This is a genomic window from Bacillus glycinifermentans (assembly GCF_001042475.2).
Lineage (GTDB): Bacteria > Bacillota > Bacilli > Bacillales > Bacillaceae > Bacillus > Bacillus glycinifermentans.
In genome coordinates this window covers 225,542-315,857 of record NZ_LECW02000012.1, presented here as the reverse complement: position 1 = coordinate 315,857, position 90,316 = coordinate 225,542, and the positions used below count along the sequence as shown (strand labels likewise).

Annotated in this window: 86 protein-coding genes, 2 pseudogenes and 1 riboswitch (1 of these 89 only partly in view); of the genes and pseudogenes, 52 read left to right on the top strand and 36 right to left on the bottom strand. The window is 48.3% G+C overall.

Going from position 1 to position 90,316, the window contains the following annotated elements; translation table 11 throughout:
• The 6 genes and pseudogenes from AB447_RS09635 to AB447_RS26740 form a co-directional block, all read left to right on the top strand.
• The coding region (locus AB447_RS09635; RefSeq protein ID WP_241494764.1) for a hypothetical protein at window positions 1-337 on the top strand (337 nt) is incomplete at its 5' end.
• A complete protein-coding gene (locus AB447_RS09630; RefSeq protein WP_048356293.1) occupies window positions 334-516 on the top strand; it encodes an XkdX family protein in 183 nt (60 codons plus the stop codon). The genes AB447_RS09635 and AB447_RS09630, both read left to right, overlap by 4 nt.
• A gap of 62 nt (window positions 517-578) precedes the next feature.
• Window positions 579-848: a hemolysin XhlA family protein gene (locus AB447_RS09625; RefSeq protein WP_046129173.1), complete on the top strand. Its 270-nt coding sequence runs from the start codon at window positions 579-581 to the stop codon at window positions 846-848.
• Between the two features lie 15 nt (window positions 849-863).
• Window positions 864-1,127, top strand: coding sequence for a phage holin (locus AB447_RS09620; protein ID WP_048356294.1), 264 nt, complete (start codon window positions 864-866; stop codon window positions 1,125-1,127).
• 135 nt (window positions 1,128-1,262) lie between these two features.
• Window positions 1,263-1,943 (top strand): annotated as a pseudogene (locus AB447_RS26745) (peptidoglycan recognition protein family protein); the annotation flags it as partial.
• A 24-nt stretch (window positions 1,944-1,967) separates the two neighbouring features.
• Window positions 1,968-2,261: pseudogene (locus AB447_RS26740) on the top strand (peptidoglycan-binding domain-containing protein); the annotation flags it as partial.
• 37 nt (window positions 2,262-2,298) lie between these two features.
• Here the strand turns inward: AB447_RS26740 and AB447_RS09610 are convergent.
• From AB447_RS09610 to AB447_RS26230, 5 genes are all read right to left on the bottom strand, one after another.
• Window positions 2,299-2,922 carry a hypothetical protein gene (locus tag AB447_RS09610; RefSeq protein ID WP_057957537.1) on the bottom strand — a complete coding sequence of 208 codons (624 nt, stop codon included), beginning with the start codon at window positions 2,920-2,922 and terminating at the stop codon, window positions 2,299-2,301.
• A gap of 3 nt (window positions 2,923-2,925) precedes the next feature.
• Entirely contained in the window at window positions 2,926-3,102 is a 177-nt protein-coding gene (locus AB447_RS26235) for a hypothetical protein (protein ID WP_164467501.1), read from the bottom strand.
• A 376-nt stretch (window positions 3,103-3,478) separates the two neighbouring features.
• Window positions 3,479-3,799, bottom strand: a complete 321-nt coding sequence (locus AB447_RS09605; protein ID WP_048353328.1) for a YolD-like family protein — start codon at window positions 3,797-3,799, stop codon at window positions 3,479-3,481.
• Between the two features lie 133 nt (window positions 3,800-3,932).
• Window positions 3,933-4,745 (bottom strand): hypothetical protein, encoded by an 813-nt coding sequence (locus AB447_RS09600; protein ID WP_048353314.1) that lies wholly within the window; start codon window positions 4,743-4,745, stop codon window positions 3,933-3,935.
• A gap of 71 nt (window positions 4,746-4,816) precedes the next feature.
• The gene (locus tag AB447_RS26230; protein WP_048353313.1) at window positions 4,817-4,969 is read right to left on the bottom strand and encodes a hypothetical protein; all 153 of its coding nucleotides are present in this window, start codon (window positions 4,967-4,969) and stop codon (window positions 4,817-4,819) included.
• A gap of 991 nt (window positions 4,970-5,960) precedes the next feature.
• On the opposite strand from AB447_RS26230, the gene xynD reads away from it, so the two are divergent.
• Together xynD and xynC are read left to right on the top strand one after the other, a co-directional pair.
• Complete coding sequence (gene xynD, locus AB447_RS09595; protein WP_048353312.1) at window positions 5,961-7,508, top strand: alpha-L-arabinofuranosidase; 1,548 nt, start codon at window positions 5,961-5,963, stop codon at window positions 7,506-7,508.
• Window positions 7,509-7,672: 164 nt separating this feature from the next.
• On the top strand, window positions 7,673-8,944 hold the full coding sequence (gene xynC, locus AB447_RS09590; RefSeq protein WP_048353311.1) for a glucuronoarabinoxylan endo-1,4-beta-xylanase XynC: 1,272 nt from the start codon (window positions 7,673-7,675) through the stop codon (window positions 8,942-8,944).
• A gap of 296 nt (window positions 8,945-9,240) precedes the next feature.
• Here the strand turns inward: xynC and AB447_RS09585 are convergent, their stop codons facing one another.
• The 4 genes from AB447_RS09585 to AB447_RS25150 form a co-directional block, all read right to left on the bottom strand.
• On the bottom strand, window positions 9,241-9,720 hold the full coding sequence (locus tag AB447_RS09585) for a DUF6022 family protein (RefSeq protein WP_048353310.1): 480 nt from the start codon (window positions 9,718-9,720) through the stop codon (window positions 9,241-9,243).
• A gap of 161 nt (window positions 9,721-9,881) precedes the next feature.
• The gene (locus AB447_RS09580; RefSeq protein WP_048353309.1) at window positions 9,882-10,274 is read right to left on the bottom strand and encodes a YrvL family regulatory protein; all 393 of its coding nucleotides are present in this window, start codon (window positions 10,272-10,274) and stop codon (window positions 9,882-9,884) included.
• A 71-nt stretch (window positions 10,275-10,345) separates the two neighbouring features.
• Entirely contained in the window at window positions 10,346-11,497 is a 1,152-nt protein-coding gene (locus AB447_RS09575) for an oxalate decarboxylase family bicupin (RefSeq protein WP_048407318.1), read from the bottom strand.
• A gap of 95 nt (window positions 11,498-11,592) precedes the next feature.
• Window positions 11,593-11,730 (bottom strand): YvrJ family protein, encoded by a 138-nt coding sequence (locus AB447_RS25150; RefSeq protein WP_082142553.1) that lies wholly within the window; start codon window positions 11,728-11,730, stop codon window positions 11,593-11,595.
• 157 nt (window positions 11,731-11,887) lie between these two features.
• On the opposite strand from AB447_RS25150, the gene AB447_RS09570 reads away from it, so the two are divergent.
• The 4 genes from AB447_RS09570 to AB447_RS09555 all read left to right on the top strand — a co-directional run bounded on the left by AB447_RS09570 (window position 11,888) and on the right by AB447_RS09555 (window position 14,676).
• A complete protein-coding gene (locus AB447_RS09570) occupies window positions 11,888-12,448 on the top strand; it encodes a sigma-70 family RNA polymerase sigma factor (protein WP_048353308.1) in 561 nt (186 codons plus the stop codon).
• Window positions 12,445-12,654 (top strand): sigma-O factor regulator RsoA, encoded by a 210-nt coding sequence (gene rsoA, locus AB447_RS09565; protein WP_048353307.1) that lies wholly within the window; start codon window positions 12,445-12,447, stop codon window positions 12,652-12,654. Before AB447_RS09570 ends, rsoA begins: the two co-directional genes overlap by 4 nt.
• Window positions 12,655-12,845: 191 nt before the next feature.
• Window positions 12,846-13,814 (top strand): oxygen-dependent tRNA uridine(34) hydroxylase TrhO, encoded by a 969-nt coding sequence (trhO, locus tag AB447_RS09560; RefSeq protein ID WP_048353306.1) that lies wholly within the window; start codon window positions 12,846-12,848, stop codon window positions 13,812-13,814.
• A 226-nt stretch (window positions 13,815-14,040) separates the two neighbouring features.
• On the top strand, window positions 14,041-14,676 hold the full coding sequence (locus tag AB447_RS09555; protein ID WP_048353305.1) for an FMN-dependent NADH-azoreductase: 636 nt from the start codon (window positions 14,041-14,043) through the stop codon (window positions 14,674-14,676).
• Between the two features lie 29 nt (window positions 14,677-14,705).
• Here AB447_RS09555 and AB447_RS09550 read toward each other — a convergent pair whose 3' ends face one another.
• Window positions 14,706-15,758 carry an oxidoreductase gene (locus AB447_RS09550; protein ID WP_048353304.1) on the bottom strand — a complete coding sequence of 351 codons (1,053 nt, stop codon included), beginning with the start codon at window positions 15,756-15,758 and terminating at the stop codon, window positions 14,706-14,708.
• Window positions 15,759-15,937: 179 nt separating this feature from the next.
• On the opposite strand from AB447_RS09550, the gene AB447_RS09545 reads away from it, so the two are divergent.
• From AB447_RS09545 to AB447_RS09530, 4 genes are all read left to right on the top strand, one after another.
• Window positions 15,938-17,110, top strand: a complete 1,173-nt coding sequence (locus tag AB447_RS09545; RefSeq protein WP_048353303.1) for a macrolide family glycosyltransferase — start codon at window positions 15,938-15,940, stop codon at window positions 17,108-17,110.
• A gap of 246 nt (window positions 17,111-17,356) precedes the next feature.
• The gene (locus AB447_RS09540) at window positions 17,357-17,833 is read left to right on the top strand and encodes a MarR family transcriptional regulator (protein ID WP_048353302.1); all 477 of its coding nucleotides are present in this window, start codon (window positions 17,357-17,359) and stop codon (window positions 17,831-17,833) included.
• A 68-nt stretch (window positions 17,834-17,901) separates the two neighbouring features.
• The gene (locus AB447_RS09535; RefSeq protein ID WP_048353301.1) at window positions 17,902-19,125 is read left to right on the top strand and encodes an MFS transporter; all 1,224 of its coding nucleotides are present in this window, start codon (window positions 17,902-17,904) and stop codon (window positions 19,123-19,125) included.
• A gap of 13 nt (window positions 19,126-19,138) precedes the next feature.
• The gene (locus AB447_RS09530; protein ID WP_048353300.1) at window positions 19,139-19,813 is read left to right on the top strand and encodes a Type 1 glutamine amidotransferase-like domain-containing protein; all 675 of its coding nucleotides are present in this window, start codon (window positions 19,139-19,141) and stop codon (window positions 19,811-19,813) included.
• A 25-nt stretch (window positions 19,814-19,838) separates the two neighbouring features.
• On the opposite strand, the gene AB447_RS09525 is transcribed toward AB447_RS09530, so the two are convergent.
• Window positions 19,839-21,026, bottom strand: a complete 1,188-nt coding sequence (locus AB447_RS09525) for an MFS transporter (RefSeq protein ID WP_048353299.1) — start codon at window positions 21,024-21,026, stop codon at window positions 19,839-19,841.
• A 185-nt stretch (window positions 21,027-21,211) separates the two neighbouring features.
• Between AB447_RS09525 and AB447_RS09520 the strand changes: the two genes are divergently transcribed.
• The 9 genes from AB447_RS09520 to AB447_RS09480 all read left to right on the top strand — a co-directional run bounded on the left by AB447_RS09520 (window position 21,212) and on the right by AB447_RS09480 (window position 31,087).
• Complete coding sequence (locus AB447_RS09520) at window positions 21,212-23,281, top strand: bifunctional rhamnulose-1-phosphate aldolase/short-chain dehydrogenase (protein WP_048353298.1); 2,070 nt, start codon at window positions 21,212-21,214, stop codon at window positions 23,279-23,281.
• A gap of 53 nt (window positions 23,282-23,334) precedes the next feature.
• Window positions 23,335-23,724: a sensory rhodopsin transducer gene (locus AB447_RS09515; RefSeq protein ID WP_048353297.1), complete on the top strand. Its 390-nt coding sequence runs from the start codon at window positions 23,335-23,337 to the stop codon at window positions 23,722-23,724.
• On the top strand, window positions 23,717-24,937 hold the full coding sequence (gene rhaI, locus AB447_RS09510; protein ID WP_048353296.1) for an L-rhamnose isomerase: 1,221 nt from the start codon (window positions 23,717-23,719) through the stop codon (window positions 24,935-24,937). Before AB447_RS09515 ends, rhaI begins: the two co-directional genes overlap by 8 nt.
• On the top strand, window positions 24,934-26,424 hold the full coding sequence (locus tag AB447_RS09505) for a rhamnulokinase (RefSeq protein WP_048353295.1): 1,491 nt from the start codon (window positions 24,934-24,936) through the stop codon (window positions 26,422-26,424). Before rhaI ends, AB447_RS09505 begins: the two co-directional genes overlap by 4 nt.
• 75 nt (window positions 26,425-26,499) lie before the next feature.
• Complete coding sequence (locus tag AB447_RS09500) at window positions 26,500-27,261, top strand: DeoR/GlpR family DNA-binding transcription regulator (protein WP_048353294.1); 762 nt, start codon at window positions 26,500-26,502, stop codon at window positions 27,259-27,261.
• 69 nt (window positions 27,262-27,330) lie between these two features.
• The gene (locus tag AB447_RS09495) at window positions 27,331-27,882 is read left to right on the top strand and encodes a DJ-1/PfpI family protein (protein WP_046129198.1); all 552 of its coding nucleotides are present in this window, start codon (window positions 27,331-27,333) and stop codon (window positions 27,880-27,882) included.
• Window positions 27,883-27,985: 103 nt separating this feature from the next.
• Entirely contained in the window at window positions 27,986-28,279 is a 294-nt protein-coding gene (gene csoR / locus AB447_RS09490; protein WP_048353293.1) for a copper-sensing transcriptional repressor CsoR, read from the top strand.
• Between the two features lie 85 nt (window positions 28,280-28,364).
• Window positions 28,365-28,574, top strand: a complete 210-nt coding sequence (gene copZ / locus AB447_RS09485) for a copper chaperone CopZ (RefSeq protein WP_048353292.1) — start codon at window positions 28,365-28,367, stop codon at window positions 28,572-28,574.
• Window positions 28,575-28,651: 77 nt separating this feature from the next.
• Window positions 28,652-31,087, top strand: a complete 2,436-nt coding sequence (locus AB447_RS09480; RefSeq protein ID WP_057957536.1) for a heavy metal translocating P-type ATPase — start codon at window positions 28,652-28,654, stop codon at window positions 31,085-31,087.
• A gap of 142 nt (window positions 31,088-31,229) precedes the next feature.
• Here AB447_RS09480 and AB447_RS09475 read toward each other — a convergent pair whose 3' ends face one another.
• The 14 genes from AB447_RS09475 to AB447_RS09415 all read right to left on the bottom strand — a co-directional run bounded on the left by AB447_RS09475 (window position 31,230) and on the right by AB447_RS09415 (window position 47,273).
• Window positions 31,230-32,081, bottom strand: a complete 852-nt coding sequence (locus AB447_RS09475; protein WP_048353291.1) for a tagatose bisphosphate family class II aldolase — start codon at window positions 32,079-32,081, stop codon at window positions 31,230-31,232.
• A 26-nt stretch (window positions 32,082-32,107) separates the two neighbouring features.
• A complete protein-coding gene (locus AB447_RS09470) occupies window positions 32,108-32,566 on the bottom strand; it encodes a PTS sugar transporter subunit IIA (protein ID WP_048353290.1) in 459 nt (152 codons plus the stop codon).
• A 6-nt stretch (window positions 32,567-32,572) separates the two neighbouring features.
• Window positions 32,573-33,976 carry a PTS fructose transporter subunit IIC gene (locus tag AB447_RS09465; RefSeq protein ID WP_048353289.1) on the bottom strand — a complete coding sequence of 468 codons (1,404 nt, stop codon included), beginning with the start codon at window positions 33,974-33,976 and terminating at the stop codon, window positions 32,573-32,575.
• A gap of 14 nt (window positions 33,977-33,990) precedes the next feature.
• Window positions 33,991-34,905 carry a 1-phosphofructokinase gene (gene pfkB / locus AB447_RS09460; protein WP_048353288.1) on the bottom strand — a complete coding sequence of 305 codons (915 nt, stop codon included), beginning with the start codon at window positions 34,903-34,905 and terminating at the stop codon, window positions 33,991-33,993.
• Window positions 34,906-34,990: 85 nt separating this feature from the next.
• A complete protein-coding gene (locus tag AB447_RS09455; protein WP_048353287.1) occupies window positions 34,991-35,776 on the bottom strand; it encodes a MurR/RpiR family transcriptional regulator in 786 nt (261 codons plus the stop codon).
• 182 nt (window positions 35,777-35,958) lie between these two features.
• Window positions 35,959-36,234: a four-helix bundle copper-binding protein gene (locus AB447_RS27620; RefSeq protein WP_479370970.1), complete on the bottom strand. Its 276-nt coding sequence runs from the start codon at window positions 36,232-36,234 to the stop codon at window positions 35,959-35,961.
• 42 nt (window positions 36,235-36,276) lie between these two features.
• Window positions 36,277-37,206 (bottom strand): metal ABC transporter substrate-binding protein, encoded by a 930-nt coding sequence (locus AB447_RS09450; protein ID WP_048353286.1) that lies wholly within the window; start codon window positions 37,204-37,206, stop codon window positions 36,277-36,279.
• A gap of 29 nt (window positions 37,207-37,235) precedes the next feature.
• Entirely contained in the window at window positions 37,236-38,096 is an 861-nt protein-coding gene (locus AB447_RS09445; RefSeq protein ID WP_048353285.1) for a metal ABC transporter permease, read from the bottom strand.
• The gene (locus tag AB447_RS09440) at window positions 38,096-38,839 is read right to left on the bottom strand and encodes a metal ABC transporter ATP-binding protein (protein ID WP_048353284.1); all 744 of its coding nucleotides are present in this window, start codon (window positions 38,837-38,839) and stop codon (window positions 38,096-38,098) included. Before AB447_RS09440 ends, AB447_RS09445 begins: the two co-directional genes overlap by 1 nt.
• Before the next feature lie 210 nt (window positions 38,840-39,049).
• Entirely contained in the window at window positions 39,050-41,983 is a 2,934-nt protein-coding gene (locus AB447_RS09435; protein WP_048353283.1) for a glycoside hydrolase family 3 protein, read from the bottom strand.
• 15 nt (window positions 41,984-41,998) lie between these two features.
• Complete coding sequence (yicI, locus tag AB447_RS09430; protein WP_048353282.1) at window positions 41,999-44,308, bottom strand: alpha-xylosidase; 2,310 nt, start codon at window positions 44,306-44,308, stop codon at window positions 41,999-42,001.
• 19 nt (window positions 44,309-44,327) lie between these two features.
• A complete protein-coding gene (locus AB447_RS09425; protein WP_048353281.1) occupies window positions 44,328-45,146 on the bottom strand; it encodes a carbohydrate ABC transporter permease in 819 nt (272 codons plus the stop codon).
• Between the two features lie 2 nt (window positions 45,147-45,148).
• Window positions 45,149-46,039, bottom strand: coding sequence for a carbohydrate ABC transporter permease (locus AB447_RS09420; RefSeq protein WP_048353280.1), 891 nt, complete (start codon window positions 46,037-46,039; stop codon window positions 45,149-45,151).
• Window positions 46,040-46,055: 16 nt separating this feature from the next.
• On the bottom strand, window positions 46,056-47,273 hold the full coding sequence (locus AB447_RS09415; protein WP_048353279.1) for an ABC transporter substrate-binding protein: 1,218 nt from the start codon (window positions 47,271-47,273) through the stop codon (window positions 46,056-46,058).
• A 269-nt stretch (window positions 47,274-47,542) separates the two neighbouring features.
• On the opposite strand from AB447_RS09415, the gene AB447_RS09410 reads away from it, so the two are divergent.
• The 4 genes from AB447_RS09410 to AB447_RS09395 all read left to right on the top strand — a co-directional run bounded on the left by AB447_RS09410 (window position 47,543) and on the right by AB447_RS09395 (window position 51,447).
• Window positions 47,543-49,654, top strand: coding sequence for a heavy metal translocating P-type ATPase (locus AB447_RS09410; RefSeq protein WP_057957535.1), 2,112 nt, complete (start codon window positions 47,543-47,545; stop codon window positions 49,652-49,654).
• A 110-nt stretch (window positions 49,655-49,764) separates the two neighbouring features.
• Window positions 49,765-50,460, top strand: coding sequence for a DsbA family protein (locus tag AB447_RS09405; protein ID WP_048353278.1), 696 nt, complete (start codon window positions 49,765-49,767; stop codon window positions 50,458-50,460).
• Window positions 50,450-50,863: a disulfide oxidoreductase gene (locus tag AB447_RS09400; protein ID WP_048353277.1), complete on the top strand. Its 414-nt coding sequence runs from the start codon at window positions 50,450-50,452 to the stop codon at window positions 50,861-50,863. Before AB447_RS09405 ends, AB447_RS09400 begins: the two co-directional genes overlap by 11 nt.
• Window positions 50,864-50,961: 98 nt before the next feature.
• Window positions 50,962-51,447: a GNAT family N-acetyltransferase gene (locus AB447_RS09395; RefSeq protein WP_048353276.1), complete on the top strand. Its 486-nt coding sequence runs from the start codon at window positions 50,962-50,964 to the stop codon at window positions 51,445-51,447.
• Between the two features lie 88 nt (window positions 51,448-51,535).
• Here AB447_RS09395 and AB447_RS09390 read toward each other — a convergent pair whose 3' ends face one another.
• Entirely contained in the window at window positions 51,536-52,075 is a 540-nt protein-coding gene (locus AB447_RS09390) for a GrpB family protein (protein WP_048406914.1), read from the bottom strand.
• Between the two features lie 124 nt (window positions 52,076-52,199).
• On the opposite strand from AB447_RS09390, the gene AB447_RS09385 reads away from it, so the two are divergent.
• Entirely contained in the window at window positions 52,200-52,814 is a 615-nt protein-coding gene (locus tag AB447_RS09385; protein WP_048353274.1) for a trimeric intracellular cation channel family protein, read from the top strand.
• 182 nt (window positions 52,815-52,996) lie between these two features.
• Window positions 52,997-55,327 carry an RNA polymerase recycling motor HelD gene (gene helD, locus AB447_RS09380; RefSeq protein ID WP_048353273.1) on the top strand — a complete coding sequence of 777 codons (2,331 nt, stop codon included), beginning with the start codon at window positions 52,997-52,999 and terminating at the stop codon, window positions 55,325-55,327.
• A gap of 2 nt (window positions 55,328-55,329) precedes the next feature.
• Here the strand turns inward: helD and AB447_RS09375 are convergent, their stop codons facing one another.
• On the bottom strand, window positions 55,330-55,749 hold the full coding sequence (locus AB447_RS09375) for a DUF5412 family protein (protein WP_096891888.1): 420 nt from the start codon (window positions 55,747-55,749) through the stop codon (window positions 55,330-55,332).
• Between the two features lie 65 nt (window positions 55,750-55,814).
• Window positions 55,815-56,948, bottom strand: coding sequence for an aminotransferase class V-fold PLP-dependent enzyme (locus AB447_RS09370; protein WP_048353271.1), 1,134 nt, complete (start codon window positions 56,946-56,948; stop codon window positions 55,815-55,817).
• Between the two features lie 146 nt (window positions 56,949-57,094).
• Between AB447_RS09370 and AB447_RS09365 the strand changes: the two genes are divergently transcribed.
• The 3 genes from AB447_RS09365 (at window position 57,095) to AB447_RS09355 (ending at window position 60,980) form a co-directional block, all read left to right on the top strand.
• Window positions 57,095-59,095, top strand: a complete 2,001-nt coding sequence (locus tag AB447_RS09365) for a Na+/H+ antiporter (protein ID WP_048353270.1) — start codon at window positions 57,095-57,097, stop codon at window positions 59,093-59,095.
• Window positions 59,096-59,168: 73 nt separating this feature from the next.
• Entirely contained in the window at window positions 59,169-60,044 is an 876-nt protein-coding gene (locus tag AB447_RS09360) for an ROK family protein (RefSeq protein WP_048353269.1), read from the top strand.
• 90 nt (window positions 60,045-60,134) lie between these two features.
• Window positions 60,135-60,980, top strand: a complete 846-nt coding sequence (locus AB447_RS09355) for an aldo/keto reductase (protein ID WP_048353268.1) — start codon at window positions 60,135-60,137, stop codon at window positions 60,978-60,980.
• A 36-nt stretch (window positions 60,981-61,016) separates the two neighbouring features.
• On the opposite strand, the gene AB447_RS09350 is transcribed toward AB447_RS09355, so the two are convergent.
• The 3 genes from AB447_RS09350 to AB447_RS09340 all read right to left on the bottom strand — a co-directional run bounded on the left by AB447_RS09350 (window position 61,017) and on the right by AB447_RS09340 (window position 65,092).
• A complete protein-coding gene (locus tag AB447_RS09350; protein WP_057957534.1) occupies window positions 61,017-62,468 on the bottom strand; it encodes an MDR family MFS transporter in 1,452 nt (483 codons plus the stop codon).
• A gap of 200 nt (window positions 62,469-62,668) precedes the next feature.
• A complete protein-coding gene (locus tag AB447_RS09345) occupies window positions 62,669-64,528 on the bottom strand; it encodes an LTA synthase family protein (RefSeq protein ID WP_057957533.1) in 1,860 nt (619 codons plus the stop codon).
• A 93-nt stretch (window positions 64,529-64,621) separates the two neighbouring features.
• A complete protein-coding gene (locus AB447_RS09340) occupies window positions 64,622-65,092 on the bottom strand; it encodes a metal-dependent hydrolase (RefSeq protein ID WP_048353266.1) in 471 nt (156 codons plus the stop codon).
• 223 nt (window positions 65,093-65,315) lie between these two features.
• On the opposite strand from AB447_RS09340, the gene sspJ reads away from it, so the two are divergent.
• From sspJ to AB447_RS09275, 13 genes are all read left to right on the top strand, one after another.
• Window positions 65,316-65,459: a small acid-soluble spore protein SspJ gene (gene sspJ, locus AB447_RS09335; RefSeq protein ID WP_046129267.1), complete on the top strand. Its 144-nt coding sequence runs from the start codon at window positions 65,316-65,318 to the stop codon at window positions 65,457-65,459.
• A 157-nt stretch (window positions 65,460-65,616) separates the two neighbouring features.
• Window positions 65,617-65,793, top strand: a riboswitch (Lysine riboswitch).
• A gap of 111 nt (window positions 65,794-65,904) precedes the next feature.
• Window positions 65,905-67,311: an amino acid permease gene (locus AB447_RS09330; RefSeq protein WP_048353265.1), complete on the top strand. Its 1,407-nt coding sequence runs from the start codon at window positions 65,905-65,907 to the stop codon at window positions 67,309-67,311.
• Window positions 67,312-67,460: 149 nt separating this feature from the next.
• Window positions 67,461-68,525 (top strand): FecCD family ABC transporter permease, encoded by a 1,065-nt coding sequence (locus tag AB447_RS09325; protein ID WP_048353264.1) that lies wholly within the window; start codon window positions 67,461-67,463, stop codon window positions 68,523-68,525.
• Complete coding sequence (locus AB447_RS09320; RefSeq protein ID WP_048353263.1) at window positions 68,526-69,545, top strand: FecCD family ABC transporter permease; 1,020 nt, start codon at window positions 68,526-68,528, stop codon at window positions 69,543-69,545. It begins immediately after the preceding gene.
• Window positions 69,546-69,608: 63 nt separating this feature from the next.
• Complete coding sequence (locus tag AB447_RS09315) at window positions 69,609-70,376, top strand: ABC transporter ATP-binding protein (RefSeq protein ID WP_048353326.1); 768 nt, start codon at window positions 69,609-69,611, stop codon at window positions 70,374-70,376.
• 151 nt (window positions 70,377-70,527) lie between these two features.
• The gene (locus AB447_RS09310) at window positions 70,528-71,256 is read left to right on the top strand and encodes a response regulator transcription factor (protein WP_048353262.1); all 729 of its coding nucleotides are present in this window, start codon (window positions 70,528-70,530) and stop codon (window positions 71,254-71,256) included.
• Window positions 71,253-72,998, top strand: a complete 1,746-nt coding sequence (locus AB447_RS09305) for a sensor histidine kinase (RefSeq protein ID WP_048353261.1) — start codon at window positions 71,253-71,255, stop codon at window positions 72,996-72,998. The genes AB447_RS09310 and AB447_RS09305 overlap by 4 nt, the downstream gene beginning before the upstream one ends.
• 169 nt (window positions 72,999-73,167) lie before the next feature.
• Window positions 73,168-74,589 carry a glucuronate isomerase gene (gene uxaC, locus AB447_RS09300; RefSeq protein WP_048406922.1) on the top strand — a complete coding sequence of 474 codons (1,422 nt, stop codon included), beginning with the start codon at window positions 73,168-73,170 and terminating at the stop codon, window positions 74,587-74,589.
• Window positions 74,590-74,617: 28 nt separating this feature from the next.
• Window positions 74,618-76,006: a glycoside-pentoside-hexuronide (GPH):cation symporter gene (locus AB447_RS09295; protein WP_057957532.1), complete on the top strand. Its 1,389-nt coding sequence runs from the start codon at window positions 74,618-74,620 to the stop codon at window positions 76,004-76,006.
• Window positions 76,007-76,085: 79 nt separating this feature from the next.
• Window positions 76,086-77,084: a LacI family DNA-binding transcriptional regulator gene (locus tag AB447_RS09290; protein ID WP_048353260.1), complete on the top strand. Its 999-nt coding sequence runs from the start codon at window positions 76,086-76,088 to the stop codon at window positions 77,082-77,084.
• Between the two features lie 58 nt (window positions 77,085-77,142).
• Window positions 77,143-78,612: a tagaturonate reductase gene (locus AB447_RS09285; RefSeq protein ID WP_057957531.1), complete on the top strand. Its 1,470-nt coding sequence runs from the start codon at window positions 77,143-77,145 to the stop codon at window positions 78,610-78,612.
• Window positions 78,609-80,099, top strand: a complete 1,491-nt coding sequence (locus AB447_RS09280; protein WP_048353259.1) for a UxaA family hydrolase — start codon at window positions 78,609-78,611, stop codon at window positions 80,097-80,099. Before AB447_RS09285 ends, AB447_RS09280 begins: the two co-directional genes overlap by 4 nt.
• Before the next feature lie 11 nt (window positions 80,100-80,110).
• Window positions 80,111-81,424 (top strand): glycoside hydrolase family 28 protein, encoded by a 1,314-nt coding sequence (locus AB447_RS09275; protein WP_411801423.1) that lies wholly within the window; start codon window positions 80,111-80,113, stop codon window positions 81,422-81,424.
• A 33-nt stretch (window positions 81,425-81,457) separates the two neighbouring features.
• On the opposite strand, the gene AB447_RS09270 is transcribed toward AB447_RS09275, so the two are convergent.
• Window positions 81,458-82,348, bottom strand: coding sequence for a LysR family transcriptional regulator (locus AB447_RS09270; protein WP_048353258.1), 891 nt, complete (start codon window positions 82,346-82,348; stop codon window positions 81,458-81,460).
• 138 nt (window positions 82,349-82,486) lie between these two features.
• Between AB447_RS09270 and AB447_RS09265 the strand changes: the two genes are divergently transcribed.
• A complete protein-coding gene (locus AB447_RS09265) occupies window positions 82,487-83,170 on the top strand; it encodes an MOSC domain-containing protein (protein ID WP_048353257.1) in 684 nt (227 codons plus the stop codon).
• Between the two features lie 62 nt (window positions 83,171-83,232).
• Here the strand turns inward: AB447_RS09265 and AB447_RS09260 are convergent, their stop codons facing one another.
• Complete coding sequence (locus AB447_RS09260; protein WP_057957530.1) at window positions 83,233-84,024, bottom strand: SDR family NAD(P)-dependent oxidoreductase; 792 nt, start codon at window positions 84,022-84,024, stop codon at window positions 83,233-83,235.
• 707 nt (window positions 84,025-84,731) lie between these two features.
• On the opposite strand from AB447_RS09260, the gene AB447_RS09255 reads away from it, so the two are divergent.
• From AB447_RS09255 to AB447_RS09240, 4 genes are read left to right on the top strand one after another with little or no spacing between them, the layout of a single operon-like run.
• Window positions 84,732-85,685 carry an ABC transporter substrate-binding protein gene (locus AB447_RS09255; RefSeq protein ID WP_048353256.1) on the top strand — a complete coding sequence of 318 codons (954 nt, stop codon included), beginning with the start codon at window positions 84,732-84,734 and terminating at the stop codon, window positions 85,683-85,685.
• Entirely contained in the window at window positions 85,648-86,697 is a 1,050-nt protein-coding gene (locus AB447_RS09250) for a FecCD family ABC transporter permease (protein ID WP_048353255.1), read from the top strand. Before AB447_RS09255 ends, AB447_RS09250 begins: the two co-directional genes overlap by 38 nt.
• Before the next feature lies 1 nt (window position 86,698).
• Window positions 86,699-88,105: an ABC transporter ATP-binding protein gene (locus tag AB447_RS09245; protein ID WP_048406927.1), complete on the top strand. Its 1,407-nt coding sequence runs from the start codon at window positions 86,699-86,701 to the stop codon at window positions 88,103-88,105.
• Window positions 88,102-88,680, top strand: coding sequence for a cob(I)yrinic acid a,c-diamide adenosyltransferase (locus AB447_RS09240; RefSeq protein WP_048353254.1), 579 nt, complete (start codon window positions 88,102-88,104; stop codon window positions 88,678-88,680). The genes AB447_RS09245 and AB447_RS09240 overlap by 4 nt, the downstream gene beginning before the upstream one ends.
• A gap of 325 nt (window positions 88,681-89,005) precedes the next feature.
• On the opposite strand, the gene AB447_RS27495 is transcribed toward AB447_RS09240, so the two are convergent.
• The 3 genes in view from AB447_RS27495 to AB447_RS09230 are tightly spaced (at most 36 nt apart) and all read right to left on the bottom strand, a layout consistent with a single transcriptional unit that may run on beyond the window.
• Complete coding sequence (locus tag AB447_RS27495; protein ID WP_411801425.1) at window positions 89,006-89,206, bottom strand: T9SS type A sorting domain-containing protein; 201 nt, start codon at window positions 89,204-89,206, stop codon at window positions 89,006-89,008.
• Between the two features lie 36 nt (window positions 89,207-89,242).
• Window positions 89,243-90,265, bottom strand: a complete 1,023-nt coding sequence (locus tag AB447_RS09235; RefSeq protein WP_411801424.1) for a glycosyltransferase family 4 protein — start codon at window positions 90,263-90,265, stop codon at window positions 89,243-89,245.
• A 21-nt stretch (window positions 90,266-90,286) separates the two neighbouring features.
• A protein-coding gene (locus AB447_RS09230) for a hypothetical protein (protein ID WP_048353253.1) crosses the window boundary here: on the bottom strand, window positions 90,287-90,316 show its final stretch. It continues 186 nt past the right edge of the window; the window shows 30 of its 216 coding nt (coding positions 187-216); its start codon lies off the right edge, out of view; its stop codon occupies window positions 90,287-90,289.

Below are 90,316 nucleotides of genomic sequence, written 5' to 3'. Positions count from 1 at the left end.
AATCAATACCGTTATGGTAGAGGAGGGACGTATCATGCACGTTCTTTTTTACGATGAAAATTACAAATATGCTGGCGAAGACGATTTTTTCGGTGAAGAATTGCCGGCGAATAGCACGACAACCCCGGTTCCCGAAGGTATATACGCTCCGAAGTATGATCCGGAAAAAGACGAATGGGTCGAATCAGCAACCAAAGAGTATATAGAAAGTGTAACGCCGCCTGCACCGGAGCCGAGCCCTACCGATTTGCTGAAAAAACAGACTGCTTCACTTTCCTTACAAATAGCGAAATTACAGGCAGATATTTCAGCACTGAAAGGCGGGGGGGCTTCATGAAGTATCCAACTTTCTCAGATATAAAACAGTTTTATGATTGGGGGTGTTACACAGATGAAGATATGCGGGAATACGTAAGAATTAACTGGATCACTCCGGCTGAATATGAAGAAATAACAGGCCGGAGTTATGATAAGCCCGCCGTCAGTGTGGACTTAGGCATGGCACACACCCTATAAGGGTGTTTTTATTTTGCCTCAAAGGAGGTGAAAACGATGTGAGAACAGGAGGATTAAGGGACATGCAGCAAACAAATGAATTGGACGTCTTCAAGCAGGAGATCACTGAGCTTAAAGCTGATCAAAAAACGCTCGAACAGCGTGTCAGCACTCTGGAAAGGGCGTCTGACCGACACGATCAGCAGATTATGTCCATCAATGAAAAGCTCAACAAGATTGAGGAAAATACCACGTGGATCAAGCGCAGCATTACGGGCGCTATCATAACAGCGGTTTGTACGCTGGTGATCTCCGGAATTGCGGCGCTTTTCATTAATTTTATTCAAAAATAAGGAGGAAAACACATTATGAAAAACTTTGACAAAGGCACGGTGGTTCGCACGGTGCTTCTTTTTATTGCATTGATTAACCAAACTTTGATCATGTTCGGGAAGGCTGCTCTTCCGGTCACCGAGGACCAGGTCAACACGCTGGCAGACACTTTGTATTTGGCCGGATCAACGGTGTTTACTATCATCACATCTCTCGTCGCTTGGTGGAAACATAACTATGTCACAAACAAAGGAAAGCTGCAAAAAGAAGTTCTAAAACAAAAAGGATTAACGAAATGAGGTTGCCGCCCGGCAGCCTTTTTTATTTAAAACAAAATAGGAGTGATTCAAGTGGTTAAGGTAGTCAAAAACTATGTGAAGGTCAACAAATATACCCGGCCGGGGTTGAAATTGTCAGGAGTCAAAGGCATTGTCATGCACTGGACGGCGACACCCGGCGCTTCTGCATTGAATGAGCGGAATTACTTCAATGGAACGTGTATCGCGGCCGAACGTTACGCCTCAGCACATTATTTTGTAGACCGCAAGGAAGCGCAGCAAATTATCCCTGAAAATGAAGTCGCATACCATGCACACGACGGGAACCGCTGCTATGTGAGCTTCCTAAAGCCGAATGCCAACACGACGGCAATCGGTGTTGAAATGTGCGTCGAAAAAAACGGCAAGATTCACAGCGAAACCGTTCAAAATGCTGCTGAACTGGTTGCCGATCTGTGCAAGCGTTACGGACTTTCTACAAACAAAATTGTCCGTCATTACGATGTGACAAATAAAAACTGTCCGGCGCCTTGGGTGAGCGATTCCAGCCAGCTCACAGCTTTTCGGAAAAAAGTCGACAGCCTACTTGGGAATAAAACCGTGTCAAACACGACGGCACCCACGAGCCAGTCGAGCAAATCAACAGGGACGACTATCCTTAAAAAAGGATCATCAGGATCAAGCGTAAAGGCGCTGCAAAAACGTTTGATTGCTGCGGGCTTCTCATTGCCGAAATACGGGGCGGATGGTTCTTACGGGGATGAAACGGTGCAAGCTGTCAAAGCCCTTCAAAAGAAATCCGGGATTACAGCAGACGGCATTTATGGACCGGCTACCGAAAAGGCGCTCGCGGCCATTGAAGCGAAAAAGAAAAAATCATCATCAAGCGGCAAAAAATCATCCTACACGCTGCCGTCTGGTATCTATAAGGTGAAAAGCCCACTGATGAAGGGAACGGCCGTCCGGCAGATTCAGGAGGCGTTAGCTGCCCTCTATTTCTATCCAGACAAGGACGCCAAAAATAACGGCATTGATGGCTATTACGGACCGAAGACGGCGAATGCGGTCAAACGGTTCCAGTTGATGCACGGTCTGTCTGCTGATGGTATTTACGGGCCGAAAACAAAGGCAAAACTTGAAGCACTATTGAAGTAATAAAGAAGGCCCTTCTTTATGAAGGGCTCCTTAAAAATTAATCTTCTTTCAGATGTTGAATTTGTTTAACCATCATACACAATCCATTTTCAGATTCATATTCTTCAAGCTGTCTAAATCCGTTTCGAATATAAAAATCTTTTATTTTATCATAATGTTCACACTCTAAGTACAATATTCTTCCCCCGACAATTCTATGAGCCTCCAAAATTTTTTTATAAGTAAGTTCTAATAAATCTTCTCCGGAGACATTCCCTGCTTTTTGAGCAATATGGTTGTAATTTTTTCCAAGTTGTCCAAGTAAAAAACCCTTAATTTCATATGTAGCCTGTTGAGTTTTGTGACCGAAACCCATTAATCTTTTCTGTAAACTTTTAGATAATTTTTGAAATTGTCTTTTGGGGATAACTAAGGGTCTATTAGAAATGGAAAAATACCCAGCTAAATAAGGCTTAGCTTGGTATGAAGACATTATTAAGTATGTACGCGATAAGTCCATTTTTTCAAATTGAATAGCTTTGGTATGTATGAAGTGCTCAACATCATCAGCACCTGGATTATATTTTATCTTAATAGTTTCAAATGAAGAGAGGAGTTTAATTATATCCTCCTCTCTTTGGGTCTGTAATAAATCATTAAGAGATATTATTTTTAAAGCCATTAATTAATCTTCCCCTAAAAAAGCTTTCATGATGCTATCGATTTCTTCTTTCTTTGTAACATCTGTTGTGCTTTGATTAATTGTGTGCTTAACCTTTTTTGAATTCTCAATCGCATTGATCAACTTATAACCTGATTTCGCGTTCAGCTTAAAATCCGTAATGAAACTTTTGGTAGCCATGGGTTAACCCACCTTCCTAAAATAGCCACTTAAGAAACAAATCGTTAACTGCATCATACAATATTTTGCCTCTGATCGTAAAGTGGAATTGCATATTTGTTATAATTTATTCCCGTTGCAGAATGTTATGCAAACAGTCGTTAAATATTCTTATTCTTTGCCGTTTCCTTTTGTTCCTTTAAAATGACTATATAAATTAAATTTAATCGTCTGTATTAAGTATACCCACAATTGGACAGTGTCAAAAATGTAATTTTTGGATTTGATTGTTAGAATATTTTTTTTCACATTGAGGAAAATTTAAAATACATTCGTTTAATAAAGTCCAGCTAAGTGCCTTCTAACAGCGTTATGCACGAAAAAACTTGTTTAGAGGCTATTTCATTTTCACGCCGAAAACGGCCTCAAATTTGATGAAATTCGTGTCTCCCTTTGAATCCACGACATGAAAAACCTTGCGGATCTGATTTATGTAATGGATATGCCCCTCTATTTGAATGATCTCCCCGGTGTCTGCTCCATTCAAAAACGGCAGCGGCTTAAATACAGCGAACCTCACCGGGGAATTAAACTCCATCGCCTCACATATCACCCGTTCCATGTCTTCAATTTGGGCCATGTCGAGCACCGGCCTTTTTACTCTGTTATGGGTGCTTTCTAACTCCCGAAGCAAACTGACATGTTCCGGCAGCATCATAGCTGTCCATTTGATTGTTCCACGATCTTTCAAGTTGTCATTCATGGTGTCATCTCCTTGAGATGATTATATAGGAACGTTTGTTCTATCCTCAACAAGAAAAATAACCCATCCTCTTGAATGGGTTTATAATTTAATTTAAAGATTGAGAATAATTCCTTTCGCTTATCACCATCTGTTCACCGGATCTTTTAAAAGAAAATTTCGCCAAAGTTTCATCTTCATCTATGTATGGGACTTTCCAGAATACTGAAAGTTCACTAATGTTTCTTTCTTCCTCTGCAAGGCGAGCAGCTAAATCCTCACTATACAATTCAATCATATTTTTAGTTGTTTCTGATGAGTTTTTAAGATCAAAGGATAGGTGAACCAATGCAATGAGTTGATCTTTTTTTTCAGTTCCCAAATCTTGATTGACTTCAATATCTTCGACAGAAACGTTATGTAGATGTTCATTTACTAATTCTCTAATTTTATTTTCGGGATTGTCCGTTACATCCACATATGGTGAGTTATCTAATTCTGATTGATCACTTTTAGTAATTAACCCATATTCACTTTTGACACTTAACTTACCATCAACAAAATGAAGAGATACCGTTGCATCATTTTCTAAGCCGCCCTCTCCATCAAAATCATAATCTGGTGATGAATATTTATTAATTTTATATTCAGATTTCGCTTTTCCACCAACAATTTTTTTGACTTCATCATAAGTCATTCCTTCTTTTATTTTTTTATACTCTTCTGGAGTAATGGTGGCAACCGGTTCATTTTTGTGCTTTAGAAAAAAATTATTAATTAGTGATATTGAAAGTAAAATAATAATACAAAAAAGAGCCAGCCGAAGTCCAGCTTTTCTTGTTTGAACTGGGATTAGCATTAATACACCTATAAGTGCTCCTATAAGCATAAAAGCAGCAAATATTGAAATAAATAAAGCCATAATAAACCCCCTCTTGTTTTAAAACGCACATTTACATTTTAAAACAAATGAGGGGGATTTTCTACATAGTTTTACTTGAACAGCTTGCCCAATATTTTGCCAGTTGCTTTACCGGCAGCGCGGCGAGCTATACGCTTTCCGATCGTTCCATTTTTCGCCGCGTTTACATCTCCCAAAATCTTGGCCAACTTGTATAAAGCTGATCTGATTTTGTTGATACTCATTTTCCTTCGTCCCTTTTGTGTTGGTGATTTTATTATAACAAACCCTTGTCAACCATCGAGTTTGTGGTAACATTTTGGTCACAAAAGTTTAAAATTTTTGTTTTACGGCAGATTTTTTTAGTTAGCCAAAAAGCTGATATATCAACGCTTTGTTATACTTTTAAATCTATTGATATTTAGTTTAATAGACTCCCACCGTCTCCATACATAGTGATGAAACCGGCGGTCAAGGGAGGGGTGACACACTCTTTTGACCGGCGAGGCGAAATGATGGAAAAACCGCTGATTGTATACAGCGGTTTTTTATATGTCATAAAATTTTCAGGGTCTAAAACAATGGTGTACATTCACTAAAGAATAAAAAAGTTAATCACCCCATCTTGTAATTTCTCATGCCATTCGTTGCAACTTATTTTTGAATAAAATGTGCCCGCTCTTATCCATAAGGCGGATATCCTCACACCTATGACCTGTTTTCCTTGAAATAAAATGAAATTAGTTCATAAGAAGGAATTTTAAGATTCGCAGAAAATTTTCTTAATATTCTAAAAAATAGAGTTGGATTCACAGCAGGGGATAAATGCAAACGCTTTCTAATGGGGGTGTTATTGACAAAGAGTGAGAATCAAAGACAATAAGTCAGTCATCTTATATGAACTGCAAATAACTTGATGCTAAAATTTTGCGGAAATAAAAGTAAAGAGCCGGATGATAACTTGCCGCCGGGAATGACACGAAAGATGCCGAGGCGATTGCTCAGCTAATGAAAGACGGACGTTACTCAAAGTCCGCTTTTCGGAAGAACTTAAGTCCGACTCCGAGAAGAAATAAAGCTATACAATCGGCATGATATCGCAGAGTTTAGGGATCCTGCCGCATGGTCTGGCGGTTTCCTCTATTGCTGTATAAGCATTGCAAGTTCTTCATAACCTGTTGTCATCAAATTTTTTAAAAAACCCCCTATTTTAAGGAAAAAGGAGGATGCTAAGTTTTGAGTAAAAAGTGTAGCGTATGTTTATGGGTTCTTGCTTTATTATTGAGTTGCTTATATGGGGAGTCTGCGTCTGCTGCCAGTACTACAATTGCAAAACATGTAGGGAATTCAAATCCGCTTATAGACCATCATTTGGGAGCAGATCCGTCTGCGCTGACCTATAACGGAAGAGTCTACATCTATATGTCAAGTGATGACTATGAATATAATAGAGACGGAACGATTAAGGATAATTCATTTGCCCATTTGAATAGAGTATTCGTCATATCTTCAGCGGATATGGCGAACTGGACAGACCATGGAGCCATTCCGGTAGCAGGTGCCAATGGAGCTAATGGAGGCCGTGGGATTGCAAAATGGGCAGGTGCGTCCTGGGCACCGTCAATCGCAGTTAAAAAAATCAATGGAAAGGATAAATTCTTCCTTTATTTCGCAAACAGCGGCGGAGGTATCGGGGTTCTCACCGCAGACAGCCCGATTGGTCCATGGACCGACCCAATCGGAAAAGCACTAGTAACGCCAAGTACGCCAGGAATGTCTGGTGTTGTATGGCTTTTTGATCCGGCAGTATTTGTAGATGATGACGGTACCGGTTACCTGTATGCCGGGGGAGGCGTTCCTGGCGGTTCAAATCCAACGCAGGGACAATGGGCCAATCCTAAAACAGCAAGAGTCATAAAATTGGGGCCTGATATGACGAGTGTTGTTGGAAGTGCATCTACAATTGATGCGCCTTTCATGTTTGAAGATTCGGGATTGCATAAGTATAACGGAAAATATTACTATTCCTATTGCATCAATTTCGGTGGCACGCACCCGGCCGATAAACCCCCAGGTGAGATCGGCTACATGAGCAGTTCAAGTCCCATGGGTCCCTTTACGTATAGAGGGCACTTCCTGAAAAATCCGGGTGCATTTTTCGGAGGTGGCGGAAACAACCATCATTCTGTTTTCAATTTTAAAAACGAGTGGTATGTAGTGTACCATGCTCAAACTGTCAGTTCCGCTCTGTTCGGGGCCGGCAAAGGATACCGTTCTCCCCATATTAATAAGCTGGTGCATAATCCAGATGGATCCATTCAAGAAGTTGCGGCAAATTATGCAGGTGTAACACAGCTTTCCAATTTAAACCCATATAACCGGGTAGAAGCTGAAACGTTTGCCTGGAACGGACGCATTTTGACAGAGAAGTCTTCAGCACCCGGCGGGCCAGTAAATAATCAACATGTAACAAATATTCATAACGGAGACTGGATTGCTGTAGGAAACGCAGACTTCGGGGCGGGTGGTGCCAGGACGTTTAAAGCAAATGTAGCATCCACTGTAGGTGGGAAAATAGAAGTACGTCTCGACAGTGCAAACGGTAAGCTTGTAGGAACCCTGAATGTACCTTCCACAGGCGGAGCGCAAACCTGGAGAGAAATAGAAACTGCGGTAAGCGGCGCAACCGGTGTGCACAAAGTTTTCTTTGTATTTACCGGAACAGGTACAGGCAACTTGTTTAATTTTGATTACTGGCAGTTTACGCAAAGATATCACCGGTAACGGCACCGCTTAAGCGAACTGACCAACGCCGGGGCAGCCCCCCATTCTGGATATTCAGGTAATGATAACGGCTGTTTCAAAGATGAGAAACACCTTTTTAAAAGGAGACAGAACAGATTTTTCTAATACCGTAAAAAACACAGATTTATGAAGGAGAGGAAAAAATGGTTTCATGCGTAAAAAAACCAATTTGTTTATTATTGGTATGTTTCACTATGCTGTCAGTAATGTTAGCCGGGCCAGGTGCTACTGAAGTTTTGGCAGCAAGTGATGTAACAGTTAATTTATCTGCAGAAAAACAAGTGATTCGCGGTTTTGGAGGAATGAACCACTCGGCTTGGATTGGAGATTTGACAGCAGCTCAAAGAGAAACCGCTTTTGGCAATGGAAAGAATCAGTTAGGTTTTTCAATCTTAAGGATTCATGTAGATGAAAATCGAAATAATTGGTACAGAGAAGTGGAGACTGCAAAGAGTGCGATCAAACATGGAGCAATCGTTTTTGCTTCTCCCTGGAATCCTCCAAGCGATATGGTTGAGACCTTCAATCGTAATGGTGACACATCAGCTAAACGGCTGAGATACGATAAGTACGCCGCATACGCGCAGCATCTTAATGATTTTGTTACCTTCATGAAGAATAATGGTGTGAATCTTTATGCGATTTCGGTCCAAAACGAGCCTGATTATGCACACGACTGGACGTGGTGGACTCCGCAAGAAATGCTTCGTTTTATGAGAGAAAACGCCGGCTCGATTAATGCCCGTGTCATTGCGCCTGAGTCATTTCAATACTTGAAGAATATGTCGGACCCGATTTTGAACGATCCGCAGGCTCTTGCCAATATGGATATTCTTGGCACTCACCTGTATGGTACTCAGATCAGTCATTTCCCTTATCCTCTTTTCAAACAAAAAGGAGCGGGAAAGGACCTTTGGATGACGGAAGTATACTATCCGAACAGTGACAATAACTCTGCGGACCGCTGGCCCGAGGCATTGGATGTTTCACATCATATTCACAATTCGATGGTAGAGGGAGACTTTCAAGCCTATGTTTGGTGGTACATCCGCAGATCATACGGTCCTATGAAAGAAGACGGTACGATCAGCAAACGCGGTTACAATATGGCTCATTTCTCGAAGTTTGTGCGTCCCGGCTATGTAAGGGTTGATGCAACGAAAAATCCTAATGCGAACGTTTACGTGTCAGCCTATAAAGGTGACAACAAGGTCATTATTGTTGCCATTAACAAAAGCAACACAGGGGTCAACCAAAACTTTGTTTTGCAGAATGGATCTGCTTCTAAGGTATCTAGATGGATAACGAGCAGCAGCAGCAATCTTCAACCTGGAACGAATCTCAATGTAACGGGCAATCATTTTTGGGCCCATCTTCCAGCTCAAAGCGTGACAACATTTGTCGCAAATCGTTAAGGGCACACAAGGCAGCGGTACCGCGTTGGAGCGAATACGGATTTAAACGCCGGATACATAACCGCCGATCCGGGGGCTGTACGAGTACCGGGGGGTACCGCCTTTGCCTTGCTCCGGTGCAGCCATACAGTAGAATGGTATCTTCTGTATGGGCTGAACAGGAACAAGAAATAAAATGGAGCGAATGGTGGGACAAAACCCCGGAGGATTGTTAAGCAAAACATTTGCTGAAATTCAATATAGCGGCTTGCTGTCGGTTACATCCAAGAGGGATGTTGCTGTAAAAGGTATTTCACTTAGCCAGTTTCCTTCATCCGCTTAACAGCCTCCACAATGTTGCCCCTTTCTGTTTCTCTTATGACAGAAATTTTCGGAGCCTTCGGCACATTGAAGCCTGCATGGGAATGGAAGAAGTCGAAGAGCAGGGTGCCGATCGGGTTGTTTTGCCGATCTCTGACGACGATCCAAAAGACCCTTGAACGCTGCTCTTCCGTACCCCATTTTTCGATAGAATGTCTGAAATTGAGCGATTTTCCGATCAGAAAATCGCTTTTTTTAGTGTCGTGCGTCGTTTTGAAGCCGCATGCCTCAAGGCTTTCAAATGCGGGAGGCATCAGCTTGTCGAGGTAAAGGCCGTAGGTCGAATCCTCCAATTCAGGAAAAGCTTTCGTTAATTCTTCATAATGGTCATGAAGCGTTTTTTTCCAATTGTGGCTGACGAAGCGCTGCATCTGTTCACCGATTTCCTCAATGGACATGTCTTGCCAAAAATCCATATTGCAAAACCTCCTTTTTTGATCGTGCACCTTTAGCTTATAACATGAATGCAAATGGAAACGTTTTTCACATTTTTGAGCAGTGCAGAAGGGGGGATTCGGAAAAACCTTATAATGTTCTATAAGGAAGCCGTAATGCCGCGCTCTCATCCGAAGCTGGGCTATGGTTTATATACAAGGCGGGGATAGAGCATTTTGTCGACGGTGAAAAATGATACGGCTATCACGATTTCTGCAGATGTCGACAGAAATATGTCATCCAAAAATTCATCAGCTGTAAATACGGCAGTCCATAAAAAAAGAACAGCGGTGATGTCGCTTGCCAGAACGGTTGTCCATTGACGGAGCCTAAGTCTTCTGATCGCGAGAATCATGATTTTTTCAGCAGGTTCGATCACAAGCGTCAGTGCGATATATGCAAATGTAAATATGAGCAAGGAGCCGAATGATTGAAAAAATGCGCCCAATAACTGACACAAAACGGAAATTCCTAAAAAGTGCCCTGCAAAAATACAAGCCGCTGAGATACAGCAGACGGCTATTTTTTTGAACATGAGATCACAGCTCCTTTTTATGGTATGTAAACAGCCGGAGGGCTTGCTTTCTGCAAGCCCCTGGCATTTTTTTATTTAGAATATTTAACGACCGGATGCTTTTGTTTGCAAAGCGTTTTCATCAGGTCTGCGCCCTCATCCAGGTGGTCGCGGACGAGCGTTTCAGGAAGAAGCGCGAGCCATTGATTCAAGGATATGTCTGCGTAATGGTCGTCTTTGAAAATTTCGAGGAAGCGAAGCGGTTTGTCCCCGGTATTTTGAACATAGTGCCCCATGGCAAACGGTACATAGCCGACATCGCCCGCCCGGTAATTAAATGTTCTTGCATGTCCGTCAGAGGCAAAAACGGTCATTTTCGCTTCGCCTGAAATGTAATATTGCCATTCATCCGTATTTGGATGCCAGTGCAGCTCTCTCATTCCGCCCGGCTCGACTTCGACCAAGGCTGCGGCAATCGTTTTCGATGCTTTAAAGTTCGTCGAATCGGCGATCCACACCTTTCCTCCGCTCGACACGATCGGTTCCTGCTCAAGCAGCTGGTAGCTGAAAGATTCAGGCACCGTTCCGTTCGGACTGTCAACCTTGTCATTCTCGAGAGAACCTGGGATCGCTTTTTGGAAAATGTATTTTTCCTCATCAGGAAGCGCTGCGACGATCTCCTCTGAAATTCCGAAATTTGCGGCTATTACGTCGTCAGGTGTATGGGCCAGCCAATCCGTCACCTGGAAGGTGCTGTTTTCCGAGAAAGAGCCGTCATCGAAGACGAGCAGAAATTCGCAGCCTTCATCAAGAGCTTGTATAGAATGAGGAAGCCCGGACGGAAAATACCATAAATCGCCTTCCTTGACGTCTTCGATAAAATTTTTCCCGTCCTGATCAACTGAGGTAATGCGGGCGGAGCCGTACAGCATATATGCCCATTCCGCTTCTTTATGCCAGTGCAGCTCTCTGATCGCGCCGGGTTTCAGCCTCATGTTGACGGAAGCGATATTGTCTGAAACAGGCAGCTCGCGGACGGTTACTTCCCGCGCATAGCCCCCTGTTTCAAGACGGTTGTGAACATCGGAAAATGAGAACTTCATGTTTGGGACGGTACCGTGATCGGTCTCAGGCGGAACGAGCATGTCCGGATTTTGCCGGTCGCGTTCGATGTTGTGCGGAATTTTGGTTGTCGCCCCTTTTTCTCCTCTGATCGGTTCTGGAATCTGTTTGTTTTTTTCCATTGTGAACATCTCCTTTTTTGAATTTTGAAGGGAGGACTAAAAAGACCTTTCGTTTTCCCCTTCCGTCATGTTAAGTGAAAGAAGCGGCCTGGATGTCAATCGGTGTGTTTATTTTTTTCTTTAATCAATTCAATCAGTTCATCAATTTTCTTTTCGAAGCGGGTCAAAAGGTAGATCGCCAATACGGCAGGGAAGCCGACATTTCCGACGTATTCGATCAATGTATTGTCCATATGAAACACCTCCTATTTCCATAAGTGACGATAGATCGAAAAATGTCAGCGAGGAACGATTTTTGCAAGAAAAGAACTTAAGTTTGCATATTTATGGAAAAGATAAGTTTACTTTTCTTGCATTTCTTTCATTTAACTAAATAGGAGGCGGTGTTTTATGAAGAATTTAGCTTTACTGCGTTCCAAAATGAAGGAAATCAGGGGACATCCGCTTATCAAACATTTCTTGAGCAACCCGAAGTGTGAACGGCTTTTTCACCATGTCATGGAGCATCCGGATTCTGAAGAGGCTGAATACCTTGATCTTGAGTTTAAAAAATTTTATAAAGATATTCGGATCATCAAGTACATCCATTCTATGATCAGGATATTCTCGATCGATTTTGATAAACGAATCCGGAAGAACCAGCAGCGGTTTCCGCTGATCATGGACGACAGCGATCATGCGGCCGAACCGCCTCAAGGAGATGTCTTCGATGATGTGTTAAACCGGGAGGAAGATTTGGCCGAGCATATCCAGGACCCGCTGCTTTATGAAGCGTTTATGCAGCTGACGGATAAGCAAAAGCGGGTGTTTGCGCATATCTATATTCACGGCGCTTCTATGCAAGAGATCGCTCGCTCCTTGGGAGAATCGAGGCAGAATATCTCTAAAATTCATAAAAGAGGCATTGAAAAAATGAGAAAATGTCTGAATTCTAAAGGGGAAGGGGAATGATAGAGATGAATGACCAGGACTTTGAAGAATGGCTCGAAATCTTCATGCCGATGATCAGGAACAAATTAAAAAACACATCTTTTCAAGAAAGGGAAGACCTTGAGCAGGAGCTGAAAATTAAAATTCATGAAAAAGCGGACATGCTTCTTTGTCAGGATGCCCCCGGATTTTGGGAATTTGTCGCCGACCTGGTAAACAAGCTTTGATTGAAGTCATGATGCTTGCGTAAAATCACAATAAGTGATAGAATTTGTAGCATTTGATTCGTGGAAGTGTCAAAGCAGCTGTATTGAAATTATTACTATTATTTGTTTTAATATGACTGTGGATTCACAAAGTAAATGGATGGTAATTCCATAATATATAATGAATGCGTTAGATAAGGTGGTAGGATAACATGGAAAATCAATACCGGGTATTGTTGTACTATAAATATGTTCACATCGACAATCCTGAGCAATTTGCGCAGGATCATCTTACATTCTGCAAAGAGCTGGGGCTGAAAGGGCGGATCCTTGTCGCAGAGGAAGGGATTAACGGCACGGTATCGGGAACGGTCGAACAGACGGAACAATACATGAATGAAATGAAAAAAGACCCGCGTTTCGAAGATATGGTCTTCAAAATCGATGAAGCGGATCAGCATGCGTTCAAAAAAATGCATGTCCGCCACCGCTCCGAATTGGTGACGCTCCGCCTTGAAGACGACGTAGACCCGAATGAGTTAACGGGGAAATACCTTGAACCGAAAGAGTTTTATGAAGCGCTGCAGCAGGAAGATACAATCGTCGTCGATGCCCGCAATGATTATGAGTATGACCTGGGCCATTTCCGGGGAGCGATCAGACCCGACATTAAAGCGTTCCGCGAATTGCCTGAATGGATCAGAGAAAACAAGGAAAAGCTCGAAGGAAAGAAAATTTTGACTTACTGCACCGGCGGAATCCGCTGTGAGAAGTTTTCAGGCTGGCTGAAAAAAGAGGGATTTGAAGACGTTTCCCAGCTTCACGGAGGGATCGTCACCTACGGGAAAGATCCGGAGGTTCAAGGCGAGCTGTGGGACGGAAAATGCTATGTCTTTGATGAAAGAATCAGCGTTCCCGTCAACCGAAAAGAGCACGTCGTCGTCGGCGAGGATTATTTCACGGGGGAACCGTGCGAACGCTACGTCAACTGCGCCAATCCGGAATGCAATAAGCAAATCTTGTGTTCAGAAGAAAACGAACACCGCTATTTGCGGGGATGTACGCATGAATGCCGGATTCACCCGCGGAATTTGTACGTGAAAGAGCACGGTCTGACAGAGGAAGAAGTGCGCGAAAGACTTGAGAAGCTGAATGAAGAGGAACATGCAGCAAAGTCATAAAAGCAGCGAACACAGAATATCATATATAAAATCGAAGATGCTCGCGGCATCTCCGATCGGCATTGCTCCTATAAAGGGAGCCGGCTTTGGTTTGAAATGGGGACGCCTTGATAAAGAAGTCAGGGCGTTCCTATTTTTTTTCGCGAAATGAAATTCCCGGCTGAATATCTGCCATTCGAATGTCTCATACTACAAACAACAATTTAAAAAAGGCAGGTAGGCAGAAATGGCGAAAATCCTTTATATTACCGCACACCCTCATGATGAAAGAGCATCGTACAGCATGGCTGCGGGAAAAGCATTTATCGATTCGTATAAGGAAGCACATCCGGACGATGAAGTCATTCACCTTGATCTTTATCAGGAAAACATTCCGCATATCGATGCCGACGTGTTCAGCGGCTGGGGAAAACTTCAATCAGGATCGGGCTTTGAACAGCTTTCTGAACACGAAAAAGCAAAGGTCGGCCGTCTGAATGAGCTGAGCGAGCAATTCGTTGAAGCTGACAAATATGTGTTCGTCACACCGATGTGGAACTTCTCTTTTCCTCCGGTGATGAAGGCATATTTCGATGCAGTCGCCGTTGCGGGAAAGACGTTTAAATACACGGAGCAAGGTCCGATCGGGCTGCTGACGGATAAAAAGGCGCTGCATATTCAGGCGCGGGGCGGCTACTATTCAGAGGGACAAGCCGCTGAATTAGAAATGGGACACCGCTACATCAGCATTATCATGCAGTTTTTCGGCGTACCGTCGTTTGAAGGCCTGTTTGTCGAAGGGCATAATGCGGAACCTGATAAAGCGGACGAAATCAAAAAAAATGCGATCGCCCATGCAAAAGAATTGGGTAAGACATTTTAAAAACCGCGGGGAAAACCCGCGGTTTTTCGTTATTGATCGATCGATACTGTCTTTTTTAATTCGCTGCTCGTTCTGGCCGCTTCGATGATGCGGATGACATTGAGACCTTCCTCTGCCGTAACCGGGAGTTTGCCGCCGTTCTTGATGCTTGCCGAAAGTTCTTTGTAGTACGTCAAATAAGAACCGGGCAGCGTTTCCACGATTTCTTTTTTCACTTCTTCGCCTTCGACAACGGTTAATTCTCCGTAATTCTCCGGTACGTCCGTTCCCCACGATTCGCCGACCGGTTTTTGTCCGGACCGCAGCGCGTCTTCCTGCCCATCGATGCCGTATTTGATAAAGCTTCCTTTTGAACCGTGAATCTGGTAGCGCGGGCCGTTTGCCGGAACGATCGAGCCGGAGTGCAGAATCGCCTGCAGTTTTCCGTAATGAAGAACGACATGGAAATAATCGTCTGTTTCGGCGCCTTCTCTTTGGGCGGCCACTTGAGCGGTAACGGTCTCAGGCATGCCAAATAAATGAAGGGCCTGATCGATCAGGTGTGAACCAAGATCATAGAGCGCGCCGGAACCCGGGCCTTTCTGCTCCCGCCAGCGTTGTCTGACATTCGGCCTGAAGCGGTCGTAAGAAGCATGGAATGTATTGACCTCCCCGAGGCGGCCTTCGTCGATCAGCTGCTTGATCGTCAAAAAGTCGTTATCCCATCGTCTGTTGTGGTAGACGCTGAGGCGCAGGCCTTTTTCTTCGGCAATGTTCATTAACTCCTCTGCTTCTTCGGCTGTAGCCGTCATCGGTTTTTCCAGGACGACGTGCTTTCCGGCGAGAAGGCATTCTTTAGCCGCTTCAAAATGAAGGCCGCTCGGCGTTGTGACGATCACGAGATCAATCTCCGGATCATTCGTGATGTCTTCAATCGAGCTGACCGTTTCCGCTTCCGGAATCTCCCGGTTGACTTGCTCTTTCCGGGAAGTCATGACTTTTTTGATGTCGAATTCGTCCAAAACCGATAATAAAGGCGCATGAAAAACAGAACCTGACAGCCCGTAGCCCAATAATCCCGTGCGAATTCTCTCCAACTTCATTCTCCTCTCATCTTCTATTTGTCTATGTCATGTTGTACGTCTTTATTTTACCCTGTTTGCCGTGATGCACAAACATAAAACCGGCTTCCTGCTAAATTCATCCAATAATTCAGACTTTAGTTAGTGGACATATTCCGTTTTCAGCCTGTAGAATTTTCTAAATAAAGGAGTGAGAAAAGATGGCAAATATTTTGATGATCAATGTTCCGGCTGAGGGCCATGTCAATCCTACGCTAGGTATGGCGAAGGCTTTTGCAGAAAGAGGCGACAATGTCCACTATATTACGACCGAAAAATTTAAAGAAAGGCTTGAAGCGCTCGGCGTCCGCGTTCATCTTCAGCCCGACTTCATGCAAAAACTGAAAGGCGTGGATTCGGTGCTGAAAATCATGATTGAGATTGCCAAAGATACGCTGTCAGTCGTAAGGGAGCTGGCCGAACAGATCGACTTCGATTTTGTTTATTACGATACATTCGGAGCCGGAAAACTGGTCCGGGATTATTTGGGGATTCCCGGAATTTCTTCATCATCCTCATTCTTGTTTTCCGAGGAATTTATGAAAAAGCACGGACCGATCAAAGCTGCCGAGGGAAACCCGGAAGTTGAGAGGCTCATCAGAGAGATTCAGGACCAGTTCGGCGTGAAGGCGGACAGCCCGGCGCAGTTTATGAGAAATGACGGCGAGTTAAATGTCGCGTATACGAGCCGATATTTTCAGCCTGACAGCGATCAGTACGGAGATGAATACGTCTTTGTCGGCCCGAGTTTTCCCGAGCGGAAAGGATCCCGGCGCGGCTTTCCGCTGGAAGACCTCGAAGGTGAGCGTGTCCTTTATATTTCGATGGGGACCGTTCTTGCAGATAAAGAAGCGTTTTTCAATATGTGTATTGATGCATTTTCTGATTTTAAAGGAAAGGTTGTGATCGCCGCCGGAGAAAGGACCGATCAAAGCAGGCTGAAAGCATCACCCGACCATTTTATCATTTCTCCTTATGTTCCCCAGTTAGACGTATTACAGCATGCTGACGTTTTCATCACTCACGGCGGAATGAACAGCGTCAATGAAGCGATTCACTTTGAAGTGCCGCTCGTCGTCATTCCGCACGACAAAGACCAGCCCGTCGTCGCGGCGCGTCTAAACGAGCTGGGAGCAGGCTTTGTATTGTCTGAGGAAGACGTGAATGATGAAACTTTAAAGAAAGCCGTCAATGAAGTTGCAGCAAATGAAGCCTATTTGAAAGGAATCCGCAAGATCAAGGAAAGCTTTCAGAATGCAGGCGGAGTCACGCGGGCGCTGGCGGCCGTCGACCGGTTTGTTGAGGAAAAGCAGCACGGACTGCCGGCAAATTGATGAGGTTAAAACAGGCAGATTTTATGAAGGTTTCGTTTCTGCCGCAGAGCCGTGAACATCCGGGATTATCGTGTATCGCCCACAAGCTACTTCCCTGAGTGGAAAAGTCTGTTTGTCTTTGAAGCTGTAAAAGCATATTTTGCGGGATTCGTTCCGCAGAATATGCTTTTTTGCTTGCAAAGTTTTTTGTTAACCGGTAAACTATAAAATAGTTAACTGGTTAACAAAAAGAAAGGGATGAAGAAAGTGGAAAACAATATTCATAAGGAGGCATTTGAAGCCGTTCAGGATTTTATCCTGAAAAGAGAGAAACGAATGCAGCACGAACAGCAGAAAGTCGCTGAAGAAGCTTTTAAAGGCGAAGAACATCTGCGTCAGCATTGGACGCTCACACAGCTTCACATCGTGTCTGTCATCAATGACAGCGAAGCCCTGGTCAACAACGCATATCTTGCGGAGCAGCTTCACGTTTCAAAAGCGGCTATCACAAAAGCGACAAACGTTTTGATGAAGCGCTCGATGATTGAGTCTCAAAAGAAGCCGAACAACAACAAGGAATTGTATTACACGCTGACAGCCGAAGGCAAAAAGCTGGCCGAGATCCATGACCGGATGCATGAAATCGCAAAGCAGCGCTATATTGAACTGTTTGAGCAATTTTCGGAATCAGAGCTCAAAACCGTCATCCGCTTTTTAGGCGAATGGTCAAAACATATGGAATGAAACAGACGACCGGATGGCGGCATCCTGCTGTCCGCGTATCATCAAAATAAAGGCAGGCGTTTTTCAAGTTGAAACACATGAAAGCAAGTCCATCTTTTATTATGTATGCTGTTTGCATCAGCGCTTTTTTTGCTTCGTTAAGCCAAAATATTTACTCGCCCATCATCCCTCTTATCAGGGATTCGTTCCGCGTTTCCGCACCAATGGTGAACCTTTCCGTCACTTTGTTTATTTTCGTGACGGCAGTGATGCAAATGATTCTTGGTCCGCTGATTGATCGGAAAGGCGCGGGATTTGTGATGACGGCAGGCATTGCAGTAACGGCTGCAGCCAGCGTCGGCTGTGCCGCAGCTCAGGACTTTACGCTGTTTCTGATTTTCAGGGTGCTGCAGGCCGCGGGAACCGCCGCCCTCCCTCTCATTGCTGCGACAACGATCAGCGGTTTATTTGAAGGAACAAAACGGGCGAGCGCGATGGGGACGTATCAAATGCTGTTATCCATCGCCCCCGCAGCGGCGCCGATACTTGGGGGATTCATCGGCGACCGATACAGCTATCCGGGAATTTTTTGGTTTTTGACGGGAATATCCGTCATACTGTTTTTAGTAAACGCCTTTTATGTTCCTCACGGAAAACCGGAGAAGAAAGGGCGCATCACTGCGAACAGCCTCTTCTCCGGCTACAGGGACATTTTCAAAAACAAAACGGGACAGGCGATTTTTAGTTTAAGCTTTTTCATCTTTTTCGTATATTTTTCAATCATTGTCTACTTGCCTATTTTATTGACTGACAGCTATCATCTCAGTCTGAAAACGGTCGGCTTGCTTTACTTGCCGATCGCGGGAAGCACGATTGCCGGAAGCGTGCTGTTTAAATGGATTCAAAAAAAAGCGCCGCTTGGACGGCTGTTTTTGTACGGCAATCTAACAGCTGCAGGAAGCATTGTCATATTTGGATTCACCCATACCTTCTCGATTTTTTTCATGTCCATCGCCCTTGTCCTTTTTGGCATCACGATGGGGCTTATTCCGCCGCTGTTCTCGACGATGGTAGCAAACGAATATGAGGAAAACAGGGGCAGTGCATTAGGGATGTTTAACTTCATCAGATACACCGGAATGGCGTGCGGGCCGATGATATCGGCATTTCTGCTGGAACGGCTGCCGTCTGTCTTCGTGTTTTGCAGTTTTGGGGCGCTGTATGCGGGCGCTGTTCTCGTGATGGAGGCGGTCATCGGGAAAGCGCACAGACTGAAAACCGAACAGAGACAAAAAACAATCGGTTCATCTTGAATGGAGTGATGTTATGCTGTTTCTTTCCGGAGGCGGAGACCGGGACCAAACCCGTATCATCGATCAGCGTTTTGCTGAAGAAATCGATAAAGCGAAGCCTTTATTATATATTCCAGCGGCGATGGAGGCTTCACGGTTTGACAGCTGTTTTCAGTGGATAAAAGGGGTTTTCGCTCCGCTTGGCGTAAACGACATCGTCATGTGGCCGGACGTAATGAATAAGAGATTCCGGGATTTGGCTCGCTTTTCTGCGGTATATATCGGAGGGGGAAACACGTTTCGTTTGTTGAAGCGTGTCACAGACACCCGTTTCAACGACATTTTGCAAAGCTATGCAATGCGGGGCGGGGTCGTTTACGGCGGCAGCGCGGGGGCGGTCATTCTCGGAAAACATATCATGACGTGTTCCCATATGGATGATAACAATGTTGGTTTAAACGATTTCGATGGTTTGGGGCTTGCAGGCGGGTATTCGATTTGGTGCCACTACAATCGGGAAGACGACCCGCTGATCAATACATTTATAAAGGAATATGGGACGCCGGTTATTTCATTGCCTGAAGAAACGGCGATTTTGGCCGGCGGTGGCAGAATCCAAGTCATCGGAACAAAGCCCGCCTGTGTATTTACAGAAGACAGCAAGACCGTTGTCGATGTGAATCACTTTATAAAGAAAAGCTCCACATGATCCGGCATGTGGAGCTTTTTTTCCTCTATTCCCAGGCTTCGTTCACCTGTTTTTTCTCGGACGCGTAAGCGAACATCGTCAGCGTTAAGCCGAATGCAGTCATCAGGGCGCCTCCGGTAGCGAGATACGCGTAGGATTTGGAGGCGTCGAGAATGATGCCGCCGATCCATGCGCCGAGCGCGTTGGCGAGGTTGAAAGCGGCGATGCTGACGGAAGTCGCAATCGTCGTTCCGTGTTCAGACCCGGCAACGACTTTCGTTTGCAAGAGCGGCACCGTTCCGAACGCGCCCGCTCCGAATAAGAAAGTCGCAATGATGGCTCCTGCCGGATGTCCAGAGACAAATGGAAAGGCCGCCAGAATGCACATCAATGCGATCATGACACCGATCATAGAACGGGTCAACAGGTGAAACGGCACTTTTCCCGCATAGAAGTTGCCGACAACACCGCCGAAGCCGTATGCGAAAAGGGCAGCCGTAATCCCGAGGCTTCCGAAGCCGGCAGAGTGTCGCAGCATAGGTTCGATGAAGGTGTAGGCAATGAACACGCCTGAATAGCCAAAGATCGTGATGGCAAAGGAATAAAGGACTTGTTTATTTTTAAAGACATCCCATTCATGGATCAATTTCGGCACGACTTTCGGCTTTTTGTGCGGTACGGTCAGCAGGATGCCGAAAAAGCCGATCAGGCCGAGAAGTGCGGCCATGAAGAAGACGACCCGCCAGCTGAAAAGGTCGCCCAAATAGGAGCCGAATGGGACGCCGAGCATTAGGGCGATGGTCAAACCGCCGTTCATTGACGCAGCAGCAGCGGCCCTTTTTTCAGGCGGTACCATTTCGCTGACGAACACCATCGTCGTCGCAAAAAATGCACCGTGAATGGATGCTGATAAAAGTCTGGATATGAGTAAAACGGTAAAGTTTGGCGCAAATATACTGAGTGTATTCGCCAAAACGAAAACGTTCATCAAGCCGAGCAATACAGGCTTTCGCGGAAGCTTTACCGAAAGAAGCGTCACGATCGGACCCGTCAGACAGACGCTTCCTGCGTAAGCTGTCACCAACAGTCCTGTCGTTGAAATCGGGACAGAGAGATCCTTTGAAATGGAAGTTAAAATGCCCATGACGACGTATTCCGTAAAGCCGATGGAAAACGTGCAGATCATAAAAATCATAATGATCAGCTTGATTGGCGCATTGTGATTTCTGCTCATCGCTTCATCCCTCCTTTAAAAAACATGAATTTATATCGTAAAAGATAATGGGAGTAATTTCAACCGCTTTTTTTTATGAAATATGTTTCAACTGAACATCGAAAAAACAATTACAAAAAAACAAAAATATGATAATCTAAAACAGACATATTCAAAAATAAACAAACAAAAACGGAGTGATTGATATGGTGGAATATTTATGGTCCGATGATCAAGCAACAGCATTGGCGCCGGGGTTAGACGAACTCGTATACCGCTCCAACCTGATCGGCTCTGACCGTTCCGTATGCAATTGGGGCGGCGGCAACACGTCGATGAAAACGATGGAAACAGATTTTCGCGGCCGGAGCATCGACGTCATGTGGGTGAAAGGAAGCGGATCTGATTTGGCGAAAATGAAAGCGGTTAACTTTACCGGGCTGAGGCTTGATGATATCCGTCCGCTGATCGAACGCGAAGACATGACGGATGAAGACATGACGGCTTATTTATCACACTGCATGATCGATAAAAGCCATCCGCGCCCGTCGATCGAAACGCTTTTGCACGCTTTTCTGCCATTTCGGCATGTGGATCATACGCATCCGGATGCAATCATCAGCGTTTGCTGCGCAGACAACGGAAGGCAAATTGCCGAAGAGATTTTCGGAGACCGTTTTGTCTGGGTGCCTTATGTAAGGCCGGGCTTCAAACTCTCGAAAATGATCGCCGAAGGAGTGAAACACAATCCGAAAGCCGAGCTTGTTTTAATGGAGAAGCACGGGCTCGTCACATGGGGGGAGACGTCTAAAGAAAGCTATGACCGGACGATTGCCGTGATTCGCGAAGCGGAAGATTATATCGAGCGACGTTCTGCCGGACATCAGTCATTCGGCGGACAGCAGCATAAACCGTTACCGGCCCAAGAGCGAAAGCGCATCGCTGCCGACATCATGCCGGTGATACGCGGAGCCGTCAGCGATCAGAAGCAAATGCTTCTGACATACTGCGATTCGGAAGATGTGATGGAGTTCGCGGGCAGCAGAAAGGCCCCGGAGCTTTCGCAAATCGGCGCCGCCTGTCCGGATCACCTCGTTCATACAAAACGCGTCCCGGCGTACATCCCGTGGAACCCGGCTGAAGAGGATAAAAACCGCCTGATCGAATTGATAAAAACAGAGATTGCCAAATTTAAAGACGAATATAGAGCCTATTTTGAGAGAAACAAACAGGAAGGCGACGAAATGTTTGAACCTGCTCCGCGCGTCATCCTGATCCCGGGGATCGGACTTGTCGCATCGGGAAAAAGCCTTGCCGCAGCAAAAGTGAGCAGGGATTTATACCGTCGGGCGATCGCCGTCATGAAAGGGACGGAAGCGCTGGGAAACTTTGTTTCTCTCAATGAAGAAGAATCCTACCGTATTGAATATTGGCCGCTTGAGCTCTACAAATTAACGCTCGCTCCTCCGGAAGCTGAATTTTCCCGCAAGACCGTTTTTGTGACGGGCGGCGCCGGTGGAATCGGCAGCGAGACGTGCCGCAGGCTCGCCTCCGTTGGGGCGCATGTCATTGTCGCAGACATCAACATCGAAGGCGCAGAAAAAACGGCGCAAGCGATTAATAAACAATACGGCGAAGGCAGGGCGGCTGCCGTTAAACTGGATGTCACGAAAGAAGACGAGGTTCAGGCGGCTTTCAGGGAAAGCGCCTTGCGTTACGGCGGCATTGACATCGTCGTCAACAATGCCGGGCTTGCGACGTCAAGCCCGATCGATGAAACGAGTCTGCAGGAATGGAACTTGAATATGGACGTTTTGGGTACAGGATATTTCCTGGTCGCCCGAGAAGCTTTTAAGCACATGAAAAAACAAAACCTCGGCGGGAGCATGGTGTTTGTCGGATCGAAAAACTCGGTCTATGCCGGCAAAAATGCGGCCGCCTACAGCTCCGCTAAAGCGCTTGAAGTCCATTTGGCGAGATGTATCGCCGCAGAAGGCGGATCATACGGCATCCGCGTAAACTCTGTTCTGCCTGACGCCGTTCTGCAAGGGTCGGCGATCTGGGATTCGAAATGGCGCGAGGAAAGGGCGGCTGCCTACGGAATCGGGCCAGATGAACTCGAAGAGCATTACCGGAAGCGGACCGCTCTTTCCGTGAACATTTATCCGGCCGATATTGCCGAAGCGATCGCGTACTTTGCCTCAGGAAAATCGGCCAAAACGACAGGGTGCATGCTGACTGTCGACGGAGGCGTACCGGCCGCATTTGCAAGATAACCGAAAAGGCGGCAGAGGAGCTGCCTTTTTCAAAAACAAGGGGGAAACGGGAGATGAAAGGAGAGCGTCATTGGATCATTCCGGACGGATTTATCCCGCCGGCAAGCTCCGGCAGTCTGACGAGCCATGAATCGATATGCGTCTTAAATTGCAACGGGAAAGATGCACATCTTGCCATCACCGTCTTTTTCGAAGACCGTCCGCCGCTTGAGGGGATAGCCGAAACGGTCAAAGGAAGAAGAACAAAGCATATCCGCACAAGTTCGCTACAAGCATCGGGAGAACGGATTCCTGAAAATGTTCCGTATGCCATCGAAATCGAAAGCGATGTACCCGTGATCGTCCAGTACAGCAGGCTGGACGCCACCCAGCCTGAGCTGGCTTTAATGTCGACGATGGCGTATCCGCTAACAACAAACAGGGGGATGAGTGTACATGAATGACCGTATTTACGCCGCATTTGAACAGCAGCAAAAAGACAGAGGGATCAATCTGTTTGAAGTAAAAGAAAAAATGAAAGCGCTTAAAATCGAAACGCCTTCATGGGGATACGGCGACTCGGGTACGCGCTTTAAAGTCTTTCAGCAGGAAGGCGTGCCGAGGAACCCTTTCGAAAAAATGGAGGATGCAGCCGTCGTCCATAAGCTGACCGGCGTTTGTCCGACCGTTGCGATTCATATTCCGTGGGATCAGGTTGACGATTATTCCAAATTAAAAGCGCATGCCGAAGAACTCGGAATCGCAATCGGAGCTGTCAATCCGAATCTGTTCCAAGATGATGATTACAAATTCGGAAGCATTACAAACGCAAGCTCCGCTATCCGCAAAAAAGCGACCGCCCATCTGCTTGAATGCATTGATATCGCAAGGCAAACGGGGTCAAAGGAATTAAGCCTCTGGCTTGCCGACGGAACTAACTATCCCGGCCAGGCGGACATAAGAAAACGGAAGCACTGGATGTATGAATGCCTTGCTGACATGTATACTGCGCTTGACGATGACATGCGCCTGTTGATCGAGTATAAATTTTTTGAACCGGCTTTTTATCATACCGATCTGGCGGATTGGGGAATGGCTTACAATCTCGCTCAAAAGCTCGGCCCGCAGGCTGAAGTGCTCGTTGACACCGGTCACCACGCCCAGGGCGTAAACATTGAACATATCGTCGCTTATTTGCTCGATGAACGGCGTTTGGGAGGCTTTCACTTCAACAGCCGCAAATACGCGGATGACGATTTAATCGTCGGTGCCCACAATCCGTATGAGCTGTTTCTCATTTTTTATCAAATTTTGGACGCTTTACAGGACTCTGACCAACATGTCAGGAAAACAGCCGAAAACATTGCATATATGCTTGATCAGTGCCACAACCTTGAACCGAAAATTCCGGCGATGATCCGCTCGGTCATGAATGTGCAGACATACTATGCAAAAGCGCTTCTCATCAACTATGACGAAGTCAAAAAAGCGCAGGAAAAAGGCGATGTACTCGCTTGCGAGGCGGCCGTCCGCGAAGCGTTTGAAATCGATGTCAGACCGCTTCTGTATGCGGTGCGTGAGGAGATGAACGTTCCTGCCGAACCGCTCGAAGCTTATCAGGAAAGCGGATATGGGGAAAAAATTCTGGCGCGCGGCAAAGGCGGTGCAAGCTGGTGACGATCCTCGCGTTTGATCTTGGGGCGGGAAGCGGCAGAGCCTTCAGCGGGCATGTCGACGGCGGACTGATCAAAGCGGAGGAAATCCACCGTTTCCCAAATCAGCCCGTTCAGGCGGGGCGGCACCTTTATTGGGACATTCTCCGCCTTTTTCATGAAATCAAGCAAGGCATCTTAAAAGCGAAAAACGATTGCGGCCGGATCAGCTGCATCGGGATCGATTCGTGGGCGGTCGACTTCGGCCTCCTCGATCAAAACGGGGAGCTTTTAGGCAACCCGTATCATTACCGCGATCCCCATACTGACGGCATTATGGAAGAAGTATTGGATGTCCTCGGCAAGGAAGAGATATTTTCGCATACAGGCATTCAGCTTTTGCCATTTAACACGATGTATCAACTTTATGCGCTGAAAAAAGCGAATCCGTCCCTTTTGGAACGGGCAGAGACGCTTTTAATGATTCCCGATTTGCTCCGCTACTTTCTAACAGGCGAGAAAAAAAGCGAATTTACAAATGCAACGACGACGCAGCTTTTCAATCCGAACACCTCGGACTGGGATTGGGAGCTTATCAGCCTTCTCGGCCTGCCGGCTGCGATTTTTCCAAAAGATATACTGAAGCCGGGCGGTGAAGCGGGGCGGCTCATGCCGTCTGTATGCGGGGAACTGGGCGTCCCGGCAGCTCCCGTCATCGCCGTCGGCGAACACGATACGGCATCGGCTGTTGTAGGCATTCCCGCCGAAACAAAGGAATTCGCTTACTTCATTTGCGGGACGTGGTCGCTGATCGGGACCGAGCTTGATGAGCCGCTTATGACACAACAGGCGCTCGACTGGAACTTCACAAATGAGGGCGGCGTTGGCGGCACGTACCGCCTTCTGAAAAACATTATGGGGCTGTGGATCTTTCAGCGCTGCCAGGCGGATTGGGAGAAAGACGGAAAACGGTATACGAGCGGGGAGCTTGTGAAGCTTGCCGGCCAGGCTGACGGGTTTAGGTCATGGATTGACCCGGATCATGGAATGTTTCTCAATCCCGTCAATATGCCTGAGGCGATCAAAGACTTCTGCCGAAAAACGGATCAAAACGTTCCGGAAACACCTGGTGCGATCATCCGCTGTGTGCTGGAGAGCCTTGCGTTCAAATACCGCTTTATCCTGGAACGGATCGAGGCGTTGACAGGGAAGGAATACGAGGGTCTTCACATGGCAGGTGGCGGCATTCGCAATGAACTGCTTTGCCAGTATACAGCAAATGTATTGGCGAGAAAGGTGTGGGCGGGTCCCGCTGAGGCGAGTGCGATCGGCAACATCGCGGTTCAGGCGATCGCACTCGGGATGTTTTGGGATGTTTGGGATGCGCGGCAGGCCATCAAGAGATCCTTTTCTCAAAAAACGTACGCTCCTAAAGATACCGCGGCTTGGGAGAAAGCGTACCGGCATTTTACAGAGCATATTTTAGGCGCTGCTGCCGGCGGGAAACGTTAAAAACGTTTCCCGGTTCGGCGCTTATGCGCTATGATGGAAGAAACAGTGATTTTGCGTAGAGGAAGGAAGTAAAGGATGCTTGTAGCTGAAAGACATCAAAAAATCGTCGAACTTGTCAATCTGCGCTCGAGCGTACGCGTCACAGAATTGAGTGAACTCTTTTCCGTGACAGAAGAAACGATCAGGCGCGATTTGGAAAAGCTTGAGAAAGAAAACAAGCTGAAAAGAAGCCATGGAGGGGCAGTCAGCGTACAGACAGAAGAACCTGAAGTGCATTTTCGGGAGCGGGAAATTACGAATGTTGTCGAAAAAAAGATGATAGCCTATGAAGCGGTCAAGCTCGTAGAAAGCGGCGAACGGATCATTCTCGATGCCAGCACAACGGCGTGGTATATGGCTAAAACGCTGGAGAACATCCCCCTTACCGTTATTACCAATTCCGTCAGGGTGGCGATGGAGCTCAGCAAAAAGGATAAAATCACGGTGATTTCAAGCGGCGGGATGCTGCTTCCGCAATCGATGTCATTCGTCGGACCGCTGGCGGAGAGATCCCTTGAGATGTATCACGTGAATAAAACCTTCATTTCCTGCAAAGGCGTCGACCCTGCAAATGGGCTGAGCGATTCAAACGAATGGCAGGCCCTTTTGAAAAAGCGGATGATCGATATCGCCGATCAAACGATTGTCATGGCGGACAGCAGCAAATTCGGCAAGCAGGCATTTTCGCAAATCGATCGGCTTCGGAATGAGCATATGATCATTACCGATTCCGGCATCGACAAAGAATCGCTTGCCGCATTGAAGGAAAAAACGGAGGCCGTCACGATTGTCGGCTGAGCACTTGGTTTTAAAAGAAGGCGCGAATTGGATACAATAAAAGGGAAAATAAGAAAGGAGATGTTTTTGATGGCGAAAAAGGTATTGATTGTGACGGGTGACGCGGTCGAAGCGCTGGAAGTGTATTATCCGTACTACCGCTGTTTGGAAGAGGGCTTTGACGTAACGATTGCTGCGCCGAAAAAGAAAAAAATCCATACGGTCGTCCACGACTTCTTAGATTGGGATACATACACCGAAAAACCGGGCTATTTAATTGAGGCGCACGCATCGTTTGACGACATCGACCCTTCCGAATACGACGGCATCATCATTCCGGGCGGCCGCGCGCCTGAATTTATCCGGATGTATGACTCATTGTTAAAGATCGTCGCACACTTCTTTGAGGAAAATAAGCCGGTCGGCGCCATTTGTCACGCAAGCCTGATTTTCACCAGCTTAAGAGAACATCTGAAAGGACGCGAGCTGACGGCTTACATTGCCTGCAAGCCTGAAGTCGAAGCCTCAGGCGCGACGTATATCGAAGAAAAGCTGCATGTTGACGGGAACCTTGTTTCAGGACACGATTGGTCCAATCTTCCCGAGTTTATGAGAGAATTTTTCAAACGCCTTAGAGGATAACCCCAAGCATTTGGGGTTATCTTTTTTAGACACGAACTGTGTTTACGTTTTATAATAGTATCATCGGCACAATTGGAAAGAATAACGAAAGTGAGGTGTCCCAATGTCGGAACATAAGCTGAATCCGAAAAGCTCAAAGGAAAAAGAGCAGATCACAAACCGGTTAAAAAGGATCGAAGGACAAGTCAGGGGCATTCAAAACATGATTGAAAACGACCGCTATTGCGTCGATATTCTCGTACAAATTTCTGCGGTTCAAGCCGCGATGCAAAAGGTGGCGTTCAGCCTGCTGGAAAATCATACGCATCATTGCGTGGCCAATGCAATCCAAAGCGGCAAAGGCGAAGAATCCATCGAAGAGCTGCTCGACGTGTTTAAACGGTTTTCAAAATCGTGATGAAGAATGTTCACTTGAAATACCCTACAGGGGTATGGTAATCTGTAATTGAGCAACATCAGAAAACCTTGGGAGGTATTGAATAATGGAACAAAAAACGCTTGATGTAACAGGAATGTCCTGCAACCACTGCGTTCAGGCGGTTGAAGGAAACGTCGGAAAACTGGCCGGCGTCGAATCTGTCAAAGTTGATTTGGCCGGCGGAAAAGTTAATGTTTCATTTGATTCTGCTAAAGTATCACTGAAAGAGATCGTTGATGTGATCGAGGATCAAGGGTATGATGTCGAAGGATAAGGGAAAACGCGCGCTTTTCAAGCGCGGTTTTTTCTGCTGAATATATACCCAATAGGGGTATATAAGGAGTGAACGATATGAGCGAACGCAAAGAAGCTACACTTCAAATATCAGGAATGACGTGCGCCGCGTGTGCGGCCCGAATCGAAAAAAGCTTAAAAAAGCTTGACGGGGTTGAGGATGCAAATGTGAATTTGGCGCTGGAAAAATCGAAAATCGTCTATGACCCGGCGCAAATCGGAGTCGGACAGCTGGCTGAAAAGGTTGAATCGCTCGGCTACCGCGTACCGGCCGAAAAAGCCGAGTTTGCGATTTCAGGAATGACGTGCGCGGCCTGCGCGAACCGGATTGAAAAACGGCTGGAAAAACTGCCCGGCGTAGAGAGCGCACCTGTCAATTTTGCCCTTGAAACAGTGTCGGTTGCATATCTTCCCGGAGCCGTGACTGTCGATGATATGAAAGAAGCGATCGAAAAGCTCGGCTACAAGCTTGAATTAAAAGAAGACCAAAGTGCGGACGGCGCTCTTGAGCAGCGGAAAAAAGAGATTCAGCAACAGACAGGAAAATTTATTTTTTCCGCGATTTTGTCTTTTCCGCTGCTTTGGGCGATGGTCAGCCATTTCAAATTCACGTCATTTATTTGGCTGCCCGGCATGCTGATGGATCCGTGGGTGCAATTGGCCCTGGCTACGCCGGTACAATTGATCGTCGGCAGACAGTTTTACGTCGGCGCCTATAAAGCGCTGCGAAACAAGAGCGCCAACATGGATGTCCTCGTCGCGCTCGGGACGTCGGCAGCTTATTTTTACAGTCTTTATATCAGTATTGCAAGCCTCGGAACCAATCGGCATCCGGAGGGTCTCTATTATGAAACAAGCGCGATCCTGCTGACGTTGATCGTCCTGGGTAAGCTGTTTGAAGCGAAAGCGAAAGGCCGTTCATCCGAAGCGATCAAGAAACTGATGGGGCTGCAGGCAAAAACGGCGACCGTCATCAGAAACGGCGAAGAAATGACAGTGCCGATCGAACAAGTGCTGGCGGGCGACATCATGCACGTCAAACCTGGAGAAAAAATTCCGGCTGACGGAGAGATCGTCGAAGGCCGCTCAGCCCTGGATGAATCGATGATTACCGGTGAAAGCATCCCCGTCGACAAAGCGGCTGGTGATAAAGTCATCGGCGCGACGATGAATAAAAACGGCTTTTTGAAAATCAGAGCCGAAAAAGTAGGGAAAGACACGGCTTTGGCGCAGATTATCAAAGTGGTCGAAGAAGCGCAAGGATCAAAAGCGCCGATTCAGCGGCTTGTCGACCGGATTTCCGGGGTTTTTGTGCCGATTGTCGTTACGATTGCCATCATCACGTTTTTCGTCTGGTATGTGTTTGTCAGTCCCGGCGAATTCAGCACAGCGCTTGAAAGTCTGATCGCCGTGCTCGTCATCGCTTGTCCGTGCGCACTCGGACTGGCAACGCCGACTTCGATCATGGCAGGTTCCGGACGCGCAGCCGAATACGGCATTTTGTTCAAAGGCGGGGAGCATTTAGAGACGGCTCACCGCATCGATACGGTCGTTCTCGATAAAACGGGAACGGTCACAAACGGAAAGCCGGAGCTTACGGATGTACGCCCTGCATCATGGCTGAATGAGACCGAGTTTCTCAAATTGGCCGGATCGGCTGAAAACCGTTCTGAGCATCCGCTTGCCGAAGCGATCGTTGAAGGTGTCAGACAAAGAGGGATCGATGTTATCGATGCAAGCAGCTTTGAAGCGATACCCGGATACGGTATTGAAGCTACCGTCGGCGAACAGCAGGTGCTGATCGGGACGAGACGCCTTTTCGAACGGCAGGGGATCGACGTCTCCAGCGTTCTCGGCGAGATGGAGAAGCTCGAAGCACAAGGAAAAACGGCGATGCTTGCGGCAGTCGGCGGCCGGTATGCGGGATTGATTGCTGTGGCGGACACGATCAAGGATACGTCAAAAGCAGCGATCAAAAGGCTCAAAGGTATGGGGCTTACGGTCGTCATGATCACCGGAGACAACCGCCGGACGGCTGAAGCGATTGCCGCCGAAGCGGGAATTGAGCATGTGGTAGCCGAGGTGCTCCCTGAAGGAAAAGCGGAAGAAATCAAAAAGCTTCAAGCGCAGGGGAAAAAAGTCGCCATGGTCGGCGACGGCATCAATGATGCACCCGCCTTGGCGGCGGCCGATACCGGAATGGCGATCGGCACCGGGGCAGATGTCGCAATGGAAGCGGCCGACATTACGCTGATCCGCGGCGATTTAAACAGCATCGCCGACGCGATCATGATGAGCAAGCTCACGATCAAAAATATTAAACAAAACCTGTTTTGGGCGTTCGCTTACAACAGCATCGGCATTCCGTTCGCCGCGCTCGGATTGTTGGCCCCGTGGGTTGCCGGCGCTGCTATGGCATTCAGCTCTGTATCGGTTGTTCTCAATGCCCTCAGACTGCAAAAGGTGAAACTCGATTGGAGGAATCCGTCTTGAAAAACAGAAACGTGCTGATCTGGGCCGCTTCGGCGATCGTTTATATCGGGCTTGTGATCGGCGTGTACAGCATGTGTTCAGGCTAAATAGAGAAGAAAAACAGGCACGCGCAACAAGCGGGCCTGTTTTTCTGTTTGCAGAGTTAATATCTTCCGTTGCTCATGCACATATAAATTTTTTCTTCGACGATCTTTTTCATCGCTTCTTTCGCGGGAGCCATGTATTTTCTCGGATCGCTCGCATCGGGATGTTCGTTTAGAAAACGGCGCAGCTTATCGGAAAACGGGATTTTTAATTCTGTCGCGATGTTTACTTTGGCGCACCCCAGTTCGATGCACCTGCGCACGTCCTGTTCGGGAATGCCGGATGCGCCGTGCAGCACGAGCGGGATCGAGACGCGTTTTTGGATGTCGGCCAGCCGGTCAAAATCGATTTTCGGCTCTGATGCATAAAGGCCGTGGGCCGTGCCGATCGCAACGGCCAGCGAGTCGATCCCTGTCCTGTCGACAAATTCCTTCGCCGCATCCGGATCGGTGTAATACGCGTCTGCCTCATTCACGACAAGATCGTCTTCCTGTCCGCCGAGCCGTCCGAGCTCCGCTTCGACGGTGGCGTCTTTTTGCTTTGCATACTGAACGACTTTCTCTACGATTGCGGCATTTTCTGCAAACGGATGATGGGAAGCATCGATCATCACAGACTTCGTTCCCAACTGCAAAGACTCGCGAATATCATCGATTTCTTCGTGATGGTCAAGATGGAGGGCGACAGGGATCGTGCAGCGCGCCGCGGCGGTCTCTGCAATCGCCTGGATGTAATCGCGTCCGGCATAGCTGAATGTTCCCGGTGTAGCCGCAAGAATCACAGGAGACCTGAGGGCTTCCGCCGTTTCTGTCACAGCCTGCACGGTTTCGAGATTATGAATGTTGAAGGCTGGGACAGCATAGCCGTTTGCCTGTGCGTCCAGCAGCATTTTCTTCGTATTTGTCAGCATTCCGATTCCTTCTTTCTAAAAAGAATTTAAGATAAATAGCTTGCGATGGTGTGCTGAATGTCTTCAGAGCTCTCCGCCTTGAGCAGCAGTTTCCTCACGTCTTCGTGAACGAGCATGCGGGACAGGGATGACAATAGATTCAGATGCGTGCTGTTTGCCTCGGCATCAGGGATGAATAGCGCAATGATAAACGTGACGGGGCTTCCGTCAAGAGAATTCCATTCGATCCCTGTTTCGTTTTTGATGATCAATACGGCCGGTTCTGTGATATCCTCAAGCTTTGCGTGAGGGATGGCGAATCCGTCGATAAAGCCGGTCGTGCTTTCTGCTTCCCGTTTCGAAAGTCCGTTCAAGACGGCTTGTTTTGTTGCGGCAACTCCTGATTCGAAAGCAATCTGAGCGAGCCGGTCAAAAGCTTCGGCTTGCGAGGACAATGCTTCATGAAGATAGATGTGTTCTTTTTTTAAAAAAACTGCTGTGCTCATGTTGGATCAGCCTTTCTCCGTTTTTTCATATGTCCGTTTTTGATAAAAGCCGTACAGGAATGCCCCGATGAGCGATCCGATGACAATCGACAGCACCCATTGAAACGCTCCGTTTACGACGGGAAGGACGAGGAATCCGCCGTGCGGGGCCGGGACTTGAACGGCGAACGAATACGTTAAAATCGCCGATACCGACGAACCGATCATCAAAATCGGGATGACAGGGATCGGTTTTTTTGCGGCGAACGGGATTGCACCTTCGGTAATATGGGTGGCGCCGAGAATAAAATTGACAAGCCCCGCATTCCGGTCCTGCTGGCTGAAATACTTCCGGAAAAACAAAGTCGCAAAAGCAATGACGAGGGGCGGTGTGATGCATGCGGCAGAAACGCCTGCCATAAAATATTGGTTCCCTTCGGCAAGGAGCGCGGTCCCTGTGACGTACGCCGCTTTGTTGACCGGTCCCCCCATGTCAAACGCGGACATACAGCCGATGATGAGGCCGAGGATGACGGGGTTCGCTCCTTGAAAGTCGGCTAAAAAATCTTTCATGCCTTCATTGATGGCGGTCATCGGCTCCACCAATACGAACATGACGGCTCCGATAAGGAAAATGCCGAGAACGGGATAAAGAAAGATCGCTTTTAATCCTTCAAGAGATTGCGGCATGTTTTTCAATACATAGGATAGGCCGAAGATGATCAGCCCGGCTAAAAACCCGGAGACGATTCCGCCCAAAAAGCCGGCTCCGCCCGTGCTTGCGATCATTCCGCCGATAAAGCCGACGATCAGCCCGGGGCGTTTGGCCATCGAATCGGCGATATACGCCGAAAGGATCGGAACCATCAGCTGGAAGCCGACGGCCCCCGTTTTGTTTAACAGTTCGGCAAACGCATTGTAGCTTGGATGCTTAGGATCGGCAGAATGGATGCCGAAGAGAAACGAAAGCGCGATCAACACCCCGCCGCCGACGACAAACGGGAGCATGTGGGAAACGCCGTTCATCAAATGCTTGTATATTTTCCGCCCGGCCGAGCCCGACTCGCTGACATTGATGTCAGCTTCTGTTTTTTCGGCGTCTTGTATGCCGTAAACATTCGCTTTTCCGTCGATAATCGTCTGAATGAGCGCCTCCGCATCCCGGATTCCGCGGGCGACGGGAACGTCGAGGACGGGCTTGCCTTTAAAACGCTCGGCGCCCACATCCTTGTCTGCGGCAATGATTACGCCGTCGGCCTGTTTGATGTCGGCAGCCGTCAGCTCATTTTGCACGCCGACCTGGCCGTGAGTTTCCACTTTGATGTCTACGCCCAGCTTCGCGGCGGCCTGTTTTAAAGCCTCTTCCGCCATAAATGTATGGGCGATACCGGTCGGACATCCTGTCGCAGCGATGATTTTGATGTTTGCCATGCTGAAAACCTCCTTTATAAATGGGTGATCCTGATTTGTGAAACCGTCTCATCGAGCCTGGATAAATCGCCGAGCCCTTTTGCAAATGCCGTCAGCGCTCCTGCGGCAGACGCCTGTTTTAAAGCGTCTTCAAGAGGCATGCCGAGCTCCTGTTTGCCGATGAACACTGCCAGCATCGCGTCGCCCGCACATGCGGTATTGACGACTTTGCCTTTGGCGGATGTCACCTTTAATGTCTTGCTTCGGTCAAGATATATCGCGCCGTCTTTTCCGCGGGTGACGAGGACCCGCTCGGCTCCCCGGCTGAGAAGCTTGCCTCCGTAATGGATCACTTCTTCTTCTGACAACGCTTTCTTTTGTCCGAAAAAAGCGGCCAGTTCCTGTTCATTCGGCTTGATCAGGTAGGGGCGGTAGGGAAGGCAGTCGAGAAGCGCCGGCGAGCTGATATCCAACACAAGCTTTATCCCCCGTGTTGCGGCAATGTCGGAAAGAACCGGATAAATGCTTTCCCTGATGCCTTTTGGAAGACTGCCGGAAATGAATAAAAAATGCCCTGAGGGAATCTTCCGTATTTTATCAGTCAATTCTTGCGTCTTGGTTTCTGATATGAACGGGCCTTTGTTGACGATTTTGAATTCGCGGTCTGAGTTGATAAAAATATTAATCCGGGAAATGCCGTCAACCTTTACAAAATCGGTCGCGATGTTTTCTCTCTTCAGCTCATCTTCGATAAAGCGCCCCGTGAACCCGCCGGTAAAGCCGAGCGCCGTATTGTCGAGGCCGAGGCGCTTGAGCATAAAAGAAATATTGACGCCTTTTCCGTTTGGCTGGTAATCTTCATCTTTCGTGCGGTTGACAATGTCGGGAAGCAAATCGTCTGTTTCAACAAACAGATCAACGGCGGTATTCATCGTGCATGTATAGATCATGTTGTTCCCCCCTTTATCTATGACTTCACAGACATTATGTCACAGATAAAAGGGGGAATGTTTACAAGCTGTGTAAAGGTTTTCATCAAGACGTTTCGTGCGAGGTGCGAATCACGTATGAATCGAGCATAATGCGGGAGAGGACTTGCAGGGGCAGGCGGGAGCGGACTTCATAATCAGGAAAAAACGATTGTTCTCCTTTGAAACCGATGAGCACGATCTCCGACAGTTTGGCGAGCCGCGAGTCGACTCTCGTTGTCAATGTGACTGAGGAGATCGATTGCATTTTGAAATTTGTAGCGGCTTCGACCAGTTCTTCCGTTTCGCCGTTCAATGAGACGAATAAGCCGAGATCCTTTTTGGTGAGCGTTTTCGATTTGCCCCTGATGATGTTCGGATCGCTGTGCATCTCGACGTTTTTTCCGAGCAGCTGAAGCTTGATGGTCATCTCTGTGCCGATCATTTCAGACAAGCCTCTTGCAAAAATATATATTTTTTCGGCATTGCTGATTTTTTGAATGGCATCTTCAATAAGGCCGATATCAAGCATTTTGATCGTGTCGAGGACTTCCCGTTCATTTTTGAGCACAGCCTGTTTGATTTGGCTGTCGATGTCATCCATGAGGGGAGTATGTCCGAGCTGATGGCTTTCCTTTAATGCATATTTAAACGAAGTGTAGCCGTCATAGCCAAGCTTTTTCATTAACCTGACGATCGTGGCAGTTGAAACATTGGCATTTTCGCTTAATTTGACGATGGACTGGGTTGAGATCAGGTCAAGGTGCTGATAAATATACTCAAGCAGGTGCCGTTCCGAATCGCTGAGCGTCTGATATGTGTCAGAAGTCATTTGAAACAAGCCGTCTTTCATGTTCAAACCCCCTTTTATAGTCATATTGTATCAGTTTGGAAGGGGGAGAAGGCGAAAAAAACAAAATAAAAAACCCGGTGCTGTCCCCATGCTCTGGGCACACCGGATTTTTCCCTTTATGTTATGAGGCCAGTTTTCGGCACGCCTCCGCGCAGGCAAAACAGCTCCTGAACGAGCGTCTCTCAGTGATTATCTAGTGCAGACTGTACTCGTTGCCAACCTTTCGCACACAATAAGCAGATGTCTTCAGCGTACGGGCTGTTTCGCGTCATCGCCTGAACGGCGGTATTGCACATGTCGGCGCATTGCCTGTCCAGGAGGATGCATATTCGGCCATTATGCTCGCGTCTAATTAAACATATGTCAAAGCTGTTGCAGCGCTGAAGACGCTCCAGGCACGCTTTGATGCATTCAGCATAGGATTCATTTTCCGTTTCATTGTGCCTGGCACCCTGCATAAGCGTTCTGCAAAAGAAAAAACCTGCTGTTAAAGCAGGTTGTCACTCGGCGAGTCCTTTATGGATGCGGTCAAGGTTTTCTTTCATCATCTTATAATACGAATCTCCCGCTTCACCCGGTTTACCGATGGAATCGGTAAATACTTTTCCTTTGATCGGCACGCCGGTTTCGGCTGACACGCTTTCCATGCTGCGCGGATCAACGCTTGTCTCTACGAATAAAGCCGGAACCTTCTTTTTCTTCACCGTATCGACGATTTTTTTCATCTGCCCCGGGGTGCCTTCGTTTTCCGTATTAATTTCCCAAATGTACCGGGCGTCCACACCGTATGCCGAAGCAAAATATTTAAAGGCGCCTTCGCTTGTCACGAGGATGCGGCGTTCTTCCGGAAGGTCCTTAAAGCGGTCTACCGCTTCGTCGTGGAGCTTTTCGAGCTTTTTGATATATGCCGCAGCGTTTTTTTCATAGTCTTCTTTATGGGCGGGGTCGTTTTTCATCAGCGCATCACGCGCGTTTTTTGCATATTGAATCCCGTTTTGAATGTCGAGCCAGGCGTGCGGATCTTCTTCCGTTTCTTTTCCTTCAGATGTGAGGTGCTTTGCCTGAACGCCTTCGCTCAGTTTGAAGACAGGGGCGTCATCGCCCGCTTTTTCGGCCGTTTCAAGGAGCTTCGTAAACCAGCCGTTTCCTGTTTCGAGATTAAGGCCGTTGTAAAAAACGATATCGGCATCCGTCGTCTTTTGGACGTCTTTTGGCAGCGGGTCGTATTCGTGCGGATCGGTGCCGACAGGGACGATGCTGTGCAAATCGATGTGATCGCCTCCGATGTGTTTGACGATGTCATACAGGATCGAATAGGTGGTCACGACCTTCAGTTTTCCGTTTTCTCCACTGCTGCTTTTTGAGGAGCAACCGGCGGCGAGAAGCAGAATTAAGGCCGCCAGAATCGCTAATTTTCGCTTGAACTTCATGTCCTGAATGTTCCCCCTTTGTTTTTAGATTAATGTTGAAGCGCTGCTCTTTTCCTTCTTGTTTTCAATGATCTCCACAGGACGCCTTGTTTTGGCGAAAACATAAAGGCGAGGCCGAAAAGAATCGTAGCGACCAGCACAATCGCCGCTCCTGATGAAAGGTTGTACGTATAGCTCAGACCCAGGCCGATGACCGCTGACAAAGCGCCGAAGAAAGCGGCCAAATAGATCATCACCCACAGCCGGTCGGTCAATAAATAGGCGGTCGCGGCAGGAGTGATCAGCATCGCCACGACGAGAATGATGCCGACGGTCTGGAGCGATGCGACCGTCACCATCGTCAAAAGCGCCATTAAAAAGTAGTGGATCAGCCGGTTCGGCAAACCGTAGACGGCGGCCATCGTCGGATCGAACGAGGTGATCAAAAGCTCTTTGTAGAACAGAAAGACGGCTGAAAGGATCACGATCCCGATCGCAAGCGTGACCCACATATCCGATGAACGGACGGCCAGAACGTTGCCGAATAAAATGTGATACAGGTCGCTTGAGCTTTTTACAAGCGTGATCAAGATGATGCCGACCGCGAAAAAGGCCGTAAATACGATGCCGATGGCCGAATCGTTTTTGATCCGGCTGTTTTGGCTGACATACCCGATCCCAAGTGCGGTCAGGATGCCGGTAAAAACGGCTCCGAAGAAAAAGTTGACGCCGAGCATATAAGAGATCGCGACCCCGGGCAGGACCGCGTGCGAAATGGCGTCGCCCATGAGCGCCATTCCGCGCAGGATGATAAAGCAGCCGATCACCCCGCATATGACGCCGACCATGATCGACGTGAACAGCGATTTTTGCAAAAAGGAGTATTCCATCAGACCGTTTATGAATTCCATCAGATCGCCCCCCGTTTCGTCTGGAGAAATGGAAGCTGGGCTTCATAGGCTTTCATCATAACTTCAGGATCGAGAATGTCTGAGACAGGGCCTTTTTGAATCAGCGTTTTGTTCAGCAGGATCAGCTCATCGAAGTAGCTGTCCGCTTTCGTCAGATCGTGATGGACGACGAGGACGGTTTTTCCTTGGTCGCGCAGCTCCTTTAAAATCGCGACGATCGTCTCTTCGCTTGTCACGTCGATGCCGACGAACGGTTCATCAAGGCAAAACAGCTCGGCTTCTTGCGCGAGCGCCCGCGCGAGAAACACGCGCTGCTGCTGGCCGCCCGACAGCTCGCCGATCTGGCGCTTTGCGAAAGCCTCCATCCCGACTTTTTCCAAGCAGTGATGCGCCCAATCTTTGTGGCGTTTTTTCGGACGGCGGAGAAGCCCCAGCTCAGGGTATGTGCCGAGTAAGACCGTATCGAGGACATTGATGGGAAACGTCCAATCCATGTCGTTTCGCTGGGGAACATAGGAGACGCTCTTGCGAACGTTCTTCAAAGGTCTTTCAAGGAGACGCACTTCGCCTTTATCTCTCGGAATCAAATCGAGTATCGCCTTCAGAAGCGTCGATTTGCCGGCGCCGTTCGGCCCGATGATTCCGGCCATCTTCCCTTGCTCGATCGAGAAACTGATACCTTGAAGCGCCTCGGTTCCGTGGTATGACACGTATAAATCCCTAACGGTGAGAGCGTGTTTCATAGCTTTTTAGGAACTCCTTTCGATGTGAAATTATCTTTATCCAATAATTTTAGCTTGGCAACTCTTTTGTTACCTTGAGACGTTTTTTTTACCTAATGCAACTTTTGTTTGAATTTTAATACAGATCCTTCGACTTGTAAAGTTCAAAAATTTCTAAATAAAGGACGAAAGCCATGCAGGAAGCGCTGCATGGCTTTGTGAATTTTTTCTTCACCGGTGAAATTGAAACGTATCAAGCGCCGTTTTTCCTTTGAAAACGAAATAAACGTCACGGGTGCCTGTCGTTTTGGAGAGCTGGGCTTTGATCGTTTTCCAGTTTTCAAGGCCGGAGGTGTCGGGGACGTTCAGCGAACCGATCTTTTTCCCTTTCACCGGGCGATCCAGGTAAATATCGATGTTTCCGCCGCCTTTGCTTGACACAGCAGCTTCAAAGCGCTTTTCTCCTTTCAAGCGTACATGGCGGAAGGCGATCCAGGAATTCTCTGTTACGCTTTTGACCGCGTCACCGCCGCGTTTCGCTTCTTCAGTGATCCGAACGCCTTCGTAGTCATCGTAATTTTCGGCTTTCGTCTTTTGGCGCAAATTTCGCTGTGGAATGGCTTCACCGTGAACCGGAATTCGTTTCGTCAGGCGGATATCCTTTGAGGAGCTGCCGATATTGATGCTGTACGGGCCTTTTTCGACGGCGAATTTTTCTCTTGTCACGTCCCAAAAAGCGAGATCCGTTTGTTTTAGCTTAAATGTCACCGTTTTCGTTTCGGCAGGCGAAAGGGTGATGCGCTGGAAGCCTTTCAGGTCTTTCCGTGGCTGTTTGACCCTTGTTTTAAAATCGGGCGCGGTATAAAGCTGAACGACTTCATCGCCTTTTCTCTTCCCCGTGTTTGTGACCTTGAAGCGAATCGTGACGCTTCCGCCTGTTTTAAGGCTTGCCGGGGAAACCGTCAAGCCGTGATAGCGAAACGATGTATAGGACAATCCGTGGCCGAACGGATACAGCGGCCGTCCGTCAAAATATTTGTATGTCCGCTTCCCTTTAATAATGTCGTAGTCCATCATATCGGGCAGTTCCTTGACGGATGCATGCCACGTCTGCGTTAATCGCCCTCCGGGGGCTTCATCGCCGAAGAGGATGCCTGCGAGCGCACTGCCTGCTTCCTGTCCGCCGTGTGCCGTATACAAAATTGCGGGTACGTGTTTATCGGCCCAGTTCAGCGCGAACGGATAGCTGCTTGTCACGACGAGCACGGTGTTCGGATTCGTTTTTGTGACGGCTTTTATGAGCTCTTCCTGGGCGGGAGGGAGTGCGATGTCATTGCGGTCCTGTGTTTCCCTGCCGTTGATATAAGGGTTGTTTCCGGCAAACACGACGGTCTTGTCAGCCGTTTTTGCCAATTCCACGGCTTCCTGGACTGCGGTTTTGACGACGGTTTTTTCGAATTTTTCCGCCGCTGTCAGCGGTGCATCTGCGGAGGCCGTTAGCGTCCCGTCTATCCCGGCTTTGACGTATTTGCCGTTCGCGGTGTTTTTCATGGCGTACGTCCTGTCAGGCTGTTTTTCAAGCTGAAAGGTTTCTTTGACCGTCCAGCCGTTTGGCTGCTTTTGGTCAGGTATTAAGCGGCCGTCATCCTGAAGCGAGACATAGCGGCCGTTCGCTTGGGCGCGAAGCGTGTGTACGCCGTCTCCCCAGTCGGCCAAATCGAATGTTTCGTGTTTTTTCAATTCAGCGGAATCTGCTGTGAGCGGCTTTTTTCCGTTTTGATCCGCTGTCACGAATTTTCCTGTCAGCACCGATTTGAATCCGCTCTGCTCGATTCCTTCCGCGAAGGAGACGCATTTTTTGCCGATTTTGTCTGTTATGCCGTCAAGCGGGATTACTTGGTAAGGCATCGTCCCGCTGTACCAATCCTCATAGAGCACATTCGCGAACGGGCCGATCACCGCGATGTTTTCATCCGCACGAGGGTTGAAAGGGAGCAGTTGTTTGCTGTTTTTGAGCAGCACGATTGATTTTTCCGCGGTTTTTTTCGCGAGCTTTTGGTGCGCCGGGCTGTTGATGACGTCATCTGTCAGGCGGCTGTACGGACTCAGCTCATCGGGATCGAATTCGCCCGTGCGGAAGCGGATGCTGAACGTGTTTTTCAAGGCATGATCCAGGTCTTTTTCAGAAATCAGCCCTTTTTGTAAGGCGCCCGAGATCGCGGCCTTTGTCAGCGCGGGATTTTCTCCCTGGTCTGTGAAGCTGTCGATGCCCGCTTTCAGAGCATGTGCATGTGCTTCTTCGTGGTTATCGTAATAGCGGTGATCATTGACGATCCCGGACGGGTCAAACGCGGCGCTGACGATAAAGAAGTGCTTTCCCGCCCACTTATTTTTGACGGTGCTTTTTAGAAGCGGACTTAAAATGGAGGGCTTATCATTGATCGAATTGTAAGCGGGTATCAGGCTGTATGCGGCTTTTTCAGAAATCACCGTTTGAAACGGCTTGATGTAATATTCGTGCAAATTCCGCGGGTCGATGCTGGAAGAGCTGAAACCCCGGTCTGTTTCATTGTTGTAGCCGAGAAAATGCTTCAATGTTGGAACCGTTTTCAAATAAAAGGGGTGGTCGCCCTTTAAGCCTGACGCATAGGCGGATGCTATTTTTCCGGTTAAAAAAGGATCTTCTGAATAGCCTTCTTCATTTCTTCCCCATCTTGGATCCCGAAGCAAATCGACGACAGGGACCCATACATTAACCCCGTTCGCTGCAGGATGAAGATGGTGAAACCCGCGGACTTCATCTCCGACCGCAGAGCCGGCCCGCTTGACCAAAGCCGGATCCCAAGTGTGCGCAAGGCCGACAGCCTGCGGAAAAACGGTCGCTTCTCCGAGCCAGGCGACGCCGTGCAGCGCTTCTGTACCCGTTTTGAAAGCGTTGATTCCGAGGCGGGGAATCGCGGGCTGATACTGGTGCATGAGCGATACTTTTTCATCAAGCGTAAGCCGCGACACGAGGTCTGTAACCCTTTTTTCCATGGAAAGGCCGGGGTTTTGAAACGGGTTGTCGTACGCCGGCTCCGGTTTAGCCGCCGCGGGGTGCGGCAGGCTGAAACCGAGGGCGGAAGCGATGATGCATACCGCGGTCATGCGGACTATTTTCAGCATGGTTTCACTCCTTTGCTAGAAAAAAATGACGACATCGCGATGCTCTTCCTTCGGCTGAATCGCCGTTCCTTCTTGAAGGGCTTCTGAAGCTCCGTTGATGACGGTGCTGACGGACGGATGATTGCGAAGGATCAAGCGCCATTTCTTTTGCACGCCCGTCGTTTTAACGGTGATCGTGTTTTGTTTTCTGACAGCCTTGATCGTCATCGTTTGTTTTTCATTATAGATTGTCTGTTCTGCCGAACAGCCGTCTTTTAAATGGTAGAGGCAGAATTCGACACCGTCGAGATAATCGTAGTCTGGCCGGTCAGACACATCCCCGAGCGGAAGCAGGGTGTTTTCCCGGACGAACAGAGGCAGCCCCATGTAGCCGTACTGCTCTTGTTTCCACTCTCCGCCTTCCGTCTCTTTCCCTGTTAACAAGTGTGTCCACGTTCCTTTCGGGAGGTAATAGGAGACAGCGCCGTTTTTTTGAAAAACCGGGGCGACGAGCAGGCTTCTGCCGAGCATGTATTGTCTGTCGAGCCAGTCGCACGTCCGGTCTTCAGGAAATTCGAGCAGCATCGCCCGCATGACCGGAATGCCTTCAAGGTGAGCTTCATAAGCGGCGGCATACAAATACGGCATCAGCCTGTGCTTTAATTTGACAAAATACCTCATCACGTCTGACGCTTCTTCGTCAAACAGCCACGGCACCCTGTACGATTCGCTGCCGTGGAGGCGGCTGTGCGTCGACAGCAGTCCGAATGCCGTCCAGCGTTTATACAAATCGGCAGAAGCCGTGCTTTCAAATCCGCCGATATCATGGCTCCAAAATCCGAAACCGGAAAGGGAGAGGGACAGTCCGCCGCGAAGGCTTTCCGCCATTGAATCATAGCTTGCAAAACAGTCTCCGCCCCAGTGAACGGGGAATTGCTGGGAGCCGGCTGTTGCCGATCTGGCAAACACGACGGCTTCCTGTTCGCCGCGTTTTTCTTTCAGGAGGTCGAACACGGTTTTGTTGTACAAAAATGAGTAATAGTTGTGCATTTTTTCGGGATCTGACCCGTCGAAATAGACGGCGTCCGCCGGAATTCTTTCGCCGAAGTCGGTCTTGAAGCAGTCGACGCCCATCTCCAGCAGACCTTCAAGCTTTGAACAGTACCAGTCGCGCGCTTTCGGGTTTGTAAAGTCAACGATCGCCATTCCGGACTGCCAGCGGTCCCACTGCCACACATCATCCCGGCCGTTTTTTAGAAAATAGCCGTTTTCTTTGCCTTCGTCAAAAAGCTTCGACTTTTGTCCGATATAAGGGTTGATCCAAACACAGATTTTGAGGCCCTTTTCCTTCAGGCGGCTGAGCATCGCTTTCGGATCTGGAAAAAACCGCTCATCCCATTCAAAATTGCACCATTCGAATTCCTTCATCCAAAAGCAATCAAAATGGAAGACGCTGAGCGGGATATCGCGCTCTTTCATTCCGTCGATAAAACCGGTGACCGTCTTTTCCGAATAATCGGTTGTAAAAGATGTCGACAGCCACAGCCCGAAGGACCAGGCGGGCGGGAGAGCCGGCTTGCCCGTTAACATCGCGTAACGCTTTAGCACGTCCTTCGTCCCGCTGCCGCCGATGATAAAATAATCGAGCTCCTCGCCTTCGACGGAAAATTGCGCTTTTGAGACGACTTCTGAACCAATTTCATAGGAGACGAGTTCAGGGTGGTTGACGAACACCCCATACCCTTTGTTCGACAAATAAAATGGGACATTTTTATACGCCTGTTCGGTGCTCGTTCCGCCGTCTCTGTTCCAAATGTCAACGGATTGGCCGTTTTTCACAAAGGCCGTAAAGCGCTCCCCGAGGCCGTAAATCGTCTCACCGACCGCGATGTCAAGCTGCTCCCTCATATAAGTCCGGCCGTCATCCGCCGAAATATAGGCGAGGCTGTTCGGAGCGCTGCCCGTCAGCTTCTCCGCCTCACGTGAAAATCGATATCCCCAGCTGCTTTTGTCCACTTTTACGGACAGGCTGCCGCTTTGGAGCGTTAATGTGCCGGCATCTTCTGTAATAAGCGGCTTCATGTCTGTCGTACAAAGCTCAAAATCCGGCTTTTTCCGGGTTCTCCCTTTATAGTGGAAAACCTGGACGCGGATCACGTCTTCAAGAGGGCTTGAAAACTTGACAGTCAGCATCCCGGTATCGAGCGTATCCCCCCTTTTCCGGATGTCTTTGACAGGTCCGTACACTGTCAGTGACCGTCCGTCAATCCGGTGATCATAGGCTTCCTTTGGCGTATTGATCATAAAGCCGTCCCGGGTGAGCCAGTAGCCGTCGGAAAACTTCATATTGCAACAACCCTTTCTTTTACTTAATCGAACCGCTGACAAGCCCTTTGACAAGCTGTTTTTGCAGCATGACAAAGATCAAGATGACAGGCAGAACGGAAATGACGGCGAACGCCATCAGATCGTTCCACTCGATTCCGTATTGGCTGATCACATTGTAGACGCCGGCCGTTAATGGCCACAGCTCCTGGTTTCTGTTAAACGTCATGCTGAAAATCAAATCCCCCCACGCAAAAAAGAAAGAAATAGCGCCGCTCACGGCAATTCCCGGCATCGCAACGGGCAGAATGATGCGGATAAAAGCCGTCAAACGGCTGCATCCGTCAATTTTGGCGGCATCTTCAAGATCCTTCGGAATTCCGAGGAAAAAGGTTCTGAGCATCAAAACCGAAAAAGGAATGCCGAGCGTTGCCGCCGACAAAATCGGACCGATGTACGTATTCAAGACGTTCAGCTTGCTGAACACGATAAACAGAGGCGTCAAAATGACGGTGGCCGGCAGCATTTGTGTGATGAGAAACAGCAAAATCAAAAGCTTCCTGCCGCGGACTTGAAAGCGGGCCAAGCCGTAGGCGGCAGGAACTGAAAGGAGCAGGACGATCGCGGCCGCAGCCCCGGAAATGAGCAGGCTGTTCATGAAGTGTCTGACTGCGCCTTCTGCGAACACCGCTTGAAAACCGGCGGTCTGAAATGTCTTCGGCCACAGAGAAGGCGGTGTTTCAAACAATTCGGCCCCTGATTTAAAAGCGGTGACGATCATCCAGTACACGGGAAACAGGAAAACCGCCGCAATCAAGATCCCGGCACTATTAAGGAACCATTCCTTCCGTTTCGGCATGATCACATCACCTCATCTTTTTTAATCAGTCTTACATATACGAGGCTGACCAAAAGGAGAATGACAACCAGGACATTGGCGCTGGCCGCTCCCATGCTGAACTGGAATTCGTCAAAGGAATAGCGGTAGCTGACGGTTGAAAGCACTTCTGTCGAATGAACGGGGCCGCCTCCCGTCATGACGAAGACAAGGTCGAATACTTTGAACGTGTAAATAAAGCCGAGCATCATGACGACGGTGATCACCGGGCGCAATAACGGTATGGTGATGTACATCAATTTCTGAAAGCCGCCCGCCCCGTCAAGGCTGGCGCTTTCGTATATGTCCTCCGGCAGTGAGCTGAGCCCCGCGGAAATGAGCAGCATATTGAAAGGAATCCCGACCCAGATATTGGCGATGATGACAGACCAAATCGCGATATCGGGGTTTGACAGCCACGGTAACGGGCTGTCGATGATCCCCCATGACAAGAGAAGCTGATTGAAGATTCCTTCGCTTGAAGCCATCATGAATTTAAACAAAAGCGCCGTAACCGTCAGCGGTATCAGCCAGCTGACCATCATCAGGCCCCTCAGGAACGGGGCGAGGCGAAATTTCATGCTGAAAAAGAGCGCCAGCAAAAAGCCGATCGCAAATTGAAATATGACGCTTCCAGCCGTGTATATAAGCGTGTTTTTCAAGGAAACCCAAAATACGTTTTCTTGGGCAAGCCGTTTATAATTCTCAAATCCGATGAAGCTCGCATCATGAGAGGCCATATTTGAAAGGGACAAGTTTTGAAAGCTGAGCAGCAGATTGTAGATTAACGGATAGCCGATAAGAGCGAGCATAAAAAGAACCGCCGGAAACAAAAAGAAATACCCTTCCCATTTTCGGACGTACGCTTTGATCATGATCAAACTCCTTACCTTAGCGTAATGCGCTGATTTTTTGGGCGGCATCGCCCAGCGCATCTTCCGGCGTTTTGCTTTCGCTTAATGCTTCCTGAAGAGCCGTTTGCAGCGCTTCGGAAATCTTCGGCCAGTCTTTCGAAGGGCCCCGAGCAGAAGCGATATCCATAATCGGGATGAAGGCTTTTAGATTCTGATCGGTTTTCCAATGATCGGATTGTTCAATAATATCCCTCCGCGGCGGGAAAACGCCGGTTTCTGCAGTCAGCGCCTCAAGCCGCTTCGGGTCGAGAAGCCAGGTGATGAAATCCCAGGCGCCGTCGGTGTTTTTCCCTTTGACGGCGGCAATGTTCTCCCCGCCGAGCGCCGAAGCGTATTCTTTATCTTTTGGGATAAAGGTGATGCCGTAGTCTAATTGTTCCGCTTCTTTTAACCGTTCAATGTTCCAGGAGCCGTTGATCATCATTGCCAGCTGTCCGGCCGCAAACTGTCTGGCCAGGTCATCCTGCGTGGCATTTAAGACGTCTTTGTCCATTGATCCGTCCTTTACTAAATCGGTTAAAAAACGAAGGGAAGAAACCGCTTTCTCTGATTGCAGCCCGTCGATGCCAGCGCCGGAAGACAGGAGGAACGGATAAAATTGAAAAGCGCCTTCCTCCGATTTGGCGGCGGACATCGCGAAGCCTTTCGTATGCCCCTTGCTCAATTTTTGTGCCGCCTTTCTCAGCTCTGCCCACGTTTTCGGAGGCTCCGCCACTCCGCCATCGCGAAAGAGATCTTTGTTGTAGAACAAGGCGAGCGCATTGCTTGCAAAAGGAATTCCGTAATATTTGTCTTCATAACGGGCGGATGACAGCGGACCGTCGTAAAACTGTCCGGTCTGTCCCCATTTTTCAATTCTGTCCGTCAAATCTTCCAGAACCCCCATAGCGGCGAATGAAGCATTGTCAACATTGTCGAGAAAAACGGCGTCAGGCAGCGCATTTCCCGCCGCGCCGACGGACAGCTGCTTTTTCACTTCATTGAACGGAATATACTCTGTCACTACTTGATAGCGGTCTTGTGATCGGTTGTACTGGTCGACAAGCTTATGATACAGCTCCTGCTGTTTGCCTGTGAAATAATCCCAGACCTTCACCTCTTTTGCCGTCTTTGAATCTTCGCCGTTGCTCTTGCAGCCTGCGGAGAGAAAAAGCAGACAAACGAGGCAGAGCATCAAAAAGCGTTTTTTTCTCATGAAGATCCACTCCCTTAACTGGACTGATCGTGAAGAAAAAGCTTGTTAGTTTAATAGCTAAACTAAGTATATTTGGGGGATGCTTCCAATATGCCACCTGAGTTTCGGCAGCACGAAAGCGGGGTAAACGGTGAAGCAGCAAATATCAGCGCTTTAGCCGATTGACACATTTTCGAACAGAAGCATATAATAGGAGATATATAATATATGCGTATATGTTCATATATAAAATAAATCATCCCGGCTTTTGAAAAAGAAAGGTGAGATAGATGGAAAAAGTGAAGCAGGAATATATGTTAAACGGTCTCGACTGCGGAAACTGCGCCCGGAAAATTGAAGATGGAGTCGCCGGCATGAAAGGAATCGAGACATGCTCGGTCAACTTTGCAACAAGCACCCTTACCGTAACGGTCGAAGGGAACAGCGGGGGCAATATGTCCTCTGAAATCACAAAAAAAGTGAATGCCATAGAGCCGCACATCAAAGTTGTGCCGAAAGAAGGGGCGCCGGGGAAAGAGGCGGAAGGCGATAACAGCATGCAAAAAACGATTGCAAGGCTTGCCTTTGGAACGGCCCTCGGTGCGGCCGGGTTTCTTGTTCCCGCAGGCGGGATCGCGGAATGGCTTCTCTTTTTCCTTGCTTATCTGATCATTGGCGGTGATGTTGTTTACAGAGCATTCAAAAACATCCTTCAAGGCCGGGTCTTCGATGAGCACTTTTTGATGACCATTGCCACTGTCGGGGCGTTTATTATCGGGCAGTATCCTGAAGGCGTGGCGGTCATGCTGTTTTATCAAATCGGGGAGCTGTTTCAGGGAGCCGCTGTCAACCGTTCGCGCAAATCGATCAGCGAGCTGATGGATATCCGCCCGGATTACGCCAATTTGAAAACGGCAGACGGAACGGTCAAAGTATCTCCTGAGACGGTCGCTTGCGGCGATGTCATTATCATCAGGCCGGGGGAGAAAATTCCCCTTGACGGCAAGGTTGTCGAGGGAAGATCGATGGTTGACACATCGGCTTTAACGGGAGAATCCGTGCCGAGGGATATCGCGCCCGGCAAAGAAGTGCTGAGCGGATTCGTCAATAAAAACGGCGTATTAGAAGTGGAAGTCGAAAAAGAATATCACGAATCGACCGTTTCGAAAATCCTCGACCTGGTTCAAAACGCCGGCAGCAGAAAGGCGAAAACCGAAAACTTCATTACGAAATTTGCGAAATACTATACGCCGTTCGTCGTCATCGTTGCTCTTCTTTTGGCGTTTGTTCCGCCGCTTATCGTCCCAGGCGTCTCGCTGTCGGATTGGGTGTACCGGGCGCTCGTCTTTCTCGTCATTTCGTGTCCGTGCGCGCTCGTCGTTTCGATCCCGCTCGGCTTTTTCGGCGGCATCGGCGCTGCGTCAAAAGCCGGCATTCTTGTGAAGGGCAGCAATTATTTAGAAGCGTTAAACGATGCGAAATATGCGGTGTTTGACAAAACAGGCACACTGACAAAAGGGGAATTTGCCGTCGTCAAACTGTCTCCGGCCGGAAACGGGACGGAAGAAAAGCTGCTCGCATATGCGGCGGCTGCCGAATACCACTCAGGACATCCGATTGCAGAATCGATCCGCGAAGCATACGGAAAGCCGGTTTCTCCGGAAGACATCAACGGCTACAGTGAGATGCCGGGGTACGGCGTCAGAGCGGTCGTGAACGGAAAAAGCATTTTGGCCGGAAACGCCAAGCTCATGAAGAAGGAAAACATCCGCTATCAGGAAGATGATGGAGTCGGAACCGTAATTTATGTAGCGGCAGACGGCGCGTTTATCGGTTCGATCCTGATTGGGGATGATCTGAAGGAAGATGCCGAACAGGCGATTTTTTCCTTGAAAAAAGCGGGCATTAAAAAGACGGTGATGCTTACGGGAGATGCAAAAGAGGTCGGCGAGGCCGTCGGAAAGGCGCTTGCCATCGATGAAGTGCATGCGGAGCTTCTTCCACAGCACAAGGTTGACCTGATTGAAGAGCTTGACAAAGTGAAGCTTCCGAAAGAAAAACTGCTTTTCGCCGGGGACGGGATCAACGATACGCCCGTATTGGCGAGGGCGGACATCGGAATCGCAATGGGCGGACTCGGCTCGGATGCAGCGGTGGAAGCCGCGGATATCGTCATCATGACCGATCAGCCGTCAAAAATCGCAGAAGCGATTCAAATCGCCAAGCGGACGAGGACGATCGTCTGGCAAAATATTATATTTGCACTGGGCGTAAAAGGCGTTTTCCTCATCCTTGGCGCTTTCGGCATCGCCACGATGTGGGAAGCCGTATTTTCGGATGTCGGTGTGACGCTTCTCGCCGTGTTAAACGCAATGCGGGTATTAAATGTCGAAAAAATGTAACATTTTCACCGCCTTAAGAACTGGAAAAACGTTTTTTCGCGTCTTCACGAATACGGCTTGACTTGTTAAAATGAAAGAGATTATGAAACTGATGAAAATGAGGTGTCTAAGTGAAAAAGAATCAGCAGTCACCGATGAAATTTGCCGTCATCATGACAGTCGTCGTCGTTTTTCTGATCGGTGTATTGGTTGTTCTCAACCATCAAACCGAAAACGCTTCGCAAACGTTTGATGACAAGCCTTCGACCGAAGGACAGCCGATCCTCGGAAATAAAAAAGCGGCGGTTACCATAACAGAATTCGGAGATTACAAGTGTCCGAGCTGCAAACAATGGACCGAAACCGTATTTCCGGATTTGAAAAAAGATTTTATCGATAAAGGAAAAGTTAATTTTTCATATATAAATTTCGTCAATGAACAGCACGGCAGAGGCTCAGAGCTGAGCGCCCTGGCCTCTGAACAGGTTTGGAAAGAAGATCCCGATTCCTTCTGGGCGTTCCATGAAGCATTATATAAAGCACAGCCTGACAACGATACGATGGAAACGGAGTGGGCAACTCCAGCGAAGCTTGCTGATATTGCCGAATCACACGCAAAAGTCAAACGTGACAAGCTTATCAAAAGCCTGGATGACAAAACCTTCTCAAAAGAACTGCAAACGGACGAATCGTTGATAAACGAATACAAAGTGGATTCCACGCCGACGATTTTCGTCAATGGCGAAAAAATTGCCAAGCCTTTCGATTATGACCAAATCAAAGAAGCGATCGAAAAAGAGCTAAAAGGCAAGTCCGATGAAAAATAAGCCGTTCTTTCTGTACGGGGCCTGGATCGTCTCTTTGACGGCGACGCTCGGCAGCCTGTACTTCAGCGAGATTCGTAAATTCATTCCTTGTGAGCTTTGCTGGTACCAGCGGATCATGATGTATCCGCTCGTGCTCATTCTCGGAATTGCGACATTTCAGGGAGATTTCCGGGTGAAAAAATACGTGCTGCCGATGGCGGCAATCGGGGGCTTTATTTCTCTGATGCACTATTTGGAGCAGAAGGTTCCCGGTTTCAGCGGCATTAAGCCATGTGTTACGGGAGTGCCATGCTCAGGGCAGTACATCAATTGGCTCGGCTTTATCACGATTCCGTTCCTTGCCCTTATCGCGTTTATTTTGATTATCATTTGCATGTGCATGATAAAAGGTGAAAAAGAGTAGAGCATTTGCCCCGGGCGATGCTCTTTTTTTATCCCTGTTCGGCCGGTAAAATGTTATAATATTTAAAATAATATTTACAATTTGGAAGGAGAGGGAATATGGAGTTTCAAGTCCGCCCGATGGAAAAGAAGGACATCCCGCAAGTGCAGCACGTCGCCAAAACGAGCTGGCATCATACATATGAAGGCATCATCCCCGGCGGGGTTCAGGAAAAGTTTCTCGCTTCCGCCTACAATGATCACAGGATGGAAGAACGCCTGGAGCGTTCATTCCTATACGTTTCTGAAGCGGAAGGAAACATTGTCGGCTTTGCTAACTTTTCCGGGGTTAATGAGAAGAAGGAGGCCTATCTTGCCGCCATTTATTTATACCCGGAGTACCAGGGGAAAGGGATCGGAACCGCATTGCTTCATGAAGGGATCAAGCGGCTGAAAGACGCCGGAAAGATTTTCGTCGATGTCGAAAAGGACAATCAAATCGGCATAACCTTTTACAAAGCGAAAGGGTTTGAGGTTGTCTCTGAGTATGATGAAGATTTTGAAGGGCATATTCTCAGAAACGTGAGAATGGTTTTGCATGTATAAATCGGTCATTCCCGACGTTCACTTCAAGGATTGAACGTAATAATATAATAAAACAGCCAGAATGAATGCGATCGCCATTGTCATCAATTTATTCTTCGTGTTCTTGAACATGCGCCTGCTCCTCTCGTTTCGCTTTCTCAACAATATGTGTAATATACGGTGCTTTCCCTTTTGTATAGGAGTCGCGGTCGTGCGGAAAATGCTTAGCCAAATCCCTTTTCAATGTTTCATAATCTTCCCGGACCTTTGGATGGGCTCTTAAATAGTCGCGGAATCTCAGCTGGTTTTTCCATTCCTCGCTTTTATAAACATAGATATGTAGATGATGAGTGCCGGCCCGCCGTTTGCCTTTTCTAAAAAAACGCCGCGCAGGAAACGCTTCGTGGAATACATGCTCATAGCCCAGATCACTGAGCGGTTCAATCAAGCGTTCTGCTTCACTAAGATGTTTGACGCCAACCATCAGATCAAGCACAGGTTTTGCGGCAAGACCGGGAACGGCGGTGCTGCCGATGTGTTCGATTCCAAGCGCGATTTTTCCGAAAACCGGCTGCAGGCGCTTTTTTTCAGTTTCATATCGTTCCGGCCATTCGGGTTTGGCATCTTCTATCATGATGGTCGCGTCCATCGTTCTCCCTCCTTTTTCGCCGTCCTCTTATTATTATAAGACATTTTATTCTACAGGGTTGATTTAAACGATGGGGAAGTTATAAAATCAAAAAGATTGAAGATTCGTATGGAGGGCACCTTAGATGGCTTGGGAAGCGTTGAGCATCATCGGAACCATTGCTTTTGCGATCAGCGGGGCGATTGTCGCAATGGAAGAAGAGTATGATATTTTAGGAGTTTATATATTGGGAATCGTCACAGCTTTTGGCGGAGGGGCGGTCAGAAACCTGTTGATCGGCGTTCCGGTATCTGCTTTGTGGGAGCAGGGGGCGCTGTTTCAAATCGCATTAGTGTCGATCACGATCGTCTTTTTGTTTCCGGGTCTGCTTCTGAAGCATTGGAAGGTGTGGGGGAACTTTTCGGATGCGATCGGCTTGGCCGCATTCGCAATTCAGGGAGCCCTGTACGCCGTGCATATGAACCATCCGCTCAGTGCGGTCATCGTAGCGGCGGTATTAACCGGAAGCGGCGGGGGGATCATCAGGGATCTGTTGGCAGGGCGCAAGCCGCTCGTCCTGAAAACTGAGATTTACGCTGTTTGGGCTGCTTTAGGCGGCTTGATCATCGGGCTCGGCTGGGCGGAAAATTCCATCGCTCTGTATCTGCTTTTTGCCGTTCTTGTCGCATGCAGGGTCTGCTCGTATATGTTCAATTGGAAATTGCCGAACCGCCCGCTCCGTTCAAATGCGGCTGAATAAAGAAAAGCCGATTTTTCTTAATCGAAAAATCGGCTTTTTTATTTTTGTCATGTTGATATAAACGGGTCGTATATGATAAGATGAAGTGTATTTAACATAAAATTTCATTATTTATAATTATATCCATATTTATTTTATCACGATTTTTTTTCTATGTCAAATCTTTTTAGGGAGTGATCTGCATGACAGATATCAACAAAGAATGGCTTGAAGAAGAGAAACGGATCGAACGCGTATTAAACGAATTGGATCAAAAGCTTCATTCTCTAAAGAGTAAGACAGGCGGACTGAAAGAGGATATCGTCGATTTGAGAAAGCATTTTTGGGATGATGTCACCGTGAACTTGGCCGATGACAAAGAAGCGATCGAGACGTTTGCGAGCATTAAACAGCAGGCGGAGATGTTGGCAGAGCGGGAAAGAAGCCACAAGCAGTTTTACAGCCAGGTGAAAAAGCTGTTAAAAGTGAAGGAGTCTCCTTACTTTGGACGCGTCGATTTTTTGGAGGACGGCGATCAAAAAGCCGAAGCCGTTTACATCGGCCTCAGTTCATTCATGGACGAAAAGGAAGAGCGCTTTTTGGTTTACGACTGGAGGGCCCCGATTTCCAGTTTGTTTTACAACTATGGACCGGGGCCGGCGCGGTATGAAGTTCCCGGGGAAACGGTCAGCGGCACGATTGAGCTGAAGCGGCAGTTTCTCATCAGAAACGGCAGGCTGAAGGCGATGTTTAATACCGATATGACGATCGGGGACGAGCTGCTGCAGGAAGTGCTCGGACAGCAGGCGAATGTCCGGATGAAAAGCATCGTTGCAACGATACAGAAGGAGCAAAACCGGATCATCCGCAATGAAACGAGCCGCATTTTAATCGTCCAGGGGGCGGCGGGAAGCGGAAAAACGTCGGCTGCTCTCCAGCGGGCCGCTTATTTGCTTTATCGCTGGCGCGGCCGGATCGAGTCCAATCAAATGCTGCTTTTTTCTCCCAACCTTCTTTTTAACAGCTATGTCGCCGATGTTCTCCCTGAGCTCGGCGAAGAAAACATTCAGCAGACGACGTTTCAGGAATATTTGGAGAGCAATCTCAAAGAGGCGGAGTGTGAAACCCCGTTTGATCAGCTGGAATATTGTTTGACGGCTTCGGAAAGCGAAGCTGACAAAAACCGGATGCAGGCGATTGAATATAAGGCCTCCCTGGCGTTCAAAAGCTTGATTGACGAGTATGTAGGGTTTCTTTCGAAAGGCGGTTTACTGTTCAAAAACGTGTCGTTCCGCGGAAAGAAGATTGTAACAAGCGCCCAAATCCACGACTATTTTTGCTCGCTCGGCGCTTCCGGATCGCTGTTGCAACGGATTGAAACGACGGCAAAATGGCTGCTCAGCGTATTGCACAAACAAGAAAAAAGTGAAAGGAAAAAAGAGTGGGCCCTCGAAAAAAGCGGGCTTCTCGATCAGGAGGAATATGCGAATGCCTACAAACAACTGCAGGAAGAACGGCAATTCGCCGAGAACACGTTCGATGATTATGAAAGGGAGCAAAGGCTTCTCATCAACATCATTGTCGAAAGGGAATTCAAGCCGCTGAGACAGGCGGTGAAAGCATTGGGTTTTATCGATTTCAAAGGGACGTATTTACAGCTGTTTTCAGATTGGGGTGCTGCTGCAGCGCTTCCAGACCATTGGGAACGCATTTGCGCCCATACGAGAAAAAGCTTTCGCCTTGAGCAGATTCCGTATGAGGATGCCGCACCTTATCTATATTTGAAAAATCAAATCAAAGGCGTGGCGAAAAACACGGCGATTCGCCACGTATTTATTGATGAAGCGCAAGATTACTCGCCTTTTCAGCTCGCTTTTCTCAAAGGCCTTTTTCCTTCAAGCAGAATGACGATTTTGGGGGATTTGAACCAGGCGATACTCCCCCACAGCGTTCAGGGGCAGGAGCTTCTTAGCGAAAACGTGTTTGAAGGGGAGAAAACGGAGACGGTCAGGCTTGTCCGGAGCTACAGATCGACAAGGGACATCGTCGAGTTTACAATGTCTTTGATCAAAGGAGGCGAAGATATCGAGCCCTTTAACCGGAGAGGGGTGAAACCCACGCTGACGATTTCGGACGATCACGGTGAACATCATAAAAAGATAGCGTCCTGCATTGCCGCTTTACAAGGTGAGGGGCATAAGACGATTGCAGTCATCTGCAAAACGGTTCAGGAGTGCAAAGAAGCCTTCAGGCATCTGGAAAAGTATACGGCGCTCAAGCTTATTGACAAAGAAACCCGAGTCTTTCAAAAAGAAGCCGTCATCATACCCGTATATTTGGCAAAAGGCATCGAATTTGACGCGGTCATCGTCTATGACGTATCAAAAAATCGGTATGCGCGCGAACGCGAGCGGACGCTGTTTTATACGGCCTGTACGCGGGCGATGCACGAACTTCATCTGTTTTCGCTCGGAGAGGAAAGTCCGTTTTTAGACGGCGTTCCAAACGGGCTGTACATAGAGAAAAGGGAGTGAATTCACTCCCTTCTCCAATCATATGTATCGCTGCGGATGTCGAGCACCTTGTCGTTGATGGACACGTGGTTGCTGTCTTTCCATTCGACGTCAGCGTTATCTTCCTTGGAACCCCAATAAATATTTTTTCGGTTGCCGGTTGAGACCTTTGTCAATTCGCCTCTGATGGAAACATTGGCGGCCGCCCCGTTTTTCTCGACTTTATATATGCTGATCGAGTATTTTTTGTTCGGAGAAGCCAGCGATATGATCTGTACCCCCTCAGGCAAGTGATTCATGGAGTAAAACTGCGTATATACAACGTAAGCTGTTGGTATGCCGAGGGCGAGGATAAACGTAAAAAGCGTAAACAGCATGTTTCGGAGGGGCTTTTTCTTCAACTCTTCCGATGCTTTATTGACAAAACGCTGCAAATGTATCATCATCCCCTGATCGAAATGTTTTTATATAGTGTAATGAAAAAACGTTGATCTGTCTATTGAAAAGCCTAATGCAGCAGCGCTGATATTTCGTCGATCGCCTGTTTAATATCTTCCTCTGTATTGTAAAAATGCGGAGCGATCCTGATCACGTCTTTTCTCGCTGCTGTGATGACGTTTCTTTCCCGCAATACAGCCCCGATGCCTGCTGCGTCCCCGGCATAAATCGAAATCAGGCTTGATCTATTGCGGACGGTTTGCGGCCCGGCGATTCGCAAGCCCTTTTCCGCCCCGTATTCAAGAGCGAAGCCGGCAAGCTTCCGCAAGTACGCGTCGATTCGGTCAGCCCCGACTTCAAGCAATATCTCTAGGGCGGCGTCGGCTGCATAAAGGCCGGCAAATGACGGCGTCCCCGTTTCAAAACGTTTTGCTCCTTCTGCAAATCGGGAATCGAATAAATCAAAGGCGGATTTCCCGTCTCTTCCGAACCACCCGGTCATCTGCGGCTTGAATTTCCGGCTTAGACCACGTCTAACATACAGAAACGCCGTGCCCGGAATACCGAGCATGTATTTCCTTGTCCCTGCCGCAAGAATATCGACATCCATATCTTTTACGTTGATCGGAACGTGTCCGGCGGATTGGTAAGCATCAACGAAGAGAAGCGAGCCTTTTTGATGGACGATGTCTGCGATCTGTTTCAAGTCTTGTTTATATCCGTTGTAATAGCTGACGTGCGGCACGCATGTCAGAAGCGTGCGATCACATATGTCTTTTTGTATCTGCGCCAAGTCGATCATTCCGTTATGGCTTTGAATGACCGTGATCTTGTTTTTGAATGCCTCTTGAGAAAGCCAAATCTGTCCGATTGCGGGAAAATCGATATCCGTAAAGGCAACTTTATTTTTTTGCCGATGATGAGGCAGTGAAAGCGCAATGGCCGAAACGGCGTCTGAAACCGAGGACATGACGGCGATTTCATCTGTCTCGGCGCCGATCAGCCGTGCGAATTTTTCCTTTGCCGCCGCCATCTTTTCCATCGCTGCCTGCCAATCGGTGCCTGATTCAAGGAGCTGTCTGCGGTATTCGTCAACAGCATCTGAGACAGGCAGCGCCAAAGCGCCTGCAGAACAGGCAGCCAGATAAACGCGGTTTGATAAGACTGGGAATAAAGAACGGAATGAATGAAATGGATGGTTCATGATCGGTCTCCTTTTCACAATATATCCCTGCCTGGCATGTATAGGTTCCCGGTCGTCAAAGAATACTGAACAAAGAAGGCTTAAGCTAAAACAGCCGGCAGAGTCGTTTGAAGGCCTGCTTTTACGGCGGTAAGGAGGTATTCTTAGTGGCCGTTTTCCTGGCCGTTTTGGTTCTTTTAACAATTATCGCGATTTCAAATATCATTCACCGGTTTATTCCATTTGTTCCGGTTCCGTTGATTCAGGTCGGATTGGGCATCATCGCGGCGATTTTTCCGAGCGGGCTTCATATCACGTTCAATCCGGAGCTTTTTTTTGTTTTATTTATCGCTCCTCTTGTGTTTAATGACGGAAGGCGGATCCCGAGGGATGAGCTGTGGAAATTGCGGACCCCGATTCTGCTTTTGGCGCTCGGTCTCGTGTTTGTGACCGTGCTGTTTGGCGGCTATGCCATCCATTGGATGATTCCGCAGATTCCGCTGCCGGCTGCTTTTGCCCTTGCCGCCATTTTATCGCCCACAGATGTCGTCGCTGTCGGCGCGCTCTCGAAAAGAATCGATATGCCGAAGGATATGCTGCGCCTTCTTGAAGGAGAAGGCTTAATGAACGATGCCTCGGGCCTCGTCGCTTTTAAATTTGCACTCGCTGCGGCGATGACGGGCACTTTTTCGTGGTCTGAGGCCGCGGTCAGTTTTTTGCTGATCGCAATCGGGGGCCTCTTCACCGGAACGGTTCTTTCTTTTTTGATCCTCCGGTTTCGCTATTTGCTCCGCCGCTTAGGGATGCAGGACGTTACAATGCACATGCTGATCCAAATCTTGACCCCCTTTGTGATTTATTTAGCCGCAGAGGAGATCGGCGTATCGGGAATCCTTGCCGTCGTCGCCGGCGGTATCACGCATGCGGCGGAGCAGGACAGAGCCGAATCGGCAATGGTCAAGCTGAAGATCGTTTCGGCCAGCACATGGGGCATCATCCTTTTTATTTTAAACGGTCTCGTGTTCGTTTTGCTAGGCTTGCAAATGCCGGGCGCGCTTTCTGTCATATTTGGGAATGCGGCGTTCAATAATGTGAGAGTCATCAGCTACATCATTCTGATTACGCTGATGCTCATGCTGCTCCGCTTCGTATGGGTGTTTTTATTTTGGCAGGGCAATTGGGGGCTTCAAATGAAACAAGTTTCAGGCGGAGAAAAACTGCGCTCCCTGCTCCAGATATCGATATCGGGCGTGCGCGGAGCCGTGACCCTCGCCGGAGCATTTTCGATCCCTTTTGTGCTGGAGAACGGAAGTCCGTTTCCGGAGCGGGATTTGATCATCTTTTTGGCAGCCGGCGTAATTCTGTGCACCTTGCTGATGGCGAGCGCCTTTTTGCCGCTTCTGTCGGAAAGGAAGGAGCTCCCGGCAAGCGGCAGCCAGTTTCAAAGCGTCAGAAGAAAAGTGATGAAGACAACGGTCAAAGCTTTAAAAGAGGAAATGAACGACAAAAACAGAGCCGCTGCTCTCGCTGTCATATCGGAGTACAACGAAAAAATGAAGCAGCTTAAGTTTGAGCAATATTCTTTGAAAGAGCATCTGCGCCATAAAAAGCTCGAAAACAAAATCCGGGTCCATGCCTTGAAAGCGGAACAGGCGGAATTGGAAAACATGCAAGAAAACGGACAAATCACAGAAGATATCGCGAATCGGCTGAAAGAAAGCCTGCGGGAGAAAGAAATGCTTTTTTCCAATCCATTTAAAGCGGGCGTTTCGCTCATGAAATGGAAGCATCTGATCAACAGGCGACAAAAAGAAGGGACACACAAACCGCATGACCAAAGCGGCGACATGCTGAAAAAGGCCCGGATTCAAACGGCAAAAGCGGCTATCGAAGAGGTAAAACAGCATATGAGCGACGAAAATAAAGAGGCGTCCCGGTCGGTCATTTCTTTTTATCAGCGCTTGATCCTCAGGCTTCAGCACGGCGCCGGGGGACTCCGGGAAAATAACCGCTATGAAAGGCAAAAGAAAGAGATTCGCTTAAAATCGGTGCAAATCATCCGCAATGAAATTCAGGAGCTGTTTGAAAACCGGGAAATTACGAGGGAAACGGCTCACCATCTGCGCCAGTACATCAATGATTTGGAAGCGTCGCTCCTTGATGAGTAACATTTTATTTAATTGCTTTCCTCACTTTTCTGCTTTATGATTCAATTAAAGACAGAAAAAAGGGGAACAGAGGATGACATATTACGGTGCAATTGAAGCAGGGGGAACAAAATTTGTTTGCGCTGTCGGAACGGAGACAGGGGAAATCGCAGGCAGGCTGACGATTCCGACGGAAACGCCTGAAGAAACGATCAAAAAAGTAACCGCTTTCTTTGATGCTTATCAGCCTGAAGCACTGGGAGTCGGATCGTTCGGCCCGATTTCGCTGGCAAAGGGGAAACCCGATTTCGGCTTTATTACGAATACGCCGAAACTCGCGTGGCAGAACTATCCGTTCATTCCCGAACTGGAAAAAAGGCTCCGGATCCCGGTTTCGTTTACGACGGACGTCAATGCGGCTGCGCTCGGGGAAATAACGGAAGGAGCCGCACAAGGGCTGAACAGCTGTTTATACATCACGGTCGGCACGGGAATCGGCGCCGGGGCTGTCATCGGCGGCAAGGTCGTACAAAGCTTCAGCCATCCTGAAATGGGGCATATCCTGATCAGACGCCATGAAAAGGATGCATTTGAAGGAAGCTGCCCGTACCACAAAGACTGCCTTGAGGGAATGGCATCAGGGCCTGCGCTCGAAAAGCGCTGGGGCAAACAAGGAAAAGACCTTTCTGCGCGCGAAGAGGTCTGGGAGCTTGAAGCCGATTATTTGGCGCAGGCGCTCATGCAATATATTCTGATCTTATGCCCGGAAAAAATCGTGATGGGCGGAGGGGTCATGAAGCAGCGGCAGTTGTTTCCGCTCATCCGCAGAAAACTTCGCGAATATGTAAACGGATACATCGATCTTCCCGATCTTGATGAGTATGTCGTGCCGCCGGGGCTCGGCGACGATGCCGGGATCACAGGAGCGCTCGCATTGGCTGCGCGCGGGCGGGTTAAAGAAGAAAAGTGAGCAATTTATTATGTCAAATCTCTCCAATATGAGATAATAGACGTGATGTTTGAAATAGTATCTGAATAAAAAAGAAAGGTGGTCGTTTAAATGGTAAGCAGTTTAAAGGACACTGTGACGTTACATAACGGAGTTAAAATGCCGTGGTTTGGCCTGGGAGTCTTTAAAGTGGAAGAGGGCAGCCAAGTCGTCGAATCTGTGAAAGCAGCGATTAAAAACGGATACCGGAGCATTGATACGGCTGCGATCTATCAAAATGAAGAAGGCGTCGGCAAAGGAATTAAAGAATCAGGCGTTCCCCGTGAGGAGCTCTTCATCACATCAAAAGTGTGGAACAGTGACCAGGGCTACGAAAAAACGTTGGCGGCTTTTGATGAAAGCCTTAGAAAACTTGGCCTTGACTACCTTGATTTATATTTAATTCATTGGCCCGGAAAAGATAAAAGCAAATATAAAGATACATGGCGCGCCTTGGAGAAGCTGTACAAAGACGGCAAAATCAGAGCGATCGGCGTCAGCAACTTCAACGTGCATCATTTGGAAAGCCTGTTGGAGGATGCGGAAATCAAACCGATGGTCAATCAGGTTGAATTCCACCCGCGTTTGACGCAGCTCGAATTAAGGGATTACTGCAAAAAACAAGGCATTCAGCTTGAAGCATGGTCTCCGCTGATGCAAGGGAAGCTGCTTGACAATGAAGTGCTCGCTGAAATCGCCGGCAAATACAACAAATCGGTCGCGCAAATCATTTTGCGCTGGGATCTGCAAAGCGAAGTCGTAACCATCCCGAAATCGATTAAAGAACACCGAATTATCGAAAACGCCGATATTTTCGACTTCGAACTTTCAAAAGAAGATATGGAAAAAATCAACGCCCTCAACAAAGATGAGCGCGTAGGTCCGGATCCTGATACGATGACAAACGGATTCGAATAAAATAAATCCCGGGTTCTTAGCGAACCCGGGATTTATTTATTTTTCGTGCAGCGCAAGGCCACTTTTCGCAGGCTTTCTTTTATGGTGATTCAGCCGGCCGCGGTGATTGTGTTTAATGAAGAAGGCAAGAATCAGCCCGATTCCGGACAAACCGGCAGCCGTCATAAAGGCCAGGTTTACGCCGTGAATCATCGCCGTTTCCGTGCCGGGGCCCGCCGGATCAGACAGCGCACGCTGCGTCATGATCGTAATCAAAATCGCCGTCCCGATTGAACCCGACATTTGCCTCAACGTGTTGTTCATGGCCGTGCCGTGCGGGATCAAATGGCGCGGCAGCTGATTCAGCCCGGCTGTCGTCACGGGCATTAACACCATCCCCATCCCGACCATCCGAAACGCATATACGATGGACAGGTAGGCGAAAGGCGTCTTTTCGGACAGATGCGATAGCAGCAGAGTCGTGATAAAAATGGCCGTCAACCCGGTAATGCTTAAAATCCGCGCCCCGATTTTATCGAAAATCCTTCCCGTAATCGGGGACATCAAGCCCATGACAATCGCTCCCGGAAAAAGCATCATACCTGACTCCATCGCGGTGAAATGGCGCATATCCTGCATGTAGATCGGAACGATCGTCGCCGCTCCGATCATCGCCATAAACACGACCATGCCGATGACTGTAGCAAGCGTGAACATCGGATACTTAAAAACCCTGAATTCCAAAATCGGTTCCTTCAGATGGAGCTGCCTCCATATGAACCAAAACAGGGTGACAGCTCCGACTGCGAAGCCTGTCAGCACGTCCGGACTGGTCCAGCCGTCAACACCCGCGCTGCTGAAGCCATAAAGGATGCCGCCGAATCCTAAAGAAGACAAAATGATCGATGCCGCATCCATCTTAGGCGATGTTTGTTCTGTTACATTTTTTAAAATAAAGAAAGCGACAATCATGTCGATGACCGCGAACGGCAGCAGGAGATAAAACAAGATTTCCCACGGATAACGGTCGACAATCCATCCCGACAAAGTCGGTCCAAGAGCCGGGGCAAAGGCGATGACAAGTCCGACCATCCCCATCGCTGAGCCGCGTTTTTCCTTCGGGAAAATCAAAAGAAGCACGGTCTGCATCAACGGCATCATGATCCCTGCGCCGGCCGCCTGCACGATTCGTCCGGCAATTAAAACGGGAAAGCTGAACGATAAAGCGCAGATCAGCGTTCCGGCGGTGAATAAAGACATCGCGACCATAAACAGCTTTCTCGTCGTGAACTTTTCGATTAAAAACGCCGTAACCGGAATCATAATCCCGTTTACGAGCATAAAAACGGTCGTCAGCCACTGGGCGAGACCGGGTGTAATGTTCAAATCCCTCATGATCGGCGGAAGGGCCGTCGTCAGCAGCGTCTGGTTTAAAATGGCGATAAAGGTCCCGGTAATCAGTACGGCAACAATCGGCAGTTTATTTATAGTTTGTTTTGTTTCACTCATTTGAAAACCTTCTTATTTTGAAATTTTATAACACTTCATGAAATAATCGGCACCCGAAACAAAATTGTCTATTCATTAGGGTAACGAAGGATATGCAAATCTGCAAGGGCATTTCAAACATTCGGTATATAATACCCAGCTCGAGCCCAATGTAAACAGCCCCTCCCAGCCAGCTCTGAATGCTTGTGGAAGGGGAGGCGTTATTGTTTATAAAACCTCAGCAAGTCCCCGTTAATAATTTTGTCGGAAAAGGAAAGCTCTTCAGCCGCTTTCTCCATTAGGGGAGCGCATTTGTTCTCTGCATCCTCTAAAAGCTCTCCGGTTTTTTGATCGTAGCATGCATTTTTCGTATAGAGATAATCATCCGTGATAAAGCTTCCGTTTCGCAGCACGGCAAAAGGCATTCTTTCTTTAGAAAAAAGGTCGTTTCCGAACTGAATCATGCCTTTTGTGTCAATTCCCAATAAATGAAGCAATGTCGGTTTGACATCGATCTGTCCGCCCGTTTCTGACACGGTCCGCGGATTTTTGTCCGTAATCCCGGGGATGTGGATGATCAGCGGAACCCGCTGAAGCTGAACGGTATCGTACGGCGTAATCTCCTTTTTCCCTAAAAATTGAGCGAGCGCTTCATTGTGTGCTTCCGAAATGCCGTAATGATCACCCATCAAGACGATCACTGAATGTTCATACAGGCCGTTTTTTTTCAGTTTCGCGATAAAAGCTTTCAGCGCTTCGTCCTGATAGCGCACCGTCGTCACATAGCGGTTCAAAATCTCACTGTTAGAATCATATTCATCAATCAGCTTATCCTTGTCATCAATCTGAAACGGAAAGTGATTGGTCAGGGTCAGCAGGCTGCTGTAAAACGGCTCTGGCAACTCTTTCATGATGTCGGCGGACTGTGCTAAAAACTCTTTGTCCTTCAGCCCCCAGCCTGTTGAATTATCGGCGGTTACGCTGAAGTGGTCCACATCATAAAAGCGGTCAATACCGAGCGCTTCGTACATGACGTCCCTGTTCCAGAACCTTTTGTTATTGGCGTGAAAGACGGTTGATATGTAATCGTGCTGCGCCAGCGTTTTATACATTGAATTGTATTGATTTTCGCTTTTCGTAAAGAAGACAGATCCGCTCAGCGACGGATACAGCGAATTGGCGACGACGAACTCGGAATCCGATGTTTTTCCCTGTTCGGTCTGCTGATAAAAATGGTCGAAATAATAGCTTTTATGAATGAACTGATTCAAAAACGGGGTGATCTCTTTTCCGTTTACTTTTTCATTGATGACGAAGCTTTGAGTGGATTCGAGCGTCACGAAGATGACATTTCGTCCCTTTGCGATGCCGAACATGTCTTTGTTCGGTTTGCTGTAGTCGGCATTTGTATAGTTTTCGATCGTTGCCAGGCTGTTTTCGTCGGCTACCGCTTTTTGCGTCAAATTAAACGTCTGCGTAATTCCGTCGAACAGATGAAACTGAAACAGCCCGATGTTTTTGACGAGAACTTCCCTGTCAAACGAATGGGACAAAAACTTAGGCTGTTCGATCTCTGATAAGGTGAGATTCAGCAGCACGATCCCCGCGGCCGCGCCGTAATAAATTTTGATCGCTTTTCGCGGTATTTTTGCTTCCGTTTTCCGGCGGGTTTTCGAAAGCCATGCGAGCAGTGCCAGATCAAAGAAAAGAACGATGAAAAGGGGATTGAACAGCTCCTGAAAACTGCTGCCGAGCCCTCCGAGGTTTTTGGCCTGAAACAAAACGGGGATCGTAATGAAATCGATATAGAAACCGTAAAAAATGCAGTTTGCGATCAGAATGCCCGTAAGGATGACATTTGCTGAGAGTAAAAACAGCCGCTTTGTCTTTTCGCGGCAAAAAAGGCTGATGCCGAATACGGGGATGAGAAAGCTAAGCGGGTTTATTAACAGGATCAGCTCCTGAAACGGATGATCAATCCGCAAGTGAAACCCCAGTTTATAGATGAAATACGTCTTCATCCACATGAAAAAAATCGATAAGCATAAAAACCATTGCTTTTTGAAAAAATGTTCTTTCATTTATCAATAGCTCCTCACAAGTTCTTAGCCCCGCATATGTTTAAATTACTAAAAAAAACTTTCGGTGGCAAATAAACCAATTTGCGCCACATGTCAAGCCATCAAGACGGCGATAAAATAGCATGAAAGAACGGTGAGGGCGGCCATCACGCCCTGTTCGGCTTTGCCGCCCGTTTTGATGTAAAGCGGCAGTCGGATTCTAATTGATGAAGGAAAGAAAAGCTTGATGCCGTTTGTCGTCCCCGCATCAAGCAGCAGGTGGCTGGCCATTCCCGCCATCAGTCCGGCAAAAATGCTCTGGTTTGTAACATATAAATGTGCCAAAAATCCCGTGACGAGCAGAAAGAGCAGGCTGTGCGTGAACGTTCTGTGGCCGAATACAGAGCTGATCAGCGTTGATAAAATTGGAAGCTTCCTGCCTATTTTGCTTTTTGTGTGGCAAATATCGGGTATCAATGCTCCAAGAATGCCTGAAGCGGTTATCAATACGGGATCATACCCATAAAAATAAGCGACAGCCGTACAAGAAGCGACTCCCCCCATGATGTGTGTTTTTCCTGTCATATTCGCTTCTCCTTAAGACCTGATTCCTAAAGAAAACTATATCAGGAGATCTGAAGACCATCAAGACTGATTCTGGAAGGTTTTGGCCGCAATTTTTTCATTTTTGCGTGAAGAAAGAGGCCAAAACGGGAAATTCATGCAGACCAGACAGCCAAGCTTCCTGCATATTTTTTAAATGAAAAGCCAAATTAGTATTGTACCAAATTTTAAAGAGGTGATTCATGTGGGTTTTTTCTTTAATAAAGATCAGGGAAAAAATAAAGCTAAAGACCATAACGCCGTTCAGGGGGCGCTTGAAGATGCCGGTCAAGCATTAAAAGGAGACCCTCTGCAAGAAGCGGTCAGAAAAAAGAAAAACAATCGATAACCTCTATAGATGATGGGGATCATCCCCGTTCGCATTGGAGGCCGCCGAAAAATGGGCGGTCTTCATGCCGTTTTTTCCATCAGTTCCCTTTGACAGAATAACATTTCTCTGGTAACCTTCGGTTGAGAATATGTGATAAATCCTCACTCTTAACTCTTAGTGAGGTAGAGGTTGCGCGGATGATGAGTAGCGCATGTGAGGCCGGAGGGGCCCGTGATCATGCGTAAAAGGCATCAGCGCCGAAGCATAAAGAAGCCGTCCATTCTTTATGCTGGGTCTGCATTGAATAAGTGCAGGACTGCCGCGGGACTTCCCGCGGAGGGCTATCCGGGGATCAAGAGTGTATGTTATTTTGGCATGGACTTTTGTTCATGCTTTTTTTATTTTTATGATCTCACGGTCTGGTCCGGCATATTTTGATAAAATGCTCGGAGGTATTAGTTGTATGGAACAGACAAAAAAATGGGGTTTCTGGCTTTTAACGGCTTTTGTCGTTGGAAATATGGTCGGCTCCGGGATCTTCATGCTCCCAAGCACGCTTGCGCAGACGGCCAGCCCGCTCGGCGTAACGGCGGCATGGCTGGTAACGGGTGCGGGCGTATTGATGATCGCGCTCGTATTCGGCCATTTATCGATTCGCCGTCCTGATCTGAAAGCGGGGCCGCAAAGCTATGCAAGGGCGCTGTTTTCAGACCCGAAAAAGGGAAACGCCGCAGGCTTTACGATGGTGTGGGGTTACTGGGTTGCGAGCTGGATCAGCAACGTGGCCATCATCACGAGCCTTGCCGGTTATTTGACGACATTCCTGCCGATTTTGACTGATAAGCGCGAGATGTTTGAGCTTGGCGGACACCCCGTAACACTTGGGCAGCTGCTCACATTCATCGCATGCACGATTCTTTTGTGGGGCACTCATTTCATTCTCGTCTCCAGTATAAACGGAGCCGGAAAGCTCAACTTTTTGACGACGTTTTCCAAGGTGTTCGGGTTTGTCCTGTTTATTGTAGCTGGATTATTCGTATTTCAAGTGTCTTTATTTCATTCATTTTATTTTCCTGTTGAGGCGGACGGAAAAAGCATCGGGCTCGGCGGCCAGGTTCATAATGCGGCGATTTCTACGCTGTGGGCGTTTGTCGGCATCGAGTCGGCCGTTATTTTGTCGGGGCGCGCATCTTCGCAGCGCGATGTGAAACGCGCCACGATCACCGGGCTGTTGATTGCACTCAGCATTTATATGATCATTACGTTAATTACAATGGGCATTATTCCGCACGATCAGCTCCAGGCTTCGAATAAGCCGTTTGTTGATGTGCTGCATGCAATTATCGGCGGCTTCGGCAGCGTGGTCATGGCCATTTTGGCGATCATTTCATTGTTCGGATCAATGCTTGGCTGGATTTTAATCGGATCAGAGGTTCCGTATCAAGCGGCAAAAGCAGGCGATTTTCCCGCTTTTTTTGCAAAGACGAACAGAAAAGGGAGTCCCGTCAATTCGCTGATCATCACGAACTTGATGTCGCAAATCTTTATTTTCTCGACGATTTCGGGGACGATCAGTCAGGCCTTTACGTTTTTGACGACGTCTGCGACGCTCGCTTATCTCGTACCGTATCTCATTGCGGCTTTGTTCAGCCTGAAGCTTATCATTAAAGGAGATACGTATGATGAACTGAAAGGATCGAGAACAGGCGACGGCATCATTGCCCTGTGCGCTCTAGGGTATTCTTTGTGGGTTATCATTTCGGGAACTGCTGATTGGCTGACATTTATATTGGGAATCGGCTTGTTCTTTATCGGCCTGATCATCTACCCGTTCGCGGCCAAAAAGTTCAGCCGAAATCAACAATCTTAAAGCCCGGGGCCCGCGGTCTTCAACTGAAGATCAGCGGGCTTTTTTCTTTCTTGAAAAAATTTTTATTAAATAATTGACCTGAGGCTGATATACTATAAGATGAAAATGATAATCGTTATCGGTTCTATATAAGAAAGGAATGGCATCGATTGGGGTCTTACAGGAATATTCACCATACCAACGGCGGGGACGAGCCTGAAAACGAACAGTTTCCGGTCAGCCGTCCCCTTGGCGCCGTTTTTATTCTTCTGGGCGGAACGTTGATTTTGCTGTTCGGCGCGGCTTTGTCCATTGCGCTCGGTGCGGCTGATATCAAGCTCAGCACGGTGTGGAACGCGCTTCTTCACTTCGATTCAAAAAATACGGCTCATCAGATTATTTGGGAACTCAGGCTTCCGAGGACGGTCAGCGCCATACTTGTCGGCGCTTGCCTGGCCGTTTCCGGTGCGATCATGCAGGGCATGACGAGAAATCCGCTCGCATCGCCCGAAATTATGAGCGTAACGGACGGCTCTGCTTTTGCGGTCGCCGTCGCTTTTGCCTTTTTTCCCGGAATTTCATCGCTCGGGCTTTTGGGTTGGTCATTTGCCGGAGCGGGTTTGGGCGCTGCGATCGTTTTTGCGGTCGGAACGCTCTCAAAAGGCGGCCTTACTCCTGTAAAGCTCGCTTTGGCGGGAACTGCGGTCGGAACGCTGCTCAGAGCGCTGTCGTCAGCCATTGCGATTCATTTCGATGTGGCCCGCGATGTGAGCTTTTGGTATGCGGGCGGCATCGCCGGCATGAAATGGTCGAGCGTTGAGCTGCTGGCTCCCGCGGCCGCCCTGGGGCTCGTGCTTGTCTTTTTCATCGCCCGTTCGGTTACCATCTTAAGCCTGGGAGAAGAAGTGGCAAAAGGGCTCGGCCAATCGACAAAAACGGTCAAAGTGATCGGGGTCGCCTCCGTCGTTTTGCTGACGGGCGCGGCTGTATCAGTAGCTGGAACGATCGGCTTCATCGGCTTGATCATCCCCCATATTGCCCGCTTTTTGGCAGGCGTGGATTACCGCTGGATCATCCCGTGCTCGGCGGTGCTTGGGGCCGTGCTTCTGCTGTGTGCCGACATCTGCGCAAGGATGATCAATCCTCCTTTTGAAACGCCGGTCGGAGCGGTGACTGCGCTTGTCGGCGTACCGTTCTTTCTCTATTTGGCCCGGCGCGAAGGGAGGGGACTGTAAATGGAGACGCTCAAGAACAAAAACGGCCGTGCCGTCATGATCATGCTTGTCATGGCCGCGCTGATCCTCGGTGTATTTTTAGTGAGCCTGAACATGGGTGAAATTCGGATTGCTCCGTTTGACGCGCTGAAAACGTTATTTGGAGGAGGAACGCCGCAGGATGAGCTTGTCTTATTTGAATTCCGCCTGCCGCGGATGATTCTGGCCGCGCTTATCGGTGCCGGGATTGCCGCAGCAGGGGCCGTCTGGCAGGGCGTATCCCAAAACGATCTCGCTGACCCGGGGATTTTAGGAATCAATGCCGGAGCCGGTTTTGCCGTTGTCATATTTATTTACTTCTTCCAGGGGGCTGGAGGCAGCTTTGATGCAAATGTCGCGTTTTCCTTGCCGATTTTTGCATTTGCAGGAGCGTGCATCGCGGTCGTCCTCATTTATTTGTTCGCATGGAAAAAGGGGCTGAACCCGATTCGCCTGGTCTTGGTCGGAATCGGAATCAATACGGCGTTTGGCGCGGCTATTTTAATGCTGCAGCTGAAAATGAATCCGAACGATTTTATGCAGGCGACCGTATGGCTGTCAGGGAACATTTGGAGCGCAAACTGGAGCTTCGTTTCAGCAATCCTTCCGTGGATTGTCTTGCTGATTCCTTTTATCTTTTATAAGGCGCGCTATTTAAATGTACTTAATCTCGGCGATCAGATTGCAGCCGGCCTCGGAACGTCCGTTGAAAAAGAACGGCTCGCGCTGCTGCTGGCCGCAGCCGCCCTCAGCGGCGCCTGCGTGGCGGCGGGGGGCAACATCACGTTTCTCGGTCTTGTTGCGCCTCATATCGCAAGAAGGCTCGTCGGGCCGAAGCATCAGCTGTTGATACCGGCATCTGCACTGACCGGGGCGTTGCTCTTGTTGCTGGCCGATTTGATCGGAAAGACGCTCCTTGCGCCTTCGGAGATTCCGGTAGGACTCGTTATTTCCGTTTTGGGCGCGCCGTATTTTATCTATTTGCTGATGAAAACAAACTAAAGAAGGGAAGATTGCAAGGTGTCTCTTTCTACAAACGATCTGGGGATTGGCTACGGCGAGCAGATGATCGTCGAAAACCTGAATCTTACGATACCAAAGGGGAAAATCACGACCATGATCGGGCCGAACGGGTGCGGGAAATCAACGATTTTAAAAACGATGGCCCGAATCCACCGTTCGAAAACCGGCGCCGTCTATTTGAACGGAAAAGCGATCCATCAAATGCCGACGAAGGAGATCGCCAAGCAAATGGCGATCCTTCCGCAAACGCCTGAAGCCCCGGGCGGACTGACCGTGTATGAGCTTGTTGCATACGGCCGCTTCCCCCATCAAAAAGGAATGGGCAGACTGACGAAAGACGATCGCCGCATCATCGAATGGTCGCTTGATGTCACGGGGATGCTGGCGTTTCATGACCGGCCGATCGAAGCCCTTTCCGGAGGTCAGCGCCAGCGCGTCTGGATCGCGATGTCCCTTGCCCAGGAGACGGAGCTGCTTCTGCTTGACGAACCGACGACCTACTTGGATTTGGCCCACCAGCTCGAAATCCTGAAGCTGTTGGAAAAGCTCAATAAAGATGAGGGACGGACGATTTTGATGGTCATCCACGATCTGAATCATGCGGCCCGCTTCGCCCATCACATGGTTGCTTTAAACAGCGGCAAAATCGTAAAAGAAGGGGCGCCTGAGAACGTCATGACGCCGGAAGTCCTGCGGAAAGTGTTTCAAATCGATGCGGAGATTGCTGTAGACCCGCGCACCGGAAAACCGATATGTCTGACCTATGACCTTCTTGAGAATGAAGAGGCCAAAAGGCTGGCAACCGGATAAACAGACACGCAAACAGGTGTCTGTTTTTTCTTTTTTTAAAAAGAAAATTTCTAAATTTTACTTTAAAATCCGAAAACGGCAGCCGATACACCTAAGATAGATGTTAAGATGAGGATATAAAACATGATGCTGACAGAAAGGAAAGAAGAAAGTGGAGAATGCAACGATTTTGATTGTGGATGATGAGGACGCCATTGTCCAAATGGTAAAGCGCGTCCTTACAAAAGAAGGCTTTACAGAAGTCCTGACTGCAAACAGCGCCGAAGAGGCCCTTGATCTCGTCAAAAAAGAGACTGTACATTTGATTCTTCTCGATGTCATGATGCCGGGGCAGACCGGATTTGATGTATCACCTGAGCTCCGGCGGCATACAAACGCCCCGATCTTTTTTCTCACGGCGAAGACGTCGGACCTTGATAAGCTGTCGGGCTTTGCATACGGGGCGGATGACTACATAACGAAACCGTTTAATCCGCTCGAATTAATCGCGAGAATCAAAGCTCATTTAAAGCGGACATACATACAAAAGGAAGTCGCGGCCGCGGCGGCAACGTCTTCATACGAATATGAACGCTTCACGTTTCATCCGGATTTCGCTGAGCTGATTGTCGACGGCGAGGCTGTCAGCTGTTCGGCGCAGCTGCTTCAGCTCCTCCAATACTTTTGCGACCATCCGAACAGGGTGCTTTCAAAGGATCAGATCTATGAGAAGGTGTGGGGGGTCCCGTCTTACGGCGACAGCAACACCGTCATGGTCCATATCCGAAAGCTGAGGGAAAAAATCGAAAGAGACCCGAGCAATCCCGAATACATCGTAACGATACGGGGCTTGGGGTACAAATTCATTCCGAACCAGTCAAGAAAAGAGAGTGAAGGATGAGGCTCAGGGGAAAATTAGTTCTGCATTTTACCAGCCAGATTTTTCTGATATTAATGCTGGTCATCGCCGTCCTGTCCCTGTCCTTTATTTTTTTCGCGCTGCGCCTGAGCGAAAGCGAAGCAGATGCAGGTTTGGCGAAAGCCACTTCAGACACGTTTGAAACTTGGGTCACCATTGATTACGATAACAATTGGCACATTGATGACACATTAAAAGCGGCTGTCGATAAGCAGCGGGGCTGGCTGCAAATACTAAATGAGAAAGAAAAGACGGTGTATTCCTACCATCTTCCCCGGGAGATCCAAAGGGAGTACCATAAGGAAGACCTCGTAACGGCTTTTGCCCAAAAAAAGATCAACAAGTACCAAGTCAATTTTTGGTCTGCCAATTTAAATGAGAAGGATTATGTCATTCTCTTCGGCTGGGAGTCGAAAAGCGACACGATTCTGAGCTATTTGGAGAAGGAGGAAAAAAATCCTTCATCCCTTTCCTCCTATAAAAAAAGCACGCTCGATTTCATCAAGAAAAACAAAGGGTCCGTTTATTTGTTTAATGAAAAAGGGAAGCTTTTACAATCGATTTTCTCGGATATCGACTACAGCAAAGGTATCACTGAATTAGAGCTTTTGAAGTATCAATCAAAGCCGTGGAACTACGAACATGAATTTTCGTACAGGCGTCTGAGCGCTACGGAGTGGCTGATCGCGGCCACGCCGAATCCGATTTATAATCCGGACCATGAGTTTAACCGGTCGATAATCGGCCTTGCCTTAAAAATCATCGTCCTGATGATCGGCATCCTGCTCTTTTCAATTACGATCATGACCCTGTGGTACTCTTTCCGGTTCGGCATGCCGATCATCCATTCAATTAAATGGGTCGTCAACCTCTCAAAAGGGCGGTTTGAAGAGCCGAAAAACCGCAAAGGCCTGCCGAGAAGCCGCAATAAAAAAGGGAAAAGAAAGCAGCCGTACCGCTTGTTTAACGAAGTATTCGAATCGATGGAGCAGCTGACGGAAACGTTGAAGAAAGATGAGCAGGACCGGAAAAAAATCCAGGCAACAAGAGAGGAATGGATTGCCGGGCTTTCCCATGATTTAAAAACGCCGCTCAGCACGATCTATGGGTACAGCATGATGCTCGAATCCCCAAATTATGAATGGTCAAAAGAAGAAATTTCCGAAATCGGCCAGGTCATGAAAGAAAAGTCGGATTACATGTCACAGCTGATTGAAGATTTGAATTTAACATACAGGCTCAAAAACGGCGCGCTCCCGATCAAGCGGGAAACGGTCAGGCTTGTGCCGTTTTTAAAAAAGGTTGTCGAAGAATTTAAGCGCTACCCGTTTTCAGAGGGTTATCAGGTCTCCTTTGAATCTCAATTAGAAGATACCAAGTTTTCGATTGACAAAGGCTGGTTCAGAAGGATTTTGGAAAACCTGCTGGCCAATGCGGTCAAACACAATGAAAAAGGCACCGAGATCAAAGTCATTCTTGAAGAAACAAAACAGCACATCGTTCTTAAAATTGCCGACAACGGCAGGGGCATGGACTCTGAAACCGTCTCTAAATTATTCAACCGCTATTACAGGGGGACGCATACGAAAGATTCGACAGAAGGAAGCGGACTCGGCCTCGCGATTTCGCTCGAGCTCGTCCATCTTCATGACGGATGCATCGAAGTCGACAGCCGGACGGGACACGGGACCGAGATTACGATGGAATTTAAGAAAAAGCAATAAAAGAAAGGGGCTGCCGGCTTTAACCGTGCAGCTTCTTTCTTATGCGCTGAGAAAATTATGGAAAAATAGAAGCGGCTGGTATAAAATAAGATTGAATGTTAACGTTCACATTTTTGGTGCATCATTTTGTTAACGTTAACAAAAAACGATTAAAGGAAGGTGAAGAACAGTGAAAGCGTTTCTGGCCGACGATTTTCTTTTAACAAACGATACGGCGGCAAAGCTGTATCACGAGTATGCCAAAGGAATGCCGATCATCGATTACCACTGTCACTTAAGTCCGAAGGAGATCTTTGAAAACAAAACCTTCAAAAATATCACCGAGGCGTGGCTGTACGGCGACCATTACAAATGGAGGGCGATGCGGGCGAACGGCATAGCCGAGGAGTACATTACAGGGAACGCGTCTGATGAAGAAAAATTCAATGCCTGGGCCAAGACCGTGCCGATGACGATCGGCAATCCGCTTTATCATTGGACTCATTTGGAGCTGCGGAGGTTTTTCGGCGTTTATGAGCTGCTTGACGAAAAGAGCGCACCCGCGATTTGGAGCAATGTAAACGAACAGCTAAACGGAGCAGGCTTCGGTGCAAGAGACCTGATCGAAAAATCCAACGTTGAAACCGTCGTGACGACAGATGATCCGACTGACAGCCTGGAATACCATTTAAAGCTGAAGAACGATGACTTTCGTGTAAGCGTTTTACCTGGATTCAGGCCCGATAAAGCGCTGGAAATCAATCAGGAAGGCTTTACAGGCTGGGTGGAAAAGCTCGAAGAAGCAAGCGGCATTGCGATCAGCGGATACGCCGATTTTTTGGAAGCGCTTAAAAATCGGATTGAGTTTTTCCATGAAGCAGGAGGCCGGATCTCAGACCATGCCATCAACCAAATGACATATACGGATACAGACGAAAAAGAAGTGCGGCCGATTTTTGCTAAAGCGATGAACGGCGAAACGGTCACGCCTGAAGAGGAAACGGCATTCAAGTCGTTCACCCTCCATGTACTCGGGGCTTGTTACGCGGAAAAAGGCTGGGCGATGCAGCTGCATATTAACGCTTTGCGAAACAACAGCAGCAAAATGTACGCGCGGCTCGGGCCTGATACGGGGTATGACGCCATCAATGATCAGGATATCGCAAAGCCTTTGTGCCGGTTTCTCGATTCTCTCGACAGAATAGACGCGCTCCCGAAAACGATTCTTTATTCGTTAAATCCACGCGACAATGTCGTGATTTCAAGCCTCGCAGGAAGCTTTCAGGACGGAAGGGTACCGGGGAAAATACAGCACGGGACGGCATGGTGGTTCAACGATACGAAAGACGGCATGCATGAACAAATGAAATCGCTCGCAAATATAGGGCTGTTAAGCCGTTTTATCGGCATGCTGACGGATTCGCGAAGTTTTCTTTCCTACACGAGGCACGAATATTTCAGGCGTCTGCTCTGCGATGTGATCGGCGGATGGGCGGAAAACGGCGAAGCGCCGGATGATCTCGAACTGCTCGGACGAATCGTGAAAGGAATCAGCTATGAAAATGCAAAGCAATATTTTCAGTTTGAGGTGAAAGATCGCTTGAAAGCTTAAAAAATGATTGCAGAGGAGCTGCTTTCCCATGGAAATATCGACAGACAAACAGACTGAAACGGTCGTCGCAACTGACGAGAAATTAAGTTTAAAAGAAAAGATTTCTTATGGTTTTGGAGATTTTGGGAATGGGTTCATGTTTGACCTCGGACAGCTTTATCTATTGAAATTTTTTACCGATGTTGCCGGGATTCCGGCGGCCGCGGCCGGAGGCATCTTTCTTGTGAGCAAGCTTTTTGCCGCTGTCGTCGATCCGATTGTCGGGACATCGATCGATTACAGGAAGCGTATCGGACCGAAAGGGAAATTCAGGCCGTATTTATTGTACGGCAGCATCGTGCTCGCCATATTGACGGTTCTGACATTTATTTCGCCAAACCTTTCGCCGACAGGCAAATTAATATATGCGTATGCCTCATACATGATCTGGGGCCTCGGCTATTCATTCGTCAACATTCCGTACGGCTCGCTCGGCGCCGCTATGACGCAAAACGCGGTTGAAAGAACATCGCTAGCATCCTTCCGGCAGGCCGGTTCGCTCGGCGCGCTATTCGTAACAAGTATTGTCGTCATTCCGTTGATCGTCAGATTTGACAATCCGGTGATTGCCTATCCGGTCGTCATGGGGCTGATGTCGATGCTCGGCGTGCTGTTTTTCTACATCTGCTACCGGAACTGCAAGGAACGGATTATCGTCAAGGATCAAAAATATAAAGAGGAAAAAGTGACGATCAAGGCCATTTCAAGAACGTTTTTTACAAATAAACCGCTGCTGACGCTTATATTGATGACGGTTTTCACGATTTCCGCGTACAACCTTAAATCTGCGATGCTGGTTTATTTCGCCCAGTATAACCTCGGAAATGCCGAGCTGATGGCATCGATGAACTTCATTATCATCGGTTCTTCCTTTGTGGGGGTCCTTATGCTGCCGAAGCTTGTCAAAATGTTCGGCAAAAAGAAAACCGCGATTCTCGGTCTTGGGGTTTCCGTAGTAGCCGACATCATCAACTTTACCATGCCGAGCAATGTCTTTTTATTTACGATTCTCGCAAGCATCGCATTTATCGGAATCAGCATCCCGAACGGGGTCACTTGGGCATTTGTATCGGATGCGATCGATTATGGAGAATGGAGCACAGGGGAGCGGAAAGAAGGCACTGTTTATTCATTGTTCAATTTCTCAAGAAAGCTTGCCCAGTCGCTTTCAGGTTTCTTGTCGGGGATCGGGCTCAGCATCGTCGGCTATGTCCCAAATGTTGCCCAAAAAGCCGGTACGCTTCTCGGCATTAAAGCGATTCTGCTTTTGTATCCGGCGGTGGCGTTGTCTCTCGCCATGCTTGTTCTCGGCTATTTATACCGCCTGACAGACAAGAAGCATGCCGAAATGGTAGCTGACTTAAACTCGAGATCATAAGGGTAATTCCCTCTGATAAGCGCTCATAATATGATAAACTGATGGTATCAACAGCAGGGAAAAAGGCAGGTTGAAGTAAATGTCAGTAACGATTAAAGATATTGCCAGGCTGGCGAATGTATCGCACACCACAGTATCCAGAGCGCTTAATAACAGTCCGCTGATTAAAGAAAAAACGAAACAGAAAATACTCGACATCGCAGCCGAAATGAATTATAAACCGAATTTTAACGCGAAAAGCCTTGTGACGCAAAAAACGTTTACGGTCGGCCTGTTTTTAACAAGTCTGACGGACGGAACATCCTCTAGCTTTTTTGCCGATGTTCTGCGCGGCGTCAACAATGTGATAGATGAGCACTATAATATGTTCGTCAGGGGGATTGATGATTATCATGATTTGTCATCCATTCACCGCAACCGCTATGACGGGATCATCTTAATCAGCCAAAGCGAACGGGATCAGGCGTTTATTGATCATGTGTCAGATCAGAATATTCCAATTGTCGTTCTGAACAGAAAAATTGAGGGGCAGTCCGTGATCAATATTTTGGCCAATGAAAATGAGGGGGCATATCTCGCGGCTTGCCATTTTATCGAAAACGGCCATAAGCGCATTGCGATGGTTCAGGGAAAAGAGGGTTTTAAATCCTCGCATGAAAGACTTGAAGGCTTTCTCCATGCGCTTCGTACGCACGATCTGCCGATTCACAACGAATATCTCGTTCGTGGGGACTATACGATGAAAAGCGGCTATAGCGCGGTTGAAACGCTCCTGACACTGGAGAATCCTCCGACTGCTTTGTTTTGTGCAAATGATGATATGGCGATTGGAGCCATGAACGCGCTTTATGCAAACGGAAAGCGGTGTCCCGACGATATGTCGATCATCGGTTTTGATGATATCGGTTTTTCCGCATTTACGACACCATCTTTGACAACCGTTAAAAAACCGACCGAAAAAATCAGCATGCTGGGAGCGGAAAGCCTGTTGTCGCTCATCGAACATCCGGAGACGAAAGGCAGACAGTCGCTGATCAGCACGGAATTGATCATCCGGAATTCCGTCCGGAGATTATAGCATCATATTGATGCGCATAAAAATGTGAACGTGTGCAATTGAAAGAGGAGGGATGAAAGTGGAACGGCTATCCAAAAAAATAAAGCCTAAGCCGTCATACCCCGAACGGATTTTGCAGATCGGGGAAGGAAATTTTATGAGAGGTTTCATAGACTGGCAGATTCATAAATTGAATGAAGAGACGGATTTTAAAGGCAGCGCCGTCGTCGTTTCCCCGCGCCGCGGTTCGGTGGTGCATGCCATTAATGAACAGGACGGTCTTTATACGCTTTACCTTGAAGGCTTCCAAGAGGGAAGGGAGGTCCGCGACTCGGTTGTCATCGGGTCGATCAGCAGAGGCATCAGCAGCTATGATCAATATGATGAATTTATGGCTGTCGCCGATCAGCCGGAACTGAGATTCATCTTTTCGAATACGACAGAAGCCGGGATCGTGTTCATAGAGAAGGACCGGCTCAGCGACAGGCCGCAGGAAAGCTTTCCGGGAAAGCTGACAGCCCTGTTATACAGGAGATATCAAACCTTTCACGGAAGCGAAGAGAAGGGCGTTGTGATTCTGCCCTGCGAGCTGATTGAGGACAACGGGGAAAAGCTCAAAGACATCGTTTTGCAGTATGCCGATTTGTGGAAGCTTGAGAAAGGATTCATCGATTGGCTCGAGAATGCAAATGTGTTTTGCAATACGCTGGTCGACAGAATTGTGCCGGGCTTTCCGAAAGATAAAGTCCTCGAGCTGGAGAAGGCTGCCGGCTACCGCGATTCCTTGATCGTGACAGGAGAGCCGTACCACTTGTTTGTCATCGACGGGCCGGATTGGCTTCAAGAAGAGCTGCCATTTCAAAAGGCGGGGCTGAATGTACTGTTTGTCAATGATGTGAGGCCGTACAGGGAGAGGAAGGTAAGGATTTTAAACGGCGCACATACGGCGATGACGCCTGTCGCTTATTTGACGGGGCATGATACCGTACAAGAAGCTGCCACAGATGAGCTTGTCGGACAATTTGTCAAAGATCTGCTCAAGTACGAGGTGATCCCGACGATTGATCTGCCTGAGAACCAATTGCAGACCTATATGGAAGAGATTCTTGACAGGTTCAGAAATCCGTTTATCCGCCATCAATTGCTCGATATTTCCTTGAATTCGTTCGCGAAATTCAAAGTCAGAAACTTGCCGGTCATCATGGAGCATCTCAATAAAAACGGCAAGCTTCCCGAAAGAACCGTCTTTGCTCTAAGCTCGCTGATTTGCTTTTACAAAGGCAAGCGCGGCCATTCGGATATTCCTTTGGCAGATGATCCGGAGACGCTGTCTTTTCTGAAGATGATCTGGACGGATGAAACAGACGCCGCAGAAATCGCGCGCCGCGTCCTTGGATCTGAAAAGCTGTGGGGGCAAGATTTGAACGAATGGCCGGACTTAGCGGCAAGGGTGGCACAGCATATAGAAGACATCGAGCAGAACGGCACGGCCGAATCGCTCAAAAAACTGATGAACAGCCAAGGGCTAAAACTGGGGGTCCTATCATGAAAGACTTCCTGATCATCAATCCGTCAGATAACGTCGGCATCGCATTAAGGGATTTACAGGCAGGTGAAACGATCACCGCGGGAGATCAGACGATCCAAATTAAAGGCCCGGTTATTAAAGGGCACAAATTTGCTTTGACAGACATTGCCGAAAATGAAAACGTCATCAAATACGGTTTTCCGATCGGGCATGCCACAGAACCGATCGAAAAGGGTGAATGGGTGCATACAAACAATACGAAAACAAATCTGGGCGGTGTCGAAGAGTACAGCTATCAGCCAAAGTTTACGGAAAATCCGTACAGAAAAGAGCCGCTCACCTTTAAAGGCTTTAAACGAAAAGACGGCAGCACGGGCATCAGAAACGAACTTTGGATCGTGCCGACGGTCGGCTGCGTAAACGGAGTCGCTGAGCTGATCATCAAGGAGTTTACAGCTGAGATCGGGGATATTGCGCCATTTGAAAGCGTGCACGTGCTGAAGCATCAATACGGCTGTTCACAGCTCGGCGATGACCATATCAATACGAGGACGATTCTCTCCAATGCCGTGAAGCATCCGAATGCGGGCGGTGTGCTTGTGCTCGGCCTCGGCTGTGAAAACAACGGCATTCACGAATTTCGCGAAGCGCTCGGGGACTATGATGAAGACCGCGTAAAATTTCTTCTTTCTCAGGAGGTTGCAGACGAAGTCGCTGAAGGTGTGAAGCTGTTGAAAGACATATATGAACATGCAAAATCCGACCGCCGTGAGGATGTTCCGCTTTCAGAACTAAAAATCGGGCTGAAATGCGGCGGTTCTGACGGTTTTTCCGGCATTACCGCGAATCCGCTGCTCGGGCGTCTGTCCGATTTTCTGATCGCACAAGGCGGGACGGCGGTCTTGACCGAGGTTCCGGAAATGTTCGGGGCGGAGACGCTTTTGATGGAACGGGCTGAAAACGAAGAGGTCTTTCATAAGATCGTCCGCTTGATCAACGACTTCAAGCAATATTTCATTGATCACCGGCAGCCGGTGTATGAAAATCCGTCTCCCGGAAATAAAGCAGGCGGCATTACCACATTGGAGGATAAATCGCTCGGCTGTACGCAAAAAGCCGGAACATCAAAGGTAACAGATGTGCTTGAATATGGGGAACTCTTAAGGAAAAAAGGGCTGAATTTGCTGAGCGCGCCAGGCAACGACCTTGTCGCTTCATCGGCGCTTGCCGCTTCAGGATGCCAAATCGTCCTGTTTACGACGGGCCGGGGCACGCCTTTTGGCACCTTCGTACCGACGATGAAAATCTCGACGAACACGAATATATATGAGACAAAGCCCCACTGGATCGATTTTAATGCGGGCCGGGTGCTCGAAGACCTTTCTGAAGAAGAGATGCTGAGGGAGCTGATCGCGTACTTGCTCGAAGCGGCAAGCGGAAAACAGCTCAGCAATGAAAAAAACGGTTTCAGAGAACTTGCGATCTTTAAAACAGGCGTCACACTGTAAGGGGGATGTTCATGTTGACTCTGAAGGAAAAGAAAAAGGACATTGTAAATCGTATTACACTTCCCGTTTTCCCGGACCGCTCGTTTGATGTCACAGCGTTCGGGGCCGACGGAAACGGAGAGGCGGATTCAACGTCCGCTTTTCAGCAGGCGATTGATGAAGCGCACCGAAGCGGAGGCGGAAGGGTGACCGTTCCGAAAGGCGTCTTTCTGACCGGGGCACTAAAGCTCAAAAGCAATGTGGAATTGCATGTAAAAAAGGATGCGGTCATCGCATTCAGCAGGAATCCCGACGATTATCTGCCGGCTGTCTTGACGAGGTTTGAAGGTGTTGAGCTCTACAATTACTCACCGCTGATCTATGCTTACGAAGCCGAGAATATTGCGATCACCGGAGGCGGAACGCTGGACGGCCGGGCTGATGACGCACACTGGTGGCCGTGGAAACGGGGGACAAACGGCCAGCCGTCGCAGGAAAACGACCGTGACGCGCTCTTTGAGATGGCGGAACGAAATGTCCCGGTTGATGAGCGCCGCTTCGGAAAAGGCCATTATTTGCGCCCGAATTTCATCCAGCCGTACCGCTGCAAAAAAGTCCTGATTCAAGGCGTAACCGTGATGAATTCGCCGATGTGGCAAATTCATCCGGTGCTGTGCGAGTCTGTGACGATAGACGGAGTCAAGGTGATCGGACACGGCCCGAATACGGACGGAGTCGATCCCGAATCGTGCAAAAACGTGATCATTAAAAATTGTCAATTTGACAATGGTGATGACTGCATTGCCGTCAAATCGGGAAGAAACGCCGACGGCCGGAGGATCAACGTACCTTCAGAAAACATCGTCATCGAAAACAATGACATGAAAGACGGGCACGGCGGCGTCACGGTCGGCAGCGAAATTTCCGGAGGCGTGAACAACGTATTTGCAGAAGGCAACCGCATGGACAGCCCGAACCTTGACAGAGCCCTTCGCATTAAAACCAATTCCGTCCGGGGCGGCGTGCTGGAGAATATTTATTTTTACGACAATGTCGTAAAAAGCCTGAAACGGGAAGTCATCGCCATTGATATGGAATACGAAGAAGGGGATGCGGGAGAATTCAAGCCCGTCGTCCGCAACATTGAAGTCGATCGGCTGAAAAGCACGGGCGGGCAATACGGGATCAGGGTGTTGGCATATGATCACTCGCCTGTAACGGGACTGAAGGTAACCGATTCGGAGATTAATGGCGTTGCCGTACCGATGGAGCTGAAAAATGTGAAAGACCCCGTTTTTTCAAATCTGTATATTAACGGCAAGCGCTATGATTCACATGAAAAATAAACAGAAGAAATCCTCTGCTGCCGGCAGAGGATTTTAATTTTCGCTTTTTACAGAGGATATTAACCGTTCCATAAACACCCGGCTTGCGGCGCACAAATGCTTGTTTTTACGGTAAACGACGGCAATCTCTGTCGTCAGATCAGGCCTTTGAATCGGGATCGTCTGAATGGACTGATCGCCGATACAATCAAGGTAGCCCTTTGGCAGAATGGTGGCGCCGATCCCTTTAGCGACCATGTTCGTGATCGATTCCATCGTCGTCATTTCCATGACCGGCCGCGGCTCAAATCCCAGAGTTCGGCACTTGTCGTTGATCAGCTGCCGCAAAACATACGTGTCAGGCAATAAAATGGACGGGACTTCTTTTAAAACGTCAAGCGTCACAAATGGCTGTTCTACAAGCGGATGATCAATCGGCGCTGCGAGGGCGAGATGCTGAGTTAAGAAAGGAACCGTTTCCAGATCATCGTGTTCCATCGGCTGGGCGACAATGCCTAAATCGAGCTCATTTTGCAGCAGCCGCTCGTAAATGTCTCCGGTTCTGAGGCCCAAAATCGATAATTCGATATTGGGATAGCTGCGGTGAAATTCGATGACAGTGTCAGGAAGCAAGTAATTTACAACTGTCAAAAGCGCACCGATCTTTAACGATCCCCTTTTTAAACCTTGCAGTTCGCTGATAGCCGCGCGCGCCTGTGACAGCTCATGAAAGATATGATAGCAATGCTCCAGCAGTATGTTCCCCGCGTCTGTCATGGCGGTCCGTTTTCCGACGCGGTCAAACAAAGGCGTTCCGATTTCGTGCTCAAGCAAACGGATTTGCTGGCTCAGCGAGGGCTGGGCGATGCCCAGCTTTTCGGCCGCGCGGGTAAAATGAAGCTCCTGACATAAGGTCATGAAATACTCCAATTGTTTTAGCTCCAATCATCTTGCCTCCCTAAAAAATCGTCTTATCGGTATTAATCATAGGATAATCCTATCATTTTTAAATTGTTTAATGAGAAGGCTGCGATTATACTTACATATCAAGAGGCAAACGTTGAATACAAGAGGTGATTTCTAATGGGACGTGCAGACATCCTTTCGATCAATGTTGGGAAACCAAAGCAGATTCGGTTTAAACACAGGGATGTATCTACCGGAATATTCAAGACCCCTGCAGAAGAACCGGTTTTTCTGTCATGGGCGAATTTCGACGGAGACGGGCAGGCTGATCTTGTTCATCATGGAGGCAGGGAAAAAGCGGTATGCGTTTATCCGTATGAACATTATCCGTTTTGGGAAAACGAACTGCAAAGAAAATTGGAATTTGGTGCGCTTGGAGAAAATATAACAATCAGGGGGCTGTTGGAGACCGATGTTCATATCGGCGATGTTTTTCAGCTCGGCGAAGCGATTGTCCAGGTCAGCCAGCCGCGGCAGCCCTGCTATAAATTAACCGTAAGATACGGTGTGCCCGATATGTTACTGAAGGTTCAAGATACAGGCTTTACGGGCTTTTATTTTCGCGTACTGAAAGAAGGGCATGTGTGCAAGACGGACGGCTTGAAACGAATCTCGCGCCATCCGAAAGCCGTGACGATTTCTTACGCAAATCGCATGAAGCATCATGAGAAGGATAATATCGACGGCATTAAAAAGCTTCTTGAGGTCGAAGAGCTGTCGGAAAATTGGCGCGCTTCATTTCTGAAACGCCTTGACGGCATTGAGCCGGATCATCAGGAAAGACTGACAGGCAATCTGTGAGCAACCGCTCCGGCGTTGGCAGTTCAGCAAAAAATCCTCTGCTGATAAGCAGAGGATTTCTGTTAAATGGAGCGGATAATGCCGCCTTCCACCCGTTGAGCCGAGCCGTTGATCGCCGCCGCTTTTTCTGAAGCGAGATAAACGATCGTGCTGGCGACTTCCTCCGGCTTTGCGTAACGCTGAATTAAAGAAGTCGGCTCATTCACTTTAAAGTAATCTTTGACAAATGTGTCTAAATCGGTATTTTCCGCTGCGGCTGCCCCCTTCATATAATTGGCGACGCCTTCGGTCCACGTTGGTCCCGGAAGAACCGAATTTACGGTCACATTCGTTCCTTTCGTCATTTCCGCCAGACCTCTTGATAAGCTGATCAACGACGTTTTTGTCATGGAATAAGGAATCATTTGCGGAAGCGGCTTGATGCCGGCTTCACTCGCCAGATTCAAAATCCTTCCGGCGTTTTTCTTCAGCATTTTCGGCAGGAAGGCGCGGCAGAGGCGGATGGCGCTTAACACGTTCACCTCAAAGTACTTGAGCCATTCCTCATCCGTGACGTCCGCAAAATCTTTCACTTCAAAGAATCCCATATTGTTGACGAGGATATCAAGCTCACCGATCTGCTCTGTTTTTTCAATCAGTGCCCTGCTTTGTTCAGGATCTGACAAATCCGCGGCGATTCCGTAGACGGTTCCGCGTTTGGAAAGCTCGTCAGCGACTGCCTGAACCTTTTCCTCAGTGCGCCCGTTTACGATCACCCGGGCGCCCTCCGCCAAAAAGGCTTCAGCTGCAGCTTTTCCGATGCCTGCAGTAGATCCTGTAACGAGAACGAGTTTGTTTTGCAGCTGTAAATCCATATAAAATCAATCCTTGTTTTTAAAAATCTAAGATGAAAAAACATCCATTCTCAAGTATAGCGCAGTCATGCGCAATCGTCGAAAAACCTGCTTGACATGTCTATTTTCTCTTTCTTTCAGCCATTTATGAGTGTCTTTCAGCGGACGGAGCCGATTTCTTCTCATGATTTGGAATCGTTCCTTTCAAACGATTCCGAATCATTTACCAAGCTCCCGGGCCGATTGCAGTTTCGGTGCGGCGGACTGGTTGAGAAACGCGTATTTCATCCGCTTGACATGCAGCTGTAAAACGGGATGACCGGATTTTTAGCCACGTCTGTAATCAGGCTGTGAAAATGACCTCTGCAATTGATTGGACGCTTTTTCTTTTGCAGAAAGTCTGATTTGCGGAGTGAATCGGCATACAATCCTCCTTTTTCTAAATGGAATATATCGAAAATGCTTCGATGAAAACAACGTTTTTCCCTTGAAAATCTCCTTTCTGAGAATCTCATATACAAGCCTGAACCGACTATAGTATAATAATTCCGAAAATAGGATACGAATGAGTCAGAAAGGTGACGGCCCATGCTCAGCCGCTGGATTTGCGGGTGAAGCGGATGCGGAAATTGCGGATCTCGCCAGCCCTGATGACGACACGCGTATTTTGTGAGGACACACTTTACACGAGCAGAGGTATTTTTATTTTATCCCAAGGAGGAAACAGCATGAAGAAACTAGCGGGTTTGCTGCTTTCACTGCTTTTGGCCGTCGGCGTCCTTGCCGGCTGCGGATCAGCGAAAGCCCCGGAAGAACCGCAGAATAAACAGGAAAAAACGGCTGAAGCATTTCCGGTCACAATGAAGGATGCTTCAGGACAGGAAATCAAAATCGAAAAGGAACCGAAGAGGATCGTCTCTTTGATGCCGAGCAATACAGAGATTACATACGCTCTCGGCTTGGGCAAAAAAGTGGTCGGCGTGACGAAAAATGATACATATCCAGAGGAAGTAAAAAAGGTTGAGCAAGTAGGAGATATGAATTTTAGTGTTGAAAAAGTCATCGCTTTAAAACCTGATTTGGTGCTGGCCCACGCTTCAGCCATGCAGAGCGCTGAGGAAGGATTAAAGCAGCTGCGGGATGCCGGGATTACGGTCGTTACGGTCAATGATGCGGCATCTTTTAAAGAAACCTATCAATCGATCGAAATGATCGGAAAGGCAACGGGTGCGAACCGGAAGGCTGAAGAGCTTGTGAAGAGCATGAAATCAGATCTTGCGGCAATGAAAGAAAAAGCTGAAAGCATACCTGAAAAAGAGGAGAAAACGGTGTTTGTTGAGGTGTCTCCCGCTCCTGACGTCTATACGACCGGAAAGGGCACCTTCATGAATGAAATGCTAGAAGCCATCCATGCGAAAAACGCTGCTTCTGCACAGGAAGGATGGGTCAAGATGACAGAGGAGTCGGTCATCAAGCTGAATCCCGATGCGATCGTGACGACAAACGGCCCATCGTCTGTCAAAGATATCAAAAAACGGAGCGGCTGGAGCGGCATAAAAGCCGTCAAAAATCTTGAAGTATACGACGTGGACCCCGATCTTGTGACCCGGCCGGGGCCTCGGTTGATCAAAGGGGTCGAGGAGCTTGCGGAAAAGATTTATCCTGACGTATTTAAGAAATAGCCGTCCGGCTGCATATATCATAAGCCTGGCATTTCTAACGTTCTCTATTCTTATGGGAATCTCTATCGGATCTTTGGAGATTCCCATTCCTTCTATTATCAAGGTTTTTTTGCAATTCGGCTTTCACGGAATCAAGACCGACCCGATGCAGGCGAACATCATCATGAACATCAGGCTGCCGAGAGTGATTTTGGCCGCGCTCGTCGGTGCGGCGCTGGCTGCGGCTGGAGCGGCGTTTCAGGGACTGTTGAAAAATCCGCTTGCAGATCCTTACACACTCGGCGTCTCTTCAGGAGCGGCGGTCGGAGCCGTTGTCACCCTGTTTTTCGGCATCCAGCTGCCCGTAATCGGCGGCTTTACGCTGCCGCTCCTCAGCATAGCGGCAGCCGTCGCTGTGATGTTTATGGTCCTGTTTTTTGCCAGGCTTGTCCATCCCTCGCTGCCGCTGTCTGCGCTCATTTTGACGGGAATTATTTTCAGCTCGTTTTTGGGTGCGCTTATTTCTTTAATGATCGCGCTGACGGGGGATGATCTAAAGCCGATTGTCGGGTGGCTGCTCGGGAGCGTGTCGATGAGGGGCTGGAGCTATATTGGTCTGTTTCTTCCCTTTTTGATATGCGGAACAGCAGGGCTGTTGCTGAATGCAAGGGAATTAAACGTGATGACATACGGGGAGGAAAAAGCAAGGCTGCTCGGCGTCAATATTGGGAAACGAAAAATCGCGGTCCTCGTGTCAGGCTCAATTTTGACGGGAGCGGCTGTCGCCGTCTCAGGCACGATCGGCTTTGTCGGACTCGTTGTCCCGCACATGATCCGGCTGCTGTGGGGAACTGATCACAGGCATTTGCTGCCGCTCTCCATTTTAAACGGCGCCGGCTTTCTCGTGCTTGCCGATTTGACCGCGCGCACGATTATCGAGCCATCTGAACTGCCGATCGGGATTATCACAGCCTTAATAGGAGCGCCGGTGTTCGGAGCCATTTTGATTCGCCGGCAGCGCGGAGGTATGTAACATGCTGGATGTTCGCAATCTTTCAGGAGGATACGGCCGCAAAGCCGTCGTAAAACGTGTCGATTTTTCGGTAGCGAAAGGAGAATTTTTCGGGATACTCGGCCCGAACGGCAGCGGAAAAACGACGCTTTTGCATTTGATCAACGGAACGCTTAAGCCGTCGGCGGGTTCTGTCCATTTGGCCGGGAAACCGCTCGAGTCGTACCCGCCGAAGGCGCAGGCAAGGATGATGGCTTCGCTCCCTCAAAAAACGGATCAGGCTTTTTCTTTCACCGTCAAAGAGACCGTTTTGTTCGGACGATACCCTTATCAAAAAGGCTTATTCAGGCAATCTGACGAACGTGATCAACAGATCGCAGACCAAATGATGAAGGAGACCGGCGTGCTCCGTTTTGCCGGCCAATCGATTCATGAACTGAGCGGGGGAGAGCAGCAGCGTGTCTACCTGGCCCAGTCTTTAGCCCAGGAACCTGAACTTCTTCTGCTTGATGAACCGACTAATTTTCTCGATCTTTCCTATCAAAAACAGCTTCTCGATCTGATCAAGTCCCTGACTGTTGAGAAGGGGCTTACGGTCATCGGCATATTTCATGATTTGAATTTGGCCAGCCTTTACTGCGACCGGCTGCTGATGATGAAAAACGGTGAAATAAAAGCGTTGGATGTTCCGGAACGGGTGATTCGGGAACAAACGGTCAATGATGTGTATGAAACGGCCGTCAGCCATTTGATTCACCCGCACAGGCCAAATCCGCAAATCGCAATTGAGCCGCAGCGAGCCGGAAAAACGAAGCGGGCGGTTCCGTTTTCCGAGCTTTTTGAACTAAGTTCTGACGGCTTCTTTTTGCAGACGGATCAACCGCTTCGCACCGTGTCATCATCGCTTGTCGGAGCCGGCATCGGCTGGAAACGGACGTTTATCAGCCGTCATGTGCCGAAAGAGGAGCAACCTGATCAATCGCCTGCTGAATTGGAGCGGTTTCTCGCCGGAAAGGGGATCAGCCCTCATGCCTGCTGTGCTGCGGTGACTTCAGCAAAGCCTGAAAACACGGTGTTCCGGACGTTTTCGGAAGGAGGCGTCTCTCTTTTTGCGGTTGCTGCAGCGTCTTCGGACCGGCCGGAAGACGTCAGCGTATGGGTGATGGTCAATGGCAGGCTGACGGAGAAAGCCTTCATCCAGGCCTTGTTGACAGCGTCTGAAGCAAAGGCTGAAGCGTGTTTGGCTGAACGGGCAGACGGCGCTGAAACATTAGGAAACGATCTGCAGGAAGAGGCTGTGCTGATTGCCGCAGACGGGAGCGGGCTTGAGTTTGACAGCGCACTAAAAGCGTCTCCGCTCGGCGCTTTGATCAGCCGGAGCGTCTATGAGTGCACGGGGGAAGCGATCAGAAAGGGGAATGAACGATGAAGCTGTACACGAAAACGGGCGATAAAGGGAAAACGCATGTGATCGGCGGGCGCGTTGATAAAGACGATGTCCGTGTCCAATGCTACGGGACTGTTGATGAACTGAACAGCTTTATCGGCCTCGCGCTTGCTGAGCTTGGCGATGAACGCTTCAGCGATATCGGAAGCGAGCTTTTAAAAATTCAGCATGAGCTGTTTGACTGCGGCGGCGATTTGGCTTACGTTTCGCCGAATGGGGAAAAGAAGCTAAAGGAAGAAGCGGTTGCGTTTTTAGAGGAACGGATTGATGTCTACAGTGATGAAGCGCCTGAGCTGGAAAAATTCATCCTTCCCGGCGGCTCAAAAGCGGCGGCATATTTGCATGTCGCCAGAACCGTTGCACGACGGGCCGAGCGGCTGGCTGTCGCGCTGATGAAAACGGCCGACATGCGCGAGACGCCGCTCCGCTATTTAAACAGATTATCGGATTATTTGTTTGCCGCAGCCAGAGTCGTCAATTTCAGGCTGGATATCAAAGATGTCGAATATGAAAGAAGCGCGATCGTTTTCAAAGGGTCCGGGAAACGAAAGCAATAAGGAGCCGATGATCCAGCCTTATAGCGGGATCATCGGCTTTTTCTTTTTTTAATGGCTCTGTTAAAGGGAAATGTTAATATTTGATACCTCCATAAAATGCTTTTAAGGATTTAATTGACCTTGATCAATTTAATGTTGCTTATTATAAGTCAGAGTATGAAGAAGTCTATTTTATCCATTCAAAAAAACAAGGTATTAAATTGTAAAGTTTAACTAATGAAAGTGGTGCAGGGAATCCTTTAAAATCACGGGTTCCCCATAATTTAACTAATTATCAACAATCTTTGTCTTCCTTATAGAGATAAACGGCAGACTTGCTCTCAGCTTAACCGCGTCCGACGGAAACCATTTGATTGCCGAATGACTCAAGAGTGCTTTTCAATACATAGCTTCCGGCCGGCAGGTGCTGAAACTCATAAGATCCTCCCGAATCAACTGCTTTTGTTTGCAGTAAAACACCTGACAAATCATATACATGAATGTAATGTTTCTGTCTCCCAAGCTCACTGTTGAGGGACGGCGGAATTTCTCCCGATAAGATAAAACCGGGCTGATCAGTCTTTCACGGATCGATTTGATTGAGGATTTCCAGATCCGGATCTGGCCCGGCTGAAAAATGATGGGATAAGCGTTTTTGTGCTGTGCACTGCTGATAGAGCCTTTCTAACATGTCCAGGTGAAAGCGGATGTCCCGATGGTTCATTGCCTTATCAAGTGCTCGTCTCCCCAATTGTAAACGGATCGCATCATCGTCCAGCAACAGGCGAAGCTTTTCTGCGAGCGCTTCACTATCAGCAGGAGGAATGAGCATGCCGTCAGCACCGTCGCTGATGATCTCTTTTATGCCGCCTGCATTTGCGGCCAAGATCGGTTTTGCGGAAAACTGCCCTTCAAGGATAACGAGCGGGAAAGTGTCGTGCAGTGAAGGCAAAACAATGATATCACTGTGATTCATGAGATGAGGGATGTCATGCCGTTTGCCGAGAAAGGAAATGGCTGAAGCGACTCCAAGCTCACCGGCTAATTGCTCCAATGCTTTCTGCTCCGGTCCCTCTCCTGCCAAAAGATAGTGAAAATCTTCCCGTTCCCGGTGCAGTTTAGAGAGTGCTTCAATCAGGTAGCGATGTCCTTTTACAGGTACAAGGCGAGCGGGACACAAGATGATTTTTGGAATTTGATGACGATCTTTTTTTGAGGAGTTTTTTTCGCTTTGGACAAATGGCTCTTTTACGATTCCGTATGGAATGACTTGAATGTTGGGCGGTGATACGCCGATTTGAATCAGCTGATTTTTCAGCCATTGACATGGAACGGCAACACTGTCTCCTGAAATAGCGCCCAAGTATTCTTCAATTTTAATATACTGCTGTTCACTTCTCGTTTTATCGTAAAATTCCCTTGTCACTTTTGCTTCATGATACTTAAAATTATGAAGCGATACGATCAGCGGCGTGCCCGGGGGCTTGGAACGCGACATAGCTCTTGCCGTCATAAAATCGTGGCAATGAATCAGATCGTAGCCGTTTAAATCAAGCTGCTTAATGGCAAGCTCCAGACTGTATCGCTCCATCTCCCTCCAATAGATCCAGAGCGGATATTTTGCCGTCTAGGTTGGTTGATAGCGGCGGATCAGCTC

What these genes read in the sequence shown, in the direction of transcription:
- AB447_RS09295 (WP_057957532.1), top strand. Translation starts at nt 74,618, where the DNA reads ATGGAAATATCGACAGACAAACAGACTGAAACGGTCGTCGCAACTGAC.
- AB447_RS26230 (WP_048353313.1), bottom strand. Translation starts at nt 4,969, where the DNA reads ATGAGTATCAACAAAATCAGATCAGCTTTATACAAGTTGGCCAAGATT.
- AB447_RS09330 (WP_048353265.1), top strand. Translation starts at nt 65,905, where the DNA reads ATGGAACAGACAAAAAAATGGGGTTTCTGGCTTTTAACGGCTTTTGTC.
- AB447_RS09605 (WP_048353328.1), bottom strand. Translation starts at nt 3,799, where the DNA reads ATGATGCTGCCGGAACATGTCAGTTTGCTTCGGGAGTTAGAAAGCACC.
- helD (WP_048353273.1), top strand. Translation starts at nt 52,997, where the DNA reads ATGACAGATATCAACAAAGAATGGCTTGAAGAAGAGAAACGGATCGAA.
- AB447_RS09280 (WP_048353259.1), top strand. Translation starts at nt 78,609, where the DNA reads ATGAAAGACTTCCTGATCATCAATCCGTCAGATAACGTCGGCATCGCA.
- AB447_RS09435 (WP_048353283.1), bottom strand. Translation starts at nt 41,983, where the DNA reads ATGCTGAAAATAGTCCGCATGACCGCGGTATGCATCATCGCTTCCGCC.
- AB447_RS09495 (WP_046129198.1), top strand. Translation starts at nt 27,331, where the DNA reads ATGGCGAAAAAGGTATTGATTGTGACGGGTGACGCGGTCGAAGCGCTG.
- AB447_RS09355 (WP_048353268.1), top strand. Translation starts at nt 60,135, where the DNA reads ATGGTAAGCAGTTTAAAGGACACTGTGACGTTACATAACGGAGTTAAA.
- AB447_RS26235 (WP_164467501.1), bottom strand. Translation starts at nt 3,102, where the DNA reads ATGGCTACCAAAAGTTTCATTACGGATTTTAAGCTGAACGCGAAATCA.
- AB447_RS09240 (WP_048353254.1), top strand. Translation starts at nt 88,102, where the DNA reads ATGAAGCTGTACACGAAAACGGGCGATAAAGGGAAAACGCATGTGATC.
- rsoA (WP_048353307.1), top strand. Translation starts at nt 12,445, where the DNA reads ATGATAGAGATGAATGACCAGGACTTTGAAGAATGGCTCGAAATCTTC.
- AB447_RS09275 (WP_411801423.1), top strand. Translation starts at nt 80,111, where the DNA reads ATGTTGACTCTGAAGGAAAAGAAAAAGGACATTGTAAATCGTATTACA.
- AB447_RS09440 (WP_048353284.1), bottom strand. Translation starts at nt 38,839, where the DNA reads ATGAAACACGCTCTCACCGTTAGGGATTTATACGTGTCATACCACGGA.
- AB447_RS09255 (WP_048353256.1), top strand. Translation starts at nt 84,732, where the DNA reads ATGAAGAAACTAGCGGGTTTGCTGCTTTCACTGCTTTTGGCCGTCGGC.
- AB447_RS09345 (WP_057957533.1), bottom strand. Translation starts at nt 64,528, where the DNA reads ATGAAAGAACATTTTTTCAAAAAGCAATGGTTTTTATGCTTATCGATT.
- trhO (WP_048353306.1), top strand. Translation starts at nt 12,846, where the DNA reads ATGGAAAATCAATACCGGGTATTGTTGTACTATAAATATGTTCACATC.
- AB447_RS09475 (WP_048353291.1), bottom strand. Translation starts at nt 32,081, where the DNA reads ATGCTGACAAATACGAAGAAAATGCTGCTGGACGCACAGGCAAACGGC.
- AB447_RS09575 (WP_048407318.1), bottom strand. Translation starts at nt 11,497, where the DNA reads ATGGAAAAAAACAAACAGATTCCAGAACCGATCAGAGGAGAAAAAGGG.
- AB447_RS09625 (WP_046129173.1), top strand. Translation starts at nt 579, where the DNA reads ATGCAGCAAACAAATGAATTGGACGTCTTCAAGCAGGAGATCACTGAG.
- AB447_RS09420 (WP_048353280.1), bottom strand. Translation starts at nt 46,039, where the DNA reads ATGATCAAAGCGTACGTCCGAAAATGGGAAGGGTATTTCTTTTTGTTT.
- AB447_RS09340 (WP_048353266.1), bottom strand. Translation starts at nt 65,092, where the DNA reads ATGACAGGAAAAACACACATCATGGGGGGAGTCGCTTCTTGTACGGCT.
- AB447_RS09315 (WP_048353326.1), top strand. Translation starts at nt 69,609, where the DNA reads ATGATCGTCGAAAACCTGAATCTTACGATACCAAAGGGGAAAATCACG.
- AB447_RS09570 (WP_048353308.1), top strand. Translation starts at nt 11,888, where the DNA reads ATGAAGAATTTAGCTTTACTGCGTTCCAAAATGAAGGAAATCAGGGGA.
- copZ (WP_048353292.1), top strand. Translation starts at nt 28,365, where the DNA reads ATGGAACAAAAAACGCTTGATGTAACAGGAATGTCCTGCAACCACTGC.
- AB447_RS09390 (WP_048406914.1), bottom strand. Translation starts at nt 52,075, where the DNA reads ATGGACGCGACCATCATGATAGAAGATGCCAAACCCGAATGGCCGGAA.
- AB447_RS09425 (WP_048353281.1), bottom strand. Translation starts at nt 45,146, where the DNA reads ATGCCGAAACGGAAGGAATGGTTCCTTAATAGTGCCGGGATCTTGATT.
- AB447_RS09630 (WP_048356293.1), top strand. Translation starts at nt 334, where the DNA reads ATGAAGTATCCAACTTTCTCAGATATAAAACAGTTTTATGATTGGGGG.
- AB447_RS09410 (WP_057957535.1), top strand. Translation starts at nt 47,543, where the DNA reads ATGGAAAAAGTGAAGCAGGAATATATGTTAAACGGTCTCGACTGCGGA.
- AB447_RS09415 (WP_048353279.1), bottom strand. Translation starts at nt 47,273, where the DNA reads ATGAGAAAAAAACGCTTTTTGATGCTCTGCCTCGTTTGTCTGCTTTTT.
- AB447_RS09245 (WP_048406927.1), top strand. Translation starts at nt 86,699, where the DNA reads ATGCTGGATGTTCGCAATCTTTCAGGAGGATACGGCCGCAAAGCCGTC.
- AB447_RS09610 (WP_057957537.1), bottom strand. Translation starts at nt 2,922, where the DNA reads ATGGCTTTAAAAATAATATCTCTTAATGATTTATTACAGACCCAAAGA.
- pfkB (WP_048353288.1), bottom strand. Translation starts at nt 34,905, where the DNA reads ATGATCTATACATGCACGATGAATACCGCCGTTGATCTGTTTGTTGAA.
- AB447_RS09580 (WP_048353309.1), bottom strand. Translation starts at nt 10,274, where the DNA reads ATGTTCAAAAAAATAGCCGTCTGCTGTATCTCAGCGGCTTGTATTTTT.
- csoR (WP_048353293.1), top strand. Translation starts at nt 27,986, where the DNA reads ATGTCGGAACATAAGCTGAATCCGAAAAGCTCAAAGGAAAAAGAGCAG.
- AB447_RS09520 (WP_048353298.1), top strand. Translation starts at nt 21,212, where the DNA reads ATGGTGGAATATTTATGGTCCGATGATCAAGCAACAGCATTGGCGCCG.
- AB447_RS09360 (WP_048353269.1), top strand. Translation starts at nt 59,169, where the DNA reads ATGACATATTACGGTGCAATTGAAGCAGGGGGAACAAAATTTGTTTGC.
- AB447_RS09375 (WP_096891888.1), bottom strand. Translation starts at nt 55,749, where the DNA reads ATGATACATTTGCAGCGTTTTGTCAATAAAGCATCGGAAGAGTTGAAG.
- AB447_RS09350 (WP_057957534.1), bottom strand. Translation starts at nt 62,468, where the DNA reads ATGAGTGAAACAAAACAAACTATAAATAAACTGCCGATTGTTGCCGTA.
- AB447_RS09290 (WP_048353260.1), top strand. Translation starts at nt 76,086, where the DNA reads ATGTCAGTAACGATTAAAGATATTGCCAGGCTGGCGAATGTATCGCAC.
- AB447_RS09450 (WP_048353286.1), bottom strand. Translation starts at nt 37,206, where the DNA reads ATGAAGTTCAAGCGAAAATTAGCGATTCTGGCGGCCTTAATTCTGCTT.
- AB447_RS09260 (WP_057957530.1), bottom strand. Translation starts at nt 84,024, where the DNA reads ATGGATTTACAGCTGCAAAACAAACTCGTTCTCGTTACAGGATCTACT.
- AB447_RS09465 (WP_048353289.1), bottom strand. Translation starts at nt 33,976, where the DNA reads ATGGCAAACATCAAAATCATCGCTGCGACAGGATGTCCGACCGGTATC.
- AB447_RS09585 (WP_048353310.1), bottom strand. Translation starts at nt 9,720, where the DNA reads ATGGATTTTTGGCAAGACATGTCCATTGAGGAAATCGGTGAACAGATG.
- AB447_RS09600 (WP_048353314.1), bottom strand. Translation starts at nt 4,745, where the DNA reads ATGGCTTTATTTATTTCAATATTTGCTGCTTTTATGCTTATAGGAGCA.
- AB447_RS09265 (WP_048353257.1), top strand. Translation starts at nt 82,487, where the DNA reads ATGGGACGTGCAGACATCCTTTCGATCAATGTTGGGAAACCAAAGCAG.
- AB447_RS09445 (WP_048353285.1), bottom strand. Translation starts at nt 38,096, where the DNA reads ATGGAATTCATAAACGGTCTGATGGAATACTCCTTTTTGCAAAAATCG.
- AB447_RS09550 (WP_048353304.1), bottom strand. Translation starts at nt 15,758, where the DNA reads ATGAAGTTGGAGAGAATTCGCACGGGATTATTGGGCTACGGGCTGTCA.
- AB447_RS09395 (WP_048353276.1), top strand. Translation starts at nt 50,962, where the DNA reads ATGGAGTTTCAAGTCCGCCCGATGGAAAAGAAGGACATCCCGCAAGTG.
- AB447_RS09320 (WP_048353263.1), top strand. Translation starts at nt 68,526, where the DNA reads ATGGAGACGCTCAAGAACAAAAACGGCCGTGCCGTCATGATCATGCTT.
- AB447_RS09515 (WP_048353297.1), top strand. Translation starts at nt 23,335, where the DNA reads ATGAAAGGAGAGCGTCATTGGATCATTCCGGACGGATTTATCCCGCCG.
- AB447_RS09555 (WP_048353305.1), top strand. Translation starts at nt 14,041, where the DNA reads ATGGCGAAAATCCTTTATATTACCGCACACCCTCATGATGAAAGAGCA.
- AB447_RS09525 (WP_048353299.1), bottom strand. Translation starts at nt 21,026, where the DNA reads ATGAGCAGAAATCACAATGCGCCAATCAAGCTGATCATTATGATTTTT.
- rhaI (WP_048353296.1), top strand. Translation starts at nt 23,717, where the DNA reads ATGAATGACCGTATTTACGCCGCATTTGAACAGCAGCAAAAAGACAGA.
- AB447_RS09470 (WP_048353290.1), bottom strand. Translation starts at nt 32,566, where the DNA reads ATGAGCACAGCAGTTTTTTTAAAAAAAGAACACATCTATCTTCATGAA.
- AB447_RS09305 (WP_048353261.1), top strand. Translation starts at nt 71,253, where the DNA reads ATGAGGCTCAGGGGAAAATTAGTTCTGCATTTTACCAGCCAGATTTTT.
- AB447_RS09385 (WP_048353274.1), top strand. Translation starts at nt 52,200, where the DNA reads ATGGCTTGGGAAGCGTTGAGCATCATCGGAACCATTGCTTTTGCGATC.
- AB447_RS09400 (WP_048353277.1), top strand. Translation starts at nt 50,450, where the DNA reads ATGAAAAATAAGCCGTTCTTTCTGTACGGGGCCTGGATCGTCTCTTTG.
- AB447_RS09500 (WP_048353294.1), top strand. Translation starts at nt 26,500, where the DNA reads ATGCTTGTAGCTGAAAGACATCAAAAAATCGTCGAACTTGTCAATCTG.
- AB447_RS09480 (WP_057957536.1), top strand. Translation starts at nt 28,652, where the DNA reads ATGAGCGAACGCAAAGAAGCTACACTTCAAATATCAGGAATGACGTGC.
- AB447_RS09620 (WP_048356294.1), top strand. Translation starts at nt 864, where the DNA reads ATGAAAAACTTTGACAAAGGCACGGTGGTTCGCACGGTGCTTCTTTTT.
- AB447_RS09545 (WP_048353303.1), top strand. Translation starts at nt 15,938, where the DNA reads ATGGCAAATATTTTGATGATCAATGTTCCGGCTGAGGGCCATGTCAAT.
- yicI (WP_048353282.1), bottom strand. Translation starts at nt 44,308, where the DNA reads ATGAAGTTTTCCGACGGCTACTGGCTCACCCGGGACGGCTTTATGATC.
- AB447_RS09530 (WP_048353300.1), top strand. Translation starts at nt 19,139, where the DNA reads ATGCTGTTTCTTTCCGGAGGCGGAGACCGGGACCAAACCCGTATCATC.
- xynC (WP_048353311.1), top strand. Translation starts at nt 7,673, where the DNA reads ATGGTTTCATGCGTAAAAAAACCAATTTGTTTATTATTGGTATGTTTC.
- AB447_RS09370 (WP_048353271.1), bottom strand. Translation starts at nt 56,948, where the DNA reads ATGAACCATCCATTTCATTCATTCCGTTCTTTATTCCCAGTCTTATCA.
- AB447_RS09455 (WP_048353287.1), bottom strand. Translation starts at nt 35,776, where the DNA reads ATGAAAGACGGCTTGTTTCAAATGACTTCTGACACATATCAGACGCTC.
- AB447_RS25150 (WP_082142553.1), bottom strand. Translation starts at nt 11,730, where the DNA reads ATGGACAATACATTGATCGAATACGTCGGAAATGTCGGCTTCCCTGCC.
- AB447_RS27620 (WP_479370970.1), bottom strand. Translation starts at nt 36,234, where the DNA reads ATGCAGGGTGCCAGGCACAATGAAACGGAAAATGAATCCTATGCTGAA.